The 102,922-nt window shown below is 40.9% G+C and carries 93 protein-coding genes (1 of these 93 running past the window's edge); 66 read left to right on the top strand and 27 right to left on the bottom strand.

Annotation, left to right across the window (positions count from 1 at the left end):
* The first annotated feature begins 332 nt into the window (after positions 1 to 332).
* The 5 genes from EHS11_RS09965 (at position 333) to EHS11_RS09945 (ending at position 6,021) form a co-directional block, all read left to right on the top strand.
* A complete protein-coding gene (locus EHS11_RS09965) occupies positions 333 to 974 on the top strand; it encodes a hypothetical protein (RefSeq protein ID WP_135764246.1) in 642 nt (213 codons plus the stop codon).
* Positions 975 to 1,058: 84 nt separating this feature from the next.
* On the top strand, positions 1,059 to 1,637 hold the full coding sequence (locus EHS11_RS09960) for a CarD family transcriptional regulator (RefSeq protein ID WP_109020792.1): 579 nt from the start codon (positions 1,059 to 1,061) through the stop codon (positions 1,635 to 1,637).
* A 42-nt stretch (positions 1,638 to 1,679) separates the two neighbouring features.
* On the top strand, positions 1,680 to 2,711 hold the full coding sequence (locus EHS11_RS09955) for a PIN/TRAM domain-containing protein (protein ID WP_135764245.1): 1,032 nt from the start codon (positions 1,680 to 1,682) through the stop codon (positions 2,709 to 2,711).
* Between the two features lie 24 nt (positions 2,712 to 2,735).
* Positions 2,736 to 4,496: an apolipoprotein N-acyltransferase gene (locus EHS11_RS09950; RefSeq protein WP_135764244.1), complete on the top strand. Its 1,761-nt coding sequence runs from the start codon at positions 2,736 to 2,738 to the stop codon at positions 4,494 to 4,496.
* On the top strand, positions 4,477 to 6,021 hold the full coding sequence (locus EHS11_RS09945; protein ID WP_135764243.1) for a hypothetical protein: 1,545 nt from the start codon (positions 4,477 to 4,479) through the stop codon (positions 6,019 to 6,021). The genes EHS11_RS09950 and EHS11_RS09945 overlap by 20 nt, the downstream gene beginning before the upstream one ends.
* Before the next feature lie 6 nt (positions 6,022 to 6,027).
* On the opposite strand, the gene EHS11_RS09940 is transcribed toward EHS11_RS09945, so the two are convergent.
* Both EHS11_RS09940 and EHS11_RS09935 read right to left on the bottom strand, forming a co-directional pair.
* The gene (locus tag EHS11_RS09940; RefSeq protein ID WP_135764241.1) at positions 6,028 to 6,483 is read right to left on the bottom strand and encodes a hypothetical protein; all 456 of its coding nucleotides are present in this window, start codon (positions 6,481 to 6,483) and stop codon (positions 6,028 to 6,030) included.
* A gap of 78 nt (positions 6,484 to 6,561) precedes the next feature.
* Complete coding sequence (locus tag EHS11_RS09935; protein WP_135764239.1) at positions 6,562 to 7,197, bottom strand: flagellar assembly protein FlaA; 636 nt, start codon at positions 7,195 to 7,197, stop codon at positions 6,562 to 6,564.
* Positions 7,198 to 7,262: 65 nt separating this feature from the next.
* Between EHS11_RS09935 and ompL47 the strand changes: the two genes are divergently transcribed.
* From ompL47 to EHS11_RS09900, 7 genes are all read left to right on the top strand, one after another.
* Positions 7,263 to 8,312: a multi-beta-barrel domain surface protein OmpL47 gene (gene ompL47 / locus EHS11_RS09930; protein ID WP_135764238.1), complete on the top strand. Its 1,050-nt coding sequence runs from the start codon at positions 7,263 to 7,265 to the stop codon at positions 8,310 to 8,312.
* A gap of 61 nt (positions 8,313 to 8,373) precedes the next feature.
* On the top strand, positions 8,374 to 9,087 hold the full coding sequence (locus tag EHS11_RS09925) for a ComF family protein (protein WP_135764236.1): 714 nt from the start codon (positions 8,374 to 8,376) through the stop codon (positions 9,085 to 9,087).
* A gap of 5 nt (positions 9,088 to 9,092) precedes the next feature.
* A complete protein-coding gene (locus EHS11_RS09920) occupies positions 9,093 to 9,437 on the top strand; it encodes an STAS domain-containing protein (protein ID WP_135764235.1) in 345 nt (114 codons plus the stop codon).
* Between the two features lie 15 nt (positions 9,438 to 9,452).
* Positions 9,453 to 10,052, top strand: a complete 600-nt coding sequence (rdgB, locus tag EHS11_RS09915; RefSeq protein WP_135764234.1) for an RdgB/HAM1 family non-canonical purine NTP pyrophosphatase — start codon at positions 9,453 to 9,455, stop codon at positions 10,050 to 10,052.
* A gap of 115 nt (positions 10,053 to 10,167) precedes the next feature.
* Positions 10,168 to 11,109: a S1C family serine protease gene (locus EHS11_RS09910; protein ID WP_135764232.1), complete on the top strand. Its 942-nt coding sequence runs from the start codon at positions 10,168 to 10,170 to the stop codon at positions 11,107 to 11,109.
* 36 nt (positions 11,110 to 11,145) lie between these two features.
* A complete protein-coding gene (locus tag EHS11_RS09905) occupies positions 11,146 to 11,739 on the top strand; it encodes a GNAT family N-acetyltransferase (protein ID WP_135764231.1) in 594 nt (197 codons plus the stop codon).
* Between the two features lie 125 nt (positions 11,740 to 11,864).
* Complete coding sequence (locus tag EHS11_RS09900) at positions 11,865 to 12,692, top strand: amidohydrolase family protein (RefSeq protein WP_135764230.1); 828 nt, start codon at positions 11,865 to 11,867, stop codon at positions 12,690 to 12,692.
* Between the two features lie 224 nt (positions 12,693 to 12,916).
* Here the strand turns inward: EHS11_RS09900 and abc-f are convergent, their stop codons facing one another.
* Complete coding sequence (gene abc-f, locus EHS11_RS09895) at positions 12,917 to 14,557, bottom strand: ribosomal protection-like ABC-F family protein (protein ID WP_135764228.1); 1,641 nt, start codon at positions 14,555 to 14,557, stop codon at positions 12,917 to 12,919.
* Between the two features lie 51 nt (positions 14,558 to 14,608).
* Between abc-f and EHS11_RS09890 the strand changes: the two genes are divergently transcribed.
* Genes EHS11_RS09890 through EHS11_RS09880 form a run of 3 tightly spaced genes read left to right on the top strand, consistent with a single transcriptional unit; the run spans position 14,609 to position 18,308 of the window.
* Positions 14,609 to 16,465 carry an OmpA family protein gene (locus tag EHS11_RS09890; protein ID WP_135764269.1) on the top strand — a complete coding sequence of 619 codons (1,857 nt, stop codon included), beginning with the start codon at positions 14,609 to 14,611 and terminating at the stop codon, positions 16,463 to 16,465.
* Between the two features lie 2 nt (positions 16,466 to 16,467).
* Positions 16,468 to 17,292 carry an LIC_11485 family protein gene (locus EHS11_RS09885; protein WP_135764226.1) on the top strand — a complete coding sequence of 275 codons (825 nt, stop codon included), beginning with the start codon at positions 16,468 to 16,470 and terminating at the stop codon, positions 17,290 to 17,292.
* Between the two features lie 26 nt (positions 17,293 to 17,318).
* Complete coding sequence (locus EHS11_RS09880) at positions 17,319 to 18,308, top strand: tetratricopeptide repeat protein (RefSeq protein ID WP_135764225.1); 990 nt, start codon at positions 17,319 to 17,321, stop codon at positions 18,306 to 18,308.
* Positions 18,309 to 18,500: 192 nt separating this feature from the next.
* Here the strand turns inward: EHS11_RS09880 and EHS11_RS09875 are convergent, their stop codons facing one another.
* Both EHS11_RS09875 and EHS11_RS09870 read right to left on the bottom strand, forming a co-directional pair.
* Complete coding sequence (locus EHS11_RS09875) at positions 18,501 to 18,965, bottom strand: chemotaxis protein CheX (RefSeq protein ID WP_135764224.1); 465 nt, start codon at positions 18,963 to 18,965, stop codon at positions 18,501 to 18,503.
* Positions 18,965 to 20,218, bottom strand: coding sequence for a hypothetical protein (locus EHS11_RS09870; RefSeq protein ID WP_135764223.1), 1,254 nt, complete (start codon positions 20,216 to 20,218; stop codon positions 18,965 to 18,967). The genes EHS11_RS09875 and EHS11_RS09870 overlap by 1 nt, the downstream gene beginning before the upstream one ends.
* A gap of 84 nt (positions 20,219 to 20,302) precedes the next feature.
* Between EHS11_RS09870 and EHS11_RS09865 the strand changes: the two genes are divergently transcribed.
* Complete coding sequence (locus tag EHS11_RS09865) at positions 20,303 to 21,001, top strand: LIC_11490 family protein (RefSeq protein WP_135764222.1); 699 nt, start codon at positions 20,303 to 20,305, stop codon at positions 20,999 to 21,001.
* A gap of 22 nt (positions 21,002 to 21,023) precedes the next feature.
* Here EHS11_RS09865 and EHS11_RS09860 read toward each other — a convergent pair whose 3' ends face one another.
* A complete protein-coding gene (locus EHS11_RS09860; protein ID WP_135764220.1) occupies positions 21,024 to 22,313 on the bottom strand; it encodes a DUF389 domain-containing protein in 1,290 nt (429 codons plus the stop codon).
* Positions 22,314 to 22,547: 234 nt separating this feature from the next.
* On the opposite strand from EHS11_RS09860, the gene EHS11_RS09855 reads away from it, so the two are divergent.
* On the top strand, positions 22,548 to 23,237 hold the full coding sequence (locus EHS11_RS09855) for a tetratricopeptide repeat protein (RefSeq protein ID WP_135764219.1): 690 nt from the start codon (positions 22,548 to 22,550) through the stop codon (positions 23,235 to 23,237).
* Positions 23,238 to 23,310: 73 nt separating this feature from the next.
* Entirely contained in the window at positions 23,311 to 24,747 is a 1,437-nt protein-coding gene (locus tag EHS11_RS09850; RefSeq protein WP_135764217.1) for an Lcl C-terminal domain-containing protein, read from the top strand.
* A 6-nt stretch (positions 24,748 to 24,753) separates the two neighbouring features.
* Here the strand turns inward: EHS11_RS09850 and EHS11_RS09845 are convergent, their stop codons facing one another.
* Together EHS11_RS09845 and katG are read right to left on the bottom strand one after the other, a co-directional pair.
* Positions 24,754 to 25,128: a high-potential iron-sulfur protein gene (locus tag EHS11_RS09845; protein WP_135764216.1), complete on the bottom strand. Its 375-nt coding sequence runs from the start codon at positions 25,126 to 25,128 to the stop codon at positions 24,754 to 24,756.
* Positions 25,129 to 25,130: 2 nt separating this feature from the next.
* A complete protein-coding gene (katG, locus tag EHS11_RS09840) occupies positions 25,131 to 27,362 on the bottom strand; it encodes a catalase/peroxidase HPI (RefSeq protein WP_135764215.1) in 2,232 nt (743 codons plus the stop codon).
* 247 nt (positions 27,363 to 27,609) lie between these two features.
* On the opposite strand from katG, the gene EHS11_RS09835 reads away from it, so the two are divergent.
* A complete protein-coding gene (locus EHS11_RS09835) occupies positions 27,610 to 28,134 on the top strand; it encodes a nucleoside 2-deoxyribosyltransferase (protein ID WP_135764214.1) in 525 nt (174 codons plus the stop codon).
* A gap of 84 nt (positions 28,135 to 28,218) precedes the next feature.
* On the opposite strand, the gene EHS11_RS09830 is transcribed toward EHS11_RS09835, so the two are convergent.
* On the bottom strand, positions 28,219 to 29,676 hold the full coding sequence (locus EHS11_RS09830) for an NAD-dependent succinate-semialdehyde dehydrogenase (protein WP_135764212.1): 1,458 nt from the start codon (positions 29,674 to 29,676) through the stop codon (positions 28,219 to 28,221).
* A 126-nt stretch (positions 29,677 to 29,802) separates the two neighbouring features.
* On the opposite strand from EHS11_RS09830, the gene EHS11_RS09825 reads away from it, so the two are divergent.
* The 4 genes from EHS11_RS09825 to EHS11_RS09810 all read left to right on the top strand — a co-directional run bounded on the left by EHS11_RS09825 (position 29,803) and on the right by EHS11_RS09810 (position 34,811).
* Positions 29,803 to 30,966, top strand: a complete 1,164-nt coding sequence (locus EHS11_RS09825) for an ABC transporter substrate-binding protein (protein WP_135764211.1) — start codon at positions 29,803 to 29,805, stop codon at positions 30,964 to 30,966.
* Positions 30,967 to 31,365: 399 nt separating this feature from the next.
* On the top strand, positions 31,366 to 33,453 hold the full coding sequence (locus EHS11_RS09820; RefSeq protein ID WP_135764210.1) for a methyl-accepting chemotaxis protein: 2,088 nt from the start codon (positions 31,366 to 31,368) through the stop codon (positions 33,451 to 33,453).
* Between the two features lie 13 nt (positions 33,454 to 33,466).
* Positions 33,467 to 34,015 (top strand): LOG family protein, encoded by a 549-nt coding sequence (locus tag EHS11_RS09815; RefSeq protein ID WP_135764208.1) that lies wholly within the window; start codon positions 33,467 to 33,469, stop codon positions 34,013 to 34,015.
* Positions 34,016 to 34,091: 76 nt separating this feature from the next.
* Positions 34,092 to 34,811 carry a metallophosphoesterase gene (locus EHS11_RS09810; RefSeq protein ID WP_135764206.1) on the top strand — a complete coding sequence of 240 codons (720 nt, stop codon included), beginning with the start codon at positions 34,092 to 34,094 and terminating at the stop codon, positions 34,809 to 34,811.
* A gap of 4 nt (positions 34,812 to 34,815) precedes the next feature.
* On the opposite strand, the gene rocD is transcribed toward EHS11_RS09810, so the two are convergent.
* A complete protein-coding gene (gene rocD / locus EHS11_RS09805; protein WP_135764204.1) occupies positions 34,816 to 36,009 on the bottom strand; it encodes an ornithine--oxo-acid transaminase in 1,194 nt (397 codons plus the stop codon).
* Between the two features lie 193 nt (positions 36,010 to 36,202).
* Between rocD and EHS11_RS09800 the strand changes: the two genes are divergently transcribed.
* From EHS11_RS09800 to EHS11_RS09690, 24 genes are all read left to right on the top strand, one after another.
* Positions 36,203 to 37,462, top strand: coding sequence for an AfsA-related hotdog domain-containing protein (locus EHS11_RS09800; RefSeq protein ID WP_135764202.1), 1,260 nt, complete (start codon positions 36,203 to 36,205; stop codon positions 37,460 to 37,462).
* Between the two features lie 87 nt (positions 37,463 to 37,549).
* On the top strand, positions 37,550 to 38,317 hold the full coding sequence (locus EHS11_RS09795) for an SDR family NAD(P)-dependent oxidoreductase (protein ID WP_135764201.1): 768 nt from the start codon (positions 37,550 to 37,552) through the stop codon (positions 38,315 to 38,317).
* A 97-nt stretch (positions 38,318 to 38,414) separates the two neighbouring features.
* Positions 38,415 to 44,057, top strand: a complete 5,643-nt coding sequence (locus tag EHS11_RS09790) for an AAA family ATPase (protein ID WP_135764200.1) — start codon at positions 38,415 to 38,417, stop codon at positions 44,055 to 44,057.
* 336 nt (positions 44,058 to 44,393) lie between these two features.
* On the top strand, positions 44,394 to 45,458 hold the full coding sequence (locus tag EHS11_RS09785) for an integrase core domain-containing protein (protein WP_425460572.1): 1,065 nt from the start codon (positions 44,394 to 44,396) through the stop codon (positions 45,456 to 45,458).
* Positions 45,459 to 46,163: 705 nt separating this feature from the next.
* Positions 46,164 to 46,529 carry a hypothetical protein gene (locus EHS11_RS09780; RefSeq protein ID WP_135764198.1) on the top strand — a complete coding sequence of 122 codons (366 nt, stop codon included), beginning with the start codon at positions 46,164 to 46,166 and terminating at the stop codon, positions 46,527 to 46,529.
* Entirely contained in the window at positions 46,530 to 47,174 is a 645-nt protein-coding gene (locus tag EHS11_RS09775) for a hypothetical protein (RefSeq protein ID WP_135764197.1), read from the top strand. It begins immediately after the preceding gene.
* On the top strand, positions 47,171 to 47,569 hold the full coding sequence (locus EHS11_RS09770; RefSeq protein ID WP_135764196.1) for a hypothetical protein: 399 nt from the start codon (positions 47,171 to 47,173) through the stop codon (positions 47,567 to 47,569). Before EHS11_RS09775 ends, EHS11_RS09770 begins: the two co-directional genes overlap by 4 nt.
* 264 nt (positions 47,570 to 47,833) lie before the next feature.
* Positions 47,834 to 47,998, top strand: a complete 165-nt coding sequence (locus EHS11_RS19815) for a hypothetical protein (protein ID WP_167884406.1) — start codon at positions 47,834 to 47,836, stop codon at positions 47,996 to 47,998.
* Positions 47,998 to 48,591, top strand: coding sequence for a hypothetical protein (locus EHS11_RS09765; RefSeq protein ID WP_135764195.1), 594 nt, complete (start codon positions 47,998 to 48,000; stop codon positions 48,589 to 48,591). Before EHS11_RS19815 ends, EHS11_RS09765 begins: the two co-directional genes overlap by 1 nt.
* A gap of 309 nt (positions 48,592 to 48,900) precedes the next feature.
* Positions 48,901 to 49,941 (top strand): Fic family protein, encoded by a 1,041-nt coding sequence (locus EHS11_RS09760; protein WP_135764194.1) that lies wholly within the window; start codon positions 48,901 to 48,903, stop codon positions 49,939 to 49,941.
* 436 nt (positions 49,942 to 50,377) lie between these two features.
* A complete protein-coding gene (locus EHS11_RS09755; protein ID WP_135764193.1) occupies positions 50,378 to 50,758 on the top strand; it encodes a hypothetical protein in 381 nt (126 codons plus the stop codon).
* The gene (gene atpB / locus EHS11_RS09750) at positions 50,727 to 51,806 is read left to right on the top strand and encodes a F0F1 ATP synthase subunit A (protein WP_425460571.1); all 1,080 of its coding nucleotides are present in this window, start codon (positions 50,727 to 50,729) and stop codon (positions 51,804 to 51,806) included. Before EHS11_RS09755 ends, atpB begins: the two co-directional genes overlap by 32 nt.
* A 47-nt stretch (positions 51,807 to 51,853) precedes the next feature.
* Positions 51,854 to 52,144 (top strand): ATP synthase F0 subunit C, encoded by a 291-nt coding sequence (gene atpE / locus EHS11_RS09745; protein WP_109020466.1) that lies wholly within the window; start codon positions 51,854 to 51,856, stop codon positions 52,142 to 52,144.
* Positions 52,145 to 52,146: 2 nt separating this feature from the next.
* A complete protein-coding gene (locus EHS11_RS09740; protein ID WP_135764191.1) occupies positions 52,147 to 52,671 on the top strand; it encodes a F0F1 ATP synthase subunit B in 525 nt (174 codons plus the stop codon).
* Positions 52,668 to 53,237, top strand: coding sequence for an ATP synthase F1 subunit delta (atpH, locus tag EHS11_RS09735; RefSeq protein WP_135764190.1), 570 nt, complete (start codon positions 52,668 to 52,670; stop codon positions 53,235 to 53,237). The genes EHS11_RS09740 and atpH overlap by 4 nt, the downstream gene beginning before the upstream one ends.
* Positions 53,227 to 54,741, top strand: coding sequence for a F0F1 ATP synthase subunit alpha (gene atpA, locus EHS11_RS09730; RefSeq protein WP_135764189.1), 1,515 nt, complete (start codon positions 53,227 to 53,229; stop codon positions 54,739 to 54,741). The genes atpH and atpA overlap by 11 nt, the downstream gene beginning before the upstream one ends.
* 11 nt (positions 54,742 to 54,752) lie before the next feature.
* Positions 54,753 to 55,622: an ATP synthase F1 subunit gamma gene (gene atpG, locus EHS11_RS09725; RefSeq protein WP_135764188.1), complete on the top strand. Its 870-nt coding sequence runs from the start codon at positions 54,753 to 54,755 to the stop codon at positions 55,620 to 55,622.
* 21 nt (positions 55,623 to 55,643) lie between these two features.
* Positions 55,644 to 57,050 carry a F0F1 ATP synthase subunit beta gene (atpD, locus tag EHS11_RS09720; RefSeq protein WP_135764187.1) on the top strand — a complete coding sequence of 469 codons (1,407 nt, stop codon included), beginning with the start codon at positions 55,644 to 55,646 and terminating at the stop codon, positions 57,048 to 57,050.
* Between the two features lie 17 nt (positions 57,051 to 57,067).
* On the top strand, positions 57,068 to 57,448 hold the full coding sequence (gene atpC / locus EHS11_RS09715) for an ATP synthase F1 subunit epsilon (RefSeq protein ID WP_135764186.1): 381 nt from the start codon (positions 57,068 to 57,070) through the stop codon (positions 57,446 to 57,448).
* A 48-nt stretch (positions 57,449 to 57,496) separates the two neighbouring features.
* Complete coding sequence (locus EHS11_RS09710; protein ID WP_246047744.1) at positions 57,497 to 57,793, top strand: SLBB domain-containing protein; 297 nt, start codon at positions 57,497 to 57,499, stop codon at positions 57,791 to 57,793.
* A 9-nt stretch (positions 57,794 to 57,802) separates the two neighbouring features.
* Positions 57,803 to 59,992, top strand: a complete 2,190-nt coding sequence (locus EHS11_RS09705) for a hypothetical protein (RefSeq protein ID WP_135764185.1) — start codon at positions 57,803 to 57,805, stop codon at positions 59,990 to 59,992.
* A 1-nt stretch (position 59,993) separates the two neighbouring features.
* Complete coding sequence (locus EHS11_RS09700; protein ID WP_135764184.1) at positions 59,994 to 62,207, top strand: GAF domain-containing protein; 2,214 nt, start codon at positions 59,994 to 59,996, stop codon at positions 62,205 to 62,207.
* A 16-nt stretch (positions 62,208 to 62,223) separates the two neighbouring features.
* Positions 62,224 to 63,633, top strand: coding sequence for an MBOAT family O-acyltransferase (locus EHS11_RS09695; RefSeq protein ID WP_135764183.1), 1,410 nt, complete (start codon positions 62,224 to 62,226; stop codon positions 63,631 to 63,633).
* Between the two features lies 1 nt (position 63,634).
* Entirely contained in the window at positions 63,635 to 64,699 is a 1,065-nt protein-coding gene (locus tag EHS11_RS09690) for a hypothetical protein (protein WP_135764182.1), read from the top strand.
* Here EHS11_RS09690 and EHS11_RS09685 read toward each other — a convergent pair.
* The 3 genes from EHS11_RS09685 to EHS11_RS09675 form a co-directional block, all read right to left on the bottom strand.
* A complete protein-coding gene (locus EHS11_RS09685) occupies positions 64,696 to 64,881 on the bottom strand; it encodes a hypothetical protein (protein ID WP_135764181.1) in 186 nt (61 codons plus the stop codon). The genes EHS11_RS09690 and EHS11_RS09685 overlap by 4 nt on opposite strands.
* A gap of 13 nt (positions 64,882 to 64,894) precedes the next feature.
* The gene (carA, locus tag EHS11_RS09680) at positions 64,895 to 65,983 is read right to left on the bottom strand and encodes a glutamine-hydrolyzing carbamoyl-phosphate synthase small subunit (RefSeq protein ID WP_135764180.1); all 1,089 of its coding nucleotides are present in this window, start codon (positions 65,981 to 65,983) and stop codon (positions 64,895 to 64,897) included.
* Positions 65,984 to 66,192: 209 nt separating this feature from the next.
* Positions 66,193 to 66,828: a hypothetical protein gene (locus EHS11_RS09675; RefSeq protein WP_246047742.1), complete on the bottom strand. Its 636-nt coding sequence runs from the start codon at positions 66,826 to 66,828 to the stop codon at positions 66,193 to 66,195.
* A 239-nt stretch (positions 66,829 to 67,067) separates the two neighbouring features.
* Between EHS11_RS09675 and EHS11_RS09670 the strand changes: the two genes are divergently transcribed.
* Positions 67,068 to 67,877, top strand: coding sequence for a porin OmpL1 (locus tag EHS11_RS09670; protein WP_246047737.1), 810 nt, complete (start codon positions 67,068 to 67,070; stop codon positions 67,875 to 67,877).
* 13 nt (positions 67,878 to 67,890) lie between these two features.
* Entirely contained in the window at positions 67,891 to 69,498 is a 1,608-nt protein-coding gene (locus EHS11_RS09665; RefSeq protein WP_135764178.1) for a hypothetical protein, read from the top strand.
* A 65-nt stretch (positions 69,499 to 69,563) separates the two neighbouring features.
* On the opposite strand, the gene EHS11_RS09660 is transcribed toward EHS11_RS09665, so the two are convergent.
* From EHS11_RS09660 to EHS11_RS09645, 4 genes are read right to left on the bottom strand one after another with little or no spacing between them, the layout of a single operon-like run.
* Positions 69,564 to 69,869 carry a 4a-hydroxytetrahydrobiopterin dehydratase gene (locus EHS11_RS09660; protein ID WP_135764177.1) on the bottom strand — a complete coding sequence of 102 codons (306 nt, stop codon included), beginning with the start codon at positions 69,867 to 69,869 and terminating at the stop codon, positions 69,564 to 69,566.
* Positions 69,870 to 69,925: 56 nt separating this feature from the next.
* On the bottom strand, positions 69,926 to 70,819 hold the full coding sequence (locus EHS11_RS09655; protein ID WP_135764176.1) for a DMT family transporter: 894 nt from the start codon (positions 70,817 to 70,819) through the stop codon (positions 69,926 to 69,928).
* Positions 70,809 to 71,474 (bottom strand): uracil-DNA glycosylase, encoded by a 666-nt coding sequence (gene ung / locus EHS11_RS09650; protein WP_135764175.1) that lies wholly within the window; start codon positions 71,472 to 71,474, stop codon positions 70,809 to 70,811. The genes EHS11_RS09655 and ung overlap by 11 nt, the downstream gene beginning before the upstream one ends.
* 36 nt (positions 71,475 to 71,510) lie before the next feature.
* Positions 71,511 to 72,740: a hypothetical protein gene (locus tag EHS11_RS09645; RefSeq protein WP_135764174.1), complete on the bottom strand. Its 1,230-nt coding sequence runs from the start codon at positions 72,738 to 72,740 to the stop codon at positions 71,511 to 71,513.
* A 45-nt stretch (positions 72,741 to 72,785) separates the two neighbouring features.
* Between EHS11_RS09645 and EHS11_RS09640 the strand changes: the two genes are divergently transcribed.
* A complete protein-coding gene (locus EHS11_RS09640) occupies positions 72,786 to 73,700 on the top strand; it encodes a DMT family transporter (protein WP_135764173.1) in 915 nt (304 codons plus the stop codon).
* Here the strand turns inward: EHS11_RS09640 and EHS11_RS09635 are convergent.
* Both EHS11_RS09635 and EHS11_RS09630 read right to left on the bottom strand, forming a co-directional pair.
* Positions 73,697 to 74,749, bottom strand: a complete 1,053-nt coding sequence (locus EHS11_RS09635) for an AI-2E family transporter (protein ID WP_135764172.1) — start codon at positions 74,747 to 74,749, stop codon at positions 73,697 to 73,699. The genes EHS11_RS09640 and EHS11_RS09635 overlap by 4 nt on opposite strands.
* Entirely contained in the window at positions 74,736 to 75,269 is a 534-nt protein-coding gene (locus EHS11_RS09630) for a cyclic nucleotide-binding domain-containing protein (RefSeq protein WP_135764171.1), read from the bottom strand. The genes EHS11_RS09635 and EHS11_RS09630 overlap by 14 nt, the downstream gene beginning before the upstream one ends.
* A gap of 59 nt (positions 75,270 to 75,328) precedes the next feature.
* Here EHS11_RS09630 and bioD point away from each other — a divergent pair, with 59 nt between their 5' ends.
* The 7 genes from bioD (at position 75,329) to serB (ending at position 81,924) form a co-directional block, all read left to right on the top strand.
* A complete protein-coding gene (gene bioD / locus EHS11_RS09625) occupies positions 75,329 to 76,030 on the top strand; it encodes a dethiobiotin synthase (RefSeq protein ID WP_135764170.1) in 702 nt (233 codons plus the stop codon).
* On the top strand, positions 76,014 to 77,339 hold the full coding sequence (bioA, locus tag EHS11_RS09620) for an adenosylmethionine--8-amino-7-oxononanoate transaminase (protein ID WP_135764169.1): 1,326 nt from the start codon (positions 76,014 to 76,016) through the stop codon (positions 77,337 to 77,339). Before bioD ends, bioA begins: the two co-directional genes overlap by 17 nt.
* Before the next feature lie 43 nt (positions 77,340 to 77,382).
* Complete coding sequence (gene bioB / locus EHS11_RS09615) at positions 77,383 to 78,441, top strand: biotin synthase BioB (protein WP_135764168.1); 1,059 nt, start codon at positions 77,383 to 77,385, stop codon at positions 78,439 to 78,441.
* A 61-nt stretch (positions 78,442 to 78,502) separates the two neighbouring features.
* Positions 78,503 to 80,080, top strand: coding sequence for an MFS transporter (locus EHS11_RS09610; protein WP_246047736.1), 1,578 nt, complete (start codon positions 78,503 to 78,505; stop codon positions 80,078 to 80,080).
* A gap of 24 nt (positions 80,081 to 80,104) precedes the next feature.
* Positions 80,105 to 80,284: a hypothetical protein gene (locus tag EHS11_RS09605; protein WP_109020442.1), complete on the top strand. Its 180-nt coding sequence runs from the start codon at positions 80,105 to 80,107 to the stop codon at positions 80,282 to 80,284.
* Positions 80,262 to 81,029, top strand: coding sequence for an SGNH/GDSL hydrolase family protein (locus EHS11_RS09600; RefSeq protein ID WP_135764167.1), 768 nt, complete (start codon positions 80,262 to 80,264; stop codon positions 81,027 to 81,029). Before EHS11_RS09605 ends, EHS11_RS09600 begins: the two co-directional genes overlap by 23 nt.
* Before the next feature lie 13 nt (positions 81,030 to 81,042).
* Complete coding sequence (serB, locus tag EHS11_RS09595) at positions 81,043 to 81,924, top strand: phosphoserine phosphatase SerB (RefSeq protein WP_135764166.1); 882 nt, start codon at positions 81,043 to 81,045, stop codon at positions 81,922 to 81,924.
* On the opposite strand, the gene mutS is transcribed toward serB, so the two are convergent.
* From mutS to EHS11_RS09570, 5 genes are all read right to left on the bottom strand, one after another.
* The gene (gene mutS / locus EHS11_RS09590) at positions 81,895 to 84,426 is read right to left on the bottom strand and encodes a DNA mismatch repair protein MutS (protein ID WP_135764165.1); all 2,532 of its coding nucleotides are present in this window, start codon (positions 84,424 to 84,426) and stop codon (positions 81,895 to 81,897) included. The two genes, serB and mutS, sit on opposite strands and share 30 nt — an antisense overlap.
* Positions 84,413 to 85,036, bottom strand: a complete 624-nt coding sequence (locus tag EHS11_RS09585) for a phosphoribosylanthranilate isomerase (RefSeq protein ID WP_135764164.1) — start codon at positions 85,034 to 85,036, stop codon at positions 84,413 to 84,415. The genes mutS and EHS11_RS09585 overlap by 14 nt, the downstream gene beginning before the upstream one ends.
* Before the next feature lie 15 nt (positions 85,037 to 85,051).
* Complete coding sequence (locus EHS11_RS09580) at positions 85,052 to 85,672, bottom strand: TetR/AcrR family transcriptional regulator (RefSeq protein WP_135764163.1); 621 nt, start codon at positions 85,670 to 85,672, stop codon at positions 85,052 to 85,054.
* Positions 85,673 to 85,734: 62 nt separating this feature from the next.
* On the bottom strand, positions 85,735 to 86,967 hold the full coding sequence (locus tag EHS11_RS09575; protein WP_167884405.1) for a bifunctional folylpolyglutamate synthase/dihydrofolate synthase: 1,233 nt from the start codon (positions 86,965 to 86,967) through the stop codon (positions 85,735 to 85,737).
* Positions 86,964 to 87,878 carry a shikimate dehydrogenase family protein gene (locus tag EHS11_RS09570; RefSeq protein WP_135764161.1) on the bottom strand — a complete coding sequence of 305 codons (915 nt, stop codon included), beginning with the start codon at positions 87,876 to 87,878 and terminating at the stop codon, positions 86,964 to 86,966. The genes EHS11_RS09575 and EHS11_RS09570 overlap by 4 nt, the downstream gene beginning before the upstream one ends.
* An 86-nt stretch (positions 87,879 to 87,964) precedes the next feature.
* Between EHS11_RS09570 and EHS11_RS09565 the strand changes: the two genes are divergently transcribed.
* A complete protein-coding gene (locus tag EHS11_RS09565) occupies positions 87,965 to 88,309 on the top strand; it encodes a hypothetical protein (protein WP_135764160.1) in 345 nt (114 codons plus the stop codon).
* On the opposite strand, the gene EHS11_RS09560 is transcribed toward EHS11_RS09565, so the two are convergent.
* Together EHS11_RS09560 and EHS11_RS09555 are read right to left on the bottom strand one after the other, a co-directional pair.
* Positions 88,205 to 89,068, bottom strand: coding sequence for a glycosyltransferase family 2 protein (locus tag EHS11_RS09560; RefSeq protein WP_135764159.1), 864 nt, complete (start codon positions 89,066 to 89,068; stop codon positions 88,205 to 88,207). The genes EHS11_RS09565 and EHS11_RS09560 overlap by 105 nt on opposite strands.
* 4 nt (positions 89,069 to 89,072) lie before the next feature.
* Positions 89,073 to 89,759, bottom strand: coding sequence for a histidine kinase (locus EHS11_RS09555; protein ID WP_135764158.1), 687 nt, complete (start codon positions 89,757 to 89,759; stop codon positions 89,073 to 89,075).
* Between the two features lie 142 nt (positions 89,760 to 89,901).
* On the opposite strand from EHS11_RS09555, the gene EHS11_RS09550 reads away from it, so the two are divergent.
* Genes EHS11_RS09550 through EHS11_RS09520 form a run of 7 tightly spaced genes read left to right on the top strand, consistent with a single transcriptional unit; the run spans position 89,902 to position 100,484 of the window.
* The gene (locus tag EHS11_RS09550; protein WP_246047735.1) at positions 89,902 to 91,248 is read left to right on the top strand and encodes a hypothetical protein; all 1,347 of its coding nucleotides are present in this window, start codon (positions 89,902 to 89,904) and stop codon (positions 91,246 to 91,248) included.
* Positions 91,245 to 92,408, top strand: coding sequence for a S1 RNA-binding domain-containing protein (locus EHS11_RS09545; protein WP_135764156.1), 1,164 nt, complete (start codon positions 91,245 to 91,247; stop codon positions 92,406 to 92,408). The genes EHS11_RS09550 and EHS11_RS09545 overlap by 4 nt, the downstream gene beginning before the upstream one ends.
* A gap of 3 nt (positions 92,409 to 92,411) precedes the next feature.
* Positions 92,412 to 92,885: a tRNA (cytidine(34)-2'-O)-methyltransferase gene (locus EHS11_RS09540; RefSeq protein WP_135764155.1), complete on the top strand. Its 474-nt coding sequence runs from the start codon at positions 92,412 to 92,414 to the stop codon at positions 92,883 to 92,885.
* Positions 92,886 to 92,927: 42 nt separating this feature from the next.
* On the top strand, positions 92,928 to 93,602 hold the full coding sequence (locus tag EHS11_RS09535; RefSeq protein WP_135764154.1) for an ATP-binding protein: 675 nt from the start codon (positions 92,928 to 92,930) through the stop codon (positions 93,600 to 93,602).
* 20 nt (positions 93,603 to 93,622) lie between these two features.
* Positions 93,623 to 95,617, top strand: a complete 1,995-nt coding sequence (gene uvrB / locus EHS11_RS09530) for an excinuclease ABC subunit UvrB (protein ID WP_135764153.1) — start codon at positions 93,623 to 93,625, stop codon at positions 95,615 to 95,617.
* 3 nt (positions 95,618 to 95,620) lie between these two features.
* A complete protein-coding gene (gene lon / locus EHS11_RS09525; protein WP_210413666.1) occupies positions 95,621 to 98,017 on the top strand; it encodes an endopeptidase La in 2,397 nt (798 codons plus the stop codon).
* A gap of 1 nt (position 98,018) precedes the next feature.
* Positions 98,019 to 100,484, top strand: a complete 2,466-nt coding sequence (locus tag EHS11_RS09520) for a transglycosylase domain-containing protein (protein ID WP_135764151.1) — start codon at positions 98,019 to 98,021, stop codon at positions 100,482 to 100,484.
* Here EHS11_RS09520 and EHS11_RS09515 read toward each other — a convergent pair.
* A complete protein-coding gene (locus EHS11_RS09515; protein WP_135764150.1) occupies positions 100,450 to 101,895 on the bottom strand; it encodes an ABC transporter substrate-binding protein in 1,446 nt (481 codons plus the stop codon). The two genes, EHS11_RS09520 and EHS11_RS09515, sit on opposite strands and share 35 nt — an antisense overlap.
* Before the next feature lie 2 nt (positions 101,896 to 101,897).
* On the opposite strand from EHS11_RS09515, the gene EHS11_RS09510 reads away from it, so the two are divergent.
* Positions 101,898 to 102,922, top strand: the 5' portion of a protein-coding gene (locus EHS11_RS09510; protein ID WP_135764149.1) for an ABC transporter ATP-binding protein. Its footprint extends 862 nt past the window's final position; the window shows 1,025 of its 1,887 coding nt (coding positions 1-1,025); its start codon is at positions 101,898 to 101,900; its stop codon lies beyond the right edge, outside the window.

Here is a 102,922-nt window from a genome sequence, read left to right as displayed (position 1 = left end):
TTGGCTAGGGGACTTTACAAATTACAATCTGCGGCAATCATGTGGAAGTTACTTACTTATGGGTAACGGGATGAACTCCACCCGCCACCCAATGAGTTCCAACTAACACACCACATCCTATTTGTAAAGCGAACGTAGCGTTTCTGCAAATTTTATTCCAATAAGTTCGCCTTTTTGACTTCTGTTCACTTTGCGGGCATTGTGTTTTCCTATAAGAAAATTCTAATAGTCTCAGGAAAGAACCCGCGGATTAGGCCTTTCCGCCTTAAAAAAACGATTCGTTTTTTAAGATCCGTCTGCCGATTCTATAAGAAAAGAGATTTCGGAAAGCCATGCAAAATATAGATTACTCACGTAGGCTCAGGTCCCCTGGTACCTCTTATTCCCAGGAATCGCCGCAAGGTTATTCCTCCCCTGTACATTCTCACTCGTATTCATCCTTTCCTTCTTCCGAATCCAATAAATCCAAATCCGCATTTGTACTTTTGATCGGAGCCATTTTGCTTTTCACATCCGGAATGGTAGTGGGAATCCAATTGAATCAAAAGGAAAAGGGATTTCAGGCAAGTCAGGAGAAAAGTTTTTCCAATGTAGGCAAATCCGAAAGGACGGAGAAAAACGATAGAAAGGCGTTTGAACCCAAAGAATCGGATACGGCCGCGTCCAGTGAAGAATCTACCGGTTCCAAAGAATCTTCTCCTTTTCCATCCAGCTTGAAGTTTCCACCCAAGAACGACCAAATCAACTATATGGTGCAAATCGGAAACTTTTCTCCCGAAGAGGCTGTGCAAGTGGGAAAACATCTCATGACTTCGGAGCCAAGTCTCCAAGGTAGAATCTTCAGAACTTCCACAGGCAAACTTTATGCCGGTTATTTCTACAGAATGGAAGATGCAAAAGAGGCTTTGGAGAAAATCACTACACGTATTCCTAGTGCACAGACGGAAGCTTTGGTAAAAACAATCCGTTTCTGAACTATTTTTATTAGTTCCCTTGACATCGCCCTTTTTCCGGGTTATACTAAGGACAAGAGTATTTACGGAAGTTATTATACTTACTTGGCAACAAAAAAATTAACTGAAAAAGTAAAAGAGCCTAAATTCAAGGTGGGAGACTATGTAGTATATCCCATCCACGGGGTAGGTGAAGTCACCGAGGTCGCTAAAAAAGTGATTCTAGGGAAGAAAAAAGACTGTTATATCATGGAGATTCAAGGCTCCAAGATGAAGGTCTCTATCCCTGTGGAACGTGCGATCGATGTAGGTATCCGTTCGATCATTGATAAAAAAGAGATCAAAAAAGTTCTCACTCTCCTGAAAAAGGATGAAATCGATACGGAAGAAGACTGGAAGGTTCGCTACCAAAACAATATGAACAAGATTAAGTCTGGTTCTATATTTGAAGTAGCAGATGTATGCCGCAATCTTTACAAACGCGCTTATGGCAAAGAGCTCTCCATTATGGAGAGAAAGTTATATGAGAGCGCATATAATTTAGTAAAGATGGAAATTGCACTTAGTAAAGGTGTTCCCCAGGAAGAAGCAGGAAATATTGTTTCTGATGTTCTGGCCGCCTCCGTGCAAGGTTTGGCACCACCACCTCCCCCGAAAGAAATTGATGATCTAGATTTAGAATAGACTTCCGTATATGCTCAAATTTTGGCTAAAAAGGTTTGAGTCATGAAACACCTCCTTGCAGCCATCGGCTCGATTGCAGTCGGTTTGGCGTCATTTTTCTTTCTCTACACAGAATCACAGAATCTCATTCTATCTGGTTCTCTGTCGGGTTTGGTACTTCTCTATGGAATCTTTCTTTCGTTTGGTGAGAAAAAACTCTACCCTGAAATCAAGGCAGACATTCTTATCTGTGGTTCCTTAGGTTCCCTTTTGGGAGTTGCGATTGCAGCTTATCCCGCAAGTTTACTTTCCGAATACGGACATAAATCCCACGGCATTGCCTTGGTATTTTTGTTTTTCCTTACAGGAGTAAAAGCGGGTGTTGCGTTCGCAAAAAAACCAGGTCTTGCCATTTTTGGTGGCGGTTCCGGAGGGAGCTTTTCTCTTCCAGGACTCGAAGAATCCGGTCATTCCAATATCCGAGAAAAAATTCTAGACACTTCTGTAGTCATCGATGGTCGAATTTTGGATATCGCGGATACGCATTTCTTAGATGGTCCTCTGATCCTTCCCAACTTCGTGTTACGCGAAATCCAACTCATCTCCGATTCTTCCGATCCGATCAAAAGAGCTCGGGGACGTCGTGGTTTGGAGATGTTGAACAAATTGCAGCGCAAAGGTTCCATCGAAGTAAAGATCACTTATACCGATTATTCCGACACACGCGAAGTGGATGCGAAGCTGATTAAATTGGCTCGTGACACAGGTGGTGCGGTAGTTACTAACGACTTTAACTTGAATAAGGTGGCGGAGTTACAAGGTGTTCGGGTATTGAACTTGAATAGCCTTGCCAATGCTCTGAAACCGGTTGTTCTTCCCGGTGAAGAATTTCCGATTTCCGTCATCAAAGAAGGTAAAGACGAAAATCAAGGAATTGGTTATCTGGAAGACGGAACTATGGTTGTCATCGAAAACGGCGGGCATTTGGTAGGAAAAGAAGTACGAGTTGTCGTAACTTCCATCATCCAAACAGCCGCAGGTAAGATGATTTTCACAAAAGTTCAAAACGGTAATAATAACTACAACAAATCGTAATCATTTGTTGTCAGAGTATTGTATATGAAGTCTTTCTTTCGTTACTTCTCTACCCGTGAGGGTTTCATTGCAATACTCTGTTATGTGGTAACCGCAGGGTTTTCCACATTTGCTTTCGCTCCTTTTTCCCAATCTTATCTGGTTTGGATCGCTCCCCTCGGCCTTTTTTATATCGAAAAAAAATACCGTGGGGAATGGAAAAAACTCATCTGGCACGGATTCGGGTTTGCTCTTGTATTTTACAGTTTTTCCTTTCATTGGATCTACCATATGGTCACCGTATTCGGTGGGTTTCCCTGGTTTTTGGCAGGTCCCATCTTTCTTATATCAGCCATCATTTTAAATTTCAAGTTTCCGGTTTTTCTCGTTAGCTTTTCCTTTCTTGTAAAAAAGGTAGGAAAATTTTTTCCCTGGCTTGCAGGAGCCGCCGTTTTATTCTCCGAATTTTTTACACCCCAGGTATTTCCCTGGTATTGGGGAAATGTAGTAGGGGAAAATCATATCCTATCGCAAAACGCAGAGTATGTGAGTGCCTACGGACTGAGTGTTCTGTTATTTCTATTTTCCTATTTTTTATTCCAATCTTTGAAACCCAAACGTTGGAAAAAAGTTTGGAACTATCTTTTTACAACCGGAAAGGACAAAACGAGAAAGAGAAAGATCGTCTTCGGTCTCGGTTCGGTCTTTCTTGTTTTTTTCGGATTTTGGACGAGCGGCGCCTATTTATTTTATAAATGGGAGAATGTAAAACCGCTCGGCACAAAAGAAGTTTTGATCATTCAGCCGAATGCTCCTTTGGAGTTTCGGGACGGTAGAAGCGTTGCGGAAGAAATCAACTTACTCATGGAACGGATTGACAATCTTGCCATACAGGGCGCCGGCAAAGACAAAATCGATTTGATCGTATTACCTGAGTCAGGTGTTCCCTTCTTTTCCACTCATGAAACGGAAGAAACCAAAGCGACCAGACTCTATTGGGATCGTTTCGAATCCATGATGAACATACTTGCGCTTCGTCACAAAGCGAATGTATTTTATAATGAATTGGATGTGGATTTTAAAGACGGTATTCGCACCCGAGACAATCTGAGAAGTTATAATTCCTCGGCACTTATCGGACCGAATGCGGACCGCAAAGGAAGTTATCAGAAAGTTTATCTTCTGATCTTCGGAGAATACATGCCTTTCGAGTGGATGTATTCTCTTTCAGGGCAAACCGGAAGATTCGAATCGGGCAAGTCACTCTCTCTCATTCCTTATATGGAAACGGCCATGTCTTCTGCGACTCCTCTTTCTCCGCTTCATTGGTTTGATACTGCCAATTTTAGCCCCAAGGCGGTGAAAGATTATTACGGTAAGGAAGCGATTTCGGAAAAACAAGCAGGTAGTTTTTTGCCATTGATCTGTTACGAAGTGATCATCCCTGAGTTCGTCCGTACATTTCAGGGAGATCCGGATTTTATTGTCAATGTAACAAACGATAAATGGTATGGAAACTCGGTTGAAACTTACCAACATCATACCTTGGGAAGAATGCGCGCCATTGAGTTTAGAAAATGGATCGTTCGCTCCACAAACTCAGGCACATCCGTTTTTACCGACCATTTGGGTAGAAATATAAAAGACGAATTTACACCTCTCGACTCTTCCGCTTTTTTACGCGGAACTGTTTCCGTGATCCCGGGTTATGAAACATTCTATAGAAGATACGGAAATCTTCTACTTTGGTTATTTTTGACAGTCTCCGGATCCTTTTTTGTGTTCTATGTTTGGAAATTTCGTTAAATTCTTCTACGCAAACAGATTGTTTTTTGCGGCCTATCTTTCCGTTTCGATTCATATAACTATTGCTATATGGTCGTACAACGAATCGCAGTCTCCTTACGGACTCACAATTTGCGGACCTAGTTGGATTTATGATACGGAAGAAACAAAGGAAACGGAGCTCGTTTTCGAAATGGGAAACCAGCTGGAAGGTGACAAAAAAAGAGACCAAGACGGAGAAAGTGACGAGGGAGAAGAGGAAGGCGAAGGAGAAAAGGGTAAAAACGAAGGATTTGCAAAAGGCAAATACGAGGGAGGACAATGGGATAAGCTTGTCAAAGATCTCGAATCCACCTCCGATCTTCGCAAAAACTTCAAAAATGATTTGGATTCGATCGTTCCTTCTTCGGGAATTTCCGACTCCTATATCAAACGGGAAAGAGACTACGAAGATATCATCGTAAAGGAAGTTTTTCCCACCTTACACAGTATACGCGAACCTTTTAAAGTGGACATTGAAGAAGCCGAAGACAGTTTGGCGGTTCATAAGGAAAGAAACAGAATCATAGAAGAATTCAGAAAAGGGGAAGAAGAATCTCCTCCCATTACAATGCGTTTGTCTTTGGAAGGTGAAAAACCTCCACGATCTCCTTTGCAAATGCCAAAGGAAGAACGTTCCAGATACCTGGATCAGAGCCTGAAACAATCGAAGGAAAAACAACTAAACGAATTTATCTCCCGTTTTCTAGGGTATGATGTGAACAAAGGAGATCTTTCCACATTTGTGAGAGATCTCTATTATGAAAATTTGCAAAGACTGGCTTATACATTCAGCAATGATCCCACTTACTTTGCAGTCGATTATTTCCAAGAGAACCTGAACAAAGAAGATTTTCTCAAACAGATGATGGCGCTTTTGTCCGAACATTTGGGAACAAAGACCGGAACCGAAATCCTTTTCACGATAGAAAATATTTACGAGATCCAAGGCAGAGCCTTGAATGTTTATTTTCAAAACGAATCACTTTATCAAACTTATTCCGAAGAAAGAAAAAAAGAACTGAGAGTGGAAACCATTCGCAGGGTTGTTGAAAAATACAAACCGATCTTACGTGAAAAAAAGATCAGATCTTTTTCCGATGCGGAAGCGGCTTATACAAACAAGCGATTGCAAATCATCGACAGTTTGATCCAAAATACTCCGAATGGTTATCGTCTTCAGGATGCTCTCTTTGAAAAAGGCAGGATCCTTTGGGAATCAGGGATTCTTAAAGGAGATGACAAGTTATTGTATCAGGCCATTGATGAATGGAAAAAAATCTCCAAAAAAGGGGATGGGGATTTTCTAGCGGAGAAGACTGTGGAAAATATTATTCTGACTTTACAACAGGAAGAGATCCGTGATGCCTTCGGGAAATTTCCTTCCCATACGAGAGAAAGAATTGATATGGCCATCCGCTATCGTCTAGCAGATGTTTTAGAAAAGAAAAAATTGAGAGAAGAAAAGATCCTCTGGCCAAAAACCAAAAAACAAGTCCAAAACTAAAAGGATTTACGTTTTGAGACTTTCAATTCCGTTTTCGTGAAATTCATTCGCCCATTTGTCATGAAAAGGAGTTTCCTTTTCGATTCTTTCTTCGATCGCCATCTCTGAAATGGAAGACTCTCCGAAATGACGCAAAAAATCCCTATGGGCAAGGCGCTCAATGAGTGCCTGCCAGAAAACTTCGTCTTCATAATCTTCTAAAATATCGACTAGTCCGCTTTCTTCTTCGAATTCACGGGTGAGGTAGGGTTCTCCATTGTTCTGGTCAATCTGAACAATATTGCCAAGGCCGATGGATTCCGCCTGGTTGAAAACATGGCGTACAACTTCTGCGAAACGGGAATCATTATCCGAATCATCTTCCGCTCTTTCTTTGGCTTGCAAAGTAGAAATGACCCAATCCCCCATATATACTAATTTGAGGAGAGTCTCGTATTGCTCGAGGGAAAGTTCAAGATTCATCTAAAGATACGATTGTTCGCTTGTCTGGAAAGAAAAGAGTTTTTTTGGGCCAAGGTTCCCGGAAATCCGGCAAAATCCTCAGTCTTCCAGGAGAAGTTCTTTATTTCGTAAGGCCCTGTATTTGTCCCGCACAATGGCAGTTATATCGTCTATTGCGAGTAAAACCTCTTGGCTATTGGAATTGTTTTCATGGGGAAGGTAGAAAAAGCCAAGCATTCTGAGAGAACTGCCTTGTAAAAAAATCCGATCGTTTTGGTCGATATGGTTCGCAAAGGAAATGACACAATCTTTCCACCCTTTGTAATTTAAGGAGGTAATCGCGATTTGGCGGGTTTCAAAATCCTGATTTTCTATTATGAGTGTTAGGTTCCCGTTCGATTGGGAGGAATAAACCGGGATTCTGATCTCTTTTACAAAATCTTTCAGCAAAATGGGTTCCGGAAAATAGACGGAAAAAGGAAAATTGGAAAGTTTCGGAACCCGAAGCACCAATGCCTGCTTGGAACCGGGTATGGGAGCCGTGAAATTCTGGGAGAGAGAAATATCGGGAAGTGGAGTATCTTTTTCTAATTTTGTGCGAATATTAGATTTTGAGTAATTGTTGGATTCGAAATTTTCCAGAAGGATTTCCTTCCAGATCGTAACATCTGCATATAATATAGATAGAATCGATAGAAAAATGCTCAGGAAAGTAAATATTCTGAATGCAATCATGTTGACAATAATTCCTAAAGAAGAGGATATATATGTTTTATCGGTAAAAAAGGAGAAACTAAAGAATGCAGGCGCACAAGTTCTTATTGGCCATTACAACTATATTTTTAGCAGGCCAAATCTCAGCTCAGGTAGCTGATCCAAAAGCAAATACTTCCACAAAAAGCGAAGCGGTAGAAGCGGCGGAGTCGGAAGCTGACACTACTTCATCAACTGCTCAAAAAACGGCTACAGATGCGGTAATGGATGCTCTATCTAAAGAAACACTTTTCATTAATAGCAAAACTGCTTTTACTCTCGAAGCAAAAGATGATTCTTCAACAGTAGATTATATTGAATGGAAAACGAAAGCCGGGGATTACCGACGTTTCACAGCTCCTATTCGTCTTGCTGAAGAAGGTGTTACTGAAATCCAATACAGATCGGTAGACAAAGCCGGCAACGTAGAAGCTCCTAAAATTTTAAACGTAACAGTGGACAATACGGCTCCTAAAGTGACTCTTCAACCTGCGGAACCTTTTTTCGTATTGAATGGTGTACCTTTTGCTTCAAAAAACAATAGTTATACTGTTGTGGCGGAAGACAAAGTAGGTGTACAAACTGTACTATACGCAATCAATAACGAATCTGCAAAACCTTACTCCAGCCCACTCAAGTTAGAAACTGCAGGTGCCAACACAATCAAATACAGCGCAAGTGACAAAGCCGGAAATTCTTCTCCTGAAGCTTCCGTTGTAATTACTGTTGATGATGTGAAACCTACTGTGGAAATCGTTCCTTCTCTTCCTCTTGTTGACATCTCCGGCAAACCTTACGCTAAGCGCGGAAATGTTTTCCATGTGAACGCGGTAGATAAAGAATCCGGTTTGAAAAAGGTTCTAGTGAAATTGGATGCAGAGGCTGAATTTCGTCCTTATGTGGAAGGAATCGTTGTGGAAACACAAGGTGAACACAAAATTCAAGCGAAAGCGATCGATAACGTAGGAAATGAATCTGCAATTGTAGAAGTATCCTTCTTTGTTGACTTGACTCCTCCTTCTTCCGTGATCCAAAAAACGACTGCAACTGACGCTCCTGCAGCGACAACACCTGCGGCTACTACCCCGGAAAAATAAACTTTTCTAAAATATTCGGAACCAACCAGCTTGGTTCCGAACCTTGGTTTGAGGAGATATTATGTTTTCTCAAATCATTCGTTTTTTCTATTCTCATCCCTGTACTGCCTGCGGCAGATTGGATTCTTTTTCCAACCGAATCGGGATTTGCATTCATTGCGTTCGTTCCCGAAGGAAAGTCCAAAATTCTAAAATCTTAGAACATACTTGTTCTGTTTGTTCTTCTCCTTTGGAAGGAAATTGGGTTTGTGAGTATTGCAACTCTCGGTTTGTGTTTTTTTCTGCCATATATTCTTTGCGATCCAGGATGTCTTGGGAGAGACAGATCTTCCAAACTTGCAAATTTAAAAATGAAAAAATCTTACAGAATTACTTTGCCTTGGATTTTCGAAAGAGAAAGTTCATAAAAATCCAAGACAGACCGGATTGTATCGTATTTTTGCCGTCAATAGATAGGGAAAGAGGGCGTTTTTTCCATCCCGCCAGGCAATTGGGGAAGAGACTTTCCAAAAAGTGGAAGATTCCTATTTTGCCCGGAGTCAAAAAAGTCTCAAAAGACAAACAATCGGGAAAAATGTTCCAGGAAAGGTTTTTTCATGCAAAAAAGGCATTTGTTTTTTCAAAAAGTGATAGAATATGGAAAGGTTTTCATATCTTGATCATAGATGATATATTCACTACGGGTGCTTCTTTGAATGAAGTATCCAAAATGTATATAGCAGCCGGTGCAAGAAAAGTAACTTGTATGGTATTATTAAACAAAGAGGGTGATTGAATTCGATGGATATTCAAGTCAAGGATGACGTAAGAATCATCAAGTTTGCAGGTGCCATTCTAAAAGTGGATTCGGACGAAATTGAAAAAGAATTGTCCAAACTCACTCAGACCTCTGTGAAAAAGATTATTCTTGATCTAACAAAGGTTCATCATATCTGTTCTACGGCTCTCGGTATTTTTGTTGCTACAAAAAGAAAACTAAAGCCGATGAATGGTGACATCAAAGTCATCGTTGTAGATGAAGATCTCATTCAATTATTTGAAATCACTATGTTGGACAAGGTGTTCGAAATTTTCCCGGATTTATCTTCCGCATTGGAAGGTTTCCAATTAGACGCAGAAGACTAGTTTCTTCTTTTTCAAATGACAACCAAACAAATCGCCTTTGCTTCGGGCAGCACTCATAAAATCAAAGAGATGAGACTGCTTCTCGAACCTCTTGGCTTTCAAGTAGTAACCCCGAAAGATTTATCCATCCCTTTTGCTCCCGAAGAAACAGAATCCAGTTTTGTAGGAAATGCTTTTATCAAATCCAAAGAGCTATTCAAGTTGACCGGATTACCTGCGTTTGCCGATGATTCGGGAATTTGTGTGGATGCCCTCAACGGCAGACCGGGAGTTTTTTCAGCTCGTTACGGTGGGGATGGTTTGAATGATAAAGATAGGGCGATCCGATTGTTATCAGAACTCGGTGAAAACCAAAACAGAAAGGCAAATTATACTTGTGTGATTGCTTATTCATCCGAAAAGGAAGAAGTTTCATTCGAGGGACAAGTGTTTGGTGAAATCGCAAATGATTATGATTCGATAGGCAAATACGGATTCGGATACGATCCTGTTTTTTATTACCCCCCTTTTCTAAAACGATTTTCAGAAGTTCCCGAAGAAGAAAAAAACAAAGTTTCTCACAGGGCAGTCGCCATGGGGAAATTCTTAGATTGGCTTTCCGCTAAAGTCCCTTAAATACGAACCCGAGGGTAGTACGGTATTTTCGATCTTGGTTTTTCTTTTTTGACCTAATCCTTTGAAATCCTCTGTCTAAATCTTTAAGAAAGTATTTCTTAAGGAATGTCTCAAAGTGGATGAGTTTTCAAAAATCATAATCCAAGCTGTCAACCGGGCCAAATCTTCCGTAGTAAAAATCGATACGATTAAAAATCAAAATGGAAAATCCGGAGTAGGCGGATCAGGTTCCGGTTTTTTGTTTTCTTCAGACGGATATTTATTTACCAACAGTCATGTGGTGCAAGGCGGCCAACAATTCAAAACCACTTTGTATGACGGTTCACAATCCGAAGCGGTGCTTGTGGGGGAAGACCCAGATACAGACTTGGCTGTTTTAAAAACATTCGCTTCCGATTTTCAAACTGTTTCTCTGGGAGATTCCAGTGAACTGGAGATCGGGCAATTGGTCATCGCTATTGGCAACCCGCATGGATTCCAACACACTGTGACTCATGGGATCATCAGCGCTATGGGTAGGACACTTCGTACTCAGTCGGGAAGATTGCTCGACCATATCATTCAAACGGATGCTCCTTTGAATCCGGGCAATTCCGGTGGCCCGCTCATTGATTCGGAAGGCAAAGTTGTGGGAGTAAATACCGCGACAATCCTCGGAGCGCAGGGACTTTGTTTTGCCATCGGAATCAATACTGCGAAAGAAATTGCGTTGGAACTGATTCAAACGGGAAAGGTGAAGCGGGCTTATCTGGGAATCATGTCTCAAGTAATAGAATTGAATCCGAAGGTGATGCAGTACAATGAGATCCGAAATCGCAAGGCATTGTTTGTTGTTTCCGTAGAACCGAATAGCCCTGCGGCTCGCGCCGGTTTAAGGGATGGGGATTCTATTTTGGGTTTCAATGGAGATCCGGTGGAGTCTTCAGATGATCTTTTCCGTATTCTTACGAAAGAAAAGATAGGAAGCATTCAGAGCATAACCATTTTGAGGAAAAATCAAAAGGTGATTTTGAATATCACTCCGATCGAAAAGTTAAAACTTCTCGCAAACGGATAAAATATCGTTTAGTATATGGGTAGGATTTCCACCCATATGAATGCACCTTACCCGCCAGCGCCTGTCACACTCATAGGAAAATACGTAGAATTACATCCGTTAAGAAAAGAACATACTACCTTCCTGGAAGAGGCTGTCGCCGATGGAAAATTATGGGAGTTATGGTTCACTTCCGTTCCAACTCCAGCTAACATGGGAAAGTGGATTGAAAAGGCAAACGAGGAGGAATACGAAGGAGTTTCTCTTCCTTTTGTAGTGAAAAGAAAGTCGGATGGAAAATTTGTGGGATCTACCCGGTTTATGAATATTGAAAAAGACGTGAGACGGTTGGAAATCGGTCACACATGGTATTCCAAATCAGCGCAAAAAACGGAGGTGAATACCGAATGCAAGTTACTGTTGTTAGATCATGCTTTTGAAAATTTGAAATGTATTGCCGTCGAACTTCGAACTCATATATTCAATGTTGAGTCCAGAAAAGCGATTCAAAAACTAGGTGCCAAAGAAGACGGAATTTTGCGCAACCATCGCATTATGCCGAATGGAACCATAAGAGACACCGTAGTTTATAGTATCATCGAAACGGAATGGCCTACCGTAAAAACCAATTTGCAATATAGATTGAGCTAGTTGGCTCTAACTTTTGTTTATTTGGTATTTTATATTTTTCCTCAAGCTTCCATATGGTTAGACATCTAATAAATCTTGCATTTTTTAAACTAAGTTTTTTTGATTGTTAAGGAAGGAGAATCAAAATGGAAAAACCTCCTATCATTGATGTCTGGACCCAAAGGGCACTTGTCTCCATGTATGAAAAGATGCCTGAAGTCGCTTCTTTGTTCAAACGATCCGGCTCCGGAGGTTATTCCGAAAAAAATCTCACTGTAGAACAGACTATCGCTCTTTTGGATCAGGCGGGGATTGAAAAAATCCTTTTGCGCGCCTGGTGCAGACCGGAAGGTTGGGTTTGTACCAACGAACAGGTGTTTGAATTTACAAGTCGTTATCCGGATCGTTTTGTAGGTGTGGCGACGGTCGATCTCTCAAAGCCTGTAGAGGCAGTGAAAGAACTCCGGCACGCTGTAAAAGAATACGGCTTCAAAGCATTGTTTGTTTTGCCTTGGCTTTGGAATCTTCCCCCAAATCATAAACTGTATTATCCTCTGTACGTGGAATGTATTGAGTTAGGGATACCTTTCTGCACTCAAGTGGGGCAAACCGGACCGTTGATGCCTTCCGAACTGGGAAGGCCTGTGCCTTATCTGGATGAAGTTGCGTTGACCTTTCCCGAACTGAAGATCGTGGGAGGTCATATCGGTTATCCCTGGACGGATGAGATGATAGGCCTTTGTATGAAACATGAAAATGTTTATATCGATACATCGGCATATCTGCCTTCCTATTATCCGAAACAGTTGCTCGATTATATGAGAACATCGGGGAGAAGTAAAATACTCTTCGGAACCAATTTTCCTCATTTAGATTTTAAAAAATGCACAGATCAGGCTATGGAATTGGATTTACCTTTGCCTTCTTTGAAACGGTTTCTATATACGAATGCACAAAGGGTGTTCGGGATTTAGTAAAAACGGATTGTTCGGGGAGTTTGTTGAAGTCGATCGCCTTTACAGAAAAACCTAAATTGGCGAGGGAAACCGATTGGATTCCATTCCTGTCTGTACCATTTTGCAATGAGTGGGGAATGTTTTCTTGCTTCTAAGTAATTTCCGATTCGTAAGTTCATAGATTTCAAAAATAGAAAATGAAATCAAGAAAGAAGCGGTTGGTTGTATTCAGACCGAAACTTCTATCCTGATACTACGGATCCGCCGGCAAGTCGTTTGTAAAAATCAGCACCTTCTCTTTCCAGGAACTCTTCATAAGTTCCTTTGAAGTCATTGATTCCTTCCGGAGTGACTTCGATGATTCTTGTACAAAGAGAGGAAATGAATTCACGGTCATGCGATATTAGTAACACAGTTCCTTCGAATAAAGAAAGGGAATAGTTCAATGCTTCGATTGTTTCCAAATCCAAGTGGTTGGTAGGCTCATCCAAAACGATCACATTATCACCTACAAGAATCATCTTACCTATGATGATTCTTGATTTTTCACCACCTGATAGAACTTTGGTGGATTTGTTTGCCATATCTCCGGAAAATAACATTCTACCTAAAATCGCACGAATCTCCTGGACTTCCGTTCCCTGCGGAGCATTGCGAAGCAACCATTCGATGAGTGTGTCTGCGTCAGGTTCTATCGCCTCACGGTGGTCTTGTGGAAAATAGGAAGCTTCGACGGAATCACCCCATTTTACCTGGCCCGAGTCCGGCTCCAGTTTTTTCATCAACATACGAAGCAGAGTGGTTTTTCCCACACCGTTCGTTCCTACGATTCCTACTTTTTCTCCTTTGGATATGGAAACGCTGAAGTCTTTGATTACTTGCAGATCATCATAAGATTTTGAAATATTGATCGCTTCGAATACGTCTTTCCCGAGTACTCTTTTTGCTTTGAACCGGATGTACGGTGCCACTCGGGAAGAAGGTTTTACATCCACCATTTCTTCTTTGATCTTTTCGATCATCTTTTGGCGGGAAGTTGCTTGTTTGGATTTACTTGCATTGGCGGAAAAACGGGAAACGAAATCCTGCAAGTCGTTGATTTTTTCTTTGGCTCTCTTGTTGTCGTTTAACAGTTGATCTCTTGACTGTTCCGCAGCGGTCATAAAGTCGTCGTAATTTCCGGGAAAGACGCGTATGGTGTTATAATCCAAATCCGCGATATGAGTGGAAATCGAATTGATAAAGTGACGGTCGTGGGAAATCACGATGACCACACCGTTATAATTGATCAGCAATTCTTCCAGCCAGTGAATGGTTTTGATATCCAAGTGGTTGGTAGGTTCGTCCAAAAGTAAAATATCAGGTTTTAAAAACAATACTTGGGCGAGTAACACCCGTAATTTGAAACCGCCTGTTAAAAAGTTCAACGGTTTCGTATGCGTACTTGTCGGAATGGCAAGTCCTTCGAGTAGTTCTCCCGCGATTGACTCCGCCTCGTATCCGCCCAGATCCGCGAATTGTTCTTCGATCTCGGAGATTCGGATGCCTTCTTCGTCAGTCATTTCCTCTTTGGAATAAATCGCATCTCTCTCCTGCATCAATTCCCAAAGCTCAGGATTTCCCCGAAGGACAGTTCCCAAAACGGTTTCGGTTTCGAATTCGTAATGATCTTGTTTGAGATAACCGACCTTTCTGTCCTTGTCTACAGCCACCGTACCATTGGAAGGCTGGAGAATCCCTGCGAGAACCTTCATAAAGGTCGATTTACCCGACCCATTGGCCCCGATCAGTCCATACCGGCACCCAGGTTTGAACTTAATGGAGACGTTCTCAAATAGGGGTTTTTTGCCAAAAGACACAGTTACGTTGGTTGCAGAGATCATACTGCCAATTTTCTAAGGGAAACTGTGTTTTCAACCGACATTTCGTATGATATGGTCAGGATTGTAATCATTCTACTTTTTGTCCTCGGGGGAGGGCTCATTAGCTCTCAAAGCACTCAAAACGGTATGCAAGTGCTGTTTGGAGAAGTGATCAACACTGGCCATTTGCTGAAGCTGGAAAAACAAATCCTCAGACTTCAGCCGAGTCCCTTGCAGGAGGAGCTCGCACTCTTAACCGGAAAGAAAATCCGAATCCTGTGCGATGTGAACGGAGAGGCTTGTTCCCCCATCCGTTATGAAATCGATCCTTTGGAAACTTCCAAAGTTCCCGATTGGACTTTAAAAAAGATCCCCCGTTATGTAACAGGCGGGCATTTTTCCTTTAACCCGCAGTGTACTCCTGACGGTAAGGTTTTGTTTTGGACTGCGCTCATCCGGGAAGGGGCAAGATCCACTCAAAAGATATGGGCCGCCAAACGAGACCAATACGGATTTTGGATGGCAGGCGAACAAATGGCTACACCATTAAACAACCGTTTGCCGTCAGCGGTGATTTCGGCTTTGCCCGGAGGAAACGAATTGTTTGTCTTCGGAAATTTCGGCGAAGAGGAAATGTTGGAGAATCTGAAAAGAGAAATGCTTCTCAAATCGCAAGAGGCTTCCAGAGAGGCAAGTAACCCGAAAGAATTTCATTTCCGGTTGGCAAAATTGGAAAACGAATACAGAGAACGTACGGAAAAAATTCAAAGCAGGGCACCTCTTTATAAATCATATAAAACGGAAACAGGTTGGTCGAATCCGATCACCATTAGTTTTCCGTCTTTTTATAATTGGTATAGAAAACCGGAAAATCCAAACCAGCAAGTGTTTGGCGGTTCTGTGCTTTCTTCTACGGGAAGAACCATCGTTTACTCCGCGCAACAAAAAAGAAATTACGGAAAGCTGGATTTATATGTTACCTTTCAATCCGATACGGGAGTCTTTGAAGAAGGAATCAATTTAGGACCGACACTCAATACTGCCGAGGAAGAGATGGCGCCGTTTTTAGGGCCTGACGACAAAACATTGTATTTTTCATCTTCCGGAAGAAAAGAAGGTGTTTCCATTTTTGTTACCCGAAGATTGAACGATCAGTGGAATCTTTGGTCAGAACCTCAGGAATTGTCACCTAACTTGCGTGGCGTGAACTTTTTCTCCATCCCTGCCGTAGGAAACTGGGCGTACGTATCCCGGGATGGAGAATTGTATCTTGCTGCGATCCCAAAATCCTTTCAACCGGAACCTGTGGTTGTGATCAAAGGAAAAGTTGTGGATGAAGAAGGAAAACCTTTGAGCGCTTCCGTCACTTACGAATCCCTTACCAAAAAGAAAGGAATCGGTTCTACCATATCCGATCCCAAGACGGGGGAATTTTCCATCGTACTTCCTTACGAAGAAAATTACGGATTTTACGGGGAGAAAGACGGATACCTCCCCGTTTCACAAAACCTAAATTTGGTGGGAAAGGAAAAGGAAGAACATGAGAAAACGGTTCTTTTGATTTTGCCAAAAATTAAAAAAGGAAACGAAATCGTCCTCAACAACCTGTTTTTTGCTTTCCGATCCGTGGAACTTGTTAAAGAATCAGAACCGGAGCTGGACCGTTTGGCCAACTTGCTGAAAAAGAACGAAAGGTTGAAGGTAGTCATCGAAGGCCACACGGACAATGTGGGCGGTGAAGTAGCCAATAAAAAACTTTCGGTAGAACGCGCGGTTTCCGTTGCCAATTATTTGAAGTCTAAACATAAGATGGATGAAGCAAGATTGACTACAAGAGGATTCGGATCCTCTCTTCCGGTTACTGACAACAAAACGGAAGAGGGACGGGCTCAGAACAGAAGAGTTGTCTTTAAGATTGTGGAAGATTAATTATGGTAGATCTTAAAAATATAAACATTCCCAAAGTCAATGTAGATACAAAAAAAATGTTTGGGGCAGTCGACTCCCTTGTCGACAAAATCCCTCCTCAAATCCAGAGTTTGCTTCGCAAAATTGCGATCGGACTTTTTATATTTTTTCTAATCATGGCGATTTATACCGGTTGGACCAAAGGTTGGGAAGGTGCAAAACCTCAAGGACTCCAACTAGCACAAGATACACGGTCTCTTTTTCTTATGGAAGTGGAAAGAGATTATAACCGGAAAAGAAAAGACGTACAAATGACGGACCCGGAAGATCTGTCTTACGAAAGCAATCGTAAGATGCAATTTGATTTTATCAGCGAAAGAGAAGGAACGAATCCGACGCAAAGGACTTATCCGGAAGAATCCGATTTTTTAGGAAAAGAATATGATTTTAGAAACAGGAAGGCAGAGGACACTTCTCTTCCTCCACTTGCCACTCCTTCCGGAGACGGTTTGATTCCTTCTCCTGTAGATGTGGAAAAGATCGGTGCTTGGCAAAATACGGACGAATTGCAAGAGATGGGACGAGAGACTCCGAAACAATTGGATCGGGGACGCCCTGATCTGTCCGCAAAACCGCAAAGAGTTTCTCCGACTACGGGTCCGTCCAATACGGATTTGGATACGGCAGAGGATCTTAGATTCAAAAAGATGTTGGACCGGGTGGATGAATTGGAAAAGAAAATTGCTGAAAAAAAGAAAAGAGAAACTACAACGACTCCTTCTCTTTCTCCTGCAAGCGAATCCACAGGGCGTAAACCCAGAGAACTGGAAAGAGTTCCTAGACAATAAATCTGTCTGCATTTTGATTCAATAAAATGATCCTTAAAACCAAGTTTCCATTGATTGTTTCCCTTTTGATTCTTGGTTTTTTCGTGCCATCACTCTTCTCGCAAGGCGCAGATCCGAACGAAGAAATATTCCTTCCTTTTCCCGAAAAACTCAAGTTAGACGGCACTGAGGCAAACGAAGCGACTTCGTCAAATCCGAATTCATCGGATTTGAATTCCTCCGTCTCCTCTACAGTCGTCGGCACTGGAAAAGAAACAACTGCCAATACTCAGACTAGCACGATCGCTTCGGTAAAAAACAGCACTTCCGGCTCCACGACTAGTTCCGGTTCCGAAACTTCTGCAAAACCCAAAAAAAAGAAAAAGGGAAAAGATGATGTTCCCGATCCGTCCGAAGCGCCTTTCCAAAGAGGGAAGGCATTCCTCGCTCGTAACCAAAAGAAAAATGCAGAAACCGAATTCAGCGAATCTTATTCCAAGGAAGGAAAAAAAGTAGATCCTTCGCTTACGGAAAATACCAACTTATTCGGGTTAGATTCCAAAGAGAAAGAAGGAACGGGGCTTGTGGAAAAGATAGAAAACCCGGATGCAAAAATCAAATCCCAGTTTGAATTGGCACGTTCTTTGGATCGGATGAACCAACCTGAGTCCGAAGAAAAAGCTTATAAGGAATATCTGAAGTTAGTTACTTCATTTCCGGTTCATCCTGAACTTACACCTCGTACTCATCTTGCCATTGCGGCTTTACTTTTCCGAAAACAGGAATATCGTCCCGCATTACATCATTTGGTGAAACTGATCAAAGAATTCAAAGATTCAAAAGATAGACCGACTGCTTACTATTACGCGGGACGAATTTATGAAAGTGCTTGGGCGGAAAGGGATTTGGAAAGAGCTAAAAAATACTACGATCTCTACTTGAAGGAATCGGAAGACAAAGAACTCTCCCCTGGCAACGACTTCAGAAAAGAAGCTAAAGAAAGAAGACGATTGATTGAAGCCCCGCTCGGGATTTAAGCTTTTTTTCTCTTCGGTTTTTGATGTTCAAACGGATTGATGATTTCTAAAGTTTCTATCTTTTGATTTGCCTGCAAGTCTTCGGTAAAAATATACTATCTCGCATTCATCTCATCGACTCGGAAAGTGATATTTTTCACAATTCAAATTATGCACATTTTCTGTGCATATGTCAATTTAAAAAACAGGGATTTAAGCGATTGCCACGTTGACTTCAATTCGCCCGAACTTGGAATACAAGTTGATGGAGAGAGTCGGTTTTTTATTGAAACGTACGGAAGTGCTTTTCGATTCTTGGATGTTAGGTGTAGTGATCTCTACGGATTGACCTGCAGAGGTGAATATATTCATCGCATTACCCGTTGTCATGTTCGCAATTTCACCTAAGATATCTTTGTATTCGTTTTGCACATCTTCGTCGGAAAGCCCCGGAACCAATTTGCGGGATATCTTATAAGCGGCATCGTAATTCATGCTGTAAACGACTTCACCGCTGAAAGAGCCAACCACTCCGATCACAATTGCTAATTCGTGTGAGGGGGCAGGAGTGTCTTTGATGGCGATCTTCCCTCTGATTAAATCTTGTTGAAGTACATCGCGGAAAACAATAGTGGCAGCTTCCAGGAAGGGATTGATAAAGTCGGCTTTGATTTGCATTATTCTACGGAGAGTGCCTTTTGCTTCTCGATGTTGTATTCTCCTGAGAGGGACTGGTTTATTTCAAGAAAAAAGCTAAGAAGTTGTCTTTGTTTCATAAAATCGGCCATCTGGTTCTCTTCTTTCTGAGGAATGGGGGCTTGTGGAGTGTTAGATATGGTGAAATCCCCAAATTCTACGTAAATTTGTTTGTCATTGTCCGTAAAAGGGCCTGTCACTCTTTTCTTGCCGAAAGGATTGGAGGAAAGTTCTTCCCAAAATTTTGGGTCGCTTGCCAGATGATAGGTCGTTCCTTTTGAGGATTTTACTTGTTTTAAATCTCCAAGAAAGGTCGCGGGGACAGTTTCAATCGGTTGGCCGATTTCTTTGGAAATGGTTTCCAATGCGTTTTCTGCACCGGCCAAAGACTGGATGCGCTTTTTCCAAATTTCCAATTCTTTTCTTTTGCGGTCAAACTTGAGTTTGGAAATTAAGATGGATTTTCTGGACTCGAAACTAGGCACATTGCCGGAAGAATCTTTGGAGAGATTTCCTTCTTTTTTTTCCTTCTCATACTCTGCGAGTAGGTCGGTGTCCGGGATTTGGATCTTGGACTCCAATTGGTTCAGAAGATTGACTTCCGTAAAAGAAAGGATGCGAAAGGAAATTTTTGCCGATTTTGCTTCCGTATCGATTTGTTTTTCGGCAGAAGTAGGATTCCATTTTTGTTCTAAGAATACGGGGAAAAGAGACATTCCTGTAGCGGAATCCACACGGTAGTTCATAGGAGCGGAGTTCAGGATCTGTTGGTAAATTTGAGAAAGTGTTCTTGTGTCCTCTTCTCCGTAGCCTGCTTGAGAAGAAGATTCCTTATGGATTTGGCGGGCTTGGTTGGATAATTCCCGTTTGATGCTGATTTCGGAAACCTTGTATCCTACTGCCGCCGCAATATCATTTGCTACATAAAGCTCTCGTATGGTGGAGAAAGCGCAAGACTGGATCATCTCGGGATTGGAAGCCATTTCTTTTGAATACTGTTGGTATCTGTAATAACAGTCTTTGCGTGCCGCATTGAAATAGTCGATGGGAACCGATCTACCTGCAATGGAACCTGCTTCTGTAGAAGACTGACCAGTGAGGGCGCCTATAAAACTTTGTTCTGCATCACCCGGCAAAAAGGTGACAATCAACATACCGACTAGAATGAATAAAAACAAACCGACAAGTCCTCTTATGACTTTGTCTTTGAGGGAACTAGGCTCTTCTTCGAACATAAGGGAAGGGTTTCCCATCGCTTGGGCTTGTAAAGAAAAAATGTAATTAAGGGATTTGGCAAAAGGGAAGATAATCAAACTGATATGTTGTATGCAGCCTTCGGGATGATTTTGGTTGGGGTTCTTTGTTTTCTGTACGTATCTCTTAGCCCCAAATCACAAAAAAATGACCAAAATACCAAACGATCCCGTCCCGACCAAAGGGATTTTGCGGGAAGCGGCTACAGCTCTGCCTACAGAAGAACTCCTCCTTCTGCTGTTTCACCCCAATTGGATGAAAGAATCAGAAGAGAAAGGGAAATCGCAGACCGTAGACCCTCTTGGGAAGAACCAAGCCTAAGTTATGCGCGTAGTCCCGAACCCAAACCTTCGGTTGTGGAAAAAGCTGCGATTTTGCAAGAAACAGCGGAAGGGCTTTCCGAGATTTTACCGCCGGAGCCAGCCAAAGTGGTTCAATTCGAAATGGATGGGATTTTATACTTCGATCATTCGGGAAAAATTCCTTTCGGGTCCAAGGACTTGGGAGACTTGGACGCAAGCGAAGAAGATTTGCGTAATTTCAAAAGAGTTGGTTCTGCGATCTTAAAAGAAGAAGACGGAAAATTCGTTTTTTATTCGGGTAATGCAAGTTATACGTATCTGTCCCAGGATTTGGAACAAGTTGTGTTTTATGACCAGGGATTTGTATTTTTATTGAAAGACGGAAAAGCAGCAAAGCCCGTTTATTTTACAAACAACCTGGATCAGTTCAAAGATTTCCTCACTCAAGCCACTACTGCTTAGGCAATCCTATCAGGAATTTGGATCATTCGAGCATCATTTTTATTTTTTCCAAACCCATTCTGATCTCTACAAATTGACGGAGTCTTTCCTTATCGCGTTCGGGAGGTTTTCTTGACCAATGAGTTAAAAACAAGTGAAAGTTTTCATATTTGTTTTCCGTGGAAAGAAACTCTTTACTTTCCGTAAGAGAAAAGGATTTCAATTCGGGATATAGAATTTCCAATTCTTTTCTCAGTTGGTCCAATTTTTTTTCTTCTGTAACGTTTGTATTTTTATAAATTTCGGAAAGAATTTCATATTTCAATGATTCCGGATTAGGCGAGGATAGATCTTGCAGAACACTCAGTTCGACATTTTCCAATTTGTATTGCGGTAATTTGTTTTTTATATTTTGCAAATTTTCCTCAGAAATTTTTGCACCGATTAACGTAAGCTCAATTTTCTTTTTTCCCTCGGATATGATGTTTTTTTCGATGATTTTTGTTTTTTGCGAATCAAAATGTTGGGTAATAAATAGGTTGGCTCTCGATTTGAAAAGTGAAGACTGAACAATTTCCCATGCAGTGTAGATTGACGGAATAATAGTAATCAGTGCAAATATCATCAGATAGGTTCTTACTTTCGCTTCCTGCTCTTTATAAAGTCCCCAGTCGACCTTTCTAAAATTCAAATAACGAACAAATACGAAAGTTGCAATGGCGATAAATATAGAATTGATAAAGTATAAGTAAAATGCTCCTAAAAAGAACGACCAATTGCCTTGAGCGAGCCCGTAACCTGCTGTACAAAGAGGGGGCATAAGTGCCGTTGCGATCGCAACTCCTGCAATGGCATTTCCTTTTTCTTTTCTTGTATTTGCGATGATGCCTGTTGCGCCGCCAAAAAGAGCAATTAACACATCAAATATGGTCGGAGTTGTTCTTGCAAGCAACTCCGACTGCGCTTCGTTGATTGGTGTTATCGAAAAGTAGATGGTGGAAGTAACTATACTTACTAAAGTGGCAATTCCCAAATTGCGAAGGCATCTTTTTAGAAAATCAAAATCATTGGTACCAACGGCGAACCCTGCCCCCACAATGGGACCCATAAGGGGGGATATCAACATGGCACCGATAATCACGGCAGTCGAGTTCACATTCAAACCGATAGAAGCTATGAAAATGGCAAAGATCAAAGTCCAGAGATTTGTTCCTCTGAATTCAACGCCTTTTCTGACGGATTCAATGGTTCCTACTTCATCTGTGTCTTCGTTCAGTTGAAAAAGTTCTAAAAGGTTTATGATTTTAGAATAGGGAGTTTGTTCTTTCTTCATAGCTGGGACATTGTAGGAGGGAATTCGAATTTCACAAGTAATAATAAGTCAAACAACGATCAAATTTATTGACTTGGTTTTGTTAGATTGTATGATTATGGACAATGGAAGGCTTCCGAATCCGAACGAAAATTCCATAGATCATCCCAAAAAGTAAATTTTAGTTATATGTATAATCCGGAACCCCAGTCTTCCGTTGTAAAAATTAAACATCTCATAGGAGAGCTGCCGACCATGACACGCATAATCATTTTATTTACGCTGATAAGTTTTGCCCTTCCTGCGCAAACAAGCACGAACTCGAATAAAAAAGGTATCGAAGCCTTATACAAAAAAGATTACCCGAAGGCCATCGAGTATTTTCAAGAAACACTTAAGAGCTCACCAACAGATGCTTTTGCCAATTATAACTTGGCTTGTACATATTCGATCTTGCTGAGTCAATGTGAAGATGCTTACGGTGAAGACGAAATTTATAAGTTATTACAGAAAGCGATCAAAAGTAAACCCGCTTATAAGAGTAAACTTTTGAGTGACCAGGATTTAGAGATATTGCGTGGAAGATATAGATTCAATGAAGTCGCGGGTATTGCAAAAAAAGTTATATTAACTAAAGTTATTTGGTATGGTCCGAGTCCGGGTGCTTACGGTCCAATGGATCAGTTTACTTTTTCCGAGGATGGAACATTTGTTTACACACGGAAAACATTTGAAGACGGAGGAGCATTGGCACAAGAGTCGTATAACGGATATTATTCTTGGGAGACCGACAGTCAATTTCAAATCCGGTTCAAAGAGAAATCACCTCTATCCGAGGCAGGTCAAAGGCAAAAGTCCCGGCGTGTCAAATATTCGGAAGGAACGCTCGAGATCCAAGACTTTGAACATACTTTTTCAGATAGCAGCGATCGATGTTCCGCCTGATTTCCAGGACTGAACAAGTTTCAGTTTTTGAAATTTATTGACCTAATTTGATTTTGTAATACTATTTCGTTAAATGAGAGTATTTCGAAATCGGAAAACCTTGGTATTTTTCGTTGCGTTGCATATTGCCAATTGTTCTTCCGCATCTTTGGAAAATATCTGCGACCCTCTCGGCGAACGTTACCAGGATCTGGTTTTTGCTAAGTCCCTGTTGGAAAATAACGATTCATTCTGCGGAAAAATATTTCCCTTAACTCCTCCTTCCGGTTTGAGTTATCCTTCTCCCTCTTCCTTTGCCAACGGAAGCCTTATCTCTCTTTCTCCTTCCGTGACCGGCAAATCACTCTTATTCTCCATTCAGCCTGCTTTGCCTACTGGTGTTTCCATAAACACAAATAGCGGCCTGATATCGGGAACTTATTCCGGTTATGCCGGGACCATGGGGTCGTATACGGTTAACGCGGCGAATACGGGAGGGAGTGTAAGCCATACATTTCAACTGACTTTTTTCGGGAAACCTCCTTTGAAAACCGCTCAAACCCAATGTTGGGACGAGATCGGAGTTTTGGACAGTACGTGTTCTCTATCTTCCTCTTTGGGTCAGGACGGGAAGTTGCAAAATGGAACTGTTCCGAGTTTCTCTTCTGCAACTTTGGTAAACTCCTCTGATTATATTACTGTTGATAATAACACTAGTTTTGTGTGGAAAACCTGCAATGAAAACGTTGCTTTTTCCGGATCAAGTTGCGATGCCCCTTCCGGATCCGCTGACGTTACCTGGAGCGGAGCGAATACAGCTTGTTCTTCTTTGGATTCAGGCAGCGGTTATGCGAATAAAAAAAATTGGAAACTTGCCTCCGTCGCAGAGCTTACCACGATTATAAATTATTTTGTAACGCCCGCTACTTATGATGCTTACTTTCCCGGTGCTGCGGGAGGAGGACAATGGACAAGAGATTCTTTTGCCATGGCGCCTTCTACCGATGCATGGTATCTGTCCCTTTCCGAAGGTGTTACGGGAAGAACGTCACAGGTAAATACGAATCGTGCGAGATGTGTTCAGGGAGCTAGTGTTCCTGATGAAACATTTCGGGACAACGGCGATCAAACGATTACGGATATCAATACCGGACTTGTTTGGCAGAAATGTGCCGTCGGACTGAGCGGGGATCAGTGTCAAATAGTTGTTAGTTCTACTTCGATGATCTGGAGTTCCGCACTCAATGCTTGCAACTCTCTCACCTTGGCAAACAGAACCTGGAGACTTCCTTCCGTCTCCGAACTCAAATCAATTGTAAATCTTACCAATACAACCGTGCCAATTAACACAAGTTATTTCCCTGGTGTTGCCGCTTCCACGGGGTATTGGACTTCCACTACGATATTCGCCTCCGTAACCGATGCTTGGGTGGTTCACATGAATGTGGGATCCGAAAACTTGCTGAAAAACAACAGCACGAACAAACAAGCAAACTCTTTCGATGTGCGTTGTGTCGCAACTGGTCCTTGATTTCACTTAGGTTCTTTGCGACCAGGCAGAACACCATCCTTGGGAAGAGACAATTCCCGCAGCGATGATATTGCACTTTCCCCAGGAATCATTCAATTTCGTAAATTGGGCACAGTGTTTGCAAAATTGATTCTTTGCTGAGGGTTCTTTTCTTTCCGGATACAAGGTAAAATCGGTTCGGTTGGCATCCTGATGAAAACCCAATGCTTTTGCCGTTGCATCGGATTCAGACACAGGGGTTAATCCTTCGGGTATGGGCGCAGAAGGTTTGTTCCCGGCCATCACTTCCGTAAACAAACCCAAACCTCTCTCTAAAAAAGAGAGAGAGGTTACCAAAAACAATGATTTGGTGAGAAACGTTTTACGTGAAGTTTTGGGCATTTTTACTTCTTTACATCAAACCTGTCTAACATCATCACTTTGTTCCAAGTAGCAACAAAGTCCTTAACAAACTTGTCTTTACCGTCATCAGCCGCATAAATTTCTGCGACAGCACGCAATTCCGAATGAGAACCAAGAATTAGATCCACGGAAGTAGCGGTCCATCTTTTAGCACCAGTTTTGCGGTCTAAACCTTCGTAAACACCTTCTGTTTGAGAAGACTTTTGCCATTTTGTAGACATGTCGAGTAAATTGACAAAAAAATCGTTGGTAAGAACTCCCGGACGATTTGTCAAAATCCCATGTTTGGATTTTCCTGAATTGGCATCAAGGGATCTCATCCCTCCTAAAAGCACTGTCATTTCAGGAATGGTTAGGGACAACATATTGGAGCGATCGACTAACATCTCTGTCGGAGAGAGTGAGTTGTCTACACCATAGTAGTTACGAAATGCGTCTGCTTTCGGTTCCAGAACAGAAAAGGAATACGCATCCGTTTGTTCAACGGTGGCATCGGTTCTACCGGGAGTAAAAGGTACCTTTGTTTCGACGCCAGCTTTTTTTGCGGCTTCTTCGATCGCTGTATTTCCACCGAGTACGATTAAGTCGGCAAGTGAGATTTTATTTCCAGATTCATTGAATTCGGATTGGATTTGCTCCAATTTTTTCAATGTATTTGAAAGTTCTTCCGGATCATTCACCGGCCAATTTTTCTGAGGCGCCAATCGAATTCTTGCTCCGTTTGCTCCGCCTCTCATATCAGTACTTCTGAAACTTGCAGCAGAGGCCCAAGCAGTCCTTACTAACTCCGGAACGGTGAGTCCTGATTTTAGAATTTTTCCTTTTAAAGTCTCTATTTCTTTAGAACCAACTAACTTTTGATTTACGGTAGGTAGTGGATCTTGCCAAATGAGAGGTTCTTTTGGTAAATCTTTAGAGATATAACGGGAGAGTGGTCCCATATCTCTGTGGGTGAGTTTAAACCAAGCCTTTGCAAATGCGAGTTCGAACTCTTTTGGATTCTCTTGGAATTTTTTTGCGATTACTTTATAACTTGGATCAAATTTTAAAGCCAAGTCCGTGGTGAACATGATGGGTGCGTGGCGGAGTGTTTTGTCATGTGCATCCGGAACCATATTGACACCGGCACCGTCTTTCGGTATCCATTGGATGGCACCAGCCGGACTTTTGGTTTGCACCCACTCGAAACCAAATAGGTTGTTTAGATATTGAGTTGTCCATTTGGTTGGATTTGCCGTCCATGCTCCTTCCAATCCACTGGTAATGGTATCTTCCGCATTTCCTTTTTTAAGATTATTTTTCCAACCAAACCCTTGTTCTTCGAGTCCGGCTGCCGCAGGTTCTTTTCCCACGTGTTTGGATGGGTCTGCTTTTCCATGAGCCTTACCAAACGTATGACCACCGGCAATCAGGGCGACTGTTTCTTCATCATTCATCGCCATACGGCCGAATGTTTCTCTGATGTCTTTAGCGGCCGCTAGTGGGTCCGGGTTTCCATTCGGACCTTCCGGGTTTACATAAATAAGTCCCATCTGAACGGCACCAAGCGGCTTTTTAAGTTTCCTTTCACCTTCGTATCTTTCGTCGGCTAGCCATTTTTTTTCCGGTCCCCAATATACGAGGTCAGCTTCCCAATCATCAGTCCTTCCACCGGCAAAACCATAAGTTTTGAATCCCATGGATTCGAGAGCTACGTTTCCGGTGAGAACCATTAGGTCGGCCCAGGATATTTTTTTTCCATATTTCTTTTTAATCGGCCAAAGTAGGCGTCTTGCTTTGTCTAGGTTTGCATTGTCCGGCCAGCTATTGAGTGGTTCAAATCTTTGTTGTCCACCACCAGCTCCTCCACGTCCGTCATTGATTCGGTAGGTTCCCGCACTGTGCCATGCCATCCGGATGAAAAACGGCCCGTAATGCCCGTAATCAGATGGCCACCAATCTTGGGAGGTTTTCATCAGAGTTTTGATCTCTTCCTTGATTGCCTGGATGTCCAGGTCTTTGAATTCTTTGGCGTAGTTGAATTGTCTCCCCATGGGGTTGGATTCCGAAGCATGTTGGCGAAGTGGTGCCAAATCAAGTCGTTCTGGCCACCAAAACTGATTGGATATGTTTTGGCGCTCCATCGAACTCGAAGATTCTTTAGTGTCCGCAGCTCCCAGTTGGCTCAGGGCAAGCACCAAAATGGCAATGGCAGAAGTGTGTGTTGTTCTCATATTGACCTTCATTTTCTAGATTTAACTTAAATTTAGAATCATTCTAGCAATAGAAATCAAGCTATTTTTTAGAATTAGTCTAAATTTAAATTTTTGGAAAGAGAAAAAGTGAATTTTATCAACGGGAAAGGAAAAAAATTGAATCGGATTCCTTATTCCACCAGCACGGAAATGCAGAGGGAGTGTTTAGTCTTGTTACTCTAAAATTTTCTTTTCCTTTCATTCATTCCCTTTCTCCTGATTCAATATGCCTTCCATCTATCTCGCAGGACCCGAAGTATTTTTGCCGAATGGTTTCGAAGTTTTGCAAAGCCACAAACGGTTGTGCGAATCGAAAGGTTACATAACATTCACTCCATTGGACGGAGAGCTTCCTTCCGGAATCGAAAGAGATCGTTCTATGGCAGAAAAAATCTTTGAAGTGAATTGCGAATTGATCCGCAAGTCGGATATCATCATTGCCAATTGCAATTTTTTCCGAGGCGCTTGCACGGATGACGGAACCGCATTTGAAATCGGTTATGGATTTTCGTTAGGAAAAAAGATCTGGGGATATAGAAACAGTTTGGTTCCCTTGCATCAAATTACGGCGGAGCTCATTTCTACGACAAAACATGATTCCGGTTATAGGATGGATGAAAATGGTTATCTACTCAATGAAGACTTCGGAAATGCAATCAATCTGATGTTGGAGTTTTCCATTTTACAGTCAGGCGGTAAACTTGTATTAGGTGGATTGGAAGAAGTTCTGAACGAACTGAATAAATTCTAGAACTGCTTTGGGTCTCGCTGGTTTTAAAATTGAAATTCATCCGCGCAAAGAACACCAGTACGAGGTCACATAATATTTACGATCTTATCTAATTCCACCCAAACAGACGTATTTTGTTATCGTATAATCATCCATCCCGTACTTGGAACCTTCCCTTCCCATTCCTGAAAATTTCACTCCTCCGAAAGGAACTTGTTCCGAGGAGATGACTCCTTCGTTGACTCCCACCATTCCGTATTCCAGATTTTCCGTAACGCGGAAGATACGGGCAATGTCTTTCGTATAAACATAGGAAGCGAGTCCGAATTCGGTATCATTCGCTTTTGCGATTGCGTCTTCTTCGGAAGAAAATGTCATAATGGAAGATACCGGGCCGAATGTCTCCTCTTTAAAAGCTAACGCATCTTTGCTGATAGGAAATAAAACAGTCGGTTCGTAGAAATTTCCGCCAAGCGCGTGTTTTTTGCCTCCCGTAAGGACTTTTGCGCCTTTGGAAACAGCGTCTTGCACATGAGATTCCACTTTTTTCAATGCGGCATCATTGATCAACGGACCTTGTTCCGCACCAGGCTCCAAACCGGATCCGACTTTTAATTTAGAAGCTTCTTGGGAAAGTCTGGCGGCAAATTCTTCCGCAATCGAATCTTGAACCAGGAAACGGTTCACGCATACGCAGGTTTGTCCCGTATTTCGGTATTTGGATGCTATGGCGCCTTTTATGGCTTCGTCCATATCGGCATCTGAAAATACTATGAATGGAGCATTACCACCTAACTCAAGTGAGAGCTTTTTCAAGGTAGATGCCGATTTTTCCATCAGATACATTCCTGTCTTTGTGGAGCCTGTGAAACTGAGTTTACGGACATCTTTGCTATGCAATAGGGACTCTCCGATGGCAACCGGGTCTCCCGTTACCAAATTCCAAACTCCTTTAGGAATCCCCGCTCTTTCACCGAGGATTGCGAGCGCCAAAGCAGAGTAAGGTGTTAATTCCGAAGGTTTGGATACTACCGTGTTGCCTGCGGCAAGTGCAGGAGCGATTTTTCGCGCAAGCATCGCAGTAGGAAAATTCCAAGGAGTGATTGTGCCTACGACACCGATCGGTTCTTTTAAAACAAAGATCCGGGTATCGGTTCTGTGAGAGGGAATGATATCTCCGTAGGAACGTTTTGCTTCTTCCGAAAACCATTCGAGATAAGAAGCAGAGTAAACAATCTCTGCTCTGGCTTCAGCAATCGGTTTCCCTTGTTCCAGAGTCATGATCCTCGCCAGATCCTCTTTGTTTTCCAGAATGAGCAGGAACCATCTATGTAAAATATCGGATCTTTCTTTTGCGGTTTTTTTTCTCCAGGAAGGGAATGTATTTTTTGCCGCTTGGATGGCACGATCGGTTTCCCTCTTTCCCGATTTGGGAATTGTGCCTAAGATTTCAAGGGAGGCAGGATTGTTTACGGTTAGGGTTTCTTTCGAGTCCGAATGTACCCAGTCGCCTCCAATGTAATTTCTGTCTTGAAAAAGAGATTTATCTCGGATGGATTTCATAAAGGTTGATTGTTATCCTTTTCATGGAAAATTCACAGCTTTTTTTTAAAAGGCTTGGAATAAGGATACTTTGCCTTAGATTAGTTTCCATATAAAAATAGAATGAACCATTAGGAGAGAAAGGGCATGAAAGGAAATTATATTATCATATCTTCCATCGCGGTTTTAGCTTTTAGCCTAACGGCTGCTTGTGGGAAAAAAGAATCCAGATTGATTGAAATCGGACCTTTGGAAGGAGAGGTTTCCATCATTGCCTGGCCCGGTTATATCGAAAGGGGAGAAACCGACAAATCTTACGATTGGGTTACCGGTTTTGAAAAAGAAACCGGATGTAAGTTGAATGTTAAAACCGCCGCGACTTCGGATGAAATGATCGCGTTAATGATTGAAGGCGGTTACGACTTGGTTACGGCTTCGGGAGACGCTTCTCTTCGTTTGGTGGCAAGTGGAAAAGTTCAGGAGATCAATATCGATTTGGTTCCCAGTTGGAAATCAGTAGACTCCCGTTTGCAAAATGCGGCCTGGCATACAGTGGAAGGAAAACATTACGGAATTCCCTATCAGTGGGGACCCAATGTTCTTATGTACAATACGAAAATTTTCAAAAAGGCTCCTTCCAGTTGGACTGTGGTATTTGAGGAACAAAAACTCCCCGATGGCAAATCCAACAAGAACAGAATACAGGCATTTGACGGTCCGATTTATATTGCGGATGCGGCACTTTTTCTTAAACATACAAAACCCGAACTAGGAATCAGCGATCCTTATGAACTGGATGAAAAACAATACGATGCAGTCATTGAATTATTGAAAAAACAAAGGCAACTTGTTCCTAAATATTGGCATGATGCCATGGTGCAAGTGGACGATTTCAAAAAGGGAAATCTTATTGCTTCTTCCACTTGGCCTTTTCAAGTCAATATGCTCGTCGGTGAAAAACAACCGGTAGGTTCCGTGGTACCAGTAGAAGGTGCAACCGGTTGGGCGGACACAACGATGCTTCATATAGATTCGAAACATGTAAACTGTGCTTATAAATGGTTGGAACATTCCATCAGCTTGAAATTGCAAGGGGACTTGGCTTCCTGGTTCGGGTCTGTTCCTTCCGTTCCCACCGCTTGTAAAGGAAATCCTTTGTTAGGTGAAAGTGGCTGTTCTGTCAATGGTTTCAATAATTTTGAAAAGATTTCTTTTTGGCGTACTCCCGTAACAAATTGTTCCGGCGGAAGGAAATGTGTTCCTTATAAAAAATGGGCGGAAGATTTTATCTCCATTATAGGAAGCAGGTAGCTAGAAACATACCGCTATCCTTATCTGCCATTGATTGTAAATTTCCTCGAAATAATGTTAACAAAGAACCAAAATCATCATATGGATGAGTAAACATTTATTCGCAATGGGCAGGTGTTGGCAGAATGTCTTTTGGCATTAACTTCAGATACAGCTTAACAAATATAATGTCTTAACATTTGCATGTTATATAATAATCATATATCTATATATGATTATTTGTTATGTGGGTAACATAAAATAAAGATTGGGACGAGTGATTTTACACATTTGACAAAACTGTTTCTATTCTAATGGTATGGTTTGGAGAAAAAACACGCAGTATTCGAAAATTAAAGTTATCAACGTCATTAAATACGATTAAATGACAGATCATGTAGTAAAAGGAGATATTATATTATGAAACATCTTATCGATAATTTGAAAATTTGGCAAAAGCTGCTTTTAATTGTTTTTCCGCTTGCGATAGCTCTGATCATATTGTTTTTTTTGTTTCTTCACGAAATGAAACGATTTAGCGATATAAGTCGTCTGGAAAGGAAAGGTTTGGAATTCCAGGTTCCTATTCGTCGATTGTTGGACTTAATTATAGAAAGAAGAGGATTGGGTCATCTGATTATACTCGGTGATAAAACAAAGATTGAATCATTTAATAAAGTGAGCGGTTTGATCGATGAAACAGTGAAAAAAATAAAATCGGTGAATGCTCAATATGAAACAAGTTTTGAGCCGAATGATTTTTGTTTCAGATTGGAGAAAGATTGGCTGATTTTGAAAAATACAAACGTATTGACCTCAGCCACAGCCAACCACGAGCTTTCCCAAAAATTGTTCGAAACCAATTACTTGTTCCTGACATTTGTGGAAGATAATGCAAAGCTGACTTTGGATTATGAAATGAATATGCACTCCATTTATAACATCTCTGTCCTTCATCTTCCTCCTTTAATCAATATTATTAATAGAATGAGAGCGAGGGGAGTAAATATTACCTTTAATCAAAAGATGACGAAAGATGATCATGCTTTTTTTGTCGAAAACTATTGGCTGGCTAAAACCAGTATTTCCGAAAGTAATAGCTTACTTGCAAAAATTTCTTTTGAAGATCCGAAGTTGCAGAATAAAATTTCAGCTCTTAAGGAGAATTTTGCTCAAATAGAAAATTATTTGCGGGTAGTCAACCGCGAATTTATCCTATCGGATAAACCGAATTTTACGTATGAGGATTTTTTTAAACTCTCTTCGAATTCTTTAGGTCAGATTTTTTTTATTTTCGATTTTCTGCAGGAAGTAGGGAAAACAAGACTGGGTGAAAGAATAGAGGAATTGGAAAATAGAAGAAACTTATATATAATGCTGCTGATTTTGTTGCTTTTTATCAGCAGTGTCATGTCTTACCTGTTGATTTCCTCAATCACAAAGCAGTTGAATGCAATAGGATCCAGCATGCGGCAGATTGTTCATAACAAGGATCTAACCGTAACGATCGGAATTCATTCCGATAATGAGATCGGACGTCTTGCAAAAAACATAGAAAACTTCATCGGATATATCGGTGATATTTTCAAAAAAATGAGGTCTACTTCCGTTTCTTTGGATAAAATATCGAAGGAAATGGAAGGTTCCGTTCATTATTTGTCAGAAGCATCGCAGTCACAAGCGGCAAGTACGGAAGAGTCGAGTGCTGCTATTGAAGAAATAGCTGCAAGTTTGACTCATGTAACTTCTTTGGTAGCTGCGGAAGCTGCAAATTCACAACACGCCAATTTATGTTCCTCTCAACTGCAGACAGATATCGAACATACGAGTTCCCGTTTATCTGAGTTAGGTGAAATAGCAAAACTGAGCGCTACTCAAGCTCTCGAAGGAAAAGAGAAAATCAACTTAGCTACCAAGTCATTATCGAGAATGCGGGAAACTGCGTCCAAAATCAATTCGATTACACATCTGATCAAAGATATCGCTGATCAAACCAACCTATTGTCTTTAAATGCTTCGATTGAGGCGGCGAGAGTGGGAGAGCACGGCCATGGATTTTCCGTTGTTGCGGATGAAATAGGAAAACTTGCAAACAAATCCATATCAAGCGTAAATGATATTTCCAATCTGATCTCTTCAGCCAACTGTGCGGTCGATCAGGGGTCAAGTGATGTAAATGATGCTGCCGATGCATTGTTGGAGACAATCGACGATATTAATCAAATACAAAAAGAGTTAGATGATATGGTTAATTTGATTCGGCTACAGGTAGTTGAAGTGGATTCCATTGCAAGGATTATAGAAAATGTTTCGGATGAATCTTTGCAAATTGAAACTGCAACGAATGAACAGAAGATATCCATAAACCAAATCGCAAGCAGCATCGAATTGATTTCCTCCGAATCTCAATCCATTGCCTCTAATTCCAGCGAGCTTGCAATCGTATCGGATATCATATATAAACAGGCAAGCGAACTCAAATCCATGACATCTGATTTTAAAATTTGAAAGGGAATCGTATATGAAAAGAATCGCGGTATTTTGCGGATCGAATTTTGGAACCGACTCCGGATTCGGAGATGCTTCTGATCGTTTAGCAAGGATTATGGTTGAAAAAGGCATAGGGCTTGTTTACGGAGGGGGGAGCGGCGGTCTTATGGGCAGAATTGCAGACGAGGTTTTAAGATTGGGCGGAGAAGCGATCGGTGTCATCCCTCATAAACTTGTAAAAAAGGAAATTGCCCACAGCCACCTAACGGAATTAATCGTAGTAGAAACCATGCATGAAAGAAAAGCGAAAATGGCGGAATTGTCGGACGGTTTTATCGCAATGGCGGGCGGCATAGGAACCTTGGAAGAAATCGTCGAGGCGTTTACCTGGAGCCAATTGGAATACCACGACAAGCCGTGTGCTTTTTTGAATACTAACGGGTACTATGATACTTTGCTTCGCTTTATTGATGAAATGGTTTTGAAAGGTTTTTTAAGTTTTAGGCAAAAAGAAAAATTAATCGTGGATACAAATCCTGCGGTGCTTTTAGAAAAAATGTTGCTATCGGAAAAAAATTAATTATTAACTTTATACATATGATTTCCCGGGAATACAGTGTTACCGATTTACGCATGTTGCCTTAGAACCGAATACCATGACAAACATCATTTCCATAGGCGATATCCACGGCAGATCAGTTTGGAAAAACATAAATCCGGCTGATTTTGAAAAAATCGTATTTTTGGGAGATTATGTGGACTCATACGATCTTTCGGATGAAGAAATCATTCAAAATCTGAAAGAGATCATTCGATTTAAATCGGCAAACCCAGATAAGGTGATTTTGCTTTTGGGAAATCACGATCTGATGTATTTATATCCGAAGGTTCCCAACTTTTTTATGGGAGGATATAGAAATAGTTACGCTAAGCCCGTGCAGTCCCTATTGCAGGATTCGGTTTCTTTGTTTCAAATTGCCTACCAATATGGGAATTTTCTTTGGACCCATGCGGGAGTGAACCGTGGTTGGTATGAATCCAATCAAAAGATAATAGAAGAGATTCAAAAAGAAAATAACATTCCGAATTTCGGTGCTGATGTATTATCTGTTATGTGGGAAAAGGGATTTATCAACGAGTTGGCATCAATCGGACCCATTCGCGGAGGTAGGGAAAGATTCGGCGGTATTTTTTGGTCCGACTATATGGAAAATCTCGATTCGGAAAGCGGTGCTTTTTTGGCGGGATTCCATCAGATCGTAGGTCATTCCCGTCTGCCGGATATAGAAACTTTGAGATCTTTGGACGGAAAGTCTTCCGTCACACATATTGATTGTTTGGATCGAAGGACTAAATTTTATCAAATAGAGATTTGAAATCTCATTTCAGAACTTTCCTGAACCCTTCCACTGCAAAGTCAATCTCTTGTTTGGTGATGACAAGAGGAGGAGTAAACCGAATTACAGTATCGTGTGTGTCTTTGCACAGGATTCCTTCCCGGGCGAGCTTGAGGCAAATGGAACGGGCGGAAACATTCAGTTCGATTCCGATCAGTAACCCCATTCCCCGAACGTCTTTGATCAGAGGAGAGTCTATCTTTCTGAACTTTTCCAAAGCGTAAATTCCCAATTCTTTGGATTTGGAGATCAAATCTTCTTCCGATAATATATTTAATGCTTGTTTTGCGATAGCGCACCCGAAAGGATTTCCTCCGAATGTGCTGCCATGGCTGCCCGGTTCCATCAGTTCCAGGATGTGTTTGTCACCGAGGACAGCGGATATGGGGTAATAACCTCCGCTAAGGGCCTTTCCTATAGTGATCAAATCTGGTTTTACGGATTCCCTTTCAAAACAAAACCTTTCTCCGGTTCTACCTAGCCCAGTTTGGATTTCGTCCGCGATAAGCAGAATATTTGCCTTTTTGCATATGGATTCGACCGATTTTAAATACGAATCGGGCGGTATAAGAACACCTGCTTCCGCTTGGATGGGCTCGACTAGAAATGCAACCGTGTTTTTGGTGATTGCTTTTTCCAAAGCAAGAGGATCACCGAAAGGGATGATTTTAAATCCCGGGGTAAAGGGACCAAAATCTTTTTTATAAGTTTCTTCCGAAGAAAAGGAAATCAGTGTAGTCGTGCGACCGTGAAAATTATTTTCGCAAACGATGATTTCCGCCTTATCTTTTTCGACTCCTTTGGAGCGATAACCCCAACGTCTCGCGATTTTGATCGCTGTTTCGACCGCTTCCGCTCCGGAATTCATCAGCAAAAACATATCTTTTCCGCTAAATCGATGTAATATTTCGTATAACAGTGGTAATTCGGTATTACGGAAAGCTCTTGACGTTAAACTGAGTGTTTTAGCTTGGGCTTCTACGGCCTTTATTAATTTGGGATGGCAATGTCCTTGGTTCAAGGCGGAGTAGGAGGCAAGGCAATCCAGATATTTGTTTCCCAGTATGTCCCAAACCCATGTTCCTTCGCCTCTTTCAAGGATTATATCCAGAGGAAGGTAATTGGGAGCACCGAAAGATGATTCCAATTCTAAAAAATGAGCAACGGATTTGGTCATAGAGACAAATAATTTACGAAATCAATAATAGGAAATGTTTATTTTAAAGCTTATATGAAAGTTTGATTACGAAAAAATAAATAAAATCAACATCCGTTTTCATTGCAAAATATGAAATTTATTGACAAGGGAAGGCCGTTTAAAACCATTAATATATTAAGTTTTTAGAATATATTTCGTCTCCTATATTAAAATGATTAGTCCGAACAAAATTGAAATTCCGAATACAATTCCTTTAAGTAAAATTTACACCAGAACATTTTTCCAGGAAGATTCACTCGTATCCAATATCCGTAGAGCTCTGCAAAGAGAAATTCCCGTAGATATATTCGAATCCAGGGTAATTCCCGCAACTACCATCCAAGAAAGGATTTTTCTATCGAATTACTATGAAAAACGGAACGGGATAAATGGCCTTGTTTACAGTTTAAAGAGCATTCCTTTGAAAATCAGCATCGAAACTGCGGAAACGATTCTCGGAGAAGCGAACATTGATGAGGAACAGAAAAAGTTTTTATTCAATCTCTATGTTTTGAACGAAGAAGAAGGAAAATACATCTTAAAAAGTACAGTCACCGAAGCGGATGAAATAAAAATCCTACAGATGTTCAAACAAAAAGCATTTCATATCAGAAATGTGGAAAAGGCTATGATCTCGGAGATTTTAGAGAGGATACCCGAGGTTCCCAAAAAAGATACTTTTTTTGCCAACCTTTACATTCCTCCTACTCATAAGTTTTTCTCTCCGCCCAATCTGAAACATATTTCGGGAATGCAAATCACCGAAGCTGCAAGGCAGTTCGGAATAGCTTGCCATCATATTTACGGTCGCGTGCCTTTCGAAGGAGTTACTTTTTTACTCCAATACTTAAACGCTGAATTTTTCCAATACGCAAAATTAAACATGCCCATCAAGATGAGAACCATCTTAAAGGAAGTGAAATACAACAAAGAGAAACAGTGGAACTATTCCTCACTTGAGATCACTGTTTATCAGGAAAACGTTGAGATCAGTAAAATCAGTATGGCCGCAACGATTCTTCCTTTGAAGGTTTATAAAAGATTGAAATCGGGACAGGAAGAAGTATATGAAATCGATCCTAGATTTCGTTTGATAGACAAATTCAAAAACAATATTTCCATTCGTGATAACGGAAAGAAGTTCGTTTGTACAATCGAAAACATGTCTCAGAACGGTTTTATGGTGAAGGCTTCCGGAAAACATCCGGGTGATCTGAGTGATAAGGACAATCTCGAATTCTTTATGCATTTTGATATCGCAGGGTTTGTTCATGGCAAATGCAAATTGTTATGGGTGAAAGAAGATGATCATAATGAAGACACTTATTTCGCAGGATTCGGGATTGAAGAGATTTCGGAACTGGATACGGAAAATTTGAAAGAAAGTATCGCCCGTTACGGAAGACTGATAGAAGAAAGAGAAATCTTTTAAACTAATCGGTTTCAAAATCGCAAAGTATGGATTTTACGATTCAATCATTTAGACCACCGCTTGAATCAAAACAGATAAGGAATGGAAATGAAGGGAATCGAAGGTAAAGTAGTCATCATCACCGGAGCCACTTCCGGTTTGGGAAAAGAAATTGCACTTCAGTTTGCTCGGGAAAAAGCAAAGCTGGTGATTTGCGGAAGAAGGGAGAAAGAAGGCAACGAAACACTTTCTCTTATCCGTTCTTTGGGAGCGGAAGCGGAGTTTGTAAATTGCGATATCTCCGTTCCCGAGCAGGTAAAAAAACTTGTCCAAACGGCTGTTAGTAGTTACGGAAGACTTGATTTTGCAATCAATAATGCAGGTTTTGCCGGAGTGATGAAACCGATCACGGAATATCCCATTGATGTTTGGGACAATGTTGTGAATGTAAATTTAAAAGGCACATTCGTATGTATGAAATACGAACTGGAAGCCATGCTTAAAAATCAGGCAGGCGTGATTGTGAACGTATCGTCTGCGATCGGGCTTCGGGGAAAGGAAAATATCGCGCCTTATTCAGCTACAAAACACGGAATCATCGGACTTACTAAAAGTGCTGCATTTGAATACGGTCGTTTTGGAATCAGGATCAATGCACTCTGTCCGGGGGGAATCCGCACGGAAATGGACGATTTGTTCTATAAAAATGTTCCCGATCCGGAAGCACTTCGCAAAGAAAGGATGAAATCCTATGCATTGGGAAGAATGGCGGAGGCGAGTGAAGTGGCAAGGGTCGCCACTTGGTTGTGTAGCGAAGATTCCTCTTTCGTTACGGGTGCATCCATCCCTGTGGACGGAGGAAAAACAGCTAGATAAAACATCATGCCAATTCTGAATCAGATTCATCTTTAGAAGTTGATTTTTGTAAGCCTAATTACGATTATTTCCTTTCGTAAGCTCTGGGAGAGTTTTGATGCTAAAATTGGCAGGTTACACAGCTCTAAAGGAAATTCATTCCGGCAAAAAAAGTCTTGTTTACCGAGGGGAAAGATCGAGCCAACCTGTAATCGTCAAAATTTTAAATCGGGACTACCCGGAACCTCATGAATTAAACCGGTTCAAACACGAATTCGATATTTTACAAAATCTAAAAGTCACCGGAATTCCAAGACCGCTGGCATTTGAAAAATACAACAATTCCGTCGCTCTCGTATTGGAAGATATGGGCGGGGATGCGCTTTCTTTCACATATAAAGATAACGATAGTTATAGTTTGCTGGAGTTTCTGAATATCGCCTTGAAAGCAAGTAAAGTATTGGAAAGGATTCATAAGGCAAATATCGTTCATAACGACATCAAAGCGCAAAATATCGTAATAAATCAAAAGACCGGCGAATTGTGTATTATCGATTTTGGTAGTTCGACTTTTCTTGCCCAAAGAAATTCGTTTATTCCTTTGAATCAATCCTTTCACGGAACGCTTGCTCATATTTCTCCCGAACAAACGGGACGGATGAATCGTACTGTGGATTACCGAACGGATTTTTATTCTTTGGGAATCACTTTTTATCAAATGATGACCGGCGAACTTCCGTTCCAGTATGCAGATCCCATGGAGATGGTGCACGCGCATATTGCAAAAACTCCCGTATCTCCTTATGAGAAGAATCAAAGTCCAAAAGTAATTTCTAATATTATAATGAAATTATTGGAGAAGAATCCGGAAGACAGATACCAAACCGTCACCGGGCTTGTTTATGATCTGGAGCAAGTTGAGAGAGTTCTAAGGCATGAAGGAATCAGATCGGTTCAAAAATTAGAGATGGTCGTTGCTTCCAAAGACCATTCGGGAAAATTTCAAATTCCTAAAAAACTTTACGGAAGAGAGAAAGAAGTCACCCGAATCATTGATACATTTCATAATGTGGCAAGGGGCAATCTGGAACTGATCCTGATTGCGGGAAGATCCGGGATAGGAAAATCGGTTTTAATCAATGAAGTAAACAAACCGATAGCAGAGTATAAAGGTTATTTTTCTTCCGGGAAATACGATCAATTAAAGCGCTCCATTCCTTATCGGGCAATCACTCAAAGCTTTCAAAAATTAATCCAGCAGATTTTGGCGGAAAGCCAAGACTCGATTTCCCTTTGGAAAGAACATATTCTCAAAGCACTCGGTCCCAACGGAAGAGTAATTGTAGATGTGATTCCCGAATTGGGAACTTTGATCGGAGAGCAGCCGGAGATCGCTTCTCTGGACGCATCCGAATCTCAAAACAGATTTAATTTTGTTTTTCAAAATTTTATCAAAGCATGTTCCAGAGAAGAACATCCGATCGCAATCTTTTTAGATGATTTGCAATGGGCGGATACTCCCAGTATAAACCTAATACGCGCTATATTATCTGATCCTGAAATGAAACATCTGTTCTTGATGTTGTCTTATCGGGATAACGAAGTCCTGCCTACGGATCCATTTTCCATTCTTTTGGATGATTTGAAAGGAACAGGATTTTATCATCAGAAAATCAATCTTAATCCTTTGGGTATCCAGGATATCAATTCGCTTGTTTCCGAAACTCTTTTTTGCAAGAAAGACGAATCCTTGAGTCTTGCTGAGATTTTACATTCAAAGACAAAAGGGAATCCTTTTTATGTGAATGAGGTATTCAAAAGTCTTTATGATAAGGAATTGATTGTTTATAAAGATGATAGGTGGGTTTGGGATATTCAAAAAATCAGAGATGTGAATATCTCTGGAAACGTAATCGATTTAATCGTCGAAAAAATCAAAGAACTCCCCGAATCCAGAATCGAAACTTTGAAACTGGCAGCTTGTATCGGGAGCTGGTTCAAGCAGGAAGTATACGCTTCAATTGCCGAAAAGTCGTTGGAAGAAGTCAAAGAGGATTTGATCGAACTTGCCAATGATGAATTTTTTCTACTGAGTGAAACGGATGTTAACTTTGTTCATGATAAAATCCAAGAAGCCGCTTATTCCATAATTCCCGAAAAAGAAAGGGAAAAGATACATTATCATATAGGAAATTCCTATCTGAGAATGATAGATGAATACCGCTTGGAAGATCATATCTTTACAATTGTCAACCAATTGAACCAAGGTATTGCCAATATCATTACGACGGAAGAAAGACTCCGCTTACAAGAGTTAAATGTGATGGCAGGGAACAAATCGTTGGCATCTTCCGCTTATGAAGCGGCTCTCGGTTTTTTCCAGGTAGCTGTTGAGTTTTTGCCGGAGAATTCCTGGGAGAGCCGGTACGATTCCACTTTGAAATTATACACAAATCAGGCCGAGGCCGAGTACCTTTCCAAAGAATATGATGCTGCCGAAAAAACTTTCGATATCATATCGGCAAATGCAAAGGACACATTGGACAAGATACAGATCTTTGAATTGAAATCTTCCATGTACGTAAGCCAAAACAGGATGTTGGACGTACTTGTGATTTTAAAACAAGCATTGAAACTTTTGGGATTGAACTTGCCTAAAAATCCGGGTGAACTCTCTCCTCTTCCTGACATCATCGGCTTCAAGTTGAAATTGGGCAAACGCGCTATCTCCGATCTCGCCAACCTTCCCATATCCCACGATAGAAATTATCTTGCCATTATGCGTTTGTTAAATGCTTGTATCGCCGCATCTTTTCTCGCGCAACCGGCACTTTTTCCGGTTATTGTACTCAAGATGGTGCGGTTGACTTTAAAACACGGACTCTCTCCTTTGAGTCCTTTCGGGTTTGTCGCTTTCGGAATGATTCAAGGTTTCGGATTGGGAGATTTCGAAGCAGGTTATGAATTCGGAAAATTGGCGGTAGACTCGATTGATAAGTTGGATGCAAAGGCATTCAAGTGCAGGACTCTCTTTTTATTCGGATGTATGATCAGTCATTGGAAGTTTCATGCCAAAGAAGGAATCGCTATTTTTCAAGAGTCCTTTCAGTCGGGAATGGAAACAGGCGATTTGCAATACGCCGCTTACTCTTTGAATAATATCCATTTTCAAGCATTATTGCGCAGACAGAATCTGGATGAGCTCGCAAATAGTTTCGATAAATTCGAATCTTCCTTGTTTTCTTTAAAACAAAGCAATGCCTATCAGGTTTTTCAATTGAATCGGCAGGTCACTTCTATATTGAGAGGAAATTCGGAAAATCTGCTTGCGTTAGACGGCAATTATTTTTCCGAGTCTGTCATCGCCGTCGAATGGCAAACTCTGAAAAATGCCAATGCATTGTTTGATTATTATCTCTGTAAGGCGAGATTGGACTATTTGTTCGGAGATTTGGAAAAAGCATACGAATATTATCTATTAGGCGAACCTTTTGAAGGTGCGATGTTCGGAATGATGTTTATCCCCGAACTGGTGTTCTTTGGTTCTTTGATTTCCGCTTCTCTTTTGAAAACTACGGACAATAAGGCAAAGAAAAAAGAATATAAAAAACGAATCGATAAAAATCAAAAAAGACTTAAAAAATGGGCGGAGAGTTCTCCGTATAATTACGGTCATAAATTCCATATTATGGAAGGTCTTATTTCCGAGATCGAAGGGAATACGAAAAAAGCTCTTTCCTATTGGAAGAAGGCGATCGCTCTTGCGCTAGAGAACGACTATACTTTGGAAGGAGCGATTGCAAATGAATTTTCCGCGCGCATTCTCCTTAGCCAGGGTGAATCCATGTATGCTAACGTTCATTTGGTGGAAGCGCACCATCTTTACCGCAAGTGGGGATGCGACCCCAAGGTAAAAGAGCTGGAAGGGAAATATTCCTTTCTTAAAAAATATTCCAAACGAAGTGTGAATGATCCGATGGAAACATTTACACTTACCAGTACTACCAAAGAGGTGACAAGCACTTCGGACAGTTATTTCGATTTGCATACTGTGATCAAGGCATCTCATACCATCTCGGGAGAAATCCAATTGGGAAGGCTTTTGGAAAAGATGATTAAGATTCTTTTGGAGAATGCGGGGGCGGAAAGGGGATTTTTTATTTTAAAGGACGAGTCCAACTGGCTGATCCAAGCTGAAGGCAAATCAAGTACAGGCCAGATAGAAGTGCTGCAAGCGAAGACATTGGACTCTTTACAATCCAATCAAACGGATGTTTCCCAACTGGAGCTTTCTCCGAACATTGTCAATTATGTGATTCGAACCAAATCGGTTGTGATTTTAAACGACGCCTCTCACGAAGGTATGTTTGTAACCGATTTTTATATAAAATCAAAATCACCGAAATCAATTCTCTGTTATCCGATTATCAATCACGGCAATTTGGTTGGGATCGTTTATCTGGAAAATAATCTGACTACAGATGCATTCACACCAGATCGGATAGAGATTTTGAAATTGTTATCTTCTCAAATTGCGGTCTCCATTGAAAATTCGATTCTTTATGCGAACTTGGAAGATAAAGTGAAAGAAAGGACTCAGGACCTGAATGATGCTTTAACGGAAGTTCGCGGATTAAAGGAACAGCAGGACGGCGATTATTTTTTAACTTCTCTTCTCATCGAACCTCTGGCACAAAACCATGTTGCATCCCAGGCGGTTTACGTTGATTTTCTGATCGAACAAAAGAAAAAGTTTCAATTCAAAGATTGGAAGTCCGAGATAGGAGGAGATCTCTGCGTTGCCGCCAATTTGGAATTAAGGGATCGTAAATACACCGTCGTATTGAACGGAGATGCCATGGGTAAATCCATCCAAGGAGCAGGTGGTGCACTTGTACTTGGTTCCGTATTTGAAGCGATTTTAAAAAGAGGAAAAGATACTGCTGAAAATAGAAATTTATTTCCGGAAAGATGGCTTAAAAATGCATTTATAGAACTTCATCATACATTCACTACATTCGACGGATCTATGCTTGTTTCGATTTTTCTCTGCCTGATTGACGAAGAAACCGGTTTCCTATATTTTATGAATGCGGAACATCCGAGACCAGTCATTTACCGTGACGGGCACGCCGATTTTTTACCACATAACTTATTTTATGCGAAACTGGGGATGCTTCTTACCAAAAAAAGAAAAAAGAAAATGCAGATTTCCACCTATCAATTGCAAAAAGATGATGTAATGATCATCGGATCGGACGGCAGGGACGATTTGTATCTTGGTACGGAAGACGGTTACGATAAAATCAACGAAGACGAAGAATTATTTCTTAGGACAGTGGAAGAAGACCAAGGGAATATCCGAAGTATCCAAGAGTCCATAAAAACAAACGGACAATTGATTGACGATTTGTCTTTGATACGGGTGGAATTCAAAGGGCAACCGGATCAAACGAATTATCAATCATCGAATCATACTCATTCTGCTTATGAGACTGCCGTCTCGGAATTTGAAGCCGGTGATTACCAGAGGGCGCTTTTTTATGCGATTCCTTATAGTGATTCCAACCCTTCCAATGAAGAATGTTTATTTTTAATTTCAAGTTGTTATCTGCATTTAAATCAACTGCCATTTGCTATTGATTATGCGGAAAGATTAAGATTGCGAATCCCCGATCATGATAACAACTTAAAACAATTGTTGTTTATGTACAAAGAGGTTGGAAATTTCGAAATGGCAGATAAGTTATCTCAGAACTAATATCGTTTCGCACTCCACGCTCCTGTGCGCGTAACCTCCGTGTTACGACGCACGAGCTTCGGCCGTCCTGGCCTCGCCACCGCGAGAAGTGCTTCACTCACTTTGAAGAGTAGAGTAGGAAGCTATTTCTTGTTATTCGGACGCTGATTCCGGCTCTCCCTAAGGCGCGGGCGCTCGGTCGATCCGGGCGAGGGCTTTGTATTTGTTGTTGGAGATTGTTTTGGTGTTCAAGGAAGAAAGCTCGTTTCTAAAAATTTATGTTCTGTTGATTCCTGGCAATCTAATTTATTTTATCTTTATTAAAACGCAAAACACGCCGTACCTTTCCAAGTGGTTATAATTTTTTCTCTCTTCTTATTCACTCCGGTCTTATACCTCTTTCTGCAATTTTCTCATACAGCCATTCTACTGGAAAATATCTTCCTTCGAACCCAACTTGCTGCCTACAAAAGAAAAAATAAAGCCTTCCACACATCCCCCTGGGAACGATCGAAGCTGGTTTTACTTTCCTATTTGCATTCCGATTGGAAATCTTCTTTAATCTTGGTCACTCCGAATACTCTACTTTCCTGGAGAAAAAGAAAATTCGAAAACTTTTGGAATCTCGTTTCTTCCTCTAAAAAGTTAGGAAGACCCATCATTCGATGGGATCTGATCAAACTTGTTCGCAAAGTTACAAAACAAAACCCTCTCTGGGGTGCTACCAAAATCCATGGAACAATCGTTAAACTAGGATTTCTGATCTCGGAAAAATCAGTTTCCAAATATATCAAAACTCTTCGGAGATCACCAAATCCCAGGAAAAGGCTTGCCTGGAAAAACTTCTACGCCCTTCATGCAGGTTCCATGATTGTCTCCGATCTATTTACAGTTTTCTCGTATAACTTTCTAGAAATGTATAAAGTCATATTTTTTATGGATTTGGAAACAAGGCAAATCCTTCATTTTGACATAACAGCCAAAACGTCCACCAGATGGGTCAGAAAAGTTATCAAAGTAGCACTTAGAAAAAAAGATCCGAAGAATACTTCTTATGTTCTGACGGATAATGATACGTTATTCGGAAAAAGATTCTCCAAGTATCTGGAAAGGTTAGGAATCAAACATAAAAAAACAGCCGTTCGTTGCCCCTGGCAAAACGGATATGCAGAAAGATTTGTTAAAACCTGTAAGGAAGAATTTTTGGATTATTTTATTCCATTGAATGAATATCATCTGCAGGTCAAGCTGGAAGAGTTCATACGGTTTTATAATCACAACAGAACTCATCTTGCTTTGCAGAAAGACACTCCTGTATCTTCTCCCATTCAACACAAACCTAGAGATGGAGATTATAAACTGCATTCACATCCAGTATTAGGTGGACTCTATCATACCTATTCCTGGAAAAAAGCAGCTTAATCCAAAACCAGACTTACTGCTGTTTGGTTCTATGAAACTTAAGCCTTTAAGGGGAAGGATAAGCAATGCTTATTTGATTTTTTAAAAACCTATTTGCGCCAAAGATTCCTGGAAATAATACGAACTAATCGGTCGAACTTTGATATTTTTCTCCAAAACCATTCCATAAACCCAAAGTTCCTCCAGTTTAGCGAACATTTTGTCCGCTATTATAGTTTTTACGAGACTCAACGAATTCTCTGATAATCGCAAACTTATAATATCTCTTTCGATCCGGGGTTTTATCTATATTTGTGGGGCGCCTCGGATCTGTTAGATGAAAAAGATTCGATCGAATCCCCGACCGTGCTCTTCCGCAGGCTCCGCCTCTCGGCTTCGGTCCTTCGGACGACGACCTTTCGGTCGTCCCTCTCCGATCACTGACGCGGGGGTTGTTATTACTAGTCAAATTTTTTATACTTCACTATTTGTTTAAAGTAATCTTTATTTAAAAAGTTCCGGTTTATCATCACAAACTGACCGCAAAACAAAATAAATACGACATCAATTTCAAATACCGGGTGTCTCCGGACCTCACTTGAGGAAGACCTATCCCGATACCCGAAATCAACCATATTGGTGTAGCAATCAACTAGTTATGCGCTATGGAAAAAATGCTTGATTTAAAGAAAAATGTATTGATACAATACAAAAGCAACCGAAAGAATGACTAAAGAGCCTAAGTATCCCAAGAAAGATGTCCTTTCTGCTTTAAGAAAAGGAAAATTTAAAGTACAGAGAAAAGCTCTGGGTACTGCCGCAACCTTTGGATTAAGGACTGAAAAAGATGTAGCAGATTTTATTCTTCGGGGAGGCTTTGAAAATCTAGTTTTGCTTAATACTACAGAGTTAGATAAAACGGATGAATACCCGAAACCAGTAGTCGACGCTTACAACTTTCAGACTGGAAGTAGAAAAGGTTATATTGCATTCTATTTTAGCAATGATGGACAACTTGTTATTAAATCACTCAAACCCGATAAATTTGAAGGCGATACAATGAAAAATGCATTTATAAAGGCAGGCTATTAAATGGACACTCAAGTAATCGAGATGAAGTGTCCCTCTTGCGGTGCTCCAATTAAAAATGATTATAAAAAAGAAAAAATTGAATATAACTTTACCAACTTGGGAAAGCGAGAATTTGAATTTTCATTATTAGAATGCCAAAATTGCGGGGAGGAAATTAGAGAAGATAATTTCAATGAAAATTTGGCAAAATTCTTAAAAGAATTAGATATTGAAAATTCGTTAAAAGGAATTGAAGAAATAAAAACCTATGGTTATAGCTATACTTATTTGGAGCGAGCTTTAAGAATTCCATATCGTACATTTTCAAGATGGAAATCTAAAAAAGATTTAAGTGCTGTTGCAATGTCTTATATTAATATTATATCTAATTTCCCTTGGTTAGTTGATGTTTCTGATTACAATTTTGATCCAAAAGTTAAATTGAAAAATCTTTTAATTGCTGGATTTTTGGAATTTGAAAAAAACCAATCTTTGATATCTGATGACATTGAATATGAAGTTTTGCTCAGCAAGTTGGAAAGTATTCTAAAATTTAAAAATACATTTGCTTCAAATGAATTTGAAGCAACAATTTCAATAAATGATCTTGGAAGAGAAACAAAAAATATTGAATCCACTGTTACATTGGGTTTACAAACTGTATGAAACTGATTAACTTTCTCGTTTGCGATGATGTTAGAACTGAAAAAAATGGAAAAAACATATTCATCGGGGTTTATGATGACATTATTGTTGAAGCAACAAGCGAAGAAAAATTAGTATACCTAAAACTTTTTTTTATCTTTCGATTTATGGATGTCCAATCTGACAATTATAAATTTGACTTAAATTTCCTAATGGATGGAAGCCAATATCATTCAATGTCTGGAACATTGCCAATAGGTAAACTCATGAGACACTTGACATTAAACATTGGCGTTGATCAATTTCCGATAAAATCTTTTGGTGAACTCTCAATAGAACTTAAGTTGACCAACTCCCAAAATGTTAAATTCAAATTTTCCCCTGAATATAAGATTAATATAAGCAAACAAAAATAACTTAATTTTCCACAGCGTATAACTACGCCTTACCGCTACGCTGCGGGATTTGCTGCAAACCCTTGCTCGGGCTAAAGCCACATTATCCTCCGTCACGTTTCTTGCTTAAGCAAGAAATCGCGCCGACGCTAACGCCTTCTCTGAAGGCTCACCTACGACCAACGTCGGTAAGGCTAGTTCGTTATACGAAATGTGTGAAAATTTTAAAATTAAACAAATTAATTACTATACACAATTTTTTGCCACTTTTAGAATCTAGTTATTATGTCAGGAAAAGTAGTAAAAAATTCTGATTTAAAGGATCAGTTGAAGCAAATGCAAGAACTTACAAAAAAAGTAACTGCTTCAAAAGTTTCAACAAAAGCCTATCTAGCAAAAACTGGTATTTATACCAAGTCTGGGCAACTCAAAAGCGCATTTAAAAAATAGTGTATTCTTCCGTACCTGGTCTAGTTTTTGGCTTTCACGGTTGCGATGAAGAAGTAGCCAATTCAGTAATTTCAGGTAAATTGGCTCTTTCAAAAAGCGAAAATAGTTATGACTGGCTTGGACACGGAATCTATTTTTGGGAAGGAAATTATTCTAGAGCACTTGAATACGCTCAACTTTTGCAATCGAATCCGAAAAGAAACAAAGGAAAAATAAAAAAGCCAGCAGTCATTGGTGCAATAATAGATTTAGGAAACTGCCTTAATCTTTTAGAATCCGAATCCATTGATCTCCTAAAAGAAAGCTATAATTTGCTTTCAAAATCTAGTAAAACAACAGGCAATCCACTTCCTGAAAACAAATCTATAGACTTAGAAAAAGATCTTTTGCTTAGAAACCTCGATTGTGCAGTTATTGAAAATCTTCATGCAATGAGAAAAGAATTAGAACTACCAGTTTTTGATTCAGTCAGAGGTTATTTCAGGGAGGGTAAAGAAATCTATCCTAACGCTGGATTTCATGACAAAAATCATATTCAGTTATGCATAAGAAATCCAAAATCTATCAAAGGTTATTTCAAACCGTTAATTTAACTTCACACACTTCGTTTAACTACGCCTTACCGCTACGCTGCGGGATTCGCTTCACTCACCCTTGCTCGGGCTAAAGCCACATTATCCTCCGTCACGTTTCTTGCTTAAGCAAGAAATCGCGCCGACGCTAACGCCTTCTCTGAAGGCTCACCTACGACCAACGTCGGTAAGGCTAGTTCGTTATACGAAATGCCAGGAAACTTTGACTATTCCGGAAAATAGGTAAACGCAATAAATTAGGTAATTAAATAGGTAAAATACTTGAATATTAATTAAAAGTCCAATAATATAGATAATATTCCAAGCAAAATGAAAACACTTGAAAAATTAAAAAATGAACTCAAAAGCATTCCTCTTGCTACATCTTGGTATCTTTCTGCTTTAGATGAATTTAAAGGAAAACAAGAACTATATAACAAACAATCTCCTCAAAAATTAAAACATCTGAAAGAACATGCCCTAATCGAAAGTTCTATTTCATCAAATCGTATGGAAGGCGTAAATGTTGCTCAAGCTCGAATTGAAACTGTAATCTTTGGAAGTGCATTATTAAAAGACAGAGACGAAGAAGAAATCAGAGGATACCAGCAAGCGTTACGTTGGATTCATGAATCTCATGACAGAATTGATATTAATTTACAAACGATTTTAAAATTACATAAGTTAAGTAGAGGTGACATCTGGGATGCAGGACAACTAAAAGAAAAACAAATTGATATTACCGAGATACTACCAAATGGAAAATCAAGAATCCGATTCAAACCACCAGGAATCAAGGAAAGTAAAATTTTCTTAATAAAAGCTATTGATTTATGGAATGAACAAATTAAAGAAAAGTATATCCCTCCTTTAATTCTATTAATAGCATTCAATTTTGATTTTCTATGCATACATCCATTCCGAGACGGAAACGGAAGAGTTTCTCGACTAATCCTCTTATTGCAATTATATAAACTTGGTTATGATATCGGTAGCTATATTAGCATAGAGCGGATTATCGAAGAAAATAAAGATCGTTATTATGAAACCCTAGAACAAAGCTCAAATAAATGGCATGAAGCTAAAAATGATATTTGGCCTTACGTAAACTATATCTTATTTATTCTCAAAGAATCATACAAACAATTGGATACCAGATTAGAAAATCTTCCTAATAATAGAGGAAATAAATCCGAACTTATTATTAATTTTATAGGAAATTCAATTGGACCATTTAGTATAGCAGACATTAAATATAATCTGCCCGGGGTAAGTGTTGAACTAATCCGGAAATTATTAAAAGATTTACAAAACGAAAATAAAGTTAGAAGCTTAGGAAGAGGTAGAAATGCTAAGTGGGAAAAACTTTGACTTCACTGGCACTTCGTATAACTACGCCTTACCGCAATGCTGCGGGATTCGCTTCCTCGGGCCAAAGCCACATTGTCCTCCGTCACGTTTCTTGCTTAAGCAAGAAATCGCGCCGACGCTAACGCCTCATAGTGGCGTTGCAATCAACAAGATCATTGCGTAGAAGAATGGTACATTTTCCAACAGTCAGATTGAGGCGTTGAACAAAATCATAAAATATCAATTTCTTTATCACCAGGAAATTTATAATTGTAAAACCAAAGAATCCGTTTTGTCACTTGTTAATCTGCAATTTCCATTCCCATTTCTAAAAGTTCGCATTAACGAACCCATTTACCGGATTCGCACTTGAATCTTCTGTCTGCGTTCAATCAAGAGAAATGACCCGATTCAAATTGACCTTTCCGCCAAAGAATGTATCCTGATTTTAAAGCTTATGGACTTATACCGGATCAATCTTAAAAAATTTCATTTACTTTACTTCGTCTATCTTTTGTTAAGTTGTTTGGTTTCTGTTCCTTTGCTTGACCTTTGGGTAGATAAAAACCTGCATTTAGTATTCTATCTGGGAGCGGGGATTTCTTCTTTCCTTCAAATTGCAGCGATGGAATTGCGCTTTTTGCCAAGGGTCTCCCCCGGACTAGGGGAAAAGGGATTTCCCTTTTTTACTGTAGTTTTGTTTTTTTTTGTGAACCTGGGAACTATTTCCGCACTTGCATTTTTAGAGTTTCCTTTTGAATCCATAGCCGGATTTTTAATTGCCTATTTCCTACACCTACTTTTTCTTGTATTTGCGAGCTATTATAGTGAAAAATAAGTCTAAGTATCGGGCATTTTTCTCATTTCTATTACTTTTTTTCCTGACTTTTTCTGGTCTTTGGGCATCCGGAGGAGAACACGATTCTCACTCTGAGGAATTTGACTTCAGTGAAGTCATGGCACACCATTTGGGTGATGCACCCATTTTTCCATTGAACTTTGGCGGGGAAAAAGTTTTCGAAGGACAATCTGGATTTGATCCGGCAGAACATGATGTATTTGCGGATCATGATGGGAAACTTTACCACTATGTCGGTGGTTTTGACATGCACATCACAAAACGTGTAACGATGATGTGGATTGCATCTTTCTTCCTATTTATCGTTTTTATCCCTGCGGCGAGTTTGATTTCCAAAAACCCAAACAAAGTGTACAACAAATTCACTTCTGGGGTGGAAGCATTCGTATCTTATCTGAAAGAAAACGTAGTCGATTCTTCTTTGGAACACCACGGGCATTCTTACTATCATTACATTTTCAGTTTGTTTTTCTTTATTCTTTTCTGTAACCTATTCGGACTGATTCCCTCCGTAGGGGAATTGACTGTTGCGGCATCCGACTTTTTGGTTTCCGTAGGAGCTTACGGGCACACTCCTCACTCACTGCACACGTTCGGACAGATCTGGTCGGGTATTACACCTACCGGAGACATCGGGGTGACTCTATCTCTTGCTTCTTTAACATTAATCATTATCTACGGAACTGCTTTTTCCTACCAAGGGATTTCCTTCGTAGCGCATGCAGTTCCCAAAGGGGTTCCTCTTCCTCTTTGGCCTTTGATGTGGGCTTTGGAATTTATCGTGACTCATATCGCACGTTCCTTTGCACTCACTATGAGGTTACTTGCAAACATGACCGCAGGTCACGTTATGATCTTGGCTCTGCTCGGGTTTATCTTTATGAGCCAAAGTTATTTCATTGCTCCGATTTCAGTATTGAGTTCGGTTCTGATTTATTTCTTGGAGCTATTGGTCGCCTTCTTACAGGCGTTTATATTTTCTTTGCTCACTACCGTGTTCATTGGAACGGTAATGCATAGACATTAGATTTTGGTTTTATTTATATTTTAAAACAAACAGGAGTAAACGAAGACATGGAATTCGGTTTAGGATACATCGCAGTAGGACTCGCAGCTGGCTTAGCAATGCTCGGCGCAGGCATCGGAATCGGTAGAATCGGTGGTTCTGTCGCAGAAAGCATTAGTCGCCAACCAGAAGCGGCAGGAAAGATTCAACTTGTGCTTTACGTAGCGGCAGGTATGATCGAAGGTGCTGCACTTTTCGCAATCGTAATTGCACTACTTATCGCTCTTAAGCTCAATGGTTCAATCGACAAGACCATTGGATCAAGTGCATCTGCACCTAAAGTAGAACAAGGACAATAGTCTTGGCTATCCTTGCGGCTTCCGGCTTCAATCTGCTGAAAGTCAATCCGGGTCTGGTTGTCTGGACCCTGGTCACTTTTTCAATTGTAGTCATAGTTCTCAAAAAATTTGCCTGGGACAAAATCCTTCATGCACTTGAAGAGCGTTCTTCGGGAATCCAAGGGGACATCGACAAAGCTGAGGCACTCCGCAAAGAAGCAGAAAAGTCCCTAAAAGATTACCAAGAAAAACTTTATGCGGCAACTGACGAAGCTCATAAGATTATCGAAGAAGCAAAACGCGATGCGGGTGTGCTTCGAAATAAGCTTGTTGAGGAAACAAATAAAGAAGTTAAAAATTTAAAAGATGGTGCCCTTCGCGAGATTGATCTTGCAAAAGGAAAAGCTCTTGCTGAATTACAAACTCAAATTGTTGAAATGTCAGTTCTCATCGCAAGTGAGATATTGGAAAAACAACTGAAGAAAGAGGAATATACTTCTTTCGTTGAAAAAGAGATTTCAAAACTCGAAAAACAAAAATTAAAATGAGTCGAAGCCAGGTTTCAAAGGTTTATGCCACAGCCCTTCTTGAGTTAGCTAGAGATGCTAACTCTCTTGAGGCTACAGAAGAAGAATTAGCAGGTATAATCACCGCTTTTTTTTCCGATGATTCCGTTCGGCACTATTTTCTTTCTCCATTGGTAGACCCGATCACGAAAGAAAAATCTGCTGCAAAGGCAGTCAAAGGACAAACGTCCGAGATAGTTGCCAATTTTATAACATTAGTTATACGCAAAAATAGATTCTTGTTTCTGCCCGCAATATTAGAGGATTTTAAAGAAGGTGTGGATGTTCTTAGCAACCGCACATCTTTGAAAATTTACTCAAAGGAAACTCTTTCTACTTCTGAAAAAGAAAGAATCGCAAAAGCAATCACATCCCAATTCGGACGTCAATTGCGGGTGCAGGAGTTTTTGGATCCAACACTCATTGGCGGATTCAAACTCTATGTAGACGACTATTTAATCGATGCCTCCATCCGTTTCAAACTAGACGGAATCGAAGAGGCACTCCTCCAAAAGAAAATCCCTGTCGGAGCAATGTATGAAAATTAAAACAGACGAAGTAACATCGGTACTCAAACAAGAAATTAAAAATTTCAACAAAGATCTCCAAGTAGATGAGGTCGGAACCGTTCTCGAAGTAGGGGATGGTATTGCGCGTGTTTACGGATTAAACAACGTGATGTCGGGTGAACTTCTGGAATTCCAAAATGGAGTTCGCGGACAAGCCTTCAACTTAGAAGAAAATTCGGTTGGGGTCATTATCTTTGGAGACTATATCCATATTCAGGAAGGATTTACGGTAAAACGAGTCGGTAAAGTACTCGAAGTTCCGGTTGGCCCCGAGCTTTTGGGTCGCGTAGTAAATCCGTTAGGTGAACCAATTGACGGCAAAGGCCCGTTAAGTACTAAAAAAACCCGTCCGGTCGAATCTCCTGCTCCCGGAATCGCTATGAGAAAATCAGTAGCAGAACCAATGCAAACCGGTATCAAAGCAATTGATGCCATGATCCCTGTCGGTCGCGGCCAAAGAGAGCTCATCATTGGAGATAGAGGAACCGGAAAAACATCCATCGCAATCGATACCATTATCAACCAAAAAGGAAAAGATGTAGTTTGTGTTTATGTAGCGATCGGTCAAAAGGCATCTACTGTTGCTTCTACTATCGAAATGCTTCGTGAAAAAGGTGCTCTCTCTTACACGATTATTGTAACGGCAAACGCATCTGAACCGGCTCCACTACTTTTCATCGCACCTTATTCCGGTGCTTCCATGGCAGAATACTTTATGTATGAAGAAGGAAAGGCGACTCTAGTTGTTTATGATGACCTTTCCAAACAAGCTGTGGCGTACCGCCAAATGTGCCTTCTGCTTCGACGCCCTCCGGGTCGTGAAGCGTATCCGGGAGATGTATTCTACCTTCACTCCCGATTGCTTGAGAGAGCTGCAAAGTTAGATGATAAATTCGGAGGCGGGTCTATGACTGCACTTCCTATCATCGAAACGCAAGAAGGTGAGGTTTCCGCTTACATTCCTACCAACGTAATTTCCATCACTGACGGTCAGATTTATTTACAATCCAACCTATTCGCATCGGGACTTCGTCCTGCGGTAGACGTGGGGATTTCCGTTTCCCGCGTAGGTTCTGCTGCACAGATCAAAGCGATGAAAAAAGTAGCCGGAACTGTGAAGTCGGATTTGGCTCAGTTTCGTGACTTGGAAGCTTTCGCACAATTAGGAACGGAACTTGATCCGGTAACCCAAGCACAGTTGGATCGTGGTTATAGAATCTTAGAAATTTTAAAACAACCTAACAACTCTCCTTCTCCCGTGGAAGAGCAAGTGATTTCTATCTTTGCCGTGACTCGCGGATTTGCCGATACGATTCCTACTGCGAAGATTCGCCAGTTTGAAGCATTTCTTTTGCAAACCATAAGAGAACAACACCCTGAGATTTTGGAAGAGATTCGTACTGCAAAAGAAGTGAAAGGCGAAGCGGCTCTACAGAAAACGATCAAAGCCATTGTTGAACATTTTTTGAGCAAGAATAAGTAAGGGGAAAGATCTTGGCGACACCGCGTGAGATAAAAAAAAGGATCACTTCGGTCACAAACACCCGAAAGATCACTCGTACTATGGAGATGGTCTCCACTGCGAAGGCGAAAAAAGCAACAAACAAAGTAAATGCGGCGAAACCATATGCTGCACTTACGATGGAACTTGTCGAATCGCTTTCGGGATTGGCGGGCGTTATCCAAAGCCCTTACCTTCGTAGACCGGACAAAATTCGTAAAGTTGCCATTCTTGCAATTACGGCCAATCGCGGGTTATGCGGCGGATTCAATTCCAATGTTTTGAAATTGGTTCGTGGTCGCATTGAAGAATGGAAATCCCAAGGTGTGGAAGTGGAAATTCATGCTGCCGGCAAAAAAGCGATTTCTTATTTTAAGTTTGCCAAGATCACGCTTAAGTCCAGTTATACGAACATTGATGACAAAGCCGGTTCAACGGAAGCAAATGCACTCGCAAATTATTTTATGAGTGCTTTTGCAAAAGAAGACATTGATACGGTAGAAATTATTTCTACACATTATTATTCCGCAGCTTCCCAAAAGCCGGAGAGTATCACTGTGCTTCCTTTGCAGGTCCAAGAAAACCAAACAAAGTCATCTTCCGGTCCTGAGATCATTTATGAACCGGATCCCAAAACCATTCTAGAAAATCTCTTACCACTTGTGATTCGAACTACTTTTGTAAAGATCATTCTAGAAACGGCAGCATCGGAGCATATTGCACGAAGAATTGCAATGAAGTCTGCAACAGATGCGGCGGGTGACATGATCAAACTTCTCACTCGGGGTTACAACCGTGTCAGACAGGCAAAGATCACACAAGAAATATCAGAAATCGTCGGAGGCGCGGAAGCGATCTCTTAATCAGATCATTCGGAGTAATATATGAATAAAGGCAAAATCAAACAAATTATCGGTTCGGTATTAGACATTAGTTTCGAAACAGGAAACATTCCTGAAATCTTCAATGCAGTTGAAATCAAAACGAAAGTGAACGGTAATGATGTGAAAATCACAGCCGAAGTTCAACAACACATCGGTGACAATACTGTTCGTGCCATTTCCCTTCAATCCACTGACGGTCTCAAAAGAGGCTTGGAAGTTACCGATACCGGATCTCCTATTTCCGTTCCCGTAGGAACAAAAACTCTGGGACGTATTTTTAATGTGTTAGGTGAAACAATCGACGAATTGGGCGATATGCCGAAAGACATCGAAAAAAGACCGATCCATAGAAATGCTCCCAGCTACGAAGAAATCAAACCAAAGACTGAGATTTTCGAAACAGGAATCAAAGTCATCGATCTACTTGCTCCTTATATCAAAGGGGGAAAGACCGGACTATTCGGTGGTGCGGGAGTTGGTAAAACAGTTCTCATTCAAGAGTTGATCAACAACATCGCAAAACAACATGGCGGATTCTCCGTGTTTGCCGGTGTGGGGGAAAGAACAAGGGAAGGAAACGACCTTTGGCATGAGATGAAGGAATCCGGAGTAATCGACAAAACCGTATTGTGTTTCGGTCAGATGAACGAACCACCGGGTGCTCGTCTTCGAGTGGCTCTTTCGGCTTTAACAATGGCGGAACATTTCCGCGACCAATCCGGTTCTGACATTCTATTATTCGTGGATAATATCTTCCGTTTTTCCCAAGCAGGTTCCGAAGTTTCGGCTCTTTTGGGTCGTATGCCTTCTGCGGTGGGTTATCAACCGACTCTTGCAACAGAGATGGGGGGATTACAAGAACGAATCACTTCCACAACAAAAGGTTCCATTACTTCCGTGCAAGCGATCTACGTTCCTGCCGATGACTTAACCGACCCGGCTCCTGCAACTGCATTCACTCACTTGGATGCAACAACGGTTCTTTCTCGCGCTATTTCCGAAAAAGGGATTTATCCTGCTGTGGATCCGCTCGGTTCCACATCCAGAATCATGAACTCAGCGATCCTTGGGGATGAGCACTATGATACTGCAAGAGAAGTGCAAAGAATTCTCCAAAGGTACAAAGACTTACAAGATATCATCGCGATCCTAGGTATGGATGAACTTTCCGAAGATGATAAAGTTCTTGTGGCCCGCGCGCGAAGATTGGAAAAATTCCTGTCTCAACCGTTCCATGTGGCAGAACAATTCACCGGTCGCCCTGGAAAGTATGTGAAATTGGCAGATACCATTCGTTCTTTCAAAGCAATCATTGAAGGCAAATTCGATAGTCTTCCGGAACAAGCGTTCTATATGGTCGGTTCAATTGATGAAGTGGTGGAAGCTGCAAAACAGTTGAAATCTTAAGGGTTTAAGGCCAATCCATGGAAAAAAACCTATCTCTTACAATCATTTCTCCTGATAAAATTCTCTACCAAGGGAAGGTGGAATCTGCCATCCTTCCCGGTGCGGTAGGGTATTTTGGGGTTTTGCCAGGACACGCTCCTTTGGTTTCTCAATTGGATCATGGACTTATGCGCCTGAAAATTGAAGGAAAAGAGTTCCGAATTGCCATTGATGGTGGATTTTGCGAAGTGAAAAACAACGAGATTCGGGTTTTGACGGAAGATGGTGATTCTGAGGACGATATCACTCACGATCACGCGGAAGAAATACTGAAAGAGATCGAAGCGCTACCTCATTCACCGGAAAAAGAAATTCGGTTAAAGAAAGCAAAAGTTCGCATTTTACTTCACCAACGTTAATTTTTTTCCCCTCTAGTTGCCGAAAATAAACAAGAGGGGACTATTCCTTTGATTCGAAAATCTGTACTAAGTACTGCGCTCTTTGTAAGTGTTTTTGCTTTTGCATTTTACTTGAAGGAACATCCATCTCTGCAAAAAAGAATCTATTCTCCGGAAGAAATTCATGTTAAAATAACGGGACCAGTGAAAAACCCGGGAATTTATACTATGGAGTCAGGAGCTACCGGGAAGGATTTGATTGAAAGAGCAGGGGGATTATTGCCCCATGTGTATGTATCTTTGGAGGAAAATAGCTTGGAACAATTGTTAGTCGATGGCCAGGCTATAGATTTGGGAAAACGGTAATCGAAGCGAATGGCGGATCAGGAAAAAAATAAAAACGAAGATCTAGAAAATCTCGACCCAATTTTAGATGAGGATACTTTCTCGCTTGATCTTGATGATTTTGATTTAGGCGATGATGATTTGGATTCTACTCCAGGAATGGAGCCTCCCAGTTTAGAAGATATCGAACATAATGATGCACAACTTGCTGCGACTCCTCTTGAAGAAGACGAAGACGGCTTGGGGGATTTGATCGTATCCTCTTCCGATGATTCAGACGATGATTTTCTGGATATTGATTTGGATTCCGATTTGAATTTACTAGGTGAAGAAGATCCTATTCTTCACGACGAAGATATACATTCCGATTTTGAAAATTACGATATAGAAGAATCTTCCCCCTCTCATAAAACTCCACGTGACTCTCTTGATGACGAATTGGAATTAGAGTTCGATGATGATATTATAGATTTAGATAAGGAAATTGATGCGATTCTGAACGGAGAAGACGGAATTCTTTCTCAGAGAAACGAAACTGCGACGGAAGAATTTGGTTCGGATTTCAATGTAAATGAAGAGGACGACGGTCCGATCGCACTTTCCATGGAAGAATTGGAAAATATTGCAGGCATTTCCGAGGAAGAATACGAAATCGAAGCCGAAGATGATTTAGGTATTTCTTCCATTCCCGACGAACAAGAAGCAGATGATACTCTCTCCGATATAGACTTGGATTTGGACGATTCCGAAATCGACACTAAACTTACATTTGACGAAGAAGGTCTCCCGGAGCTTGATCTGGAAGAGGAAGAAGAATCCGGCGGATTTAAACCGATTCGTGATCCCGAAGAAGAAGAACTCTTCGGTTCCGCCAAAGAAGATGAAAATCTAACATTGTCAGATGATGAATTGGGCAATATACTCGGTTCCAACGGAGAAGCCAGTCTTGAAGAAACTCTAGGTTCGGATGAAGATTTTGCAGAGACTGAATCCCTCCCCGAATTCGGAGAAGAGGAATTTTCGTTTGATGAAGAAACTGAAAAATTGGAAGAAGAATCCTCTTTGTCGGAAGAAGAACCTAGCACTAATTTTGCGGAAGACGAGGATGATGACGGTCCGATTACACTTTCTTTGGAAGAATTGGATAATATCAGCGAAGAAGCTGAAGAAGAAACTGCACTTGATATTTTAGATGATGAGCCGGAAGACGAAACCATTACTTTAAGTCCAGATGAACTTGGTAACATACTCGGAAATGAAGAATCAGAAGAAGAGGAAGAAAGTTCGAAAGATTCTGACTTTGATATTGATTTAGGATCTGACGAACTTCCTGAGATGAGCTTTGATTTGGATTCTGAAGAAGAGACTTCCGAATCGAGTTCCGGCTTGGAAGGCGAATATGAAGAAGCTCAAAACGATATCCTTTCCGAAGATTTGGAAGATGATGATGGACCGATTGCACTCTCTATGGAAGAATTGGAATCCATTGCCGGTGACGCGGAAGAGGCACCTGACGAAGAGTTGGTGGACAGTCTGGATCGAGCTCCGCTTCCTTATGAAGAAGAGCCGACTACCGAAGAAGTTTTCTTGGAAGAGGATCTTGAAGACGAATCCATTGCACTCTCTATGGAAGAACTGGAAAATATTACTGCCGGTGAAGAAGATGCAGTAGAAACATTATCCAACGAAAGTATCGATGATTTGTTGGGAGAAGTTCCAGGGGACAACTTAGATGATATAGCAGAACTCCCTGATGAAGAACATGTTCCCAGCTTGGATTTGACAAACGATGACGACTCCGAAGACGATCATGAAATCGAGCTCACACTCGATCCTTTGGATTTGAATGAAGAGGAGAACTTAGTTTCTTTTGAAGAATCCGATGAAGATATAGCACCTGTTAATGGGGGCTTGCCTCCTACTTTGGCAGAAGACTTAAGCAAAGGAATAGAAATTGATCTGGATGAATACGCTTTGGAGGGGAAACTTTCTCCTCTAGAAGAACTAAGAGCGGAAGCCACTCCTCTCGAGTCTGTTTCACAACAGACAAAAGAAACTGTCGAAGTAGCCGGCTCCGAACTCTCCATAGTCGAACGTAAAAAAGTTTTAGGTTATTTAGACAACCTCTTGGGCAATCTCCCCGATGAAGTTATTCAAGAGTTCTCTAAGTCTGATTATTTTGATCTTTATAAAAAGCTAATGAAAGAATTGGAGTTATGAGGTGGGACTTCTAGATAAAGCAGAGAAGGTTCAATCTGCCGAGATCAAACCAGGTCCTGCCAGTCACAAAGCTTCTGCAAAACCACCTTCCTTACTTAAAAAAGCGGAAGATTTTTTAAAATCAAAGGAAACTACCGAATGGATTGATGATGATCTTTCTCTGCCTGCAAGTGAGATCAGTGACGATCTTCCTGTTCCCGACGGGGAAGAAGAAATTGATTTAAGCGATCTTCCCGACTTTGACCAGTTATCCGATGGGGATGACAATGACTTTTGGAATGATAACGAAGAACACAAAGAAGATACTTCCGATATAGGCGATTTGTTCGGTGAAGAAGAAAATGTTTCAACACCGGATGAGGCCGAAGATGATTCCCTTTTGGAATACGAACCGGAGTTAGATGTAGAGTCTGACGAAGAAGATCTTTCTATGGATCTGCCGGAAGAGATTTCGGAAGAAGACCTATCCTTTGATCTTCCGGAAGAATCCGAACCGATAAAGACACCTGAGCCTTCCTCAGAGGAAGAGGAACCAGATTTCGAATTACCTCCTGAACCGGAGGACAATTCAAAACCGGAACTTGCCGAGTTACCGGAAGTCAATTTATTCGACGAGTGGGAAAATGAAGCTCAAACGGAATCATCCAAACATCTTATCCAACCCCCTGAGGAAGATGCGGCATCAAGTGACAAACAGTTTTTATTTGATGATGAATCCGATTTCGGAACAGCACCCATGGCGCATCATCTTGCATCCAAAAAACGAATAGAAAACTACCAAGCCGTTTTTGAAATTACAAAAGAAATCGCATCTTCAAATGAGTTCTCCGAATATTTCGAAAACCTGGTCTATAGTATTATTGGCCAAGTCGGATGTTCTTCCGTAGTAATTTTTACATCAACAAACCCCGAAGTAAGCAGATGGGATGCTGTGGAAGCGCAAGGTTTGGATATAAAAGAAAATTGGTCTTTATTTTCTTCGGATGATATCTATCAAAGAATTTTGGATAGTGAGACCGTAATATATGCAGGGGATTTAAAAAGATCCAGATTGCCCGAAAGAGAACTTACCATCTTAAATGAGTTAGACGCTGAAATCTTGGTTCCTCTTCGCAATAAAGAGGAGTGTTACGGATTTTTATCTCTTGGAAAACTCATTAATGGTGAAGAATACATCACTGATGATTTGGAATTTGTCAAAATAGTCGGTGATATAGCCGGATCTGTATTTACCAGGGTTGCTCAGTTTGAAAAATTAACCGAGGAATTGGACAATGCCAAACAAATCATCGAGACAAACGAATCTGTCCTCCAGTTTGCAAGAGAGTTTGCGTCCGTTCGTAAAATGGACGATGCATATGATCTTTTGATTGAAAGCATCAAGAAAAAACTGGGAGTGAAACAATTTTCCTTTTTGGTCCTAGATTCTGAAACCCGTTCCGATTATGTTATTTTCGGGTCCAATTTTATTTTACCGGAAAGAGCAAAGGACTTCAAGCTTAGTAAAGATTCGGATATAGTAGGAATGGTTTCCAATGTTCCCGGTGTTTACAAATTGGAAAATTTCCGTGACGATGTGGAGCTAAAATCCATATTCACCAACGACGAATTGGGAGTAATGTCCGAGTTTACCATTTTACCAATCATCAACTTGAATTGGTTAGTTGGTATGGTCGTTGTTCATTCGACAGGAAAACCATGGACGGATATCACCCGCGACGTGGCAGTTGCCATGTTGGAAACATCTGCACCCGTATTTGCCAACCTTCTGATCCTTTCCGAAAAAGAAGCGTTATTTAGAAACCCTTTCAATCCTTTGGAATCGAAAATTCTTTCTGAAATTGAAAAAGCAAAGGACTTAAATCTTTCGTTTACCGTATCTTTATTCAAAATCCAGAATGTTCCAAGAATGATCAACCTATTTGGTGCGGGAAAATTTGCGCGTTATGCGGATACTTTGCGTAAAACCATCATTGATCATATCGGCGAAAACGATTTTTTTACTCGAGTAGGGCAAGGCAAGTTTGCCATTGTTCTGCATGGGAAGGACAAAGAAGAATCGGAAATCGTGATTCGAAAGATAAAATCTTCTTTTGCCAAAAAGGATGATTTTTTCGATGCGAACTTCAAACCTTCCTATCGGATTCTGACTTTAGCTTATCCGACGGATACGAAAGATAAAAATCAATTCCTGGAAATGATCGAAGAAGCATAGAGGGGCTGGCTCTTTTATGTTATTTAATTCGATTCCGTTTTTAGTAAGTTTCATTATTTTTTTTATAATCTATTCGTTCCTGGATAGAAAAAAACAAAACATATTACTTTTGTTATATGGGATCTACTTCTATTCCTATTGGAATTGGAAGATGACAATTCTCCTTTTATTCTCCATCTCGGTGAACTACCTACTTGGAATTCATATTGAAAAACAAAGCGACCTAAAAAGAAAAAAGAGAACCTTGTATCTGGGAGTTGCCCTTAACTTAATTTTACTTGGCTGGTTTAAGTATGCACTTTTTCTTTTGGGACTAGTCGGAGACGGCATTCATTTATTCAATGAGGGATTTAGTATCTGGAGACCTGAGATTCTTTTGCCGGTTGGAATTTCATTCTATACATTTCATAATATTAGTTATTTGGTAGAAGTGGAAAGTGGAAGAATTAAAGCTTCCCGAAGTATTGTTGAATTCAGTGTGTATGATATTTTTTTTCCGCTCTTGCTTGCAGGTCCCATCGAAAGACCTAATTCTCTTCTTCCTCAGTTGGCAAAAGATAGGAAAATAGAAAAAAATTCGTTTTTTCATGGCATAAGTCTTGTTTGTTGGGGAATTTTTCAGAAAGCTTTGATTGCCGATCCGTTGGCAAAATTTGTAGACGGGTCTCTGGCAAATACCAATCAATTACCGGAAGGTTTGTTGTGGATCGTTGCTCCTGCATTTGCTTTTCAGGTTTATGCGGATTTTTCTGGTTATTCCAACTGTGCCCGGGGACTCGCCTATATGATGGGGTTTCGGTTGATGAATAATTTTCATCGACCGTTTTTTGCAACGAACCCTTCTCAGTTTTGGCAAAGATGGCATATTTCACTTTCCAGTTGGCTCAGAGATTACGTTTATATCCCGTTAGGTGGAAATCGATTTGGTTTTTTAAGACAAAATATAAATATACTGATTGTATGGATTCTAGGAGGTTTGTGGCACGGGGCAACTTACGGTTATTTGATTTGGGGAATTTATTTGGGATTTTGCATTGTTCTGTACAATACATTCAAACGATGGATTCCGAAAAATATCTCTGAATTTCAGAATGGATTTTTAAAATATTTAGGCCGAACGTTGACTTTTTTTAGTTTTGCTTTCGGGCTTTTATTATTCAGGGTGGATGATTTTCAGGATTTACTTGTCTGTATGAAAAATATACTATCGTTTTCCCAAGAAGCATTTAGCTGGAGTTATATTTTTATTTTTTTCCTGCCAATCGTCCTTTTTGATTTTTGGCAGGAAAAAGAAAAAACCGTTGAAACAGATTGGAAATTGAAGGAAAGACCTTATCTGTTTCCAGTTTTATTTGTTTTCGGTTTTATTGCCTTTTCACTTATCTCTCCATTCGCCAAACAAGAGTTTTTTTATTTTCAGTTCTAATATGAAAAAAATCGCCAAATCCCTGCTCATCCTTATTTTTACATCCGCTTTGATGCATATCACCTATTTTTTCTTGGTTCCTTATTGTGAAATCAGTTCCTATTATTGGTATTTGGATCGAAGAGTTAATTCCTGGCATGAAAATCCGAAAATATTAGTGTTAGGTGATAGCCAAATCATCAGCGGGATCACACCTGAAACCATTGCAGAAATCGAAAATGTAAATGTTGATAGGGTTGTTTATGAACCCAGACCTAGTGAACAACCCGAAGGTATTTTGGACAAATACTACCGAATAAAAAAACAGTATCCTTCGATTCGAAAGATTTATCTGAATATTTCTCCCATCTCTATTACTCGGAATTCGGTAACGGATGCTCATAAACAATTATATTATAGTTTCGGAGAATTTCGGATACACCAGTTAGTTGACGAAGATTTAAGAAGGGCTTATTTTTCTTCTTTTTACGACTTGGTCTGGAAATGGGGTATCGAAGTTTTCCCATTCTTTGGCTTGAATGGAAATTTTTCTTCTGTCTTTTCGATCCTACCCTCCAATTCCCAGTTTTATGAATTTGATCCCGAAACAAACTCTTCTCTTTCTAAAAATCCAAGTTTGGAAATTTTAAAAACTAGAAAAAATGATTCTTTATATTTGGAAAAACATTGGGATAGTTTAGGTAGATCCTGGGTATGGAAGGATTTTGGCACCAAACAAGAGATAAATAAAAATTCTATTTTTCCCAGAGGGAGTGCGATCGGTTTTACCAAAAAAAGGGAAGCTTCGATTCGTATATTTCGCAAGTTGATAAATGAAGTGAAACAGTCAAATATTTCCATCGTATGTTTGGATATTCCTTTCTCTTTTTCTTTAGAGAAAGATATGGAAGAACATGGTGTAAAAGATTTGTTTGAGCGGGAACTGGAGGATTTGGAAGGATGTCAAAGGATCCGGTTGAACAGAGAAAAATTCAAAGAAATGAATTTGTTTAAGGATTGGACACACCTCAATGAAAAGGGAAGAGATGTGTTGCACCAAATACTAATTAGCTGGGGAAAAAATTAACGAACTAGTCCGATCTTTTTCCCCACCGCATGGAGATTGATTCCCCATCCTAGTCCTAGAAAAGTTTTAGGAGTTAGGATCTCGTCAGTTGTCGGGTCCCAGAGATCTTTGACTAGAGCTTCCGTGCTAATTTCAGTCCCGTAAGGTATACCCCAAAAATTTTTTTCATCTTGGCTTTTCATAAGCTTTCTCCTGTCATCCTTTTATAGTTTTGTCTACCATTTCATAAAATTCTTGAAAATGATACGCTGAGTCATGTGGCCCGGGACTTGCTTCCGGATGGTATTGAACCGCCATTACGGGCTGACCTGTTTTTTTCAAACCGGCAACCGTATTGTCGAATAGATTGATCCTGGTCGTGGGAGTGTCTTTATCGGAATCTTCTAATACATGAAAACCATGATTTTGAGAAGTAATTTCGATTTTTTTGGTTTCTTCGTTTCGGACAGGATGGTTTCCACCTCTGTGACCAAACTTAAGTTTGGTGGTCTTTTTCCCAAGTGCAAGACCTATGATTTGGTGACCCAAACAGATTCCGAAAAGAGGTTTCTTTTCTTTCATAATCGTTTTGGCAGCATCAATCGCATATGATAGTGGTTCCGGATCTCCCGGACCGTTTGAAAGAAAATAAGCGTCAAAATTTTCAGACAATAATGATTCCACTTTCGTCTCGGCGGGAAAAACGTGCACGTTAAAACCGGCACTATCCAATAGTTTTAAAATATTTCTTTTTACGCCGAAATCGTATACTGCAAGCTCGTACTTGTTCTTTGCATGATCGCCGAATTTGTATTGTTCTTTTGTCGATACTGCTTTGGCCAAGTCGGCACCCACCATACTCGGCGCTGCTTTCACTTTTTCCAAAAAACTTTCCGAATAGGCATCGGCTACAAAAATGCCCCCGGACATGGCACCCGAATTTCGTATAATTCTTGTTAGTCTTCTTGTGTCGATCCCCTGAATTCCGGGAATTCCGAATCTGATTAGAAAATCACTTAGTGTTTCTTTGGATTGAAAATTGGAAGGTCTCGAAACGTATTCTTTTACTATGAGCCCCGAAGCATGAATCCGATCCGATTCCATGTCGTCCGGATTGATGCCGTAATTACCAATCATGGGGTAAGTAAGATTGATCATCTGACCTTCGTAAGACGGATCAGTTAGAATTTCCTGGTAACCAGCCATGGAGGTATTGAAAACCACCTCACCAAGAGAGGACGTTTCGGCTCCGAAAGATACCCCCTCCATCACGATTCCATTTTCTAAAACTAAAAAAGCCTTCATTGATTTTCCATTCCGCCGGATGAGGTCAAAAGGGCGAACTAAAAGATAAAAAAAATAATGCGGAGTTTACAAAAAATGCCCGCCGTGGTAAAGGAGAAATCGTAAGGTGCGGTCGCCTACGGTCCACACCCCCCACCCAAAACAAAGGGCGGGGGACACCGCCAAATGCGACATAACCCCCATCCAATCATTTCTTACCTATCCTGCCCTTATTCCTCCACATAATACCCTTTTCCCCGATCGTAATAAAAATTTCCCCGGATTTCTACGGTTTCCATTCTTTCCAATTTCTTCTTAAACCCAGCGGCGATGCGAGGGTCAATGCTCAGATGGCTTCTTTTTCCATTGGAAGTATAAACGATTTGCCCGTTTTCTTCCGCTTCCACTACCTGCCCGTAGATTGCGCGTAGGTTTGTTTTTTTCGAACTGGGAGGTTCCACGGAATATTTTTTTCTGATATTCGGTCTTCCTACGCATACCCAAACATCGGAGGTTAAAGACAGTTGGGCGGCTTTTCCCTCCACAAATAATCCGGATTCGTTTCCCGCAAATTCGGAAAAACCTTTCATGGTATCTGCATCACAATAGACTTTTTTGATTCTCTGGGAAGTGGAATCCTCATATTCTATAAATGCTTCCGGCCCGGATGTTTCCAATTGAATCAATTTTCCCGAAAATCGGACAACTTTTCTTTCCCTGGCGTCCAGGGAAAAACCAGCTGCTACAATTATAGACAAAAATAGCAAAAAACCAGGGGCAGGTACGCCTTTAGTATGTTTTCTCAGATCTACCACTAGGTCATTGGTGCAATGCGTCACATATTCCATAAAAATTACATTTTTCATCCAGATTTAACAATTTTATTTGACAGAAGTTTTTTTACCGTCTAATGTCCTTCCAATTGTCGGAACATTACTTCTAACATTGGCGAAAGTATGCTGGCAAGGAAACCAAATTTCAGGAAAGAAAACTCACAAGGGGTAACCATCGAATGTTGCACTCACTTCGTTTAGGTATAATGGGGATTCTGTTTTTAGCTACGGCTCTTAGCCTTAGCGCTCAAGCAGGACCTCGTTCTTATGTCATGTTCGGTATCGGGGGTCAATTTGATTTGGCTCAAATGGGCGGAACCATTTTAAAAGACGGACTTGACTCTCGCAGTCCTGTAAGGGATTCACAAGGCAATATAGCTGGCGGACAACAAAAAGCCATCTATGCAGAAAACACTTTAATTGGTCTGAACAGATCTACTAACGGTTTAGTAGGTGTGAAAGACAGCGGAGCTATGACAGGATTAAACCTGAACGTAGGTTACGAAAAAGAAGGTATTTTCGGAATTAACAATCTCTTCTGGAGAATTAACGTAAACTATACTACTAAAATTGCTGGTGGTTACACTACTTCCACTTTCGCAGGTTATAAGTGGTTGGAACAAGAGTGGAATTACACTGCTTGGACAGTTCCTACTTATTTAGGAATTAAACTTTTCAACGCTGCAAACGACACCGCTGTGTATGTTGCCGGTGGTGTGAACTACTACAAAGGTGGATGGGGAGTTGCTGGAACAATCGATGGCGACACTCTTAAAAACGCTCTTCCTGGTGTAGCTGGTCCTGGTGGATCCTTCCTTAGCGATGCTCCTACTCCTGGAATCTACAAAGAAAACTCACAATTCCGCGCAAGTGGATTTGGTTTAAACTGGTTAATCGGTGCACAAACAAAAGTAGCGGAAAAAGGACATATTTTCTTTGAACTAGAAACTATCCTTTCTGCTGGTATGGGAACTGCTATGACAAGATCTGTGGGTGGAGCTTCTGCTCTTGCACCAACCGCAGCCTACCCGGTCGTAATCGGTGGTCAAACCTACCGTTTCGGTTACAAACTCGAGCTATAATCAGGAGATATAGATGAAACGCAATTTTATAAAATTTACAGGCATTGCACTTGTTAGCACTCTTGCTTTCACTGCATGTGCTAAAGAAGCTGTAAAAGAAGAACCATTTTTGGCTATACTTCTTGCACAAGCTGTGAAAAGTGCTGCAAGTGGAAACTGTGCGATCAGCTTAAACTTAGGAACACTTTACAACGGTGCGATCCTCCAGGCTGCTGCATCAACAGCGACTACATTCACACAAGCTGAATTTGAACAAGCTAACGGTAGTACTGTTACTGCGCTAGGTTATGCAAGTTATGCTGTTACTCCTTACAACCTAAAGTATGACGCTTTTATCAAAGGCGGCGGAACTTATGATGCAACTGCTAGAACTGCTGACATTGCTACAGCGAAAGCTACGGTAGATGCAGGTTCTCTTCTTGGAATTGCAGCAGCAACTTGTAGTTCAGTTCCTGCAATAGGTGCTGGTTTGCAAACTGTGGCAACTAACTTTCTCGCAACATTTACAACTGCTGAACAAACCGCTATCAACGCAATCTTTGTTGGTGCAGGTACAAATACTGCTACTATAACAGGTGCATTTGCCGGTGGATGCGGTGTGATTGCCGGTGGTTTGGCTGCAGTCTATACTGCTTTTGGTGGCTCAACAGCTACTGCCAGCCTTTACCAAGCTCGTCAAGCATATGCGAATGGAACAGGAGTTCTTGCATGTGCTCGTATTCCAAAATCAAGCTGTACTTTCGCTGCGATCACTACTGCTGATAGAGCGACTGCGATTGCAAACGGTGTAAAGGCAAACAACTTGATTGCAAACAACCCTGACTGTAAAAAAACAGATGGTGACTTTATCAATGCGGTTGCACGTGCTCAGTTTACTGGTATTCCTAAAAACACTACTATCACAGGATTCACTTCCCGTGGTGATATTCTTACTAGCCCGTCGGATGCATTTGTTGCGATTTCGGAAGGATCTACTGCCTCAAGCAATCAGATCTTTTCTGAGTATTCGTATCCTTCTTCGTCCGCTTTGACTGGCTTAGGGACGGCTTTCAACGTAGCATTTCCACTTGCAGAAGGAACAACTGCAGCGACAGCTTCTACAATCAACTACTATAAGGCTTCTAATATCAACCTTACAAGTGTTGATAATTGTGAGGCTCTCGGTTTAGGTGCTTACGGTCCGATTCCAACTCCTGCTACAACTGCAGCGACTTTGGCAGCGAAGAAACCGCTTACTTCTACTCCCGAGATCGTTTATGCATTCTCGACTGAGAATACTGCAGCGACTCTTTATGCTACTGTGAACACTATTAAAGCCGGAGCAGCGACACTTGCAGTAGCTTGTAACAACTCCTTCCGAGCTAAAATTGCTCTTCCTTTGGCAATCGGCGGGGGAAAACTTCCTGTACTAAATGATGCTACTTCCGGTGACGGAGCTACTTCCAGCTTATTGACAGCTTGTCTCTACGGTGGAACTGCAACAAGTCGTGCAACTGCGAGTGCACTACTTAGCACTACTTCTTTGGCAGGTATTCCTCATTGCCCTCAAGCAGCAGCAGCGGGTGCAGCGAAATTTGGTGACACTGGTCTTCAAACTCTTGCTGACTTTCCAAACAACTAAGATTTAGATTCTTTCTATCTCTTATGAAAACCCTCGGAGTGAAAACTTCGGGGGTTTTTTTATACCTAAATCAACTTTTCTATTTCTTCCGCCACTTCCCGGTCCAAATCGGTGATCTTTGTTTTGGTATGGGTGTAGAGAAGGATGCGAACAAAATTATATGTATTATAGATTTCTGCATGGTGGTCGAACTTTTCGGAGATCTCGGCCACCTTGTTTAGAAAAACAAACGCTTCTTTGAAATCTTTAAACCGAAGTTCTCGTGCTAGTTTTTGGATCTGGTTTTCCGTTACGATTTTCCATTGGGTGAGTTTTTTTAAAACTTCCTCCAGCTCGGTCGGGGTAAGGGCTTGGGGACGATTGGCGCTCATGGATTCTCCTTGGAACTATAATAAATTATACAAATACTAAGTTCAGTTAGCGGACTTTATGCGGGTCTGGTTTGTTTTCTTTTGTGAAATACAAGTAGATACAACCCAAACAAAATCAAACCGGATCCGACCAATTTACGGGCGCTAAATGGCTCTTCCATATACAGAATTCCTATTCCCATAAGAAAAATAGGTTCTATCAGTAAAGTGGCGTTTAGTTTGCCGATCGGTAGATAATTATGCGCCTGAAAATAAAAAGCTCTACCTAAAAAGTAGCCTAGAAGGGAAAAAAACGTAAGGGCCAAAATCACTTCGGTGGATAAAACTTCCCAAGTTCCTATGGAATGGATATATCCGATAAAAAATACGGATAATAATAATAATCTCAAATAAGCAAATTCCAAACCCAGAATTTCGGGAACAAACCGTTTGATCAGATAACTTTGGGAGGCGAAGAAAAAAGCGGAAATAAGAATCAAAACCGAGGACTCTACACTGATTTGGCCGCCGAGCGTGGATATAAAATAAATTCCAGCTAACGAAAGTATAATGCCAAGGACTTCGAAATTCCTTAGTGTTTCTTTTAGGAATAAAACTCCCAATAATACATTGTAGAGAACAGTCGTTTTGATTAGTATCGCAGAAGGTCCAAGATCGGAAATGCGAAGAGCTTGGTAATACAATATGATCCCGATTGAGTTTAGAAAGGTTCCCAGTAGTAAAACCTTTCCATCTCTTTTTACGGTAAGGATCACCTTGTCTCTGTTTGTTTTTCTGAATAAAAAAAATGTCGATACTAATATGAAAGATCCGAAAACTCCGTAAAATGCTGCGATTTCGGGAGGGAGTTGGTATCTTCGAAAGATTTCTTTGAAACCTATGACTTCGAAAGCAAAAAAAACACCCGTGAGAAATACAAAAAAATACCCTTTCCTTTCGTTACCAGTCAATTGGTTCTTTCCCGAATTGTTTCAAATATTCGTTTGTTTTGCTGAAGTGTTTGTTTCCGAAAAAACCTCTGTGCGCGGAGAGAGGAGAAGGGTGAGGGGACTTTAAAACCAAATGTTTGGACTTGTCAATCAGCTCTTCTTTTTTTTGAGCAAAGGAGCCCCAGAGTAAAAAAACCAAATTTTTTGTATTTTCGGCTAATATTCGTATGGCGGTATGGGTGAAATCTTCCCAACCCTGATTTTGATGGGAGCCAGCTTGGTTTGCTTTTACAGTGAGACTTGCATTCAGTAATAATACGCCTTGACCTGCCCAGCGGGACAAATCTCCGTCTTTGGGAATGGGTTTCCCCAAGTCCGACTGAATCTCTTTGAATATATTTTGCAAAGAAGGAGGGAAAGGGATGCCCGGTTGCACGGAAAAACAAAGTCCGTTTGCCTGTCCCTGTCCATGGTAAGGATCTTGCCCCAGAATCACTACTTTCACCCGGTCAAAAGGACAGTGGTCAAATGCGGCAAATATCTGTTTGGCGGGAGGGTAAATTACGGAAGACTGATATTCTTTCCTTACGAATTCTCTTAATGTTTGGAAATAGGGTTTTTGAAATTCGTCCCCCAGCGCTTTTTTCCAACCCTCTTCTATTTGAACGTCTTTCATAGCGGTTCCGATCTTATTTCAAACTAGAAAGCGAACTTATTTTTTCAAATCAAAAAATAAAACGCGCAAATCAATTCCGCCATGGGTAACATGGATTGTTTTTTGTGAGAACTTTTTCAAACTGTTTCTTACTTCCATCCATTTCTCTTCGCTCGGGCAAAGTAAAAAACCGGAAAATTTACCAACTATAGATCGGTTAGTCGACAAAAACTCATCTCCCAGTCTACTTAGAGTAGATCCGATTTTTGGATATAAATTTGCATCGTCGTTACTGATTTCTTTTTTTCTAAATCCATAGGGAGGATTGAGAGGGAGAAAAACCGAGATAGGTTCGTTTTTATGGATTTCCTTTAGAAGGGAACCCAAAGGAACTTTAGGTTGGAAAAAATCCTCTATGGAAAATTCCCAATTCGGATCTTCTTTGAAAATATCCTTCCAATTGGATTTTTCTTTGGACCAATATGTGGATAACGCCGGATCGGTATCTTTCCAGAAAATTTTTTGTAAACCGGATTTATCCGTTTCACTTTTTTGCTGAATTGTTTTTTCAAAATGTGTGATTGTTTTTTCCGGAAAAATCTGCAAGTTTGGGAATACGAATTTTCTCTTCAAGGAGAGGGAAGGAAGTTTACGAACATGAATTTCCCATTCCGTTGCAAATGTTCCTGTACCAGCAAACGGAAGATATACGATGGATTGCGGGTTTGTTTCCCAACCGGCAAATTCCAATCCGTATTGAATCATAGCAGATGTCAGGTCTTCCGGCACAGGAGCGCTGGAAGCGAATTGTCCTTTCACTCCCCGAATATAAGCCGGTTCACCGAATAGTGAGAGCGTAACCGTGATTTCATTTTCATAATAGCTCCCATGGAGAAAAGATAAAATTTCGCTATGAAGGAATGAATCGGATTTCGGGAAGATGGACCTGGCTAATGGAACGGATGCTTCAATGATACGTTGGGATTCCGATTGTGCTTCGGATGCGTAGTGATTCCAGTCTTCTGTTTTTCCCAAAACGAGTCGGATGTCTTTGATAAAATGTGCATATTGAAAAAGATAAGCTATCTGGTGAGAGTTCGCATTTTCCAGTTTGATTTTTTCCGTAAAAGTTCTGAGTTTGGGCAGAGGCTGATTCGGCAACTTAATCTCAGCTAACAGGGAGTCTATTCTTTCGGAGGCCCAGGTGGCAAGTCCCGGGGGAAAGTAGATCTCCCAATTGAGGGGGGTTCCTGCTTCCGGTTTTCGAATTCTGTATTTCCAGTTCATGTTTTCCTTGATCTATTTGGTTAGTCTATACAAGGTTCATTAAACATGTCTCGCATATTTTCCCCCGAGTTTTTTCTTCTCTTCGCTTCACTACTTTGGGGAGGCACCTTTGTTGCCATAAAACTAGCATTAAATTCAGTTCCTCCCTTCTTCTTTATCGCGATCCGATTTTGGATTGCGGGATCTGTCATACTCATTTTATTTCGCAAATCCATATTCAAAAAGGAAAATCTAAAAAAGTCGATCTGGTTTCCTTCGTTATTAACCGCAATTTCCGTCTTTATTGGATATGCTTTTCAGACATTGGGACTCGTCTACACATCCGCAACCCAATCCGGATTCATTACAGGCTCCTATGTCATTTTCGTACCCATTTTACAGATTATATTTGAACGCAAATATCCCTCTTTCCGCACATGGGTTGCCACTTTTATAGTTTTAACAGGGCTGTTTTTTATTTCCCAAAATGATTCCTCTTTTGCTCACTTGCTTACTAAGATAAAGTTTTCTTTAGGCGATCTTCTAACTTTAGTTAGCGCATTTTGCTTTGCAGTGTATATGATCCAAATTGATTATTTCAGTAAAAAAGTTTCCGAGACTTCGTTTGTGTCATTTCAGATTTTATTTACAGGACTTCTTGCCACGATTTTTTGCCCCATTGAATTTTACTATTTTCCGAAATCGGAAGCGATACGATTGGATGGCTATTTTTGGGTAGGTGTGATTTATACTTCTATCTTTGCTACGATACTCACTACTAAAATCCAAACACGTTATCAAAAAACGATTTCGCCGGCGAGGGCGGGGATACTTTTTTCACTCGAACCGGTTTTTTCCTATTTGCTCGCCTATTTGATTTTAGGCGAGACTTTGACCGCGATAGGAACTTTCGGTTCCGCATTCGTCCTTTTCGGAGTCTTATTATCCGAAATGGGAAAGTGGAACAAAAGAAAAGATTAAATGATCTGATGTTCCTTTAAGGTTTGGTAAAGAATTCCGGTTGTAACTTTTAAAATGGAAAGTACAGGGATCGCAAGCAACATCCCGAAAATTCCGAAAAAGTTTCCTCCGACTGCAATTCCGATTAAAATCGCAAGAGGATGAAGGGAGACCGCGTTTGCAATGACGACCGGTTGCACGACTGCATTATCAATCAATTGCGCAACAACGACCACACCGATGATCGATCCTAGTGAAGGAGAAAGTTCGGGAAATAAAAAACAAAATAATAGAGGAGGAAGGGCTCCGAGCAGCGGTCCGAGGTATGGAATCGAATTTGCGATTCCAAGAACACATCCGAATAAAAAGAAAAACTTAACACCAACCAGATAAAATCCAAGGGAAGCAACGACTGCCATGATTCCGCATTGGATCACAAGACTTTTCAGATAACTTGTGATCTGTTGATTGGTTCTATACAATACCATTAGAAACATTTCAAAAAACCGGTTGGGGATCAGACTGATAAATGTTTTGTAAATCAAGTTTGCATCGAGTAACAAAAAGAAGCTGATAATCGGAATGATGATCATCCAGCTTAGGAAAGTAGGGATCATTAAGACCAGTTCTTTCAAAAAACTTTCCAAAGATTCCGTGAACAACTTTGCAATCTCTTCCGGATTAATGATCTTTTTCCAAAGCTCAGGATTTTGGGAAACGATCGGCAGTTCATTGAAGTCTACAATTTGAAAATTCGGATCCGACATTTTCAAAGACCAGTCGGCTATGACCGGTTGCGCTTTTTCAAACAGATTGGGAATATAGTAGGCAAGAAACCAATATCCGAACGAAGTGATAACTCCGAATAATACAAGTATGGTGATCCATCTTGGAATCCCTCTGGATTCCAAATGATCCACAACACCATGCAAAATATAAAAATGAATCCCGGAAATAAGCAAAGGTACTGCTAAAAATTTTACTCCGATAAGCCCGATGCATATGGTAATTCCTATCAGGGTAAAAAAAGAAATTTTAACGATTAGGGAAGAAATACTATTCGGCTGCATTTTTTTTCTTAGCTCTTTTGCTTTTGAAATACGCGGTTTCCAATGTATCGTTTGTTTTGCGAAGCCTGTCTGCGATGATTCCTGCAAAACTCAAAAGCAAATCATTTCCCACTCTCGGTTTTGTTTCGAGTAGGGTTTTCAGTTCTGGCTGAAAAAATCCAAGCAAGATGGAATCAACTACTGCTACCGCAGTTGCTGAACGGGGAATATCCTGAAATAACGCAAGTTCACCGAAAAAAGCACCTTTCTCCAGTTCTGCGAGCTTGAGTGTAATTCCCTCTCTTTGCGAAGAAATTTCCACTTTACCGTTAAGGATAAGATATACTCCGGTTCCCGCTTGGCCTTGGAAAAAAATAGTTTCTCCGGCATAATACTTTCTTTTGTGAATAAGCCTTGCGACTTCCCGCAGAGTTCTCCTGGGCAATCCTTGGAAGATCGCAGTTTCCCGGAGAAAATGTGAAATTTCTGTAATGGGGTTGTCGTCACGTTTTAAAATCGATTTCCAAAGTGGGAGTTGCATAGATCCTCTCTTATATAAATCGGATAGACGGGGGCTGGAATTGAAAAATCTTGAGATATGTGAGTCAGGCTTTTTTTGTTACCGGAACCGGAACGGATGTAGGAAAAACTTTTTTTTCCTCACTCTTTATGGCAAAGTATGCCCGTAAGTACGAGTATCAGTACTGGAAACCGATCCAAACCGGACTTTCCGAAGTAGACGACACAAATTTTATCCGAAAAGTTACAAACTTCGAAGATAGTTTCTTTCAAAAACCGATTTACGGCTTTTCCCATGCCTCCAGTCCTCATTATGCCGCAAAAAAAGAATCCAATGAAATAGATCCCAAACTGGTTTTGAATCAAATCAATTCTCAGAGACATAAGCGGATTCTGATTGAAGGTGCAGGCGGAATATTTGTTCCTTGGACGGAAAATTTTCTAGGATGGCAAGGAATCCAACAAACCAATCTTAAAGTAGTGGTAGTCGGTTCTTCCGAACTTGGTACGATCAATCACACATTGATGACCTTGGAGTGTTTGTTGAATCGTTATATTCCCGTAATCGGATTTTATCTGGTAGGTCCCAAAAACGAGCTGATCGAAGACAATCAGAGCATCATACAGAAGTTTGGTGGTACGCCTTGTCTCGGTCATACCTCCTTTCCTATGCAAAAACTTTCACCACTTGAATTTATTTCCTATGCGGAATCTTTTTTTGATACGGATCGTTCCGTGATCAATTCGATTATGGATATGGAAGGGGATGAATTTGTTTTCTGAAGAAACTTCCACTTGGATTCCGCTTACAATACAAAATACTAAAGAATCGATTTTGCAGATTCAATCTGCATCTAAGGAATTTCTTTACGGAAAAGACGGAAAAGAATACATCGACGGGATTTCTTCCTGGTGGACTTGCATTCATGGACATCGCCATCCGGAAATTATGCAAGCGATACAAAAGCAGACAGAAGTTTTAGATCATGTAATGCTTGCAGGGTTTCTTCATGAGCCTGCGGAATCTTTGTCGAAGAAGATTCTGGATCTCGCGGGAGGAAACTACAAAAAAGTATTTTATTCAGATAACGGATCTAATGCGGTAGAGATCGCACTTAAACTTGCCATTCAATATTACAAAAACAGGGACGGAGAAAAAAGCGGAAGGCATCGTTCCAAGTTCATCGTTTTTTCCTCTTCTTATCATGGAGATAGCATCGGAGGGATGAATGTCTCGGGGATTACTTATTTCAATCGGATTTTTGCCGAGTTGAGGTTTCCTGTTTTTGAAATAGGTGCACCCAACCGGTTTCAATTTTCTTCGAAAGAGGAAATTAGCGCACATTATACGGATATTCTTTCACAGGTAACAGATGCAATTTCGGAACACCCTGGCGAATATGCGGGTGTAGTCATCGAGCCATTGGTGTTCGGAGCTGCAGGGATGGTATTTTATGATTCCGAATTCCTTCGCGGGTTAAAAAAGATTACAAACGAATTGGATATACTTTTGATCTTTGATGAAGTGTTTACAGGTATGGGAAGGACCGGAGAATATTTTGCATTTCAAAAGGCGGATGCGGTTCCTGATTTGCTTGCTTTTGCGAAAGGCCTGACAGGCGGATCACTCCCTCTTGCCGCAACTCTTGTTACGGAAAAAATCTATACTGCTTTTTTGACAGAAGATCCGTACAAATCTTTTTTCCATGCGCACACAATGACAGGGAATCCTTTGGCATGTAGCGCCAGTTTGGCGAGTATCGGCATCTTGGAAAAAGAGGGTTTGGATCAGGTAAAAAATCTGGAGATATCCTTTCGTAAACGAATGGAAAAACTTGTTTTTTCAAACCCTGGCAAAATCCTGAATCCAAGGATCCTCGGGAGTATTTGCGCGTTCGAATTGAATCAGAAGATCGGGGAGGATGAGTACCTCAATCCGATCGGAAAAAAACTTCGGGCAAAATTATTGGATAAAAACATTCTTCTGCGCCCTTTGGGAAATACAGTCTACATCACCCCTCCTTATAATATTTCGGATTCCTCTTTGGACCGGATTTTTTTCGCACTAGACGAAGCGATCGGTTCCCTCTGATTTCTTCGTTTACAAGACCGACTCTTCCACTGACATTGCAAACATGATTGCAACCCAGTCTATAGCGACTATTTCTTCCGAACCTTCCGTCATTACCCCAGAAGAGGCCCTTGCCATCCTGGAAGGGAAAGAACCTTTTCTGTATGTCCTCAAGGAAGCAAGTGACCAAAGATTCAAATACTTCGGAAACAAAGTTCGCATTCATATCCTGGACAATATTAAAAACGGGTATTGCCCGGAAGATTGCGGTTACTGCGCACAAAGAAAGGGTGGAGATTCCGGAATCAAAGAATACTCTCTCAAGTCCGAGGAAGAAATCTGGGAAGATGCCAAGCTGGCAAAAGCAAGCGGTGCTTATCGTTTTTGTATGGTAACCTCCGGGCGTGGTCCGACGGACAAAGCTGTGGATAAATTGGCAACAACCATAAGCCGCATCAATTCAGAGTTAGGTTTAAAGGTTTGTCTTTCTGCCGGGATTTTGGATGCCAAGAAAGCGCGGGTATTGAAGGACGCGGGACTTGACAGATACAATCACAATCTCAATACTTCCGAATCCAATTATAATGAAATTTGTTCTACTCATACTTTCAAGGACAGGCTTTCAACTTTGGAAGCTGCATCTTCCGCAGAAATAGGTCTTTGTTCAGGACTCATCGTCGGGATGGGAGAACAAAACTCCGATTTGGTTCAAGTTGCTTTCGAATTAAAAAGACTGGGAGTCATATCGATTCCGGTTAATTTCTTCATTCCTATCAAAGGTCACGCTGTTGCATTAAACACCAGTTTGACGCCTGAATATTGCATTCGTGTGCTATCCGTATTCCGATTGGTAAATCCTGATTCTGAAATCCGAATCGGAGCGGGGAGAGAAGGTCATCTCGGATCATTGCAATCCATGGGTCTTTATGTTGCGAATTCCTTGTTTGCAGATGGATACCTGAATGTAAAGGGAAGTGAGATTTCACAAACCATGAATCTCATCCGAGATTGCGGAATGGTTCCTGAATTTTCAGAAGGGATTCCCCAAGGTTGGGAAAACTATGAAAAGGAATTTTTGTATGAGGAAAAAAACTTTCCGGACTTATATAAATTCAAAAAGTAGTTTGCCTTTTTAGAATAGAAGGGTAATATTCTTCTACTTTCCCTTTCCCAGAGAAAATAGAATGTCAAAACCCTCTCTTCCTTTTGGAAAACAGATCAGTTATGCAGTTGGCCAACTCGGTTGGTCCACACTGATCAATATCATTGGCCTTCACCAAGTTTATTTTTATCTCCCTCCTGCACCGAAAACAGGAGAAGACTGTTTTCCCGACCTGATAGAAAAGATGGCGTTTTGGGGGCTTTCTACTATCGGTGTGGTAGCGGCAGTGGGAAGGTTGTGGGATGCAATTACTGATCCCATTGTGGCGAATTCTTCGGACAGATTCAGATCAAAGTTCGGCAGGCGAATCCCCTATCTGGCATTAGGTGGAATTCCCGCAGCAATCTTTTGCTGGCTGATCTTTCTTCCTCCGAATCATTTCATTTCAGGGCTGAATCTTGTCTGGATGACGGTATTTATGCTCTTATTTTATTTGTTTCTCACTATATATGTGACTCCGTATTTTGCACTCATTCCCGAGCTAGGCCATACCCCGAACGAAAGGCTTAATCTTTCCACTTATATATCCGTTACCTACGCACTGGGGATCATTGTGGCATCTACAGAGCCAATGATTGCCAATGTTTTGAGTGCTTCCTTTTCGTATTCTCCGGATCCCGCCATCCAGTCCCTCTTTTCCCGTCAATATGCATTGGGAATTCTCTGCGGATTTGCGGCCATTTGCATGTATTTTCCTGTGTTTGCCATTAAAGAAAAAACATACTGCGAGTCGGAGCCGTCCAGCGTTCCTTTCCGGGAAGCGATCGTGCTTACTTTCAAAAACAAGAACTTTCTGTATTTCGCATTATCCGACCTCTGTTATTTTCTCGCATTAACCGTATTAACTACAGGTATTTCCTATTATGTTACCGTATTGCTCCGGTTAGAGCGTGAATTTGTGACTCAGCTTCTTACGATTATGCTTCTTGTTTCTTTTGCTTTTTATCCGGTAGTAAATATCGTAGCACGAAAAGTAGGGAAGAAACGTACGGTTCTTTTCGGATTTTATATTTTTCTAATACTCTTCTTATCCATCTTCTTTATCGGAAAAGACAGTTTGCCGATTCCGTCACATATCCAGGGTTATTTGATTGTTGCAGTCGCTGCGGTTCCCATTGCGATTTTGGGCATTCTACCAAATGCAATACTCGCGGATATTGCGGAACTTGATGCATTGAAAACAGGTTCCAAACGGGAAGGGTTGTTCTATGCAGGCAGAACCTTTATGCAAAAGTTGGGACAAACACTAGCAGTTCTTATTTTCAGTTCCGTCATTTTGATAGGATTGGATAAGGAATCCAAAAAACATGTTTCTCCGAATGTTACCGGAATCATTGCGCCTTCTGTTGCTGAAACTTCTTCGAAAGAATTGCAAGTAAAATCTGAATCCGGTTCAGATGCGAAAAATATAAGAGAAAACAATAAAAATCTAATAGAAAAGATCGTCTGTAAAGTCGAAGAAAAAGAGAATGGTGGAGAACTGGGTGTTCGTTTAACAGGACCGTTGGCCTCCGGGTTCTGCCTTTTGGCAATTTTTCTTTTCGGAAAATATCGAGAAGAAGAGACTTTAGAAGAGATTGCCAAGATACGTAATAAATAAAATCTGGTATTCGGAGATAGATAGATGAGATATCGCATAGAGACAACCAAGCTGAAGAATGGATACATCGAAGCTAAACTCATTGAAACTACAACAAACAATCCGATTGAATTTCGCATATGCGACACGGAAGAATACGCTCAGTCGCAAATCAAAGATTGGCAAAAGCGCTTCCGAATGAATGAGCCGGGCGAACAAGAATAATTCAATTTCCACCCATCTCCTTCTTTGGGTGTTTTTCTCTTTCTCCTTAGTGGGTTGTAGCCTTCGACCCAGCAAAGACTATTACGATCCAAACTTTGTATGTTTCAATGAGCCTGGTTGGCGCAACCAAAAGGATTTCAAACAGTACATAGAAAAGATTTGGTTTCCCGTAAGGCTTCTTTACAGTGAAGACAATAAATCTAGAAAATCTTCCCGGGTTGTTTTTGTTGGAAACAGCCTCGTACATTTATTTTTACCCGAATTAATCAAAAAAGAATTTCCAAATCAGAATGTCACCAATCGCGGAATAGGTGGTGATATGACTGAGACATTGCTTTCCCGTATCCAGGATGATGTTTTAACTCTCTCTCCTTCCGTGATCGTTATGGAGATAGGAGGGAATGACATGATCCAGGGGAAATGTTTGTCTCTCGTTCAAAGAAATTTTCAATCCATCATAGAAACCATTCATAAAAAGAATCCGTCCATTCGGGTGATTGTGATGGCAGTTCCTCCTACCAAAGTGCGGGAGCTGAATCAAATCGTTCCTGTTTATAATCTATTTTTGGCAAATTTTGCCCGTAAAACAAAAAATGTGGAATATGTGGAAGTTTGGGATGATCTCCGAAAACCGGACGAACTTTTTTTACGAGAAGAATTTGTAAGGGAAAACGGGGACAAACTTCATTTTAATGAAAAAGGTTACGAAATCTGGGGAAAAAAACTCCGTCCTCTCGTTCCATAAAAGTTTTATATTCATGTCTGTATTATTATTTATCAAAAAGGGAAAGTTTGAGAATTTTTCCTTTGTTTCTTCCATCCAAAATCAAGACTTAAAAAGCAAACTTCTCGTAAATCCAGTACCTTCTTTTTCTTTCGATCATTCCTGTATTGAGATCCGGTTGGAAAACTCTCTCCCCAGAGAAGAGCTCGTGGGACTACGGGCTGCCGTTTCTTCCGATCGGATTGATGTGTTGCAGATAGAAAATCATTTAAATCCGAAGGAACCGAATCTATTTTGTTTTGATATGGATTCCACTGTGATACAGGAAGAAGTGATTGATGAATTGGCCCGCAAACACGGAGTTTACGAACAAGTCGCTTCTGTCACCAAACAAGCGATGGACGGCGGGATGGGATTTGAAGAAGCACTTAGAAAAAGAGTGATTCTTCTGAACGGATTGTCACGAAAAAGTTTCGGAGAAGTTTACGAACTCCTTCATTTGAATCCCGGAATGGATATCCTATTCCAAGAACTGCCAAAGTTTCAAACAAAAATTTCGATTCTCAGCGGAGGCTTTACTCCTGTGTTGGATCTATTTGCAAAAAAATATCCGGTTTCTTTTTACCGGGCAAATCATCTGGAAGAAAAAGAAGGTGTCTTTACCGGAGAGATCTTGGGTGAGATCATCGGTAAGGAAAAGAAAGCGGAGTATCTGAATTTGTATTCCAATGAACAAAATATCACCAAACAACAGATTGTTGCCGTTGGGGATGGTGCCAATGACGGTCTTATGTTGCAATCCGCATCTATCGGAATCGGTTTTCACGCGAAGCAGGGATTAAAAGATCAGATTTTGAATTGGATCGATTTTTCTGATATGAGCGTTTTACTCTTTCTCTTTCGACCAGCGGCTTAGTTCTTCCAATATCTGCAAGGCTTCGATCGGTGGGATGGAATTGATCGATAGGTTTTTCAGTTTTTTCAAAATTCTCTCCTCGCTTACGGATTTTCCAGGCAATGTGGACTCCAATAGATTTCCGAAAAGAAGAGGTTCTTCCTTTCTTACTTTGATTTCTCTTTTTTTGGATTCGAGTCCTAGAAGTATATTCGATGCTCTCTCCGTCACTTCTTTGGGAAGCCCTGCGAGTTTGGCTACGTAGATTCCGAAGGATTGTTTTGATTTTCCCTTTTTTACTTTTTTAAGGAATAATACTTCTCCTTCTTTCTCAAAAGTATCCAGGTATAAATTAAAAATCCCTTTTCCTTTTTCAAGCTCGGTAAGTTCGTGATAATGTGTTGCAAAGATCGTTTTCGGTCTGGGAAAATTACCGGATAAAAATTCTATAATGGCCCAGGCAATCGACAAACCATCGTAAGTCGATGTTCCCCGTCCCACTTCATCAAAAAGAATCAAACTATTTTCCGTAAATTGGCTCAGAATATAAGCGGTTTCTTTCATTTCCACGAAGAATGTGGATTCTCCCGTAGTAAGATTGTCACCGGAACCGATTCGGGTAAATATGCGATCCACAATGGGAAGTGAAGCCGATTTGATCGGAAGATAAGATCCCATTTGGAAAAGAATCTGATTGATCGCCACCTGACGCATATAAGTTGACTTACCTGCCATATTGGGCCCCGTCAGAATGGCAATGGAGTCTTCTTTCGGATCCAGATCCAGTGAGTTGGGAACAAACCTGTCCCCCAAAGGAAGGAAAGCTTCCACAACAGGATGGCGGGCATCTGTCAGGATCATCTTGCCGTCTTCTCTGATCTCAGGTCGTATCCATTGGTATTCTTCCTTGCATTGGGTGAGGGAGATATGGTAGTCCAGGGAAGCTACCTCGGTTGCCATTTGTAAAAAGTTGGGAAAGCTCTTCAGTGCTTCCGCAATTAAAAAATCAAATTCTTCTTTTTCGATCCTTTCTGTAATTTCATCCGCTTCCAGGATCGATCTTTCTTTTTCTTCCAATTCGGGAGAAGTGAATCTTTCCCCTGTAACAAGAGTTTGTTTCTTTACGAAATGGTCGGGAGCGTCTTTTGCCTGCATCCTTGAGATTTCAAAAAAGTAACCTAAGATTTTATTATAACGAATCTTTAAAGAAGAGAGGCCTGATTCTTTTTTTTCCCTTTCCTCCAATTCCAAGATCCAATCTTTTCCTTTTTCTTTGGCAAGTGTGGCAAGATCGTATTCTTTAGAGTAACCTGCCTTGATAAAAGGAGAGTTTCCCAAAAAGACAGGAAGTTCGCCGGGAAAAACTCTTTCTTCGAGTAGAGTTCCGAATAAGACCAGTTCTTTGGATAAATCGGCGAAAGGAAAGGCTATGGTATCCAGGGTCTCCTTTACGGATCCATATGCAGAGATGGTTTTTTGGATTCCGTTCATATCTCTGGGAGACGCTTTGCCTCCGCGAAACCGAGCTAACACCCGTTCCATATCTATCATTTCCGATAGTTTTGTTTGGACTTGGATTCTCTCTTTTTTGCCGGAGATTAAAATTTCAATCTTGTCCCAATGGGATCTGATCATCTCCGGATTTCTTGTAGGGAAAAGAATTCTTTGTCTCAGGTATCTTTTTCCGCTCGGGGTAGTACAACGATTCAGAATTCCGAATAGAGTATGATTTTTATTGTTTTCGTTTTCAACCAGTTCCAGATGGGAAATGGTTCTTTCATCCAATCCTAAAAATTCGGATTCGTCGATGAGCCTCGGAGATTTGAAACTAAAGTTATGTTGGCGGTAATTGTATTTGAGATAACAATCCAAAACATGCACAAGCACCTGAGCCCCTGTTTGTTTGTCACTGGGTAGAAATTCAGGTAAAAGAGGAGTTAGGATGAGTTGCCTGTCCCGCCCGAGTTCCGGGATGGATTGTTTGGATGTTTCCGCGTACAATAATTCTTTCGGAGAAAATCTTTCGATCGTATCTTTGATTTTTTCTTTTTCCGTGGCAGTGTAATAAAAATAAACCAGCTCTGCCGTGGTGACATCAGCAAATGCCAGATAGACGGTATTTTTTTCCTGCCAAAACACTGACAAATAATTGTTTTGGTATCCGCTGAGCAAATGATCTTCAACGACGGTTCCGGGTGTGATGATGCGCACCACTTCCCTAAGCATGATTTTCGCTTTCGGATCATCCGACTTGACCTGCTCGCAGACTACTACCTTTCTGCCTGCGGAAAGCAGTCTTGCAATATAACCTTCCGCAGCATGATAGGGAATCCCTGCCATAGGGATTTGATTTTGTCTTTTGGTGAGGGTGATGTCCAATAGCAGACTCGCGTCCTTTGCGTCGTCCTGGAACATTTCATAAAAATCCCCCATTCGGAAAAAAACAATGGAATCGGGGTGTTGCGTTTTTACTTCCGCAAACTGCCGCATAACTGGCGTATTTAGTGCATCATCCTCTGACATTTTTCACCAATTGTCTGATTTTTTCCGGATCTTTTTTTCCGTCTGTCTCCACGCCGCTTGCCACATCGATTCCGAAAGGATTCAGATAATCCAATGCTTCCCGAACATTTTCAGGAGTGATCCCTCCGGCAAGTAAGTAGGGACGTTTTACATTTTTTACATACTCCCAAGGAAAACTTTCGCCTGTTCCCCCTCCCAATCCTTTTTTGTAACTGTCCAAAATCACAAAGGGCAACTCGGGGCAAAGAATGGATTCGTCTTTTACCTCTTCACTGATTCTAAATGAAGGAAGTAATTTTTTATTGTTCAGATAATGGTTCCATATATCAGTCGTTAGTTTGTTATCGCCTTGAATGAATTGTACGTAATCAGGCTCGTATTTTTCGATAACGGATCGGATCTCTGCGATTTCGTTATTGTAGAACAGAAAAACGATTTTGGGAAAACCTTCGGTATGTCTCGTTCGAATCAGATTTGGGATTTCATTTTCTTTGATATTTCTGGGAGAGTTCGGAGAAAAATTCAGACCGATCAGATCTACTTTCAAATCCGCACAAACTTGTATGATTTCAGGAGTTCTGATCCCGCAGATTTTAATTTTGGCTCCCATAGGAGCCAGATTGTATCAATTCAGATCGGAGGCAATCGAACCTTTGTATCCGTAGTGCAAAAATTTCAGGAAACTATCTTCGTATTTGAGCATTTCCGCCTTGGTGATATTTTGGCGGATCATTTGTACGAATATATTCAAAAAGAAGGATAGTATATTTCGAACTACAAATTCGTTAATTTCTCCGCGAAAATTTGCGTTCGCCGCTTTGAATTCCTGGTATTGATCAAAACTGATTTTTGTAAATCGGGTGAGAGCTTTTTCCGGAAAGTCTTCCAATGTGGATCCTTGGGACTTTAGCAGAAGTAAGACGAAGTCATCCCTATTGGCATCTACATAATCCAGTGCAATATTGAATCGTTCTTTCCAATTTTCATAAGAGTCATTGAATCTTTTTTCAAAGTAGTTTGGCTGGGAAATGAACTGAAATGCTTTTTCCATACCCGAAAGAATGGGACCAAGTATCTCAACAAGAAGGTGTTCTTTGTTTTCGAAATAATTGTATATATTGCTCGTTGAGACTTTTGCCTTTTTGGCAATCGTCCTCATAGACGCTTTTTCAAAGCCCAATTGGATGAATTCTTCTCTTGCGGCTTGCAAGATCTCTCGTCTTGTGTGTTCTTTCGGGGTCTGCATGATCCTGAACGTTGTTTCCTAAAAGAAGATTTTGGATCCGATGGGAATTGTAAAGCTGAAATTTAAAGAGCAAATCTTTTGTGGATTGCGGCTTGTAAGAACCCGTAAAGTCGAAAGCTTCCTGAAACAAGAAGTGGTTTCTCCCTCTCCGAAAGGAGGTCGATTAAGTTGGTTTCACCAGTAATTTGAAAATGGTTCTCTTTTTTTAAGGAGGAGTCGGTATTTTTTCCCTTTAAAAACTCCCAATTTTGGAAACCGGTTCCTTCCCAAAGATAAACGGAATCCACTTGGAATTTTTGAATCACCTTCCAGATCCCTTCCGCATCTTTGTCGGGAAGAGAACCTACCAAAAAATCAAAAGGAGTGTTCGGAGGAAGGGAATCCAAAAAACATTCCAGGGTTTTTCGGATGGCGTCCGGGTTGTGTGCCGGGTCAAAAACGATTGTTGGGGAAGTGTGAAGTGTTTCCATTCTTCCCTTGGGCAAAAGGAAATTTTTGTTTTCCCAACGGACTTTGTCCTTTTCGATTTGATTTAAAGTCTCCAATACGAACTTCGCAAAATGGAAGTTAGACTTCAGATAATCATTGGGAAATTCTTCCGTTTGGAAATAAACTTTTAAACCGAGTCTTTCGGATTCGTTTCGAATGAATGTTTCCAATTCCGGACTTTGGCGAAAGCTAAATAAGGTTTTGGATCTCTCTCCTTTGATTCCTATTTTTTCTTTTGCGATTGTTTCCAAATCATTCCCTAAAATCTCGCAATGGTCCAAGCCGATTTTTGTAAGAACAATCGCATCCGGGTTTGCAAGTTTTGTAGCGTCCAGTCTTCCACCGAGTCCGGCTTCCCAGATTTCGAAATTGCAATTTTGTTTTTCGAAATATAAAAATGCAAACAAAGTCAGACATTCGAAATAACTGAGCTTGGATAATAATCCTGTCATAGAATCCAAGGACTCAAACAACTGATTGGTTTCCTCTTCCCGGATCGCTTCCGATTGAAAGCTGATTCTTTCCAAAGGAGAAATCAAATGAGGGGAAGTATAAAGTCCGATTTTGTTTGTCGGGTTTGCCAGTTTTAAAATCTCACTTAAGAAATGTGAGGTGGAACCTTTCCCATTGGTGCCTACAACGGAGATTCGGAAAGGCTTATAATCAAGCCCAGTCGGAGTGTTTCGATTCCGAATCGTTTCCAGTATAGATGTGAATTCATCTAAATTATAATTTTTGAATATATTGAAGTTTCTTGTTTTTTCCGGGTTTTCCAACTGGGATAAAAAAGATAAGAATGATTTCATTTTCTTTTTTTCAATTCTTTCAGGAGAATTGATTCGATTTTCCCAATCCATTTTTTTTCGACTTCCATTTTGGTGAAAAGTTCGAATTGCCGGATCCCTTGATACAATAACATGGAATAACCGGGGATGATTTTTGCTTTTTTGGTTTTTGCTTCTTTAACCAAATCCGTTTCCAGAGGGTTGTAAACAATATCGAATAGAGTCGAATGTTTATGAAAAAAATCCCGGTTTAAGATCGGTTCTCCTCCCACCCCTTTCATTCCGACGGGAGTAGTGTGGATGGTAAGAGAAATATTTTTTCTTTCTTCCATGGCTTCTTCCTTTGAGATAGATGAAATCAATTCCTCCGCATTCAAAGATCGAATGATTTCCATGACTGCGGATTTATTTCTTGCCAGGATACGGATTTTTCCTTTTGGCAAAGAGGAATGAATGGACGTTAGATGATTTGCGGCATTTTCCTTGAGCTTTCTCACCAATGAAAATAGAATTCCTTTTGCACTTCCTCCGCTTCCTATCACCAGTATGGAAGAAGAATCTTCCGGGCTTAATAGTTTTTTATTTTCTTTCAATATGGATCGAATGGCGCCTTCTCCGTCGGTATTGTGTGCGGAGATTTTGCCGTCAGCAAAACAAAGTGTATTGGAAGCTTTCATTTGGGCGGATGCCTCACACGCAGTATCTGCGACTGAAAATGCCCATTCTTTGAAAGGAATGGTTACTGATACTCCCTCGACTTTTAAATCCAAGAGAGAAGATACCCCTTTCTCATCCCAAAATTGATCTTCAAAAACGAGATAAACTCCGTCAAATCCGGAAAGCGAAAATAAATGATTGTGAATCCAGGGGCTCAAGGTATGACCCAAGGGGAATCCCAGGATACCAAATAATTTTGTTTGTCTTGAATACAAAGATCTCTCCTTTTTGGATTTCTATAGTTTTATCTTATGGACTTGCGCTTTGATACCGAAAATTTAGTACTGAAGGCAAAAGATTTATGATTCAAATCCCATTAGCAGTTCCCTCTGAACCTTGGACGATTCTGGTAGATATACTCTTCTTTTTTCTCGCCTCCGCTGCCTGTGCCTATTACTTTTATTACTATAAAAGAAAAGATCTGCTGGGTAAATTTTGGGGATCTACTTTCGTAGCAGGCATCGGCGCTTTGATCGTATTCGCCACCTTACAAACATACATTAGAGACATCATCATGTGGCTCATGTCTCCTAAAATCGGATCAACTCAGCTTTCCAATGTGAATCTGGTCGCTATCTTTCTCGGCGGATTCATTGCTCTTTATATCATGAACCGAATCAACCATAATAAAGAAAGAAGAGACTGATAGATTGTTGTTCTTTTCATAAAGCTTTAAGTATTTTAGAAAATTATAATAAAACCCGAGCACTGCCAAAACAAAGCCCGCTTTCCCGTCGAAGATTCCCATCCGAATGAAATACATATAAAAGGCTTTGAATGAGCCTTTCAATACCGCCCAAGTCACCGAACTTTTTTTGCCTTTTCTGTGTTCCTCTTCCGCAAAAAGACTGGAGTATCTGTCTATAAAGCCTAAATGGTCGGAGATATTTTTATACGAATAATGAAATAGAGGATGTTTCAAAGGAAGAGGCTTGGAAGGAAGTTTGACTCTTTCATGAACCAGTCCTCCTCCGAATTTGCCTTTGTCTTTTCTGAATAATCTCAATTGGTAGTTCGGGAAGAATCCTCCGAAACGGATCCATTTCCCCAAATACCAGGTTAGGCGGGGGATCAGATATCCGTCCGACCGGGAAATATCATTTCCAAAAAGTGAAATGATTTCTTCTTTCAGTTTCGGAGAAACAACTTCGTCCGCATCCAAAGCCAAAACCCAGTCTTCTTTGGTTTTGCTGAGTGCAAAATTCTTTTGATCGGAATACGTATCGAATTCTCTTTCAAACAATCTTGCGTTCGGACAGTTCTTTCTGATCAGTTCCAAAGTATTGTCTTTGGAGCCGGAATCTACGATTACGATATCTTCGATAAAACCAAGTGCTTCCAAGGTTCGCACGATATTGTCTTCTTCGTTGAATGTGATTATGGTAGCGGAAAGAGGAAGCGACATGAAGTTAAGCGGGTTTTGTTTGACGGATAGGTGTATAGTTTTTGGAAAGAGGGATTTCCAATCTTGCAGTTGTGGAATCTTCTCCGATGATGATTCGGAAAAAATTGGGATCGATCCCTTCGCCTTTTAACATGATTAAGATGAGTGCAAGGCCGAGACCTGCGCCTTCGGTATTGTCGGCGTTGTCCATATAGAATTGTGCAATGTCGTCGTAGGCCATCCCTTTTTCCAGTCTTTCCCGGATGGCTTTTTCTTCCTGTTTGGCGATAGGAGCGTTGTTGATCACCTCTATGCTGATCCCACCATCCGTATAATTGAAATTGATAAGGCAGTAGTATCCTTTCTTTTTTGCTTTTGCTCCGAATTCATTGGACATTTCTTCGGAAAACATCTCCTTATATTCCCGAACTCCTTTCGCGTATTCGGCTGGATCGGACATGCTGTAGCCTCTCTCCTCGAAAAAGACTCTTTTTTGGTTCGCTTTGCAGGCATTGATGGCGAGTTCTTTGATAATTGTGTAGAGAGTAGGGATGAGAGTAGAGTGTGTAAGGCGATCCAGTATCCTTTCTACGGCCTCTTTGATATGTTCCTCGACGGATTTCGAGACCCTATGCGTCTTTAGGGATAGGATTTTTCCATTTTCCACGTGCAATTTGATGTGGTCAGAAATCTCGCTTGTTTCCTTACCCATACAAAGAAATCATTTTCATTCTAAGCCTTGTTGTCAAGGTACTAAGACCGCAAGTATGAAAAACCGAAGGCTCCCTTGTTTCCTCTTATTTATTTATTTATCGGCTTTTTCCCCCTCTCTTCTTTTGTCCCAAAATCTGAAAATGCTGGGGGTTAGGGTTTGGGAGTCGGAAAAAAAGCAATTTGGAGAGGTCAGTGACCTGGAAGTGACAGGGGGAAAAGTCCGTTCCATCACTCGGAAAACTACAAATTTTAAAGAACCGATCCGTTATATCCTACCCGGTTTCTGTGACGCAAGTGTTACGATTGGAGCAAATTCTTTCGGCGGAGAGACCAATCGGGAAATTTTGCCTCAGCTTTTACTTGGATTTTTGGCTACAGGGTTCAGCCATGTGGAATCCGTGGGAGATGGAGATCTAACAAAAGTTAAGGATGAGATTTCCAAATCCAAAATCATCGGGCCTTTTATACTTCAGTCGCAAAAACCTTGGGTTTATGATGCTAATTTTAGGGAAAATTCTCCCTCTAAGGATCAGTATTTTGCTTTGGGATTGGATTCAAAATCCTTGGAAGCGGGAGAAGGAAAACGGGATCGTTCCCGCCACCAACCTATTTTTTTAAAAAAAGCGGAAGGCCAGTCTTTCCCGCAAACCACTCTCTTTCAGTGGAAGTCGAAATGGGACAAACAAGGATACACTCCTCTTGCTTATACATTTGCAGACAGACTTGCTTGGAAAGATGCTTTGGACACAGGGTTTCCGGTAATATTTCATCCCATGCCGGCAAATGCGAATTTATCCCAAGTGCAAACCCGTCAATTTTTATGGGCACCTTTATTGAATGTGACTTACTTTCTATCCTTAAGAAATGACCCGAAATCTCTCACCTTAAGATTGCAACAGATAGGAGAACATTTCCCTTATTTCAAAGAGAAATTTCTTCCCAATTTTTTGGATGGTCTTCCCGACGAAGTAGATTTGGAAAAAGCAAATCTTGCAAAATCGGAATTCTATTCTCTTTGGGAGATTTTCAGAAAGGAACATAGAAAGGAACGACTGTTATTTGCCAGTGGTTCCGGGCATTGGGCATCCTTTCCGGGAGTGGGTGCGATTCAGGAAATTTCCCTTTGGGAGGCTTCTTGGAAAACTTTGGCAAAATCAAAAGAAAGTCGGACGGAAGAGGAATCTCTTCCCTGGTGGAAACGGATTTTCGCCCGTCCTGAATTTTCCGAAATACGAAAGGTGGAAACGGATCCGGAAACTTTGCCTGCCGAAAGAAAGGAACTGGTCCAAATCTTAACTGAAAAAACATGCAGGTTTATCGGGGCCGACCACGAGGGGAAAATCTCCATCGGCAAACCGGCTCATTTTTCCGTTTTTAAGGAAAATCCTTTGAAGAAGTCCTTGGGAATATTTGCTATTGAATCTATGGTTCTCGGTGGAAAATTGGTTTATACCCCCAAACCTGAAAAAGTAGGTAAAAAGCCATGAAAGGGAAGACTAGCCCGTCCAGCGAATTTGAGCGCCTATTAGAAGAAAGTTTCGAAAAGAGAAAGTCCATTGAACCAGGATCTTCCCATTCGGCAAAAGTGATCTCTGTCAAAAACGATTACGTATTCATACGTACAAACGGTTCCAATATTGTAGGAAATATTTCTTCGGAAGAATGGAAGGAAGAAACTCCTCCCGTACCCGGCGCGGTTCTTACCGTTTATTTTTTAAAAGAAGATTCCGGAGATTACCACTTTACATCTTGTTTGGTGGGGGACTCCGTCACGGAAGAAAATCTCCAAATCGCTTTGAACTCCGAAATCCCCATACTCGGTCAGATTTCTACGGAAGTGAACGGGGGCTATGAAGTCAAACTAGGCTCAGTTACCGCTTTCGTCCCCTTTTCCCAGTTAGATGCAGAAAACAAAGGCAAAGAAATTTACGGGAAAAAATTCAAATTCATCATCAGCGAATTCAATTCGAAACAAAACAAAGTAGTTGTTTCTCAAAAGAAAATTTCGGACAGAGAAAAAGAAGCCAAACGAAGAATCCTCAGAGACGAATTGAAAGAAGGAATGTTTGTTACTACCCGCATCAGATCCATTCATAAATTCGGACTCATCGTGGATATGGACGGATTCGATGCTTTGGTTCCTGCAAGCGAAGCCAGTTTTCGAAAAAATGCAGACTTGGAAAAAGAATTTCAAGTCGGAGAAACCCTTCGTGCCAAGATCATTTCTTTGAATTGGGAAGAAGGAAAATTTTCCTTGAGTGCCAAAGATTTTTTACAAGATCCTTGGGCGCAAAAAGTTCCTTTCAAAGAATCCGATATTGTTACGGGGGAAATCGAATCCATCAAACCATTCGGAATCTTTGTAAGATTGAACGAATCTTTCGGAGGACTTATCCCCAATAAAGAAACAGGTGTACCGGGACGGACTCCGGTTAACACTGTTTATTCTACCGGCCAAAAAGTAGAAGTCTTCGTTTTGGAAGTGAATCCTGAAAAAAAACAAATCGCACTCTCCATCACAAAAGCGGCAGACGCAAAAGACAGATTGGAATACCAGCAGTATCTGAAAAATGATACCGATACCGGTTCCGTATCCAGTTTCGGGCTTTTGCTCAAACAGTCGTTAGAAAAGAAAAACAAAAAGTAAATCGTGGAAATTGCGTTATTTGAACCGGAAATTCCCCCTAACACGGGGAATATCGCCCGGCTTTGCGTGAATGCGGATGTTCCTCTTTCCATCATTGGAAAACCATCTTTCGATCTTTCCGAAAAAGCAGTCAGGCGTGCTGGATTAGATTATTGGAATGATCTAAATCTCTCCCAGTACGGTGATTGGGAGGAGTTTAGGTCAAAGAAAGATGCTGAAGGTCAAAGAATATTTTTAATTTCCAAATTTGGAACGAAAACTTACTGGGATGTACAGTTTTTACCCACGGATGTACTGGTTTTTGGAAGGGAAACCAGTGGTTTGCCCGATTCTATCAAGAAAGTTCACGATAGCGAACGGATCATTTCCATACCCATGTCTCCCAAATCTCGCTCGATCAATCTTTCCAATGCAGTCGCAATAATATTATATGAGGCAATCCGGCAGATAAACCAAGGAAATCCCCCTAAGATATAAAACAATTTACAAGTCGTTCCTTCTCACTGAAATGGGAATATTATGGCCTTCCTTCTTTCCCAATCAGAGTTAGAGAAAGAAATTAAGACCCTTTTTTCCTTGGGGCTTTCTGGAAATGCCAAAGACTTTTTCTCTTGGATCCAAATGGAGGTCTTTCGAAAATTCAAAGACCTTCCCAACACAAATTTGGAAACCGTTCAGGATATTCTAAACCATCTACAGTCTAACGAAGACATAGTTACCAATCCGTTTGATCCGAGAGAATACAATTTATCGGAAAAGTCTTCTCTGGCCCGCAAGGTTGGTAGTTCGGAAAAATATGTAATATTGGGTGCCCTCGAATACAATCCGATGCAGTATGTGCGCACCCGCTTGGACTATTTTCTGAAGTACAATCTGGTAATAGAAGATTTACGAATGGATCTTTGTATTGCGACTGTGGAAGCGGTGGAAAATGCAGCGAAGTACGGAGATGGGTTGAACGTTGAAATCAATTATCAAATAGATAAATCAAAACTGTTTACAATTGAGGTGTTGAACACTGTAAAAGATTTTAATTTGGAAGATGATATCCAAAGAGGCAAATTTTCTTCTACGGCTACTCTCATGCGCGGAATGATGGTGATGCAAAAATTATTTGATGCAGTGGATCTCGAAATTTTAGACAATCGAAAACAAGCTTACCTCAAAGCGTCCCGCAAACTTTCACTTTCTTAATATTTCATAACAGGTCTTTTATGGCAAATTTTAAAATGGTGTCCCCTTTTTCGGCAGCTGGAGACCAAGTCCAAGCTATCGAGTCTATCGCAAATGCCTACAAAGAAGGCAAAGATAAAGTCACGTTAGTCGGAGTCACCGGCTCCGGTAAAACTTTTACTATGGGGGAAGTCATAGCAAGAGTGGGAAAACCCACTTTGATTCTGTCGCATAATAAAACTTTGGCGGCGCAGTTGTTCCGCGAGTTCAAGGATTTTTTTCCGGAGAATGCGGTGGAATATTTCGTTTCCTATTACGATTATTACCAGCCTGAGGCTTATATTCCTTCTTCGGATATGTTTATTGAAAAAGACATGTCCATGAATGAGGAGATCGATAAACTTCGGTTACGTGCTACTTCCAGTCTTTTGGAAAGAGACGATGTGATTATTGTCAGCTCCGTATCATGTATTTACGGCTTGGGTTCTCCTGAAGACTATATGGCTTCGGTCGTTATGTTGAAGGTAGGTGACAAAATCGATCGGGATCAGATCATCCGCAAATTTCTGCATATCCAATACGCACGCAACGATATAGATTTCAGTCGGGGAAATTTTCGGGTGAGAGGGGATTCGATAGAAATCATGCCTTCTTATCAGGAAGAAGGCATTCGGATCGAACTTTTCGGGGATGAAATAGAAGGAATTTCCAGGTTTGAACCCATTACCGGAAAAACAAAAGTCAAACTGGATCGGGTGATTGTTTATCCTGCAAAACACTTTATCACTTCCGGTCCCAAAGTCAAAGACGCCATCGAAAAGATCAAAGAAGAGATGTTGGCATCCAAGGAAAAATTTCTCGCGCAAGGGAAACATCTGGAAGCGGAAAGAATCGAATCCAGAACCAATTACGATATGGAGATGCTTGCCGAACTGGGATATTGCAACGGAATAGAAAACTACTCACGTCACCTAACGGGTAGAGCCGAAGGGGAAAGGCCCGCCTGTCTTATGGACTATTTTCCCAATCTGGACTTTTTGCTGATTGTGGACGAGTCCCATGTGACTTTACCTCAGGTCGGAGGAATGTATGCGGGGGACCGAACCAGAAAACAGACATTAGTTGATTTTGGGTTCAGACTACCCAGTGCACTGGACAACCGTCCTCTCAATTTTCAAGAATTTGAGAAAATGACTCCTAAAACACTTTATGTGTCCGCAACTCCCGACGAAACCGAAATTAAAAAAAGCGAACTCATTGTAGAACAGATCATTCGACCTACAGGGCTTTTGGATCCGGTTGTGGAAGTTCGTCCTACAGCCAATCAGATAGAAGATCTGCTCCGTGAGATGCAAATTCGGATTCAAAATAAAGAACGGATTCTAATTACTACTCTGACTAAAAAAATGGCAGAGGATCTCACCGATTATTATAAAGAAATAGGTTTGAAAATAGCTTATCTTCATTCCGAAATCGATACCATTCAAAGGGTGGAAATCATCAGGGATCTTCGCAAAGGGATTTACGATTGTTTGGTGGGGATCAATCTACTTCGGGAAGGACTGGATCTTCCCGAAGTGTCTCTTGTTGCCATACTGGATGCGGATAAGGAAGGTTTCCTTAGGAATTATAAATCTTTGGTTCAAACCATCGGTCGCGCCGCGAGGAATGCGAGCGGGAAAGCGATTCTTTATGCGGATAGAATGACAGAATCCATGAAGAAAGCGATAGGTGAAACGGATAGACGTAGAAAGATTCAGGAAGAACATAATCTTCGTTTTGGGATTACACCTCAGTCGATTATAAAGGAAATCCATGATATGCTTCCTCGTGAGATGGCTGAGAAAAACAGCCAGGAAGAAGCATTGCAGGAAATGGAAAGGGATTTTACTTTAAAGAAATACAAAACAAAAGAAAATCTTAAAGAAGCTTTAAAGAAAGAAATGTTACGTTTTGCTCAGAACTTGGATTTTGAAAAAGCGGCAATGTTTCGAGATAAAATGTTGGCCGTTGGGCCGGACAAGATAGAAACTTAACATATGGTAAAATTTGAGGAGAACTCATTGGATCAAAACGACTCTTGGGAAAGCGCAACCAAACTTGTAAGAATTGAAGACGCTCTTCCAAAACAAATTTTCCTTTTACCGATCAAGGTAAGACCGGTATTTCCCGGTATCATTACTCCGTTGATTGTTCCTCCGGGAAGATTCATTCCTTCCATTGAGGAAACAACAAAGTCCGCAGGATTCATTGGTTTGATTCTTTTGAAAAAAGACGAATCGGATGAGGATTCGGAAAATAACATCTATCAGGTGGGAATTGTCGCCCGTATCCTGAAAAAAATCAATCTTCCTGACGGAAGCATCAATATTTTAGTTAATACAATCCAACGTTTCCAAATTCAAAACATTCATACCAAGAAACCGTTTTTGATGGCAAACGTAACTTATCCTCCCGAGGAGTTTGGAACTTCCAAAAACAATATCAAAGCATTGATGAGAACGCTTCTGGTCCTTACCAAGGAACTGGCGCAAAACAATCCTTTGTTTACCGAAGATATGAAGCTCACTATGGTCAACGTAAACGAACCGGGCAAAATGTCCGATTTTGTCTGCTCCATACTCAATTTGGAAAAAGAAGAATATCAGACAGTCATCGAAGCGACTTCCCTCGGCGATCGTTTGGAAAAAGTTTTGCTCTTTCTGAAAAAAGAGATAGAGCTGGTTATATTGCAAAGAAAGATCCAGGATCAGATCAATGACAAGATAGACAGTCAACAAAGACAATTTTTTCTGAGAGAGCAACTCAAGGCCATCCAACAAGAGTTAGGTATAGGAGAAGACAAGTCCGATATCAAATACGACCAATTGGTGGAAAGACTGAAAGCCATTCCTGTCAGCGAAGAAGTGATCCGGGAAGTGGGAAGAGAAGTCGAAAAAGCAAAAAACACCGATCCCATCGGAAGCGATTATAACGTAGTTCGAAATTATCTGGATTTGGTGGAAGCTCTCCCTTGGGAAGATCCGAAACCCAAAGAAGTCAATTTAATTAACGCTAGAAAAATTTTAAATAGAGATCATCATAAACTGGAAGATGTCAAAGAAAGGATCTTGGAATTTCTTGCCGTCCGCAAATTAAATCCAAAGGGAAGAGGAACTATCCTCTGTTTGGTGGGGCCTCCCGGTGTAGGTAAGACATCCATTGCCAAATCCATTGCGGAAGCATTGGGCAGAAAGTTCTACCGATTCTCAGTGGGCGGGGTTAGAGACGAAGCGGAGATCAAAGGTCATAGAAGAACTTATATCGGAGCCATGCCCGGCAAGATTTTAACTGCTTTGAAAATTACGGGAGAAAGAGATCCTGTCATCCTTCTTGATGAGATAGATAAAATGTCGCAAGGATTCCAGGGAGATCCGCAAGCTTCTCTCTTGGAAGTGCTTGATCCCGAACAGAATGCAACATTCAGAGATCATTATCTGGATCTGCCATTCGATCTGTCTCAGGTATTTTTTATTGCAACAGCTAACACGTTTGAGCCGATCCCCCGTGTGCTTTTGGATCGTATGGAAGTGATTCAATTGTCAGGTTATATTACGGAAGAAAAAGTTCAGATCTTTCAAAAATACCTTTGGAACAAGATCTTTACTAAAAACGGCCTACTTGCTAAAAATTTTTCCATTCAAAAGAACACTCTTATCACATTGATCAATTCCTATTCCAGAGAATCAGGCCTTCGGGGATTGGAAAAAACCTTCGATAAATTGGTAAGAAAACTCGCCCTGAAACATGTGTTAAAGGAAAAGTATTCCAAGGAAATCAGGGAAAAGGATCTGATTGCTTTGTTAGGCGCTCCTCCGTTTGTTGATGATCGTATGACCAAACCGAAACAACCGGGGACAGCTCTCGGGTTGGCTTGGACAAGCGCAGGCGGTTCAACCCTTCTCATCGAAGCAGTCTTTGTTCCGGGAAAAGGAGGAATTCTTTTGACGGGACAGATGGGGAAGATGATGGAAGAGTCGGCAAACATCGCACTTTCTTTTATTAAAAACTATTCGGGACTTGAGTCCAAGTTTGAAAATAAAACCATTCATTTGCATGTTCCGGACGGAGCGACACCCAAAGACGGACCGAGCGCGGGGATAACAATGGCATCCGCACTTTACTCGCTTGTATTGGGGCAGACAATCGCATCGGGCTTTGGTATGACAGGCGAACTTACGTTAACTGGTGAGGTTCTTGCGATCGGAGGATTACGGGAAAAAATCGTGGCCGCAAAAAGAGTCGGTGTAAAAAAAATCATCTTCCCGAAGGACAATGAAAGTGCATTTAAGGAGATTCCTGACTATGTAAAAAAGGGAGTCCAATTTTTCCCTGTTTCTCATTTTGATGAAGTATCAAGTTTGGTTTTCCCAAAAAGAAAAAAGCAAGTAGTTTGAAATGAACAATAAAGATACCTGGATTCTATTTTTACGCGCATTAGGTGAACATTCGTTCGATTTTTTAAAGAAACTTTGGGAGAAAAGAATAACTCTTATTACCGTAGGTAGTATCCTTTTTGTTTTTTTGACGGCATTCTTTTTGGGAGGAGCTTATGTGGTTTGGTCCGGAGAGCAATCCCGTGTAGAACGTTCTCTTGAAAAATACAGATCCGAAGTTTCCAATTTTTATGATAACTTCCAACCCAAGTCGATTAAGATTCTGGATCGCGGCGGCAAAGTGATCGGTGAGTTCTATCGTAGAAATTTCCGCCCCATCCGAACTGATAATTTGAAAAAACACCATATGGTCTTATGGGCCGTATTGTCTTCCGAAGATAGAGAGTTCTATTCTCACGGAGGTGTGAATTATGCGGCTATCGGCCGGGCCGTATTTACAAATCTAATCCAATTCCGACTTTCCCAAGGTGGTTCTACCATCACACAACAGTTGGCAAAACTCACTTTGAATCTGGGCAAACGAAGTCTTTTCAATAAACTAACAGAGCTTTATTGTACATTTTATATTGAAAGCCAATTTTCAAAGGAAGAGATACTTGCGATGTATCTGAACCAGATTTTTCTGGGAGAAGGCAATACCGGTGTTGAGGAAGCTGCACGTTATTATTTCAGAAAGCCCGCAACCGAACTGACTCCGGAAGAAGCTGCGATGCTTGTGGGAACGATCCCCGCACCAAGCGTTTACAATCCGATTCGGAATTTGGGGATTGCACTTTCCCGTCAAAAACGGGTGTTATACGACATGGCCCGCAATCCCGAATTGAATCCCGATCAATTGGAGATCCCGAAAAAATTCGGAGAGTCCATCGAGCCCAATGTTAAAAAATTTAAAATCTTTTATAAAGTAAAAGAATACAAAGGCGAAGAGGGTGAGCCGAGATATTCCAGCGAAATCGGAAAATACGGTGCGGATAAGGATTTCAGAATCAATCTTGCTCCCGACTTTAATGCGGAGGTCAGAAGGTTTGTATTGGAAAGTTTTTCCAATGAGGACTTGGAAGAAAGAGGTCTTCTGGTATATTCGACATTGGATTTGGACAAACAAAGAATGGCGGAAGAATCGCTCCGTATCGGAGTGGATTCGGTTCGTGCCGATTTACTAAAACAGGAAAAAGATCTTGAAGCAAAAGGCAAACCGGAACTTGCAGAAGTTACAAAACAAATCCTTCCTCAGATGAGCGGTTCCGTCATTTCCATGGATCCCGAAACGGGCGACATAGAAGCGTTAGTTGGTGGGTATAAAATATCAAATAGTTTCCGTTTTAACAGAGCGGAAGATGCGCGCAGACAACCGGGTTCTACCATCAAGGCGCTTGTGTATGCGCTTGCATACGAGAAGAGGATTGTAAATCCTTCCTCAAAAATCAAAGATGAGAAATTGGATTTTTCAGGATACTCTCCGAAGAACTGGTACAAAGGTTATAGAGGAGAGATTACGGTTCGAACCGCTCTCGCTCAGTCTGTAAATACAGTTTCTGTTAAGTTGCTGAATGAAGTAGGGGTAAACTATTTTCTTTCCAAACTAGGGCAGATTCTTTTTTTGAGCGAAGAAGAAATTGAATCCAGATTTCAGAAAAATCTATCGCTTGCACTCGGCTCGGGAGAACTTTCTCCGATGGAACTTTCGTTGATTTACGCAACTCTTGCAAATGGGGGAAGGAGAGTTACCCCGAGAAAAATTATAAAAATCACAGACTTGGAAGGAAACGAGTTTTACCAGACAATCCCCAATGAAGCCACCGAACAAATATTAGATCCTGTGGCTTGTGCTATGGCAATTAACACACTTGAATCGGTTCTGACGGAAGAAGGAACAATGACTTTGAAGAAAAAAGAAGGAGAAGTGAATCTGTTTGCAGGTAAAACGGGAACGGTTCAATCTCCTAAAACCAAAAAAAGCAAATGGATGGGCATCAAAGGAGTTCGGGATGTTTGGTTTGCAGGTCTTGCTCCAAGGAACGTAACAGTTGTTTGGGTGGGACATGATGAAGGTGCTCCTTTCCCCGGTTCCGGCTCGGGAGTGTCCGGAGGAATTTGGCTTCGTTATGTGCAAGGTGTCAAATCCAAGATCGGTTTTGGAAATCAACTCATCCCTAGTTTTGTCGGTGACTTTGTAAAGGTGGATGTATGTGCGGATGATGGAACTCTTTTGGAATCTTCATCTTCCAATGTTTGCAAGTTACCTCTCCATTCCCAGTTTTATTATATAGGAGATCTTCCTCAAAAAAGAGCCGGTTTTGCAAAACAGGAAATTCCTCCGCAAACGATCGTAGGCGAGGGGGATGAAAATGAATCGGAAATATCCACCTATCAACTGCAAAATGGTAAGGAGCCGCCCGCTGGTGTTGATGCTGTAGAATTGGAGCCGCCCGTTATAGAAACTCAGAAAGTCCCGCGTACCGAGTGAACTTATCCGAAACCAGATAATTTTCCTGAATGGACCAAAGAAAAATCCAAGGAGCGTCTTCTTCGATTTGTTTTATTATTTTAAGCGCGTTCGGCAGGTTCCTTTCCTTCCGATCATTTAATATTTTTGTAATACCCCGGTTGGAGTAGAATGCTCTGTTGCCTCCGTTTCCTGATTTTTCTTCGTGAAAGACCGGATCTAAAAAGTTCCAAATCGATTCGTAATCCGCATACCATGTAAGTAGCGTTAGGTCACCTTTTCCTTCTCCGTTTTCTTTGTAGAGAGGGGCTTTCTCCATACCTTTCAATTTGATTTGTAATCCGATTTCTTTCAATGCTTGTACGATCGCTCTTCCTTTCGCCTGGTTTTCATCATCTCCCCGCATTCGTAGTTCCAGGGTTTTGTTCAGGATCCCGGGAAAACAGACGGAACTTTTCAATAGAGAAACAGCTTTGTTTTTGTCGTAGGCAAATCCGGGAGTTAAATCTATTTGATCACTCGTTAGTTGCGAAAGAAATGGAACGGCCACCGGTCCTTTGAGTAAGTCCGCCTTGTTTTCCAATAGTTTTCGGATAATCAATTCTCTAGGTATGGCGAAGTTAAGTGCCTGTCGGAAATTTTTATCAAAACAAGGATTGTTGTGATTGATGGCGACATACTGTACCGATCTTCCTCGTTTAATGATTGTATTGTGTTCTTTTGCATCGGATAAGGAAAGTAAAAAATCGGTCAGTTTGAAAGAATCCAATTCACCTTTGCGAAACAAAAACAGAGAAGTAGTGGATTGGGAAAGGATTCGGATGCGTATGGTGTCGGGAAGGTTCCTATCGTTTGAATTTCTTTTTATCAATTCCAGAGATTCATTTTTTTTCCAAGATACGAGACTATATTTTCCGAATGAATGAAATTCCCCGTTTTCTAAAAAATCTTTTTTTGATAATATGGAAGCAAAAGGTAGGGATAGTTTTTCTTTCGCCTCCTCTTCACTTACGGTGTCATCTAATACAAGTTTGATGGTATTCGTCGCGGGCGTTGCGAAGATTTCTTTTATGAATTTATAATCCCCGCCTCTGGGAGATGTTTCGTTTAATAATCTTTGAATGGAAAAAACTACGTCGTCCGGTGTCGGACCCAATGGTTCCGATTTGAGTCGGATTTCCCAAAGGACTCTTTTTTCCTTTTTCAAAAACTTGGAATCTTCAGCCCAATTCATTTCCGGTTTGGCATTTTGAATTTTAAAGAGCCCTCCGAAGAGGAGACCAGAAAGTTTTTGGCTTACCAAATCCGTTGCAAACAGAGGATCCAGACTGGGGGGATCGCTCGGGAAACCCAAGGATACGTCTGCTGCCGTTGTCTTCTTTTGGCAAAAAGTGAGGGACAGGATGAGGAAAATGAGGGAAAAGGTTCTCATACGTGAAGATTTACCGAAAACTTTGGCCTTACTTAGTGAAATACAAATACAGACTGAGTTTTGGTATATTCCTTTCTCTTTTTGTTTCTATTTTTAATGGCGCGTCTCTTACGTCTCTCATTCCTATCTTTGATTCATTGGGAACGGGGGAAAATTATAAATTCCAAATCGCTCTTACTAAAAAAGATCAGACCATACTGACAGAGAAAGAGGACGGTAAGGTTTTTTCCGGTTTCGCCTATTGGGAATTTAAATTTGCAGAAACAAAATCAAAACTCAACTCGGAACTTGCCAAAAAAAATCCTGACGAACTAGTTTTTCTATTTTGTCTGATCATACTTCCCATCTATGTTTTGAAACTGATCTGTCTTGCCGGCACGATTTATTATGTGAATTCCGCTGGGCTGCTAGCCGTCCAGGATCTGAGGTTGTCCTTGTATGAAAAATTGCAAGAATTACCCTTAAATGATTTTGTAAAAGAAAAAACAGGCGTACTTATGAGTCGCGTCATCAATGACGTCGATACGGTGGGCAAAGTTGTTTCCAACGATTTAAAAGATGCGGTAAATGATTTTTTCTATATAATTACGCATTTAATCATATTACTAGTGTTAAGCTGGAAACTTTTCTTTCTTATTTTTATAGTAATTCCCGTGGTTATAGGCCCGGTAAGTGCGTTTGCTGACAGAATCCGCCGTACAACCAAAAACCAACAGGAACAATTGTCCGCTTTGAACGGAGATTTGCAAGAAGTGATCTCCGGAATCCGGGTGATCCGCGCGTTTTCCATGGAAGAAAAAGAATCCGATCGTTTTTTCGGAGTCAACAACGATCTATCCGAAAAAACATTCAAAACTCATTTTTATCATCAAATCGGTCCCGCATTGATTGAACTGTCCGGGTCAGTAGTCACGATGATCTTTCTCGGGTTAGGTGCTTATCTATTGGAAGATCCTTCTTTTTCCAAAGGAATGTTTCTTGCATTCTTTCTGACTCTTATCTTTCTTATGAGACCTCTCAAACAGAT

The sequence above is a fragment of the Leptospira ilyithenensis genome (assembly GCF_004771005.1).
In the GTDB taxonomy this organism is placed as follows: domain Bacteria; phylum Spirochaetota; class Leptospiria; order Leptospirales; family Leptospiraceae; genus Leptospira_A; species Leptospira_A ilyithenensis.
Note: the sequence above shows the minus strand (reverse complement) of the source record. Positions and strands in the feature narration are given on the sequence as shown.

Coding starts and splice junctions, on each gene's coding strand:
- mutS (WP_135764165.1), bottom strand. CDS start 84,426: ATGTCAGAGGATGATGCACTAAATACGCCAGTTATGCGGCAGTTTGCG.
- EHS11_RS09875 (WP_135764224.1), bottom strand. CDS start 18,965: ATGCAAATCAAAGCCGACTTTATCAATCCCTTCCTGGAAGCTGCCACT.
- serB (WP_135764166.1), top strand. CDS start 81,043: ATGTCTGTATTATTATTTATCAAAAAGGGAAAGTTTGAGAATTTTTCC.
- EHS11_RS09645 (WP_135764174.1), bottom strand. CDS start 72,740: ATGAACTGGAAATACAGAATTCGAAAACCGGAAGCAGGAACCCCCCTC.
- EHS11_RS09885 (WP_135764226.1), top strand. CDS start 16,468: ATGGTAGATCTTAAAAATATAAACATTCCCAAAGTCAATGTAGATACA.
- atpA (WP_135764189.1), top strand. CDS start 53,227: ATGAAAATTAAAACAGACGAAGTAACATCGGTACTCAAACAAGAAATT.
- EHS11_RS09560 (WP_135764159.1), bottom strand. CDS start 89,068: ATGTCGCTTCCTCTTTCCGCTACCATAATCACATTCAACGAAGAAGAC.
- EHS11_RS09760 (WP_135764194.1), top strand. CDS start 48,901: ATGAAAACACTTGAAAAATTAAAAAATGAACTCAAAAGCATTCCTCTT.
- EHS11_RS09565 (WP_135764160.1), top strand. CDS start 87,965: ATGATTCAAATCCCATTAGCAGTTCCCTCTGAACCTTGGACGATTCTG.
- EHS11_RS09555 (WP_135764158.1), bottom strand. CDS start 89,759: ATGGGTAAGGAAACAAGCGAGATTTCTGACCACATCAAATTGCACGTG.
- EHS11_RS09600 (WP_135764167.1), top strand. CDS start 80,262: ATGAGCCGGGCGAACAAGAATAATTCAATTTCCACCCATCTCCTTCTT.
- atpH (WP_135764190.1), top strand. CDS start 52,668: ATGAGTCGAAGCCAGGTTTCAAAGGTTTATGCCACAGCCCTTCTTGAG.
- EHS11_RS09575 (WP_167884405.1), bottom strand. CDS start 86,967: ATGAAATCATTCTTATCTTTTTTATCCCAGTTGGAAAACCCGGAAAAA.
- EHS11_RS09865 (WP_135764222.1), top strand. CDS start 20,303: ATGTTGTATGCAGCCTTCGGGATGATTTTGGTTGGGGTTCTTTGTTTT.
- bioA (WP_135764169.1), top strand. CDS start 76,014: ATGAATTTGTTTTCTGAAGAAACTTCCACTTGGATTCCGCTTACAATA.
- EHS11_RS09675 (WP_246047742.1), bottom strand. CDS start 66,828: ATGAAAAATGTAATTTTTATGGAATATGTGACGCATTGCACCAATGAC.
- EHS11_RS09815 (WP_135764208.1), top strand. CDS start 33,467: ATGAAAAGAATCGCGGTATTTTGCGGATCGAATTTTGGAACCGACTCC.
- EHS11_RS09820 (WP_135764210.1), top strand. CDS start 31,366: ATGAAACATCTTATCGATAATTTGAAAATTTGGCAAAAGCTGCTTTTA.
- EHS11_RS09755 (WP_135764193.1), top strand. CDS start 50,378: ATGGACTTATACCGGATCAATCTTAAAAAATTTCATTTACTTTACTTC.
- EHS11_RS09520 (WP_135764151.1), top strand. CDS start 98,019: ATGAACAATAAAGATACCTGGATTCTATTTTTACGCGCATTAGGTGAA.
- EHS11_RS09795 (WP_135764201.1), top strand. CDS start 37,550: ATGAAGGGAATCGAAGGTAAAGTAGTCATCATCACCGGAGCCACTTCC.
- EHS11_RS09635 (WP_135764172.1), bottom strand. CDS start 74,749: ATGCAGCCGAATAGTATTTCTTCCCTAATCGTTAAAATTTCTTTTTTT.
- EHS11_RS09780 (WP_135764198.1), top strand. CDS start 46,164: ATGACTAAAGAGCCTAAGTATCCCAAGAAAGATGTCCTTTCTGCTTTA.
- lon (WP_210413666.1), top strand. CDS start 95,621: ATGGTAAAATTTGAGGAGAACTCATTGGATCAAAACGACTCTTGGGAA.
- EHS11_RS09810 (WP_135764206.1), top strand. CDS start 34,092: ATGACAAACATCATTTCCATAGGCGATATCCACGGCAGATCAGTTTGG.
- EHS11_RS09585 (WP_135764164.1), bottom strand. CDS start 85,036: ATGGGAGCCAAAATTAAAATCTGCGGGATCAGAACTCCTGAAATCATA.
- EHS11_RS09880 (WP_135764225.1), top strand. CDS start 17,319: ATGATCCTTAAAACCAAGTTTCCATTGATTGTTTCCCTTTTGATTCTT.
- EHS11_RS09605 (WP_109020442.1), top strand. CDS start 80,105: ATGAGATATCGCATAGAGACAACCAAGCTGAAGAATGGATACATCGAA.
- EHS11_RS09685 (WP_135764181.1), bottom strand. CDS start 64,881: ATGAAAAGCCAAGATGAAAAAAATTTTTGGGGTATACCTTACGGGACT.
- EHS11_RS09775 (WP_135764197.1), top strand. CDS start 46,530: ATGGACACTCAAGTAATCGAGATGAAGTGTCCCTCTTGCGGTGCTCCA.
- bioB (WP_135764168.1), top strand. CDS start 77,383: ATGATTGCAACCCAGTCTATAGCGACTATTTCTTCCGAACCTTCCGTC.
- EHS11_RS09515 (WP_135764150.1), bottom strand. CDS start 101,895: ATGAGAACCTTTTCCCTCATTTTCCTCATCCTGTCCCTCACTTTTTGC.
- EHS11_RS09955 (WP_135764245.1), top strand. CDS start 1,680: ATGAAACACCTCCTTGCAGCCATCGGCTCGATTGCAGTCGGTTTGGCG.
- rdgB (WP_135764234.1), top strand. CDS start 9,453: ATGACAACCAAACAAATCGCCTTTGCTTCGGGCAGCACTCATAAAATC.
- EHS11_RS09950 (WP_135764244.1), top strand. CDS start 2,736: ATGAAGTCTTTCTTTCGTTACTTCTCTACCCGTGAGGGTTTCATTGCA.
- EHS11_RS09550 (WP_246047735.1), top strand. CDS start 89,902: ATGCTGGGGGTTAGGGTTTGGGAGTCGGAAAAAAAGCAATTTGGAGAG.
- ung (WP_135764175.1), bottom strand. CDS start 71,474: ATGAAAGACGTTCAAATAGAAGAGGGTTGGAAAAAAGCGCTGGGGGAC.
- EHS11_RS09940 (WP_135764241.1), bottom strand. CDS start 6,483: ATGAATCTTGAACTTTCCCTCGAGCAATACGAGACTCTCCTCAAATTA.
- uvrB (WP_135764153.1), top strand. CDS start 93,623: ATGGCAAATTTTAAAATGGTGTCCCCTTTTTCGGCAGCTGGAGACCAA.
- EHS11_RS09945 (WP_135764243.1), top strand. CDS start 4,477: ATGTTTGGAAATTTCGTTAAATTCTTCTACGCAAACAGATTGTTTTTT.
- EHS11_RS09790 (WP_135764200.1), top strand. CDS start 38,415: ATGCTAAAATTGGCAGGTTACACAGCTCTAAAGGAAATTCATTCCGGC.
- abc-f (WP_135764228.1), bottom strand. CDS start 14,557: ATGATCTCTGCAACCAACGTAACTGTGTCTTTTGGCAAAAAACCCCTA.
- atpE (WP_109020466.1), top strand. CDS start 51,854: ATGGAATTCGGTTTAGGATACATCGCAGTAGGACTCGCAGCTGGCTTA.
- EHS11_RS09900 (WP_135764230.1), top strand. CDS start 11,865: ATGGAAAAACCTCCTATCATTGATGTCTGGACCCAAAGGGCACTTGTC.
- EHS11_RS09640 (WP_135764173.1), top strand. CDS start 72,786: ATGTCTCGCATATTTTCCCCCGAGTTTTTTCTTCTCTTCGCTTCACTA.
- EHS11_RS09770 (WP_135764196.1), top strand. CDS start 47,171: ATGAAACTGATTAACTTTCTCGTTTGCGATGATGTTAGAACTGAAAAA.
- EHS11_RS09850 (WP_135764217.1), top strand. CDS start 23,311: ATGAGAGTATTTCGAAATCGGAAAACCTTGGTATTTTTCGTTGCGTTG.
- EHS11_RS09825 (WP_135764211.1), top strand. CDS start 29,803: ATGAAAGGAAATTATATTATCATATCTTCCATCGCGGTTTTAGCTTTT.
- EHS11_RS09695 (WP_135764183.1), top strand. CDS start 62,224: ATGTTATTTAATTCGATTCCGTTTTTAGTAAGTTTCATTATTTTTTTT.
- EHS11_RS09670 (WP_246047737.1), top strand. CDS start 67,068: ATGTTCGGTATCGGGGGTCAATTTGATTTGGCTCAAATGGGCGGAACC.
- EHS11_RS09860 (WP_135764220.1), bottom strand. CDS start 22,313: ATGAAGAAAGAACAAACTCCCTATTCTAAAATCATAAACCTTTTAGAA.
- EHS11_RS09905 (WP_135764231.1), top strand. CDS start 11,146: ATGAATGCACCTTACCCGCCAGCGCCTGTCACACTCATAGGAAAATAC.
- EHS11_RS09830 (WP_135764212.1), bottom strand. CDS start 29,676: ATGAAATCCATCCGAGATAAATCTCTTTTTCAAGACAGAAATTACATT.
- atpD (WP_135764187.1), top strand. CDS start 55,644: ATGAATAAAGGCAAAATCAAACAAATTATCGGTTCGGTATTAGACATT.
- EHS11_RS09870 (WP_135764223.1), bottom strand. CDS start 20,218: ATGTTCGAAGAAGAGCCTAGTTCCCTCAAAGACAAAGTCATAAGAGGA.
- EHS11_RS09835 (WP_135764214.1), top strand. CDS start 27,610: ATGCCTTCCATCTATCTCGCAGGACCCGAAGTATTTTTGCCGAATGGT.
- EHS11_RS09705 (WP_135764185.1), top strand. CDS start 57,803: ATGGCGGATCAGGAAAAAAATAAAAACGAAGATCTAGAAAATCTCGAC.
- EHS11_RS09890 (WP_135764269.1), top strand. CDS start 14,609: ATGGTCAGGATTGTAATCATTCTACTTTTTGTCCTCGGGGGAGGGCTC.
- EHS11_RS09610 (WP_246047736.1), top strand. CDS start 78,503: ATGTCAAAACCCTCTCTTCCTTTTGGAAAACAGATCAGTTATGCAGTT.
- EHS11_RS09545 (WP_135764156.1), top strand. CDS start 91,245: ATGAAAGGGAAGACTAGCCCGTCCAGCGAATTTGAGCGCCTATTAGAA.
- EHS11_RS09920 (WP_135764235.1), top strand. CDS start 9,093: ATGGATATTCAAGTCAAGGATGACGTAAGAATCATCAAGTTTGCAGGT.
- rocD (WP_135764204.1), bottom strand. CDS start 36,009: ATGACCAAATCCGTTGCTCATTTTTTAGAATTGGAATCATCTTTCGGT.
- EHS11_RS09925 (WP_135764236.1), top strand. CDS start 8,374: ATGTTTTCTCAAATCATTCGTTTTTTCTATTCTCATCCCTGTACTGCC.
- EHS11_RS09690 (WP_135764182.1), top strand. CDS start 63,635: ATGAAAAAAATCGCCAAATCCCTGCTCATCCTTATTTTTACATCCGCT.
- EHS11_RS09845 (WP_135764216.1), bottom strand. CDS start 25,128: ATGCCCAAAACTTCACGTAAAACGTTTCTCACCAAATCATTGTTTTTG.
- EHS11_RS09665 (WP_135764178.1), top strand. CDS start 67,891: ATGAAACGCAATTTTATAAAATTTACAGGCATTGCACTTGTTAGCACT.
- EHS11_RS09800 (WP_135764202.1), top strand. CDS start 36,203: ATGATTAGTCCGAACAAAATTGAAATTCCGAATACAATTCCTTTAAGT.
- EHS11_RS09965 (WP_135764246.1), top strand. CDS start 333: ATGCAAAATATAGATTACTCACGTAGGCTCAGGTCCCCTGGTACCTCT.
- EHS11_RS09535 (WP_135764154.1), top strand. CDS start 92,928: ATGGCCTTCCTTCTTTCCCAATCAGAGTTAGAGAAAGAAATTAAGACC.
- atpC (WP_135764186.1), top strand. CDS start 57,068: ATGGAAAAAAACCTATCTCTTACAATCATTTCTCCTGATAAAATTCTC.
- EHS11_RS09630 (WP_135764171.1), bottom strand. CDS start 75,269: ATGCAACTCCCACTTTGGAAATCGATTTTAAAACGTGACGACAACCCC.
- EHS11_RS09935 (WP_135764239.1), bottom strand. CDS start 7,197: ATGATTGCATTCAGAATATTTACTTTCCTGAGCATTTTTCTATCGATT.
- EHS11_RS19815 (WP_167884406.1), top strand. CDS start 47,834: ATGTCAGGAAAAGTAGTAAAAAATTCTGATTTAAAGGATCAGTTGAAG.
- EHS11_RS09660 (WP_135764177.1), bottom strand. CDS start 69,869: ATGAGCGCCAATCGTCCCCAAGCCCTTACCCCGACCGAGCTGGAGGAA.
- ompL47 (WP_135764238.1), top strand. CDS start 7,263: ATGCAGGCGCACAAGTTCTTATTGGCCATTACAACTATATTTTTAGCA.
- carA (WP_135764180.1), bottom strand. CDS start 65,983: ATGAAGGCTTTTTTAGTTTTAGAAAATGGAATCGTGATGGAGGGGGTA.
- EHS11_RS09580 (WP_135764163.1), bottom strand. CDS start 85,672: ATGCAGACCCCGAAAGAACACACAAGACGAGAGATCTTGCAAGCCGCA.
- katG (WP_135764215.1), bottom strand. CDS start 27,362: ATGAGAACAACACACACTTCTGCCATTGCCATTTTGGTGCTTGCCCTG.
- EHS11_RS09855 (WP_135764219.1), top strand. CDS start 22,548: ATGACACGCATAATCATTTTATTTACGCTGATAAGTTTTGCCCTTCCT.